A 115,343-nucleotide genomic window follows, 5' to 3' on the forward strand; every position below is an offset into this window, starting at 1 on the left:
CGATCCAATCCGTTAAGAGTTGACTCATCTTTTCCTTATTTTGAAAGAAGATATCTTTCCACATAGAAGGATTGCTCGATGCAATACGAGTAATATCACGGAAGCCACCAGCTGCTAATTTCGGAATATAGGCATGTTTCTTTTGCCAATTGCGCGCTTGATGCACTAAGGAAGATGCAATTAAATGTGGAAAATGTGAAATCACACTTGTCATCTCATCATGTTCATCAGGGTCTAACACAATAAATTTACTATTCGTTGGTGTTAATAATGCCTCTAATTGATCGACTTTCGCTTGATGACAATGACGGGTTGGGCTTAATACGTAAATCGCATTTTCAAACAAGTGAGATTTAGCCGCTTGGATCCCGTGTTTATGTGAACCAGCCATTGGATGGCCACCAATAAACGTGATTTGATCCGATTGCAATTGATGGGCGACATCCATAATCGGTTTCTTGACAGAAGTCACATCGGTCACCAATATCTCATCATGTAATTCAACTTGATCAATGGTCTTAAGTAGTTCTACTGCAACTGAAACAGGGGCTGCTAAAATGCAAACATCCGCATGTTTGACAGCGGTACGAAAATCATCAGTCACTTCATCGACGATGGCATTCATTTTTGCATATTCTAATGTCGAGGGTTTGGTATCATACCCTATGAGATATACACCTTTAGTATCTTTTAAACTTAAAGCGAGCGAGCCTCCAATTAACCCTAGGCCCGCTACTAAAACCTTCTGACTCACGCTTCATTCTCCTTATCTATTGACGATAGAAACTTCTGTATATATGCTGACAGTTCTTTCATTTGTTCTTTTGATCCAATGGTGATTCTTACACCATTCGGATGTCCTAATGCTTCTCCGGAACGTACAATGAATCCATATTGAAGTAAATATTCAAATAGTGCATCCCCAGATGTCGGTAATGTAACAAAAACAAAATTGGCTTCAGAATCATAATAATCTAAACCGACTTGATCACAAAACGCTAAAAATTCTTTTTTATTTTCGATATTGCGTTGGTATGTCTTCTCTAAAAACGCTTGGTCCTCAAGTGCTGCTAATGCAGACAATTGAGAGATCGATGTCGTGTTAAAAGGTCCTCTCGTAATGTTTAACAGTGTAGCAATCTCTTCTGAAGCAATACCGTAGCCGACACGTAAATTCGCAAGTCCATATGCTTTTGAAAATGTACGTAAAATCACTAAATTCGGATATTCTTCTAATAGTTGAATGGCTTGTGGATCGTTTTCTTTTTCAATATATTCATAATACGCTTCATCCAATACAACCATGACATCACGAGGGCAACGTTCTAGAAAATCTACAAGTGAGTTACGATCAATAAGTGTACCGGTCGGATTGTTAGGTGAACAAAGCCATACCACACGTGTCTGTTCATCGATTGTTTCTAACATTGTTTCTAAGTCATGATAGCCATTCACTAGAGGGATTTCATGAACATCCGCACCTTGGATCAATCCATTATGCTTATATTGCGGGAAGGTTGGTGCTGCCATAATTGTGTTTGTACCAGGCTCTAAATATGTGCGACAAAGAATATCTACAATTTCATCTGAACCTGCACCAAAAATGATTTGATCTTGATTTACGTTCATATATGCGGCCAGCTTCTCCCGTAATGCTTTTGCATATCCATCAGGGTAAATCTCTAAATGTTCAATCATTTTCGGAATGGCTTCTTTCACTTTGTCTGAATAACCAAATGGATTCTCATTAGATGCAAGCTTGATAATACGGGTTAAACCATATTCTTTCTTTACATCTTCTATTTGTTTGCCTGGGGTGTAAGGTGACATTGATTGAAAAACTTTTTTTGCGTGCATTATGACAGGCTCCTTTCCATTATTCCTCTTTCATTAAATCTGGTCGTAACTGAATGGCATCGTTCAAATATATATGATTTACATCCTTTTGTCCCAAACTGGTATTTACAGTCATCATCACACGAATACATTTTTCCAGTCCGCCAGGTACATCAATTTCAGGCATGCACATTACCGGAACATATTTCCATCCATCGATTAATCGTAAGGCTTTGGCTGGAAACGTAGCATTTAAATCATTTGTTATCGAAATAAATACGGATGCAATGTCTTCTGGGGCAATTTGATTTTTCTCAGCCATTGTTTCGATTAATCGTTTTGTTTCCTGGATCATGTCCTCCGCATGATTTTCTGTTACGGTGACTGCTCCTCTGATTCCTCTTATCATGTCAAACCCAACTCTCTAAGAAAATTCATTAGATAGGTTGATAACTGATCATCACTGATATTTTTCGTTACCGGCCGTCCTACTTCCTCGAGTAGAACCATTTGGACAACAGCATTGCTTGATTTTTTATCTTTTTTCATACGTTGTATCAGCGTATTAACATCCATATCGGGTAACGTTAACGGGTAATGGTTTGTTTCCAACCATTGATAAAGCTCATCATAGGGTAATGTTACTTGATTTTCTTGTTCACTTACCCGAATAGCAAATAACATACCAATGGCAACAGCTTCGCCATGCGTAATTTGTCCATAACCGAGTTCAGATTCAATCGCATGACCGAGCGTGTGGCCAAAGTTCAGAAATTTTCGAATATTTGATTCACGCTCGTCTTGTTCTACGATGTTTGCTTTCACCTGAATGCCATTTTGCAAATGCGAAACGATCAATTCGTGATGTAACGATGTTGTTAAGTCAACTGTTAAAACATCTCTAAAAAATGAATCACAGCTAATTAGTCCATGTTTTACAACTTCTGCATAGCCCGAACGCTTTTCATGATCTGGTAAAGTATCAAGCGTTTCAACATCATAAACCACAGCACGCGGAGGATAAAAATGACCGATTAGATTTTTACCTTCAGGATGATTGATGGCTACTTTTCCACCAACGCTGCTGTCATGAGCCAAAATTGTCGTTGGTACTTGTACATAGTCAATTCCTCTCATGTAAGTAGAAGCGACAAATCCTGCTAAATCTCCGACCATTCCACCGCCTAAAGCTACAATTAACGAGGATCTGTCCAAGTTATGTTGAATCGCATCGGTTAACAATTGATAATATTGATCTATATTCTTCGACCGTTCACCAGCAGGAACGACTGAGATAGCAACCTTCGTTTCTTTTGTTTCTAACGATTTTCGTAAAGCTTCTGCGTATAAAGGTTGAACGATTGTATCCGTAATGATGAAAACTTGCTGATAGTGTTTGGGTAAATAGTTCACGAACTCAGACAGTAATCCTTTGCCAACCGTTACATCATAGTTGTGCGTGCTCGTACGGATCGTTTGTCGATGCATTAAAAACACCTAATTTCCTCACGATATTGATCAATTGCTTCTTTTAATTTAGGAAATTGATCATGTGGGAATTGTTCCAATAATCCTTTAGCAATTTCAAAGGCTACTACATGTTCCATAACAACAGCAGCAGCAGGTACCGCACAAGAGTCAGATCGCTCAATGCTGGCATTAAATGCTTCTTTTGATTCGATATCAACACTCTGCAATGGTTTGTAAAGTGTAGGAATTGGCTTCATCACACCTTTAACGATAATCGGCATACCAGTTGTCATTCCACCTTCAAAACCACCTAACCGGTTGGTCTTACGATAATAGCCCTTTTCTTCGGACCAAGCGATTTCGTCATGAACTTCACTACCATTCTTACGTGCAGCATCGAAGCCAACACCAAATTCAACACCTTTAAAAGCATTGATACTGTTGACTGCACCAGCAACTCTACCATCTAATTTTCGGTCATAATGGACGTATGAACCGATACCAGCTGGCATTCCTTCTATACAAACTTCACAGACACCACCGATAGAATCGCCTTCCTTTTTCGCTTGATCAATGGCTTCCATCATTTTTTTACCTGCTTCTTCATCTAATGAACGGACAGGTGATGCTTCCGAAATTTCCATTTTCTCTTCGACAGTTAGGTCCTTTTCTTCTGCTTCAATACCCGCAATTTGTTTCACATACCCTACGATTTGAATATCTAATTGTTTTAAAATTGTTTTAGCTACCGCGCCAGCAGCAACACGTGCTGCTGTTTCTCGTGCTGAAGACCGTTCCAAAATATTGCGCATATCACGATGCCCATATTTTAATGAACCGTTTAAATCAGCATGACCAGGACGCGGGCGTGTGACAACTCGTCTAATTTTTTGATCTTCATCGATTGGATCTTCGCCCATAATGTCAATCCAGTGTTTAAAATCATCATTACGAATTACCATTGATATCGGTGAACCAAGTGTGTAACCGTGACGAACGCCACCAACAATATCGACTAAATCCTTTTCGATTTGCATTCTTTTTCCGCGTCCATAACCTTTTTGACGACGAATTAATGATTCATTGATTTCTTCTTTTGTAATCGGCATACGAGCAGGTATACCTTCAACGATTGTAGTTAATTGTTTTCCATGTGATTCTCCCGCCGTTAAATAACGCATTTATATCCCCCCAAGAATAATAATTAACATAGCTGTTCATCTTATTTTTAGAATTTTACGTTTGTTTAGCGTAAAAAAAAGTATCGAGTACGTGAAATCCGTACTTTTCTGGATTAAAAATTTGCTCTGTACTACCGACAAAGAATATGCCATCTGGATTCAATGCCTCACTAAAATCATAATAGATTTGATTTTTTGCTTCATCAGTAAAATAAATCAATACATTTCGACAAACGATAAGGTCGAAAGATTTTGGATATGAATCTGCTAGTAAATTGTGCTGCTTAAATGTGATTGACTGTTTTAGTTGATCGATCACTTTATAAGTTGACCCTTCTTTTTTGAAATAAGCATCTTTTATATCGGCCGGAACTTCTTGTAAAGCTCTTTCATTATAAACACCTTGCTTGGCTCTTGCTAGCACATTTTGATCAATATCTGTTGCATGAATTTCGATGTTATCTAAATTCCAAAATTGATTCGCGATAATAGCAAGCGTATAAGGCTCTTCACCTGTTGAACAGGCTGCACTCCATATTCTTATTTTGTTTTTTTTCTTTGCAAGAGGTGGAAGCAACTGATTTTCAAGTACTTCCCATCTACTGGGGTTACGATAAAATTCTGAAACATTAATGGTTACTTTATCAAGAAATTCTTGAAACAATTCTTGATCTTTATTCATCGCATCCATAAATTCACTGAAATTATTATAGCCTTTTTTGCTACAAAGCGAAGTTAATCTTCTTTTCATCTGTGCTTCTTTATATTGTGATAAATCTAATCCAATTTTATTATAAACACCTGTGACAAAACGTTGATAATCCTCCATATTCTGCTCTCCCAATATGTGTACTCTAGTTTGTTATTATTGCAACCATGTATTTACGTCTTTCGCATAAGAAACGAGCTCATCTTGCTGAAAGAATAACTCAATTTCTCGTTTGGCACTTTCTTCTGAATCGGAACCATGAATGATATTTTTGTGTGTCACAATACCATAATCTCCTCGAATCGTTCCTGGGGTAGCTTCAGTTGGATTGGTTTTCCCAATGATCGCACGCGACACTTGTATGACGTCTTTACCTTGCCACACCATGGCAAAAACAGGGCCAGACGTAATAAATGATACAAGGTTATCAAAAAAAGGTTTTCCTTGATGTTCTGCATAATGTGTTTTGGCTAACGGTTCAGAAATTTGCATAAATTTTGCACCGATTAGCTGATAGCCTTTCTGTTCAAAACGTGACACGATCTCACCTATCAGATTTCGTTGTACACCATCTGGTTTGACCATAACAAATGTTTGTTCCAAACTATCACCTCATTCTTTAAACTTTTCGACTACCTATATAATTAGCAATCTTCTTCAATGTATTCTTTGCTTTAACATCAGGTAGATCATCCAACGTATCATAAGCTTTTTTTAAATACAGATCACTTACATTGCGCGCTTTTGTGATGGCACTGGATTGGGCGATTTGCTCAATGACTGGTTGCAGTTGTTTTTCTTCAATCTCTTCTTTTTGTGTAAAAATACGTTCCAACTCGTTTTTTATGTATGGATCCTCTAATGCATAAATGACTGGCAAAGTAATGTTTCCTTGTAACAAATCACTTCCAGCCGGTTTACCTAATTGATCTTCTGTTCCTGTAAAATCTAAGATGTCATCAATAATTTGATAGCTCATTCCAATATTATAACCATAACGAAATAAAGCTTTTTCAACCAAATCACTAGTATGGGATACTATGGCTCCAAGCTGAGAACTTGAGGATATTAACAAGGCTGTTTTCCTTCGAATTCGGCGTAAATATGTGCGAAAATTCTGATTAAGATCATATTTATCTCTAATTTGTTCAATTTCGCCTGACGTAAGTTCGATCATTGTTTTCGACAATAATTGATGAGCTCTCGGTTCTGTGATCTCTGTAAATTTCTCCAATGCACGAGAAAAGATATAATCTCCTGTCAACATTGCCACTTGGTTATCCCATTTGGCTTTGACGGTTGTCTCGCCTCTTCTTATATTTGAGTCATCAATCACGTCATCATGAACCAATGATGCCATGTGTATTAATTCAAGCGAGACGGCAACATTTTTTACACGGTCAAATTGATAATCACCAAACATCGAACTAAGCATAGCAAATACGGGACGTAGCCTCTTCCCACCAGCTTTAATTAACTGCAATGAAGCATCATGCAGTACAGGTTGGCTTTCTTTTACTGTGTCCTCTAACGCTTGTTCAATTTGATTCAAATCTTTCTTTAAATACCCATATGTCGTCGCTAGTTTCATCTATTTCACCTTTACTTATTCGGTCTTTATCCCCATATGCATGGCCGCTACACCGCCTGTATAACTTTTTACTTTTACATGTTGAAAACCTGATTGAATAAACAGTTGCTTAAGTTCTTCTTTTCCAGGGAAATCCTTGGTCGATTCATGCAACCAAGCATATTCTTCATAGCTTTTTGCTAATAATTTTCCAAATAGGGGCATAATATAGCGAAAATAAAAATAATAGAGTTGTCGGTAGATTGGTATCGTTGGTTGCGAAGTTTCCAAACATACAACTTTACCACCTGGTTTTACGACCCGATACATCTCTTGCAACACCTGCTGATAGTCAGGTACATTACGTAAGCCGAAGCCAATTGTCACAAAGTCAAACTGATGATCTGGAAATGGTAATTCCATGGCATTTCCGTGAATAAACTCTAATTGGTTCTCATCATATGTTTCATTCCTATCTTTTGCAACGGCCAGCATATTTTCACTAAAATCAAGACCTATAACTTTACCCTTATGCCCCACTTTTTTAGCAAGAGAAAAGGACCAGTCACCCGTACCACAGCACACATCTAATGCTTGATTTCCTTCTTTTACGTTCATTTGTTTCATCACATCTTTGCGCCACTTCTTATGTCGTTGAAAAGAAATAATGCTATTCATGAAATCATAGCGATCAGAAATTTTCTCAAAAACGCGATGAACTTTTTCTTGTTTTGAATATTGATTCATTACCTATCCTTCTTCCACAAAATCTGTCTTTGGACCTTGTATGTGTCGATCGAAGTCATATACTTCAATCCATTGTAACATCCATTCTGGGCATTGTCCTTGTTCTTCTTTCACTTGGATGATTAAACGTTCCATCTGATCAGCCAATTGATATCTTAATTGTTGAATGGACTTTACATCATTTACAAGTTCAAGAACAAGACGCTGAAAAACTGAATCCTTGCCTTCATCAATTTTCAATCGTTCTTTTTCTAATGTTTGTAGTAATATCCATTTTTCAATAATTTGATCAAGAGTCGTTTCATCAAAATAATGTGTCACAGTCGTAAGTAAAGCACTATCAATCGATTGATAAGCAAGCAAAAAATCAGTCAAAGAAGCATAGTTCGTTTCAAAAACATCCATTTTGGCTTTTGTTAACTGATGAATGCCTTGAGCCAATTGTTGGATAAAAGAAATTTCGCCCTTTCGAGCTAATAAGTGGTAAAAAATACCTGAGTAGTAATCACCAGCTAATACAGTAAGTTGTTGATTCTTTACGGAATGCTTCTCCTCTGTTTTAAAATCCTTATAAACGAAATCGTGCGTATTTAAAGCCATTTGCACAAGCATCGTCGATACGATATATGTGTCTTGTTCTTGATTGCCTTTTGTAAGGCAGTATAAATAATAAAGCTTATGATCTTCAATCGGTGTTTTTTGTAGCTTTTCATCAAGATACTTTTGCTGTAAATGTTCTTTCATTAATTCTGCATAGTATTGCACGACTTGATTGTGTTTCATTGGCGTTCACCACAATTCTGATAAAATCACTTACTATAATAACACAGTATATCATATCTTGACATCTAAGATAATAAATAATTTTCACGAATATAGGAAAGCTAAAGGTAGGAATCATTTCGAGAATGGAAAAAGGAGAGGTATATGACCTCTCCTCTACTGCCCATATGTAAAATGCTATTATTTCACTGCATCTTTTAGGGCTTTACCTGGTTTAAACGCAGGAACCTTACTAGCTGGAATTTCAATTTCGTCTCCAGTTTGCGGGTTACGTCCCTTACGTGCAGCACGCTCACGTACTTCAAAGTTACCAAAGCCAATTAGTTGAACTTTGTCTCCGTCTTTAAGTGAATCCATGATAGATTCAAAAACTGCATCAACAGCTTTTGTTGCATCCTTTTTTGATAGTTCACTTTTGTCTGCAACTGCATTAATTAGATCTGTCTTGTTCATGATATTCACCTCCTCCCAATAGCTAGTTACTGTTCTCAGTAAAACAGTGATACATAGCTTTTGTCACCAAACTTGATGACAAGGCTTATCATAACTGAGATTCCCTATGAATTCAACAATTAACCCGTTTTTTTTTATAAAAAAATTGTTTAAAAACGGCGATTAAGTATGAATTTACAAAAATCGTATCACATCAAATGAATCCTTGCAAGTGTTTTCAAATGCTGTCACCATCACATTTGGATGAATTTACCACCTTTTATTTGTTATTATAGACATTTTCTTAGCGTTCCAATCAGATTTTTAGTCATTTTTTGCAATATAAAAACAAAAAAAGCGTAATGCTTTAGCATTATCGCTTTTCAAAATCTAGACTATAGTCCTATTTATAAGATGATAGCAATCAAACCGCCTGATCCTTCATTAATGATCCTTTCAAGCGTATCTTTTAATTTAAAGCGAGCATTCTCTGGCATCAACGAGAGTTTTGCTTGTATTCCTTCACGAACGATGGAACTTAATGATCGGCCAAAGATATCAGATTGCCATATAGATAAAGGATCTTCTTCAAAATCTTGCATTAAGTACCTAACTAATTCTTCACTTTGTTTTTCTGTTCCAATTATCGGCGCAAATTCAGATTCAACATCTACCTTAATCATATGAATGGATGGTGCTACAGCTTTTAATCGCACACCAAACCTTGAGCCTTGACGAATAATCTCAGGTTCGGCTAAAGACATATCAGTTAAAGTCGGCGCAGCAACACCATATCCAGTTTGTTTCACCATTTGAAGGGCATCAGACACTTGGTCGTATTCTGTTTTGGCATTGGTAAGTTCCTGCATCAATTGCAGCAAATGGTCTTTTCCGCGAATTTCTTCACCTACAATCTCTTTTAACACTTGGTCATATAACGCATCAGGGGCGTGTAAATCAATATCTGCTACACCTTCTCCCATTTCAATTCCACTAAGAGAAGCGTGTTGAATGTAATCATATTGATCAAAGTGACCAATCACTTGGTCAACGTCTCTTAATCGTTTAATATCTTTTACCGTTTCTTCGATCGCTGTTTGATAATTTTTCCTTAACCAATGATCTTCATCCAATACTAATACCCAACTTGGTAAATTTACGTTTACCTCTAATACAGGAAATTCATACAATACTTCTCTCATTACATTATTGACATCATGTTCAGTCATACTTTCTACACTCATCGCAAGTACTGGAATATCAAATTTTTCTGTTAAATCTTGACGCAATAGCTCGGTCTCTTGATGATAGGGTTGTACCGAGTTAATTACCATAATAAATGGCTTTCCAACCTCATTTAACTCTTCAACGATTCGATGTTCAGCTTCCTCATAATCTTCTCGTGGTATGTCACCAATCGTTCCGTCAGTTGTAACGACGATCCCCATAGTAGAATGTTCTTGAATGACTTTTCTAGTTCCGATTTCAGCAGCGTCATGAAATGGAATAGGTTCCTCATACCACGGTGTATGAATCATACGAGGGCCATTTTCATCTTCGAATCCTTGTGCACTATTTACAGTGTAACCGACACAATCTACAAGTCGGACATTCACATCTAATCCTTCTTCAACGTTTAATGATACGGCTTGATTAGGAACAAATTTAGGTTCTGTCGTCATAATAGTTCTTCCAGCTGCGCTTTGCGGCAATTCATCTTGAGCCCGTAATCGATCACTTTCATCTGCAATGTTCGGTAATACCATTTTCTCCATAAACTTTTTAATGAAAGTGGATTTTCCAGTTCGTACAGCACCAACAATACCTAAATAAATATCACCGTTCGTCCGCTTTGAAATATCTTTAAAAATGTCCACTCTTTCCAAGTAATCCCCTCCCGATCTATTCGACCTATATTCATTCGAACCTTTGACATTTTTATTCTATGATGTTGTCCTATTGAAATATGCCAAAAACATTATATGATTACGACTTCCATCAAAGCGTCCGCTATTTATTATCGATATATATGTTTTCTTTGACGGTTTTATACATAAAAAAGCTATCCCAAACTTTAGTCTTTTTGACGCTTGGGATAGCTCGATCTTCAATCTGTTGGTTGCCAATCAAATACAGGTTCATCGTTTTCAATTGTATATGGTACAGAGTATGCCGGTACAACTGGATGATGTTTCGTTAATAAAGAACGTATGTCATCACCTAGTTGTAAGTCATGGTCCACTTCTTCTAACAAAGAATATAAATCCATTCGATAATCAATGATCAACTCACCATCTGCATTTATATAAACCGGTAATCGATGATCCGAATAAGGACTGTTAATTTGTAAATCCTCTTGTGACACTCCTAGTTCTTCGCGATTTAACTTGTATATTCCCTCTGCCACCTCTTTACCAAATGGAGGATAGATATGTTCATCGCGATAAATTGTCAATTGTTGTTGAATCGGACGCAACTGATCTACTACACGTATATCAATCACTTTAACTGTTGGATTTGTTTCAGGATTGATTAATACATATTGATAAGCACCACCGTTTTCAAAAGCTGTAGCGGGAATTGATTGCAGGTAGTTCCCCTGCTTTAACTTTTGGAAGTCAATCACATATTTTTGGTACAACGGTGTATCGCTTTCTTTTGTATGTATGGGTACTAGACCATTCTCATCCTTTACGTATTGATCAATTGCTTGTTGAACCATTTGAAGTTGTCTATCATTTGATAGTTGATTTTTCTGTAAATTTTCTTCTGGGTACATACATCCACTTAGTAATATCATTACGGCAAAAGAAACACAAAGATGTAACTTCACTCTTGTCATACATTGATCCTCCTACTTACGCTGTTGGTCCACTTAATACAACAAATGCAATGATCAAACCACCTAGTACCAAACATACATATGCCACAAAAGCCACAATACCTGATAAAATTCCTTTTAATTTATAGCGACTCAATAAAATAAAGCCGATAGCTAATATTAAAAATAGCATCCCCGCAAATGAGATATACATTTTCAACATAGATGCTGACATGGAATGAACACTCCTTCACCTATTATCATGATTAAGTATAGCATATCAATCAAGAGAAAATTAAGGATTCGATTTACAAAATCTTTATCCAAATAAAAAAAGCCGAAGTAGAAGGGGCGATCTACCTCGGAATTGACTAAATAAATACCCAATTAAACCCTGAAAGTGAATGCTTGTGCGATTTATTGTATGCGAAGCAATGAACCGTTGCATCCTCATGCGCCTAAATATCAGTTTTTAAACAATTGACTTAGTGAATGGATATCTTTCGGCATCTTATTATTCGTAATCGCTTGAACAATTTTGTCTTCTTTTTGTTGGGATACAGGTTTTCCAGCCATTTGTGATAACTGACGTACAAGCTTGCGTACGGTTTTTTCATCTGAAAAGTCAGCATTTTGTACGGATTGAGCTACTTTCATAATTTCATTTGAGTCAATATTGGACTTTTTTTGGATTTGATCAAACATATTCTGTTTGTAGTCGCTCAAAGCAATTCCTCCTTGATAGAATCTCAATGTATCATATGCAAGAAGGAGAAAAACGGTTAATTCGAATACCTATCTGACAGTATGGACGATATATCATCCATTTCATTTGTGCGATCACGAGCCATTAATCGATCGACAATTTCTTTTGCCGATCGATTGTCAAAAATCGCCGAGTAGATCCCATCTGTGATCGGCATATCCACTTTTTGTTTTTTTGCTAGAGAATGAACGGCTTCTGTGGTTCGAATCCCTTCTACAATCATTCCTAATTGGGCAAGAATATCATCTATATCATACCCTTGTCCTAAAAGGTGTCCAGCTTTCCAATTTCGACTATGTACACTGGTACAAGTCACAATGAGATCACCAACACCAGATAACCCGTTAAACGTTAAAGGATTTGCCCCCATATCAGCGGCTAATCGAGTAATCTCAGCTAACCCTCGTGTAATCAAAGCTGCTTTTGCATTATCACCGTATCCCAGTCCATCAGATATACCAGCACCAAGTGCGATAATATTCTTTAATGCACCACCAAGCTCTACACCAATGATATCTGAACTGGTGTAAACACGAAAATATTGTGTCATAAATAAGTCTTGTGTGAACAATGTATTGTTTTTATTTTGACTGGCAGCTGTTATCGTGGTCGGATGCTTGAAACCAACTTCCTCGGCATGACTTGGTCCTGATAATGCAACAATTTCATCAGCACTATAACTTGACAATTCCGAGCCAATAACTTCAGATATTCGCAAATGTGTTTCAGGTTCAATGCCTTTGGATGCATGAATGATCACTGGATGATGCTTAAGAAATGCATTCATACGTTTCGCTAAAGATCGTATAGCTTTTGTTGGAACCACGATTACAACCGCATCAGCCCCATCAATGGCTTCTTCCAAATGATCTTCGATGACTAACTCATCTGGTAAAGTGATATTGGGTAAGTATCGTTCATTTTTTTTCGTACGTTGCATCAGATCTTTTTGTTCAGATCGATGTGTCCATAAACAAACGTCTAGATGATTGTCACAAAGAACCATGGATAAGGCTGTTCCCCAACTACCAGCGCCTAAAACAGTTACTTTACTCATTAAGCTGTACCCACCTCTCTAACTACGTTTTCGGGCATATAATTTAATCGGTGTACCTTCAAAGCCAAATGCTTCTCGAATCTTATTCTCTAAAAAGCGTTCATATGAAAAGTGCATTAAATCTGGATCATTCACAAATACAACAAAAGTTGGTGGTTGAATCGCTACTTGAGTTGCGTATAGTATCTTCAACCGTTTACCGTGCCTAGTTGGTGTCGGATTTATAGCTAGAGCGTCCATGATCACATCATTTAATACATTTGTTTCCACACGTTTGGTATGGTTTTCACTGGCTTGAATGATTCTTGGTAATAGTGTATGAATTCGTTTTTTGGTGATAGCCGATAAAAATACAATCGGTGCATAATCCAAAAATTGAAATTGTGAACGAACGTTATCCTCAAATTCCTTCATGGACTGATCATCTTTATCTACCGCGTCCCACTTATTGACGACGATAACGACTGCTTTTCCTGCTTCATGTGCATATCCAGCAATTTTTTTGTCTTGCTCAATAATCCCTGTTTCCGCATCAATTAACGTTAAAACGACATCAGAACGTTCGATCGCCTTTAATGCTCGCAAAATGCTGTATTTCTCAGTAGTTTCATAGATTTTTCCACGTTTTCTCATTCCTGCTGTATCAATTATGACATAATCGCGATCGTCTCTACGGAATGATGTATCAATCGCATCACGTGTTGTACCTGCAATGTCACTAACGATCACTCGTTCTTGATCAAGCATAGCGTTTACCAATGAAGATTTTCCTACATTCGGTCGGCCAATCACACTGAAATGCACCGTATCTTCATCAACAATGGAATCTACATGCTCTGGAAATAGATCGAACACTTGGTCTAACATGTCGCCTAATCCTAACCCATGTGACCCTGATATCGGATAGGGTTCTCCAAATCCAAGTGAATAAAATTCATAAGTATTTTCTCGCATTTCTGGATTATCGACCTTATTAACCGCTAAAACTACAGGTTTATTAGATTTAAATAATAACTTTGCCACTTCTTCATCAGCCGCTGTAATTCCTTCTCTTCCATTCACCATAAATATGATCACATCTGCTTCACGGATCGCTACTTCAGCTTGTTCACGCATTTGTACAAGTAAGGCTCATCGCCGATCTCAATCCCTCCTGTATCAATTAAACGAAACGATTGATTCAGCCACTCCGCTTCGGTGTATATTCGATCTCTTGTGATTCCTGGTTTATCTTCAACAATCGAAATCCGTTCTCCTGCAATTCGATTAAATATCGTCGATTTTCCTACATTCGGTCTTCCAACAATTGCAACAATTGATGTTCTCATGAAGGCTCATCCTTCCTGTATATGCTATAATTTCCTTATTTATTGATACGTTGCCATATACACACACTTAATTAAATTACCACACATACACTTTAAAATACAAGTGCATTTGTGACAGGTCACTCGTATCATTTATCATAGAAACAGAATTTATTACCATAATTATATTATGTTAACTAATTAATTTAACCGTCTTTTATTGTATGAAAATTTGTTTACGGTATATTCTATTCTTTGAATAAAAGAAATCCACGTGTGATGCATGATAAACAATAAAATCACCGAGCTATAAAGGACAAAAAAATCAGTATCACTTACTGTCATTTTTACATTATAACTGCTACAAATGATACGATATAGTAGATGACCTCCACTGGAAGCAATACTCCATAAAAATAACCGATCGTGTGTATTTTTAGCTAAGATCTGTAACAAAAGAAATGCTAATATTAAGCCTACGAGCAAAAATAGTTGCTGCTCCCAAATCGGGCTCGTTAAACGCCACAAAAAATAACTTGCATATAAATAAGAGATACCGATGGCATATAAGTATTTTTTTATATGTTGCTTAGAATAGATAAAACCAATGATTGAATATATCCAAATAAAAATAACGGCTATATTTATGGGAATATGATTGAAGATAATATTTATTTGAGCAGTGGTAATGACAACTAAAATGCCAAATCCATAATAATATCGATGACTGGTCTTCGGTAGTAAAAAAGTAACCACACACCATAGAATCCAAAGCGTCCATATGTAAAAGTATTCATTCAATAAAATCACCTAATTTTATTGTAGGCAAACAATCATGTTTTTAAACGCGGAAATCTTTAAAAAGAAGGCTGTTTTCTAAACTTTAAAAAAAATGATAAAAAAGAAAGAAACACCAATTGGGAAATCTGTGATCCCTCCCAAATGATGCTTCTAAAACATAATCAAGTAATCATTATTCGTTTTTATATTTATCTAACTGGTCACCGATGACATCACCTAATTGAAAACCTGATTGATCATCGTCATTTTCAAATTGTTTAATATTTTCTTTTGTCTTTTCTGCTTCAACTTCTTTTATACTTAAAGAAATACGCTTTTCCTCTTCATTCACATCTAATACTTTTGCTTTCACCGTTTGTTCAGGTTCTAGCACTTCACCAGGTGTACCGATATGTTCCGTTGAGATTTGAGAAATATGAACAAGTCCTTCAACGCCAGGCAACACCTCAACGAACGCACCAAAATTGACTAGACGTTTGACCGTACCTTCAACAATATCATTTACCGCAATCTTTTCTTCTACTTTATCCCATGGTCCAGGCTGAGTTGCTTTCAATGATAAGGAAATGCGCTCATTCTCTTGGTCAACAGCTAGGACTTTTACAGTAATCTTGTCTCCTTCAGCAACAACATCCGATGCTTTTTCAACATGTGTGTGTGATAGCTGGGAAATATGTACTAACCCATCAATTCCACCAATATCTACAAACACACCAAAATCCGTAATTCGTTGAACGGTTCCTTCAATTTCTTGACCTTCCTTGATATCATCAAGCACTTTTTGACGATTCTTTTGTTCTTCTTCCTCAACAACAGCACGATGGGATAAAATAATTCGATTTTGTTCTTTATCTAGTTCAACGATTTTCAAGGTTAATGGTTGACCTTGATAGTCTGTAAAATCTTCTACATAATACGTTTCTACGAGTGAGGCTGGAATAAATCCTCTTACACCTACATCGACAACTAAGCCACCTTTGACAACATCTTTGACGGTTGCCTCAATCGTTTGATTTGCTTCATATGTTTCTTGTAGGTCTTCCCATGCTTTTTCAGCAATAACTGCTTTTTTAGATAGGACGACTTCTTCATCTTCGAGTTTCGTTACTTGTAATTTCAGTTCATCACCTTCTTGCACAACATCACTCGCTGTCTCAATACGCAAAGGAGACAATTCACTAATCGGAATAATACCTTCCACTTTATATCCGATATCGACAAGGGCATGCTTTTCTTCCACTTTTACAACTTTACCTTGCACAATATCTCCTACATTAAGTTCAGTAATTTCTGAAATTCCTTGATTCATCTCTTCCATGACAAAGACCTCCTTCAATATCCAACACACAACAAAAAATGTGCCTTTTTTCTAACTTCTAACATTTGAACCAATTTGTCAAGTTATAAATTGGAAACTTCATAATTTTCTTTTATTTTTTTTATATCATTCATGATTTTATCTGTTACTTCTTGGGCAGAAGCCTTTTCTTTTCTTAATGTTTCTAAATCAACTGGTTTTCCGTAAACTACTCTTAATGGTTGCTTACCTTTGTAGTTACCAATAATGGCACAAGGAACAACAGTAGCTTTCGACCGTAAGGCAAAAAAACCAGCGCCAGATAATCCTTTCTTAATCTCACCTGTTTTGCTTCGGGTCCCTTCAGGAAAGAGACCAAGTGTTTCACCTTCTTTTAATATACCAAGACCTTGGCGCAATGCATTCTTATCTTTCATTCCTCGTTTAATTGGAAATGCATTTAATTTCTTTAATAAAGTGCCGAAGAATTTCTTTTGAAACAATTCTTCTTTTGCAAGGAAATGGACCACTCTTGGACAAGTAATGCCCACAATCGGTGGATCAAAATTGGAAATATGATTTGAACAAATAATAACCGGACCTTCTGTGGGGATATTTTCTGTCCCTATTTTTTTCACTCGATATAACGGCTTTAATATCATTTTGACAACAAACTTAGCAAATTTGTACAAACTCATGCTTCCGACTCCTTATACTTTTGTACGATAGACAAAATTTCATTAGCTACATCTTGAATGGTTTTTGACGTTGTATCAATTTCGATGGCATCATCAGCTTTTCGTAATGGAGAGACCTCTCGTTCACTATCAATCTGATCTCGTCTTTCGATATCTTTTTTGATCTGTTCTAAGTCTGATGAGAATCCTTTATCCATATTTTCTTGATGTCTTCTTTTAGCCCGTTCGACAACACTGGCATTTAGAAATATTTTCACTTCTGCATCAGGAATAACATGTGTTCCTATATCTCTTCCATCCATGACGACCCCACGTTTGGCTGCTAATATCTTTTGTTGTTTCACCATTTCTTGTCTGACTTCTGGAATCGAAGCGACAGCGGAAACTGATTGAGTGACTTGACTCGTTCGAATCGCTTCAGTTACATTTTGTTGATCAATATAAACGTTTTGGTCTTCAGTTAATGTAATGTTTATAGACTTTAATAGTGATAACACTTCTTGTTCATTCGTGAGTTCAATTTGGTTTTGTAAACACGCGTATGTAAGTGATCGATACATAGCTCCTGTATCAATATAGACATACTCAAGATCCTTTGCAACCCATTTGGCCACTGTACTTTTTCCAGCAGCTGCTGGTCCATCAATGGCTATTGCTAATTTATTCGTGTAACTCATTTTCTTCCCTCTTCTCTCATTCCACTGATTGGCTTAGTTTAAACCTTTTTGACGTTCTCGTAATTGATATTGATAACAATACTTAATCAACAACTGTTGTTCAGCTTGATTGATTTGGTGAAATTTAACTGATAATAAGTCACTTTGTTCACGATCACGATTTTGTTGGCGAACAACTTTACCAGTCATCTGGATATACTCTATTTGTGCTTTTAATGGTAATACAAGCATAATGTCCAATTGTGTATCATGCTGTAGGTTAATGCCATGATCAATTAAGACAGAAAGCCCTCCACCACTAATGTCATGTGTAACTGAAGTGAATGCTGAAAATGATTGGTCCACACTTCGAATACTAACATCTAACATGGCGGGAACGCGTACAAATTCTCTTCGTTGGATTTTTTTTAATTCTTGAAACGAAAAATCTAAAGCTAATGTTGGAATTGTCATTTTCGTTTTTTCGGTCACTCTTGTATTGAATGAATATACTGACGTATCCTGCCCAATAAAGTGAACGCGAAACACTTGCCCTACTTGAAAATCCTCTGTTTTATTCGTTTTTTCATTGACTGGATAATCGACATATATGTTTCCGTCTTTTGTTTCGACCACTTTACATCGATAAGTCTCTTGCCATTGGTCATTGACCATCGTATCTAAATGAAGAATCGTACCTATTTTTATCAACCTAAAACCTCTTTCTATTTTCAATGATAAAAATCAATCTGTCTATATTATTACAAAAAAAAGAAAGAGGGAAAGTCTTACCTCTTTCTTTTTTCATATTTCACTTCTTTTTGTTTGAGTCGCTCCACTCTTTCCTCCGTTCCATTTTCTGCATTTACAAATATTTTATATGTATCTTGATTTTTTACGCCCAAGAATACATACGTTAAAACTTCTACACCCGTGTCATCTTCAATGACTGCTAAATGATGATCTTGAATCTCAACATTTGGATTGACGACTTCTCTAGCCTCTTTTTCTGAAATGGTTGGTTTAGGTATATCACGTTCACCATGATTTTCTAAATAATCTTTAGCGACCATACCAATAACATTCCCGTTATCCAAAGCTACTTTCACTTGAATAGCATCTGGATAAACCCAAACATCTTCATTATTCGGGACAAAATGAAATACACCAACATGATCGTATTGATTACTTTCTACTAAAGCTAAATCGTTGAAATCCAACTTATTCAAATAGGTCTTCGCCTTCTGGGTTGCTTCATGCAAACTTACATTCGTACGATCGACTGTCCGATTGATCATAACCGTAACTGGATAGCCACCTTGTTCGGTTATATCAAGATATCCCGATTTTTTATCTGTTTGAAAAGAGCCACTATACATAGATACTTTCGCGCCTTCTCCAGTTTTCTCAATATTCAAGTTTATTTCTTGATTGATGCCTAATATCTCTCTCATTTTTTGTTTTGCGTCCGATTGATTGAATTTGTCTCCTTTTATCATTTGATAACTGTCTTCTTTACTTGAGGTTCCCATCAAACTCGAATGAATTTTTCCTTCAGAATATCCTTCTACTTTGTTTTCAACCGTCTGAAAACCATCTAATATAGTGTTATCACCAGGCTCATCTTTGTTTGCTAAGGCAAGCTGGACATCCATCCAACGTAGTTGATCTTTAAGCACCAAATTTTGTACACTTCGAATTTCTTTCTCGATCTCACCAGACATTTCATAAAGGGACTCTAACGTTTCAATTTCTTCATCATTTAACGGTTTTTGATCTAAATCCCTTACCGCTGTTCGATAACTAAAATCACCCATTTGCGACAGAAATTCTTCAGTTTTATTAAAAGGGACAAATGCTAATGGTAATTGACCAACATCTCCGTGCGCTTGTGATGTTAAACGCCAGATTTCGACTAATTGTGGTGACAATCTTTCTCTCGAGTTCATTGCTAATGCAGAACCAATTTTGTCGTGTAATAAATCTAAATGATAAGCTAGATCATGAAATGACCGTTGATAGGCATTTTCCGCTTGAATCATAACTTCATTCTTCTCTTGATGTTCTTGATATCCCCAGATGGAAACACCGATTAAACCGATTGATAATACACCAATAACCACCCACCGAAACATACGTACACCTCCATTTTAAATGGCAAAGATATGTTTACCGATTTTTTTGATTGTCTTTCGTGAAAATATCCAATCAGACGTAGCTGTATTTGGATTATAATAATAAATGGCTTCCCCGGAAGGATCCCAACCATTAATGGCATCCAATACAGCCCGTTCCGCGGAATCATCCGGTTCTAACCAAATCTGACCATCACTTACCGCTGTAAATGCCCTTGGTTCAAATATGACGCCTGAAACCGTATTTGGAAATGTAGAGCTCTCTACACGATTTAATATAACTGCAGCAACAGCAACTTTACCTTCATATGGCTCACCTCTTGCTTCACCATGTACTGCATTAGCCATAATTTGAATATCGTTTTGAGAAAATCCTTGAGGAACATTTACAGCTGAGGGCTGTAGGTCTTCATTCGTCGTTGCGTTTTGTTGCTGCTCTTGTGTTGTTTGATTGTTATCTGTTTGTTGATTAGGATTTTGATCATTGCTTCCTCTATCATCAGTTGTTTGCTTTTGCTTGTCGATGCCACCATAATACGTAAAATCATTGCCTTGGCGTATTTGATTTTTTATATACGCCTTATCGTATTCGCTTGCTTTTTCAAGCTTTTGCTTTGCTTTTTCACCTGCTAATCCATCAACTTCGAGTCCAAATTCATGTTGAAAATTGCGTAACGCCCAGTATGTACCCCAACCAAATACACCATCTATATTTCCATTATAGAATCCCAAATATTGCAAACGAGCTTGCAATTCAATCACATCATCGCCTGTTGCGCCGTGTTGAATGACTTGATTACTGAATGCCTTTACCATATGTTTATCCGTCGTCATCGACATGCAACTAGCAAATAAAAGAACGATCAATAGGATAAATACTTTAACGATTTTCATTGACCAACCCTCCATCTATCCGTTCATAACATCAATGAACTACCTTACATATAGCATTTTTCATTCAATGAAATTTATACTTTTTTCAACAAAAAAATGAGCTAATGGGTTAGCTCATTTTCTCAATCGATCCATAATCTTGTTTTGCGTATTCGTTCGCTAATTTCACTTTACGTAAGCTATACATCCATAAAATAACCATGAATGGGACGAGTAGCATAACCCAGTAATGTGTAATTGTTTCTAATATAAAATCATATGTACCGTGAAAAAAGACAGGGAGAAATAAAGAAATACTAATATGGAACGATTCATTTTGACTGTTACATTTAGCTCTACCAAAATAATATCCCATAATTACACCAAATAGCGCATGTGACGATACTGGAAAAACTGCTCGACTAAAAGCCACTTCGATCCCATTGGCTAGTAAATATAAAATGTTTTCAACTGTTGCAAATCCTAAACTAATCGAGACCCCATAAACGATACCATCATACACCGTATTAAATTTCGAATATTTATAAGTCGTAAACATAAAAATAAACCATTTAAAAAATTCTTCTAATAAGCCGAACAAAAGGTATGACCGCATGATGGGGGTTTGAGCGACTTCTTCTTCAATAAAGGCATATTGAATAAACATAATAGGAAATACAATTAATGTACCATAAATAAAAGTTCGTAAAATAGCATAGATGGGTTCTAATTCATATTCATCTTTCAAGTAAAAAAAAGCTAAGAGAGCAAACACGGGGGCTATTGCCGCAGATAATAAAGCGACCACTCGAATCCTCCCTTCCGAACATATTCATATTTAACAAATATATAAACGCGAGATACTAGTAAATTCATGATGTACGTACTCACAGAAAAAGAAGCCACGCGCATGCAACTGAGCATGCAATACCGTGGCTCATTCATCATTGCCTCTTTTTTGAAGCAATGGACTTCGCAATCGCACCCCCATGAAATCGCCCGTTTTCGATAAAGATTTCATTATTGTCATAACCTGCTGCGATAACCCCTGCGATATAAACATTTTCAACGTTTGTTTCCATCGTTTCATTCGAAAAATGTGGTCTACCAGTTTCTTCATCAATTTTAATACCGACATCTTTTAAAAAGCCTTGATTCGGTTGATAACCAGTCATTGCAAAAACAAAATCATTATGAATTGTTTTCTGTTCATTATTCACTTCGTAAACAACTTCCTTTTCCTTAATTTCAAGAATATTTGCTTCGAAGATCATATCGACTTTTCGTTTTCGCACTAATGAATCGAACTCAGGTAATATCCATGGTTTAATGCTAGCGGAATATTCACTACCACGATATAATACCGTCACATTCGCTCCCGCTCGATATAATTCAAGCGTCGCATCGACTGCTGAATTTTTCCCGCCAATGACGACGACATCTTGTTTAAAGTAAGGATGTGCTTCATGAAAATAATGATATACTTTATTTAAATTTTCTCCTTTTATACCTAAATAATTAGGCTGTCCATAATAACCAGTAGCAATTACGACAAACTTCGCTAAATACTGCTTTTTCTCTTTTGTTTTTTGGCTGACAGAATCTATATAAAAGTTGTTATTTCTTTTTTCAATATGCACAACTTCCTCAAAATTGTTAATCCGTAGATCTTGCCGTTCTGCTACTGTACGGTAATAAGATAGCGCTTGATTTCTAACCGGTTTGGGCTTTTCCGTCACAAATGCGACGTCTCCGATTTCTAACTTATCACTCGAACTAAAAAATGTCTGATGCGTCGGATATTGGTAAATGGAATGAACAATGTTTCCTTTTTCAATAATCAACGGTTCAAATCCTTCATTTTGTAATTCGATCGCTGCAGACATACCGCATGGTCCAGAACCAACAATAATTACTTCTTCTTGTTGCATCTTGTTACACCCTTTCGACGTATTCACACATCTATACCATCGTGTATTTTTTTCTATATAATTATGTAATATCCTCATTTACTTACGATTTATATATTAACATGTTTTGGATAAAAGATATACTTTACATGCTTAAAAATCTGACAAAAATCTTATTTTCATTTTCGAATAGGACAAACATCTGTTCCATACAATTGTATAGACTATCAATGTAATCAATTGGATGAGAAAGGAGTTTTTTCATTGCATACGAGCTACAAATGTTATCATCCGTATATTAGCCCCTTTGATCCCTGTAAACCTATTCAAACGAAATGCTATTCAACCCCTCCTAACTTGTATATGACGTTCCAACCAACTAATTTACGCCAATATGATACCCCTTATCAAGCGCTTTGTCACGGAACGTTATGGCCTGATTTATTTGATCCTTATCCTAACGTAAGAAAGGAGGGGACTTCGTGAATTCTTCCGCTCCAATGCCTGAATCCTATTATCGATTGCTTGAAAAAATCCAAGCTGTTGATTTTGTCCTTGTTGACTTAACGCTATATTTAGATACACATCCAAACGATTTTGAAACGATCAAGCAATTTAATCAATTGGCCTATGAGAGTAAACAATTAAAGGCGTCATTCGAAGAACAATTTGGCCCATTATTGCAATATGGGGGTAGCTTCTCACAGTATCCTTGGGATTGGAAACAAGCACCTTGGCCTTGGCAAGTTTAATAGAGGAGGTATAAGCATGTGGTATTATGAAAAGAAATTACAATACCCGGTGAAAGTTAGTCAATGTAATCCAATGTTAGCTAAATATTTAATCGAGCAATATGGTGGCGCAGATGGAGAATTGTCAGCGGCTTTACGATATTTAAATCAACGGTATACGATTCCAGATAAAGTTGTTGGACTTTTAAATGATATTGGAACCGAAGAATTTGCCCATCTTGAAATGATCGCTACTATGATTTATAAATTAACCAAAGATGCCACACCAGAACAATTAAAAGCTGCTGGCTTAGGTGCTCATTTCGTAAATCACGATCATGCGCTCTACTATCACAATGCCGCTGGTTCGCCGTGGACTGCGACGTATATCCAAGCCAAAGGTGATCCAATCGCCGATTTATATGAGGATGTGGCAGCCGAAGAGAAAGCAAGAGCCACTTATCAATGGATTATTGATATCTCGGATGATCCCTATATCAATGACTCACTAAAATTTTTACGAGAACGAGAAATTGTTCACTCCCAACGATTTAAAGAAGCAATAGAAATACTCAAAGAAGAACGTGATCGGCAAAAAATCTTTTAAACAAAAAATCAACACATGAATCATAGATGGACGCTTGCTACCGGAAATGTTAGATCGGTTTCCCCGTTTCCGCAAGCGTCTTTATCTACTGTTACTTCACTTAAGCTGTTATATATAACGAATACCTTTCATATGTATAGCAGGTTATTCTTGAAAATTAGAGTCAAAGGATTCACGTTTTGGAATCATTAATGTTTCCCCGACAACGATCGTATTATTTTCTAATTGATTCTCTTGAATGATCAAATCAATGTATCTTTGATGATGATAATACTTCTCAGCAATTGAGAGTAACGTGTCCGTTTCCTGTACGACATGCAAATTCGGTTGAGATTGGTGATTTGAAGTTTCTTCGATGGTATTTTCTCGAACAATGACTTCTGCTCCACCCTGGATATCTTGTCCAGTGGTCTCTTGTGCTGTCTCCTTACCATCCAGGGAAAGTGAACCAAACAATGATGCTCCCCAATATGGATAGGTAATCATCAAAAGTAATAATAGAATAAATAAACCGAATAAGAGCCGAATAAATAAATAAGAAAATCCTTTATTCCGTTTTTTCCTTTTCGTATGTGTTACGCTGCGAGGTGGTAGCACATCAGGAAGTTGTTCAGGATCTTGTAATGTAGATTTTTTTATTTGTGCTCGTAAAGAAGATGCTTGATCTTTTATGTTACGATCTTGCATAGTAAACCCTCCCTGACCGTATCAACAAGGCCAAACCGAAATCGATTATAAAATGTGTCACAATAACGACTAGTAAATGACTCGTTATTAGAAATATTCCACCAAGTAAAAAACTTAAACCAACTACACTTATCAATAAAAAGAGTTTATCTATATACCGAATATGAATCAATGCAAATAACAAACTGGCAACGAGTAGATTGGTGTTCGATTGTAAGACTCCGCGAAACAACCATTCTTCTACAATTGCTACACTGAGACATAACAAAAAGAAATGAACATATGACCCTGCTTCAAATACTTTTTGATTGATTCCACCGTCATCCCATAAATGTGTAGGTAAAAGATTCATCATGATAGCATCAACGACAACAACCATACCTGCAATCGGCACCCCATAAATGAAAATATCAATGGTTTTTCCTGCAAACAAGTTTTGAATCTCATTCCAACTTGTAAATAGCCAAAATGCTAATGGGATTGAAACGACAAATAATAAAATTTGTGTTACCCATACTTGTAATTTCAATTGATCACTTGTCATATTTGCTATCATTTGCTTCGTATCATATTTCATATTCTGTCTCCTGTAATAATAATTGTGCGAGTTTATTTTTCCAAGTCGATGCCGTTTCTTCTTGATTGTTGACGGTTCGATTAGTTTTCCAATGATCCCAACGGAAATCGCATTGATCACAACACATGCCATTAGGTGGTGTAATCATATCTTGAAAGTATTGAAATAATGCTTCTCTCCTACACATTTCATCTTGTAGGACCCATTGTTCCATTGTTAGTAACTTAGAGATTTTATATTGTAACCTTTGTTGATAAGCGTTTTGTAATTGACTGAGAACCCATTGTTTGGAATATGTCTCGCTTAGAAATATACTGTTATTCTTCATACCGATTTGCTCTAACTGATAATGAATAAAGCGCCATGGCGTTTCATTACCGGTTTTTTCAATAATATAAGATTCAACTTCATGTATAGGAATCGATTGTCTGTGAAATATCCAATCGACAACTTCTTGCAATAATCCTTGATTGGGCAATTCTGAATCGATTAATCGTTGTGGTATATTTCGATCATGTTCATGATATAGCAAGACACTTATACTTTCTTCCCCATCTCTTCCTGCTCTACCGACTTCCTGAATGAACGATTCAACTTCTGCCGGCATATGATAATGAATAACGAGACGAACATTTTGTTTGTCAATCCCCATACCAAATGCGCTCGTACAACATATGACATCCAATTGATCATACATAAATTGTTGTTGTATCAATATCCGATCTTGTGTATCCAATCCCCCATGATAATACGCAACACGTAAACCTTCTACTTTTTCATCTAAATACAAAGAAATACGTTCTGCTTCTTTTCGACTGGAAAAGTAAATCATGGTTGGCACTTGATAGGATGATAATAATGACGAGATATAATCGAGTTTTTTCTCTTGATGATTTACCCTTTCGATCAAAAACGCTATGTTCGGTTTATCCATGGGATGAATATGTTTGTTAACATCTCTCATTCCCATAAACGACATAATATCATGCTGCACATCAGGGGTAGCTGTGGCAGTTAACGCTAAAATAGGCGGAGCGTGTAACTGCTTATGTATCGATTGTAAACGTAAGTAATCTGGTCTAAATTCATGTCCCCATTGCGATATACAATGCGCCTCATCAATCACAAACAATTGAATCGACATACGAGATAATTTAGCAGTGAGTTGACGATTTTGTAACATTTCAGGCGATACATAGACTAATTGATATTGATGCAAATGTTGAATTTGCCTATTTCTTTCCTGAACTGCCATCATACTATTTAATGCAATCACTCGCTTGAAACCACGTGCTCTCATTTGTTTCACTTGATCTTCCATCAATGAGAGCAATGGTGAAACAACGAGCACCATTCCTTCATTCATCATCGCAGGCAACTGATAGCAAATACTCTTTCCTGAGCCTGTTGGCAGTACAGCGAGCACATCTTTTTTTTCATTGACATCTTCTATAATTTCTTTTTGTCCATTACGAAATGTACTATAACCAAAATAATGATAAAGATATTCTTCTAATTCACCCATCACTAAAAAACCCCTTCTTTTTGTTGATGAGACATCGCTAATACAAGCTTAATCTGAAAATAAGAGATATGGTCATCCAAGGATTCTTTAATTTCTTTTAATTTATTCGTTTGAAGTCTATCGATTTGGTTCGCGATCCATTGAAGTTGATGATCTGATAGAAACGGTGAATAGTCAAAATTTTTTACGACATATGCAATTTCAACCATATGATCTTGTATCGTACTGATCTTCAAATTTCTTTGACTAGCAATCATCTCTAGCCCATGGCCTTTCTGCCATAATTTATACGTCTTTTGCGCTGAACCCGTTAGTGGCAGATTCATATTTCTTTCGTGCGGTACGATTTCCTTCAAAAACGAGACAGATGAATCTTTTTCAATAGCAAAACATAAAAAATGCGACAAATTCATCAACTGACAATGCATATCATGTACCGTTTGGCCATATTCTCTCGCTAATTGAATTTTACTGGACCCGATATGACGCGGAGTCGTTAACTGATCTGTAAACAGATGTCCCAATGGCTCTGGGGCTTGTTCGAAAAGACGTGTTAACTCTTGATATAAATGATATAAAATCGTGTTTGTATCTTTTTGATAGTAATAGAAGATTTCTTTCACTTTTTGTTGAACACTTTCATCATCAACAACGGGAATAAATGTGTCATGATGTTGTTGTATATGAGTACAAGTTTGTACGAGCAACTGAATCACTTGCATCGTAAAAAGAGCGTGATTATCATACTTCATTCCATTTAAATAAATTTGGGAGTGATCAAAGCCATTCAATACGCTTCTCCCCTCGGTTGTTAAGACGACCTGTTTGTCTTGGTAGACTTCAATCCACCCCTGATCATAAAGATGTCGTAACTCTTTTTGAAAAGTTTTACGTTCTAATCGCTTATAAATGCCAAAATAATTCGTTAATTGATAAATGTAACTATCTTGAATAGTTTGTGTTGACTTCTTCGCTGTCAATAAGTGATAAATATTAGAGACCGTTCGCTCACCCCGTAATTTACAAATACTGTCCAATAAAATATATGTGAACATCCATAAGTTCCTTTCAGTTGATTACTTACACTTATTTTAACAAGATTTATGTGAAATAGATAGGTTACATCTCATTTCAACATTATTCACACGTATGATATGCTAATGATGTTGAAAGCTTGCGAGAAAAGAGGGAAAACCATGCGATATTATACATGGATTGTGCAAGATACTTGTATTGCTTGCGGTGTCTGTGGAGCCTGTGCACCGGAAGTGTTTGACTATGATGATGAAGGCATTGCTTACGGCTATCACGATAATAATCGGGGGAATACGCCGATTGCAAACGACATGATAGAAGAAGTGCAAGATGCTGAAGAATCTTGTCCGACTGGGTCTGTTCAAATATCAAAAAAGCCAAAGCCAGACGATAAATCATAACTCACTGATTTGTCGCTGGCTTTTTTCGACTCAAAAGATCAAACCTCATATCAATTCGTTAAACGGGGGATCTCACTGCAATAACTTCGGGTTTATTCGATTAGGAATTTCGACAGGTTCAGTTAAGTCATACTTGCCAATTTGTTCTAACCCTATATCAAAAACAACTTGTTCATAACCAAACGCTCCAGTAGTCATAAGAATCGCTTCAACCATGCTCAACGTTGCTTGATTATGTCCTAGATTTTTCGATTGTATCTCAATATTTATGCGTTGTCCACTTTCATGAATTTCAATGTCTGCATCACTCGGAACAGTCGATTGAATTGAGGACAACGGTTCATCATACTTCATCTCTTTTAGTGCACGTTCAACATTGGTAACATTCGATTTATAGATAGGTACTAAATAGAACGTGGATAGCTCTTGGTACTGTTTAAAATACGTATTGTCATACGCTTCTAACGTTAACTTCCCATTATCTGTCACTTGATCCTTCATCTCATGGTCGCCTTTTAATATCACTTGTTGGATCCCATAAGGCATAAATATTGCATTTAACATTTTTCGGAATATAACTACATTCGATGTAGTTGGTTCCATTTTATAGTCATCAGTAAACGATACGGTTGCAGTTTCTGCCTCCACATTGACATTAAATACGAGATGATCCATTTGCTGAATCGTTAAACCACGCTTTTCATCTATATAACGATCATATGCATGATAATATTGATTAACAGTAGACGTTTCATTGAAGTCTAACAAAGTTATCGGAATTACATATTCGCCATTCGTTGTTGCTGTTGCCATATAGATTGGCTTTGCTTGAGAATGTTCATCTTCATAAGCGAGCTGATAATGGAATGACGCTTGATCCTGCTTTTCTACTTCTTTTGACTCTTCAGTAGAAAATGATGCTGATTGATCATTATTTTGGCCCTTGTTATTACCATCTGCACGATGATCACGACTCGTTTCTTCTGAGCTAGACTCGTTTAACGCCATATCTAGCGATTGATCATTACTCGATGGGTGCATATTTAAAATAGCAATCACTATGAGCATTACCGTAACCATTGAAGATGCAATGGGAATCAGGACTTTCCATTTCTTCCAAGGTGACTTATCCTGTTGAACCTCATGATATTTGAGACGTTGGTATACGTCTTCCTTTGAGCGGTGATCATCAATGTTCGGAAGGTTTGTTAACATTTCTTCAATTGAATCATTATTTTCAATGTCACGATTTCTCACCTTAATCATCCTCCTTCCGTACACACTGTTGTAACGATGCGATAGCACGATGTTGTGTCGTTTTCACTTTACTGATCGACCAATTAAGAATATCAGCTGTTTCTTTAATCGTAAAAGATTGCAGGTAACGTAGGATGATTACTTGCTTTTGATGAAAACTACACTGATCCAAGCATTTATAGACTTGTTGCATTTGATCGTCTAATACCGCAATCTCTTCTGGCAGTGGCTGATTCGTTTGAATGGATTCGCCTTGTTTCCCCCAATCAAAATACTCAAAAAATCGATTCCTTGTTCTTTTCAATTTACGAAAGTGGTCGAATGTCACATGCTTAGCAATCGAAAACAACCACGTTTTCTCAGAACTTTTTCTTTTGAACGTATCATACGAGCGCAACGCTTTCAGATAAACATCCTGTAAAATGTCCTCCGTGTCTTGTTTGTTTTTTACCATATAATAAATATATTGATAGACGTCTTGATGATAATTCTCGTATAACTTTTCAAAAGTGGCCTTCATCGTAAGACCCCCTCACAATCCATTTGTCGTTTCAGCATCATAAATGTTACAACACAGATGCGTTTATTATACCATAAGTGATTCATTCGTTAGAGAGTCGAATACAAAACAAAAACCACAGTGTATTGCTGTGGTATGAGTGCTATAATTTTATTGATAAACATAACGAGACATTACGGGGTACAAAAATACAAGAAATAACACATTTCCGATCGCATGCAAACTATCAAACGGAAGTGACGTCAGATAATAAACAAAGTATTTCCCTGTATACATCCATGTGCCGATGTTGACAATGATTCCATATAAATAACCGCAGAAAATACCAAAGGTGATAAGCCATAACAAAGAAGGTGTAGATTCAAATCTTCTAAACTGACCAGACAATACACCAATGATTCCCCATGCAACGATTTGCCAAACGGTCCATATCCCCATCCCTAATAGCAAATTCGATACATAAGTCGCAATTAATGCAACACTCATAGCTACAAAAGAACCCAATAAAACACCTGAACATATTATGATCGCTGTCATTGGCTGGATATTGGGCATGAACTGAAAACCGATTCTCCCAATTACACATAAAGCAGCCAATAAAGCGATCCTCGTTAATCTATGTACTCCCATATCCTCATTCCGTTGCTTGCAAGTCAAAAACGATATCATCATTGTCTTTCACTTTATATTCATCGACGGATTGACTTGCCATTTCTCCATTCACAAAATAAAGCCAATACTTTTCATTTTCGACTTGCGTGCGATCATCAATCGCAGTGATAAACCCTTCATCAGTAACATCAACTTCATGATGGTCCTCTAATACGTCCAATAATACAGTACCTTGTTCTACTTGGTATGAGTTCTCAGACATTACTTCTTGTTGATTATTTTGTGAAATGGTTAGCGTTATATCAATCTGTTCTTCAGATGGATTTGTCGCCCCGCATCCTGCTAATAAGAAGGATGCGAATAGAATTATAACAATCGATCTACTTATTACTTTCATAAAAAATCTCCTCTATCTTATTATTTACGAAGCATTCACCTCAAATTTATAACCAACACCCCACACGGTTACAATCATTGTTGCAGCATTAGCAGACACTTTATTTAATTTTTCTCGCAAACGCTTGACATGTGTGTCAACAGTACGTAAATCACCGAAAAATTCATATTTCCATACTTCCTTTAACAGCTCTTCACGTTCAAAGACTTTGTCTGGAGATTTAGCCAAAAAAAGTAATAATTCATACTCTTTCGGCGTTAAACTTACTTCTTTATTTTCGGCTAAGACGCGGTGAGCATCATTATCAATCGTTAAATAAGGGAATTCTATCATGTCTTTCGGTGTCTTGGAAGACTGTATGACATTTGTTGTTCTTCTTAATAAAGCTTTCACCCGTAAAACAACCTCTCTAGGGCTAAACGGTTTCACAATGTAATCATCTGTACCTGCTTCAAAACCATGAATTCTACTAACTTCTTCACCTTTAGCTGTAAGCATCATGATCGGTGTGGCTTTTTTCACTCGGATGTCTCTACACACTTCCATGCCGTCTTTCCCTGGCATCATTAAATCAAGTAAAATGACATCATAATCGTCCTTTAGCCCCTTATGCAAGGCTTCATCACCATCTTGAGCCTCGTCAATTTCAAATCCTTCTCGCTCTAAATACATACGTAATAAACGACGAATACGTTCCTCATCATCAACAACTAATACTTTCTGTTCATCTGATTCCACAGTCCAACCTCCTTACTTGCCATACTAAACAAGAAGCACAAGTTATACTTGTACAACTTGTTACTACCCAGATTATACGTGATTTAATGTTTTACGCATAGGAATGTAATCCTGCTAACACTAAATTCACAACGATGAGATTAAACATAATAATCCCAAATCCGATGACAGCAAGCCACGCTGATTTTTCGCCATGCCAACCTCTTGATAATCGTAAGTGGAGAAAAATAGCATAAAAGAAAAATGTAATCAACGCCCAAACTTCTTTAGGGTCCCAACCCCAATAGCGATCCCATGCTTGCTGTGCCCAAATAGAAGCAAAGATTAGTCCACCTAATGTAAACACTGGAAAACCGATAGCCACCGCTCGGTAACATACTTCATCTATCAATTCTGAGTTTGCTTTTTTCAACAATGGTTGAATCACAGCAGCTATTCTTTTCCTTACTATTAATCGTACCAGCACATACAACGCAAAACCGATGATAAGAGACCAGACTAACGTATTTAATTTCCGTGGTGCCTCGGCTCCTTGTATCCATGTCGGTGTATCCAACCAAGCATCCATGCGATTCTCGGTAACGAGTTCAGCATCTTGCGGTCCAAAAATGGCAGGTAAATGATAATCAAGTGATAATTCTTCACCATTTTCTTCATATGTAAAAGTTGCATTATAATTAGCTGCTTCAAATCCACTTGTTATTACGACGAAACCTACCGTAGCAAAAATCGTGTACATAATGACTTCTAACCACTTTGTCTTTTTTGTTGGTATGGTTTGATCAATTTCACGAATTAAATAAATCAAGCCAGCTATAAAACTAATGGCTAATATCGCTTGTCCTAGTCCCACCGTAGTAACATGAATATAAAGCCAGTGACTTTGTAAGGATGGTAATAGTGGTGATATTTCTGTCTGAAACATACTCGCATAAGCAATAAGTAATAAAGCAATAGGCAATGTGAATAAGCCCAATAAATAAATGCGATAAATTGAAAAGAGAATAAGAAATGCAAAAACAAGCATCATACCAAAAAATGTCACAAATTCAAACAGATTACCTACAGGTGCATTTCCGCTTGCTATCCATCTCGTAACAAAATATCCTACGTGAGCTAATAATCCGATCACCGTCGTAAAAATCGCTAGCTTATGGACAAAACCAACATTTTCTCTCTTTTGTTTATCTTTTATTGTTGCTGCAAAAAATACAGTACCTATTAAATAAATGATAAATGCACTATATAACAATGTATTGCTCAATGTGGCTACGTCAATCATTTGTCATCCTCCTTATGCAAAAGGACAGAGATTATGATGCTTGACATCATAGTCTCTGTTTACTGATTATCTTCTTTTTCCTCTTCTTGATCTACAATCATTGAGAAATTTGTATGGTCGATTGATTTCTCAAATTCTTTTCTCAATCCAAACCAATTCTTATTGGTATGCGCTGCAACAAGTAATCGGTTATCATCAGGATGAATCCATATACGACGATGATGCCAATACATCCCTTGTACAACACCGATCATAAATATGATTGCACCTAATCCGACGATCGGCAATGTATAATCCTTCTTGACAGATAAACCTGTTACGTTCCGCACTTCAAAATCTGCTAAGCTCAATTTATATTGGTTTTCATTCGTAGGGTCGATATTACGACCAATGGATAAAAAGCTTACTTCAGGCTCTTCACTATCTGGTGGGTAAACCAAAAAGACAAACCCTGGGTTCCTTGGATAATTGGATACTGATTCCGGTTCACCATCAACGATTTCATATTCAGGGAAATATTCATCCAAAAGAATTTCAAAACCATTGTCAAAGGTATAACGTTTCTTTGGTTCGGTTAGATCTACGGTAAATGATCCGATGCTTTCCTCTGATTGATCGTCCTTTTTATGTAAATTGAACGACATACTTTGAAACTCATTTAACTGGTAACTATTTTGATAGAGAGTAAGTCCATTGATTGACATTGGTTCATTTAAAACAATCTTACCTTTTTTTACTTTTTTTAGCTCTGGATCTGCCCCCGTTACCATCGATGTATCACGATAAATCACAGCATCGGTTTGAAAATGTTTCGGTATAGGTTGATTAACATTTTCCAAAGATTCTTCATACTTGGCATCTTCTTCGCTCTCGCCATAAAATTCGACGGTAAAATTATTATTTTCTAAATAATATTCTTGGTTGGTATGAGGAATAACAGCTGTCTCTCCTTCGCGAACCCACAACATATCATCAACATGCATAAAAGGCAAAAAACGAAGTAGTGTACCAATTAAAAAGATAATTAAACCAGTATGATTAACATACGGCCCCCATCTTGAAAACCTACCCTTTTCAGCTAAAATATGCCCGTTATCTTCTCTAATTCGATAACGACGTTTTTTTAAGTTTTGAACAAAAGTTTTCTTGTCTTGATTAGATACATTCTCATATTCTCTGAATAATTTTTGTCTTGTTAAAAACTTTTGATGCCGTTTTACTTTTTGATATTTTAAAGCTTTATACAGCGGTATGCCTCTATCCAAACTAACGATAAAAATCGAAATACCGATCATACCGATGATTAGCATATACCACCAAGAACTATATAACTCATGGAACCCAAGCTGATAATAAATCTGTCCCGAGATACCGTATTGATCACGGTAGTGTTCTAATGGCTCTACTGTAGCTGGTATGTACATCTCTTGCGGGTAAATCGTCCCAATAGCTGAAGCAATTAAAGCAATGGCAATTAAAGTGACACCAACTTTGATTGAAGAGAAAAAATTCCAAACCTTATCGACAATGGAACGATTTCTCGTTTTCGAACGTATCGCAGTACCATCATAGCGCATATTTAATAATTTTGTAGACTGTTCATGATCTAGCGGTTTCCCACAAGAAGAGCAAATGGTTGTACCCTCTTTATTATGTTGACCGCAAGCATTACAAATATAATCTGACATAACTATCCCTCGTTACCATCATTTTGTGATTGTTGACTCGGTTCGATCTGTTGAAAATATCCCTCAAGTTTTTCTAATGACAATGGCCCTAGAACTCGTTCAACGATTTGTCCGTCCTCATCAATAAATAAAGAAGCTGGCAAAGGCTTAATACCATATGCATCCATCACTTCACCGTTTTTATCATGTAAAATAGGGAACGTTAGTCCATATTCGCTCACAAAGTTATTCACGACAAATTCAGTAGAATCCACACTTACCGCAAGAATCTCGATGCCTCTGTCTTGATATTCTTCATATAATGATTGCATATACGGCATTTCTTTCTTACAAGGCTTACAATAAGTTGCCCAGAAGTTTACCATGACTCCTTTGCCTCGTAGTTCTTCAAGTTGGATGCTATCTTGATTACCATTCAACAAATTCAGTTGGAAATTTGGAGCGTGGTCTCCATCTTTTACCGCTGCTTGTTCTTCCGTTAAGCTAGCAATCACCGCAAATAAAGTAGCGCCAAAGAGAACAACGAGTATCGCCGAACGAATTAGCATGCGTTTTTGTTTTTTTCGCCGTTTTTGTTGTGTTGCTTGTTCAACCTTTTGCACAATGTTCACTCCTTACAGCCATTGTACCACCATCAACAGATTCGAATTGTGACAGTTATTTAACAATTTTCATTGGCAAGTACCTTTAACTGCTTGATTTCATGTGGTGTCAATGGTCGATAATCTCCTGGTTGTAGTTGCTCTGTTGTTAAAAATCCGTATTTTTCTCTTTTTAATTTATCAACAGGTGTCTGTATTGCTTCAAACATTCGTCGTAATTGTCTATTTTTCCCTTGGTGTAGAATCACTTTCAAAATAGCTGTTTGCTTTTTTGGATCTGTAGACATAATTTTTACGTGCTTCGCTTTCAGTCGTTCACCTTCTGATTGAATACCTTGATAAAAAGATTGCAGATCGGCTTTTGACGGAATACCTTTCGTTTTCACAATATACTCTTTATCAATTTGATATTTAGGATGCATTAATTGATGAGCAAATTCTCCATCATTTGTCAGTAATAAAATACCTGACGTATCATAATCGAGTCTCCCAATTGGATAAATTCTTTGTTTAACTTCATCAAAATAGTCTATTACTGTCTTTCGTCCCTTGTCATCAGAAATACTTGATATGACGCCTCTAGGTTTATGTAACACATAATAAACGGGCTGTTCCTTTTCAATCGGAACATCATGAACTTTCACTTCATCAAATGAAGTTACTTTGGTACCTAATTCGCGCACAACTTTTCCATTTACTTTTACGTTCCCTGCTTCGATTAACTTTTCTGCTTTACGTCGTGAGGTAATGCCACTATTGGCGATCACTTTTTGCAATCGTTCACTCATCTTTTAGTCACTCTTTCCTTTTAATTGGTCAAATAACAAGCGTTAACGTATATACGCTAACGCCATCACAAAAAAATCCAAGTTACAATGATAACTGATACTATTATACCAATAAAATCAGCGATTAGTCCAACTTTAAGTGCCTCGCCCATTTTCTTTATACCAACCGCGCCGAAATAAACGGTTAATATATATAACGTCGTATCCGTACTCCCTTGCATAGTAGAAGCTAGTCTACCCAAAAATGAATCCGGTCCATATGTTTGTATCATTTCAGTTGTCACACTTAATGCCGCTGTTCCTGAAATCGGTCGAATGATCGCCAGTGGCGCAATCTCTGCTGGAAACCCTACGGCAGTCAAAACTGGACTGATCAATTGAATCAATGCATCTAACGCACCAGAACTACGTAGAATAGCGATTGCTACCATCATCCCTAATAAAAAAGGAAGCAAAGAAATCGCCAAATGCAAGCCTTCTTTCCCTCCTTCAACAAATACTTCATATGCAGGTACTTTTTTTATAGTGGCTATCAGTAGAATAAATAAAATCATACAGGGAACCAACCAAATGCTGACCACTGTCATCCATTGGATCAAGTGGATCGCCTCTCCCTTCTTTTACGTAACATTCGATCAATAACAATCGCAGCTACGGTTGTGATGGTTGTTGCCAATATGGTTGTACTCACTGTTTCTGTAGGAGCAAGTGAGCCATATTCCATTCGAATCCCGATAACCGTCGTCGGTACAATGGTAATACTTGAGGTGTTAATGACGAGAAATGTAATCATCGAGTTACTTGCTCGATCTGATTGATTGAGTTTTTTCATCTCTTCCATTGCTTTGATCCCCATTGGTGTAGCTGCATTCCCAAGGCCAAATAAATTAGCACTGAAATTCGCGAGTATATAACCTAGAGCAGGGTGATTCTCTGGTATTTCAGGAAATAATCGCTGGACAATCGGTCGAAACATTCGTGCTAATCCACGTAGAATACCTGCTCTTTCTGCAACACGCATCATTCCAACCCAAAAAATGAGTATACTAGCTAGTCCAATCACAAGTGTCACTGCTTCGTCAGCACTTTCAAATAATGCTTGATTGACATCTTCCATCGTGCCGTTTATCATCGCATAAACGATACCGATAATCGCCATAACTGCCCATATCCGATTAATCATTGATATCACCAACAAACCGATTCAACTGTTGGACAAATTGCGACCAATATGATCTATGTTGCTGTTTTGGCTCACTTGTTGAGGAGACTCCATAGATCGCTACTTCATCTATGATTTGATCATCAAGCAAAAACAGTTTTTTCCCCACCCGATCAAACGATTGATTGCCCCTATCTGTGGAAAAAAAAGTTTTTATCGATACATTATTTTTTTCATCGTCTGTTAACGGATAATAGACCTCTTCTTTGATTGCACCCTGTTTGATTTGGTTACCGAGATTGAACGTATACACCCCATCTTCTTGAATTAGTGTCGATTCATAGTGGTCAAATCCCCATTCAAATAAAGATATATGATCTTGCCAGTCATCAGGTGCATTTAGTGTCACAGCAATCAATCGTTGTCCATCTTTCTCGGCTGTACTAACTAACGTACGACCAGCAGCCTTCGTAAATCCTGTTTTCCCACCAGTACTATTTTCATATAGAGAAGTTAACAATTTATTTTTATTTCTCCAAGCAAAGTCTCGATGGCTTGCTTGATATGATTTGGTAGCAAAAATGGTCCGAAAAGCTTCATTATTCATTGCATATTTTGTTAATAGAGCCATGTCATAAGCGGTTGAAAAATGCCTATCTGCATCTAAGCCATGCGGATTGTCAAAATGGGTATGATTCATACCGATCCATTCAGCTTTTTGATTCATTAAATGAACAAATCCTTCTTGACTACCAGCTACTTGTTCACTGATAGCTACAGCTGCATCATTTCCAGATCGTAACATGAGGCCATATAGTAAATCTTCTAAGGTCATTTGATCATTTTTTTCTAAATAGATGGAGGACCCTTCTACTCCAATCGCTTGATCACTAATATCAACTTGCTCTTCCATATCTCCATGCTCTATCGCAACAATCGCTGTCATAATTTTTGTAATACTAGCAATCAGAGCCTCTGTATCTGAATCTTTTTCAAACAAGACACGTCCTGATGTTTGATCCATTAAAATCGCACGCTCTGCCGAAACATCTATTTCTGCTTGAATCTGCACAGGTAAAATAAGAAAGAACAAAATTAGGATGGATATTATTCGTATACGCAAAGCTTCACCTCATCTCATCACACATCTTTGTACAATTGTATGCAGATAAGACAAGCATATGCGTTAGTTATATAAGAAAAACCGAGCTTATCACGCCCGGTCGAGTGAAGTCACGTATTCTTACAAATTGTCTTACTCGTTTCACTTTTTTCTATTTCAAAAATGATAGGTAAGCTTTCTTTATTGATTCATATCTTGAAATCGTTCAAAAAACAAATCTGCTTCTTGCTCTACATCCATTTCATGAAAATCTTCAGGTAATGGCGGAAGATCTTCAAGTGATTTCAATCCGAAATACGTGAGAAAGTCAATCGTTGTACCAAATAAGATGGGACGTCCTACCCCTTCTCGCCTTCCGACTTCTTCAATTAAAGCACGTGTTATGAGCGTCTGTATCGGTCGATCACTTTTCACTCCGCGAATTTGTTCAATTTCTGTACGGGTGATGGGTTGTAAATAAGCAATAATCGCTAACGATTCCAATGCTGCCTGAGATAACTTAGATGTTGTCTTGGTTTCGACTAATTTTTGAAAGTATTCACCATGTTCAGGTTTCGTTGTCAAAAATAGATTCCCTTTTGACTCCACTAACATCATACCTCGATTTGTGTTTTCATAATCGAACTTTAATTCGTCAATTACATGCTCAGCCATGGCTTGATCTAAATCTAACACGTTTCGGATTTCTTTTTTATCGATGCCTTCATCACCAGCTGCGAAAATCAAACCTTCTATGATTGCTTTTGCATCATGCATATTCTTGATCTACCTCCATCTGATAAACCATTAAATCATCAAAATGGTACGCTTGAATGCATTGTATTTTTCGTTGTTTCATCAATTCAAGTATAGCTACAAATGTCGCCACCATGTAAGATCGAGTTGGTTGTGGAAACAACTGATAAAAACTGACCCCTTCTGGTTTTGCTAACACTTCATCCATGATGTCATCCATTCGTTGCTCAATCGGAATTTCCGTTCGTTGTACGGAAGTTTCTAAAGGGCGATTCCATTTTTTTCTTTCCATGATTCTGTTGATGGCATCTAACATATCATAAATATTTGCCTCGTTTTCAGGCACTTTTGCTTGATTCGTATCTTCAAATGGAATCGGCGAACGTGTGTGCACTTGATTTTGTTCCAATTCTCTTTCTTTTAATTGGTGAGCCGCTTCCTTATATTTACGATATTCAATTAATCGACGCATCAGTTCTTCTCGCGGATCTTCTTCATACTCTTCTTCCCATTCAACTTCCTGATGGGGTAACAATAACTTACTTTTCATCTCTAATAGCGTCGCAGCCATCACTAAATATTCACTTGCGATATTTAATTCAAGTTGCTGCATAGTATGTATGTATGCCATATATTGAGATGTGATTTCTGCCACAGGAATATCATAAATATCAATTTCATATTTATTAATTAAATGTAACAGTAGATCTAATGGACCCTCAAACGTATCGAGTTTGACTTTATATGGTTCATTCATTCATATAACCTCCACCATTTAGGTGCTCTTTATCTATTTTACTTTAGCATTGAAATGAATACAATCGCCCATACGAAATCTTTATTGTTGCATATAGTAATCACGAATAATCATATTTCATGATTAAATCATTCATAGGAGGTACGTTCAAATGGGTTATGAATACAGTGGCGGCGGTTTTGCTTTAATTGTGGTACTGTTTATCTTGTTAATTATCGTCGGTGCAGCTTGGTTATAAGCACAATCTGCTAAGGGTAAGATGCTCAATCTTATTCCTTAGCAATACGAGAATACCCCATTTAAGCATTCAATTCTCTGTCAAAAATGATTCACGTATAAAAACCTTTGCTATGTTGCAATAGCAAAGGTTTATTCTTCACTTTCCTTGTGACATTTTTCCAAAAATCGTTGCGTGTTTTGATTAGGTGTGACGTCATAGTCTGGTTCATAATGATCCTTTACTGCATTCACCATTTCTTTTCCTATTCCCATATTACGGTGCGATGGGTTTACTGAAATATGCTGGACGGTGACTGACTTATTATCTTCATTTTTTTCGACACCAATCGCTCCCAACACATCTTCTTCTACTTTCCAAAGGAATAATTGCCAATGTTCATTCGATTTGTATTCCTCAATCGTGTGTTGCAACCTTTTGACTTCTTTCTCATCCGGCATAAATGATAATAAGCCCATCGCTATTTTTTCAAAACGTTTTTTAAAACGTATTAACATATTGAACCCCTCATTACTCATAACATCATTCGATTGATTTTATGTTATGTAATCTATGGTAAAGCGTGACATGAATTGGTTTATCATTTAAAATACGATGACAAACCAATAATAGGCACCCCACGCAATCGATAATAACAGTAAAACAACAAATAATATAACATTTCTTCGTTTCATTATCGACCGTTCCTTCAGCAATTATTCATTTGTTCCTAATTTAACCATAGTATAGTCGAACAAGACTGTCAACGCTTATTTCCAATTCTTAGCTTTTTATGTCTAATTAGCTTTCATCCACTCGAATACTTTCCATAATATCGCCCTGCTGAATACGCAGAACGATATCCATACCTTCAATGACTTGTCCAAAAACTGTATGAACACCATCCAAATGTGGTTGCGGTTCATGTACAAGGAAGAATTGACTTCCACCAGTATCTTTACCTGCATGAGCCATCGATAACGAACCTGCCACATGCCGATGTGGATTGCCTTCTGTTTCGCATTTTATCGTATACCCTGGACCGCCGGAACCCGTTCCAGTCGGGTCACCACCTTGGGCAACAAATCCTGGTATCACACGATGAAACGTGACACCATCGTAAAAACTATCATTCGCCAATTTTTCAAAATTAGCCACGGTATTTGGGGCTGCTTCTGGATATAATTCGATTATAATTTTTTCTTTATTTTCAAATGTTATCGTCGCTTGCTTCATTTTGTCTTTTCTCCCTTATTCATAAAATAAATCATTTTGCACAACATCTTCATACGTTTCTCTTTTCACTACTAAGGCATCATGACCATCTTCTACGAACACTATGGCAGCTTTCGGAAAACGATTATAATGACTAGCCATAGAATAACTATAAGCACCTGTGCTAAATACAGCTAATATGTCATCGTTTTTAACTTTTGGTAAATCAATATCCCAAATCAACATATCTCCTGATTCGCAGGCTTTTCCTGCAACAGCTACTTTTTCATCGGGTGATTGATTTGCTTTATTTGCTACAACGGCTTCATATTTAGCCTCGTACAAAGCAGGTCGTATGTTATCGGTCATGCCACCATCTACTGAAATATATTTACGTACCTCTGGAATCTCTTTAATCGACCCTATTTTATACAATGTGACTGCTGATTCTCCAACAAGAGACCTTCCTGGTTCAATCCAAATCTCTGGGAATGTGAGCTGATAATGATCCACTTGCTGTGTTATTTCTTTAATTAGAGCATCGACATATTCGTGTAACGGCAATGGCTTGTCTTCAGCCGTATAACGAATACCGAATCCACCACCTACATTTAATACGTCCGTTTCGAACTGAAAGCTGTTCTTCCATTCATTTATCATTTGATACAATCGTTGAACCGCCATTTCAAAACCATCTGTTTCAAATATTTGTGAACCAATATGGCAATGCACGCCTTTGACCGTTATACGATCGATTTTTAATAATGTAGTTAACGCCTCAGTTGCTTGATGATTATTGACATTAAAGCCAAATTTAGAATCTTCATGTCCAGTTAAAATATAGTTGTGCGTATGTGCCTCAATACCAGGTGTCACACGTATTAATACATCCATCGTCGATTGTTTTTCTTGTAATACTTGCTGAAGTAATTCAATTTCATAAAAATTATCAATGACAATACAACCAATTTGCTGCTCAACAGCCATCTCAATTTCTTCTTTGCTTTTATTATTTCCATGCAGATGAATCCGCTCCATAGGGAAACCTGCTTGGATGGCTGTATATAATTCACCTTGTGAAACAACGTCTAGGCTTAAACCTTCTTGTTTAGCGACCTGTACCATCGCAATAGAAGAAAAAGCTTTACTGGCATAAGCAATTTGAGCTTTCACGTTATGCGCGCGAAAAGCCTCTACAAAAGCTCGTGCATTTTGACGTATGTGATTAACATCGTAGACGAAAAGTGGCGTTCCATATTTTTGGGAAAGCTTGACCGTATCCAGTCCTCCTATCGTTAAATGTCCTTGTTGATTCACTTGATATGAACGTTCCATAACATTTACCTCCATAAAAACACCACATCCATTCATTCTTTATACCATCATATAAAAACCCCTTATCACCATCTCAATCATAAAAAGCTAGATGGGACAAGGGAGAAAACCGTCGCTCCTCTACGAAGAATCGTCAATCTTCGTAAAAGTATAACGTTAATTTATCACACCACATTCGTAAGTTCAAGTTTGTTTGATCATTTACATTTTATCAAATTCATCAACTATGATGCATCGATTATGCTTGGCGATGAGGGTTTTTAGGATGAACAATACTTGGTCTTTTTTTGGATAAAGGCACGGCCAGGCGAAATAAAATTTGTGTAAGTGCTTTTCCATTATAAGGAATAAACGGCCATAAGTAAGGGGTCCGTAGCGATCGAGTACTGATTAATAAAAGGAGAAAGACTGTAACTCCAATAACTAATCCTGGTACATGAAACAAGAAAGTACTTACCATCAATAACATGCGAACTATTTTATTAGCAACGCTCAGTTCATAACTTGGCGTAGCAAATGTACCAATTGCACTGATAGCCACATATAAAATCACTTCGGCACTAAATAGTCCCACATCAATAGCAATTTGCCCGATTAACACCGCTGCAATTAATCCCATCGCGGTAGATAAAGGAGTCGGTGTATGAATGGCTGCCATTCGAAGAAACTCAATCCCAATATCCGCCAGTAAGATTTGAACAATAATCGGAACATTCCCTGTTTCATTTGGACCGATAAATTGTAAATTATCTGGTAGCAATCGAGGGTCCATCACCATGAGAAACCACAATGGCAATAAAAATAAGGAAGCAAATATTCCGAAAAAACGAATCCAACGCACAAATGTACCGACTGCTGGTGATTCACGATATTCTTCAGCGTGTTGTACGTGGTGAAAATAGGTGGTTGGCATAATCATCATACTCGGCGATGTATCAACCATGACAACGACATGTCCTTCTAACAAGTGAATCGAAGCAACATCAGGGCGTTCGGTATATCGGACGAGTGGATAAGGATTGATGCCTTGATGTACAAGGTATTCTTCAACCGTTTTGTCTGCCATCGATATACCGTCCACTTCCATTTGTTTTAGTTCATTCTTTATTAGTTTGATTAAATCTTTATCGGCAACATCTTTTAAATAAGAGATACAAATGTCGGTTTTAGACCGTTCACCAACTTGAATAATTTCATGCCGTAATCGTTCATCTCGAATTCTTCTTCGCGTTAATGCTGTATTCTCAATAATATTCTCAGTATAACCATCACGCGATCCTCGTATCACTTTCTCCGTATCAGGCTCTTTAGGTGATCTTCCAGGATATTGACGTACGTCGACGATAAACGCTTTTTCGTTACCATCGACGAAAATGACAAGTAACCCGCTCAACATTTGGTCAACCGCTTCGTCCAACGTTTTTGTTGTTTCAACTTGTTGATGGACAATGCGATTATTTAATACGTCATACACACTCGTCTCATGATCTTCTTCATCATTAATCGATACCAATTTCTTAATAATCTCGATAATATATGACGTATCAACAAGTCCAGTAACATAATATAATTGGATGGTTTTCTCAAAGATTACAAACTCTCGAAAGCCTAAATCAAACGATACATCTACGCCGAGCGACTCTTTTAAGTATTGTTGATTTTTTTGAATAGATGAATAAATCGGCTTACTTTCATCATGCTGTGTCATTTAAATCCCTCATTATCTATAAAATATTACTTAGGCATTTCATCAACAAATATAATCCAATGGAACAACGAACCACATATTTTGCCAATGACAATAGCCATTAACAACCACAGTATGGCTTCATCAATCCCTAAACGTTTCATGAGCAAGGGAAAGACATTAAGAATTTCGGTTAATGCGGCAGCAAGCATCCCAATAAAAATGCCGTGAATGAATCCCCAAATCATAAGGAAAATGATTGGTAAAGACAAAGTGGTATCTGTAAACGTGATATAAACACCGACCATCGCACCGATGATTACTGCTATCTGATACAACTTTAATGCATGGCTACTTTTACTTAATTGTACAAGTCTTGGAATAATTCCTAATACAGTTAAAAAAGCAACAAAACCTGATCCGACGACAAAACCTGAACCAAATCCAATAACAATTTCACTGCCATTTTCCAGTACACTAATCATCATTGCGATGGTTTAACACATTTTCATGTGTGACAAGATATTGATCTAGATCTTCTTGGTAATTAAACATTTCAATTTCGAGTGGACTTGGTTCTTCATTAAACCTCTTTTTAAACACGTGATTAAAAAACAGAATCATCCCAATTCCTAATCCCAATGAATAAGGTACTTGTATCCATAATGGTTTTTCCGACTCTTCTCCGGTTAGATACGTATGCAGACTCTGATGAACTTGTTTCATATCGACATCAAAGTGAAAGTGCATAATCGCCATTGCTGATCCAATACATAACAATAACCAAATACAAGCAATTAAGATGGGCGAGGCTTTTCTTGAGCCCTTTTTTATATCTACTATCACTTGATTTGGTCCAACTAATTCAAAAGTTAGATTAGGGTAAGCTGATAACAATACATCGATCAAATGAAAACCGTCAATGACCGACACATTTTTGTCTTGCTTCGTTAGCTCATAAATTTTAAGTTGCCTGATATCTTCTAATTCGCGAAAATTTCCTGTGACATGTGCAATATCATGTATCGTTAGTACTTGATATTGATCGACTGTTATTTTCTTTTTCAAGCGTAGATACACTTTCTGTTCGATCTTACACACCTCCTAACCGTTTCTTTCTTAGTATGCAATCATTACAACTATTCCATACTTAGAAAAACTTGGTATGGAAAAAGCTACGGGACATAACCTATCCAAAAATCAACCCGAATGCTAACTGATCAGTGTCAGAGAGCATTCGGGTATTCATAACAAAACATAATTTTGTTAAAGTTAATTCATCATTTCTTGTTTTATTTTATCTAAAATTTTCTTTTCGATACGTGATACTTGAACTTGTGATACGCCTAACCTTTCTGCTACTTCGGTTTGTGTCTGATCTTTATAGTAACGCAAATACACAATTAGTCGTTCACGTTGATTCAGATCTTTGACGACTTGCTCCACCGTAAATTTTTCAAACCATTGATCATGATCATCTGCGATTTGGTCTAACAAAGTAATCGGGTCACCATCATTTTCATAGACCGTTTCATGAATGGATTGCGGTTTTCGACTTGCTTCTTGTGCATGAATCACTTCTTCCGTTGTTAAATCTAAGTGATCGGCAATTTCTTGAATTGTCGGTGCTCGGTTGAATTCCTTTGTTAAATCATCAATCGTCCGTCGAATTTTATTGCCCGTTTCTTTCAACGACCGGCTCACTTTCACTGTACCATCATCTCGGATGAATCGCTGTATTTCACCAATAATCATTGGTACTGCATACGTCGAAAATTTAACGTCATAATTTAAATCAAATTTATCAATTGATTTAAGTAATCCTATACTGCCTATTTGAAACAAATCATCTTGATCATATCCCCTGTTTAAAAAACGTTGTACCACAGACCATACTAAGCGAATATTTTTCTCAACAAGGATGGAACGCGCTTCTTCGTCACCTTCTTGACTTGCACGAATATACGCTTTCACTTCCTTGTTACTTAACGTCGAAGAATTTGAAAGTTTTGTTTTCATCCGCATCACCTAATTACTCAGGCTTTTACTTGTCTGAAAATCCTTCGTCAACGTCACCTTTGTCCCTTCTCCAGGGAGCGAATATATTTCCACTTTATCCATAAAATTCTCCATAATAGTAAAACCCATACCTGAACGTTCCAATTCAGGTTTAGAGGTAAACAAAGGTTCTTTTGCCAGTTCCACATTGTCAATTCCTATCCCGTAATCTTCAATTGTAATCGATAAGGAATGATCACTTAACGTACAGGAGATATAAACCATTTGTTCAGGGTCTTCTTCATACCCATGGATGATGGCGTTTGTCACAGCTTCTGATACGACCGTTTTCATCTCCGTAAGTTCATCCATTGTTGGATCAATTTGTGCAACAAAGGCAGCGACGGATACACGAGCAAATGCTTCATTTTCACTCACACTTTTAAATTGAAGTTGCATCGCATTGTTCATGAAGCCACCCCCAAGCTTTTTAATGCATATGATTCATCTTGCTCCAGACGGACAATTTTAAACAATCCACTTAAATCAAATAAGCGCTTTACGGACGATGAAATGGAACAAACAACCATTTCTCCTCCTAATTGTTGCACTTCTTTATATCTTCCCAAAATCACGCCTAACCCAGAACTATCCATAAAGTGAAGATCTTCTAAATTCAACACAACATGTTTTATTTGGTGATATTGCATATGATGTTGCCATTCGTTCTTTAATTGTACTGCCGTGTGGTGATCAAGCTCTCCTTCTATACGTAATATTAAGACGTTTTCAACAACCGTAAAGTTCGTGTTGAATCCCAAATTAATCCCTCCCCATTTTGCTTTAACATATATTTCTATGCCGCCATCAACAATTCCTTCTAACCGACAAAACTAGAAATAAATCGTCTTTATCCGAGATTTCAATATTTGCATTTTAGTTAAAAAATGATTGTAACGTACGACCAAACAATTGAAATACATTTGCTTTGTTCATATTCTCAGAAACAACGAGATCCGTTTGACTCAGTACTTGATTCTTATCGACGACTTCTAACTTGCCCACAACTGTTCCTTCTGTTAATGGCAACGAAACATCTTGCTTCATTTTTATTTGTGTTTTGATATTTTCAATGTCAACTCCTTTTTCATGAACAATCGATACCGAATCATCAGTAACAACATCAACATTAGACTTATTCGCTTTTAGCCAATCAAAAGTAGTCACCGATTGCCCCTTATCAAAAAGAGGTTTCGTCGTGTATTTGTTGTAGGCATAATCCAATAATTGTGAAACGTCGCTATTCCGCTCTTTGGTCGTATCAGCTCCCATCACCACAGCAATCGTACGCATGTCATCAATTTCAGCAGTTGCCGTTAAACAATATTTCGCTTCATTCGTGAAACCTGTTTTTAATCCGTCTACTCCTTCATAAAATTTAACTAGTTTATTGGTATTCACTAACCAAAATTCATTTTCTTCTCCCTCACGCAAATAATCTTCATAGATACCTGTATAATCGGTAATAGACTCATATTGCAGCAATGCTCGAGACATTTTGGCCATATCTCTTGCCGTGCTTACATGATTATCAGCTGGTAGACCAGTAGGATTTTTAAAATGTGTATCTTCTAATCCTAATTCTTCGGCTTTCTCATTCATCATTTCGACAAAACGTTTTTCACTACCCGCAATTCGTTCCGCTAAAGCTACACTAGCATCATTACCTGAGGCAACTGCGACCCCTTTCAATAAATCTTTTATCGTCATTTCTTCTCCGGCCTCTAAAAAGATTTGCGAGCCACCGAGAGACGCGGCATTCTCACTAATTCGCACCTTTTCGTTGAGTGTGATCGTCTCTTCTTCTAATGCCTCCATGATCAATAACATTGTCATTACTTTTGTCATACTTGCAGGTGGCAATGGTTCGTCAGCATTTTTTTCAAATAACACCTTCCCTGTATCTCGTTCCATTAAAATAGCAGACTTTGAATGACTGGCTAAACCAGAATCACTTTGGTCGCTTTCATTCTGTTCTGATACTTCTTGATGATTCGGATGATGATGCGCGGAGACGGTTGAAACACTTGACAAGAATAACAAACTACTAAGTAGCACAATCATCCAATTTTTTCGTCGATGTATATTTTCCATTTTCTTCACCTCCGATTCATTAACATCTTCATTTTTTCCAAAAAAAGATCGATCTATAACATGAAATAACCTTTTTTCGCATAAAAAAAGGTTACCTATTATAAGATGGTAACCAGTTCGGTATTGGTATGTTATGCACGCGGATGGTGCGTTCGATAAATATCTTTTAACCGTGCATTTGATACGTGAGTATAAATTTGTGTCGTTGATATATCAGCGTGTCCTAACATTTCTTGTACGGCGCGTAAGTCAGCTCCATTTTCCAACAAATGAGTAGCGAAGGAATGACGTAAGGTGTGTGGTGAAATCTCTTTTTGAATACCAGCATCTTTAGCAATTTGCTTCAATAGTTTCCAAAAACCTTGTCGTGACAGACGGTTGCCATGATGATTAACAAACAATTCCTCTGTTCTTTTTTTCTTAACAAATTTGGGACGGCTATGTTGTAAATAGTCTTCTAGAGCTTGTTTGGCTACATCACCTAATGGGACAATACGTTCCCGAGAACCCTTACCTAAACAACGGACAAAGCCCATTGTTAGATGTAAGTCATTCATTTTCAAAGATACAAGTTCAGTTACTCTCAAGCCGGTTGCATAAAGAATTTCCAGCATCGCCTTATTTCTTAACGTATATATGTCCCGTTGTTGAAGTTGGAGCAGTTTGTCAACATCATCCATCGATAAAGTTTCTGGTAATTTTCGATTTGCTTTTGGTGTTTCAATATGTAAACTTGGATCGTCCTTTATATCAAATTCTCGAATTAAAAATTGATGAAATAATCGGATAGTAGATAAAGAACGAGCCATTGTAGCTTGCGAACGGCCTTGATCGTTCAATCCATAAATATAGTGCAATACATCACTTCTTGTGACTTGTTGCCACATATAAATCTCTCGCTCATTATGTAAATAGAGTAGATAGTTTTTCATATCTCTCCGATAAGCGGCTAGTGTATTAGCAGATAACCCACGTTCAATTTGTATGTAATGAAGAAACTCTTCCACTGGATATTGCATTTCTTTCATGGTTATTCACCCAATCGAAAAAATATACTTAGTCGTTCCATAACGGTCTCATCTTCTTGGTCCATTACTTTAATCGCTTTTCCTTGAGGTTCTTCATAACGACCTAATTGTCCATACTCTTCGTGCACCGCTTTAATGCAATAGTAAAAAATGACCGTACAAATAATAAATAACAAAATTACTTTCATCATTTCATAGCACATTCTTAACATTTTATTCATATCTGAAAAACTCCTATTAGCTATTATGATTCTATTAGAATTTATGCCATAATAGGAGGAAAATATACCATAATTGTTAATTATTTTTTTGTTGGCAAGCTCGGCAAATCCCGTGAAAAGTTAGTCGGTGGTCTTGTACTAAGAATCCCCATTGATCTTGCACGACTGTTTCTACATCTTCTAAAAGATCATCCATAATTTCTTCAACAGATCCGCATTCTGTACATACAAGATGATGGTGAAAATGTTTCGCTCCTTCTTTACGTAAATCATAGCGTGACACACCGTCTCCAAAATTGATTTTATCGACAACTTTTAAGTCCGATAATAATTCTAGTGTACGATATACGGTAGCTAAGCCAATTTCAGGAGCTTTCTCTTTGACAAGTAAATAGACATCTTCCGCACTTAAATGATCTTCTTCGCGTTCTAATAACACGCGAACAGTGGCTTCTCGCTGCGGGGTTAATTTATAACTTTGTGCATGCAATTCTTCTTTAATTCGATCTAACCGATGTTCCATCCATGTAACCTCCCTCACACACGAGTGTTATCGCAACACGAACCATCAGTGAAGGGGATGGAGGAAACCTTCACTGATGAAAGTCTTACTTCATTATAATAAGTCGGCTGAGGGGTGTCAATTAAAATAATTCTAAAATAAAAAATAATAATAAGTTTTATATTAAAATAATTATTAATTGAAAACTCGATTTGCGATAACACGCATGGACTCATACGATATAATCGCTTCGAACAACGATGCTAGACAAACTCCAACAACAAGAATGCTAAAAATGGCAATATAGTGATAAAAGGTCTTTAAGATCGGACGCTTATAACGCTTTGACATCATACTTTGTATTAAAGTAAGTGAAAAAATCATTGCAAAGCTACTTGCCAATATATAGACAGGGATGACAATCAAATTTTGCGGGGCAATAGCGGAAAATGAAAGCAATAACCCCTGCCATCCCAATTGATTCACAAAGAAGCCTACAGTAAAGCCAATTACCATTCCTTTGATAAACACTAAAATCCAGATAATCGGTAAGCCGATAACAGATAATCCAAGGAAAAACAACAATGCTAAATATTGGATGTGATAGGTGATCGATTGTTTGAATAATGCTTTATGTGAAATTAAGTCATCTACTAAATAACTTTGAAAAAAACGTTCCAAATAAAATAATAAATCTTGTTTTTGTATAAATGACATACTATTAACAATGAGCGCTCCAAATATAATCCCTGTTAAAAACAATATAATGGTAAATATATAGATCGTATGATATTGAGTTAAGTGTACTGTCAGCTGGTTCTTTCCTTTCGGCATTTCTTTCACATCCTTCATTGAGTTCTCGTTTTACTCTATGAAAGATAAAAAGAAAATAGAACCATCAGTAGGCGATCTACTCATGATATAGAAATCAACGATGACTAGGTGATTTTACCATAAGAACCGCCACCACCTGATTTAACGACTAAATCTCCTTTTCGTAAACGGATAATAGAATCAGCTAACGTTTCGCCAACCACACGTTTTAACTCCTCTTCTTCTACATAATGAATGACATTCATCTCTGTATCGAAATGAAATAATAATTTTTCATACGTTTTTTTACCAATTCCCGGAATGTATTCTAATGGAACTTGATGAATATAAGGCGGACGTTCCGGAATTTTTGTTGAGGGGGTCGCAATTTCCATTATTCGGTCACGCACCCCCTTAATCCATTGTTTTGATCCACAATGAGAACATTGCGTTCCATTTAACGGGTTCGAACAATGCTTACATACTGTCGAGTAATATTTCCCGAGCTTTGGATTCATACCATAATTGGCTATAATCGATGCATTCTTTGTTGACTTCAATGCCATTTCGAGTCCATAGAAATTTGGATACGAGAGACGCATTTTTTGGTATTCGCGACCGATCTTCGCTAATGAATGTGCGTCTGAATTCGTTACATATGTGTATGAATGTAGTTCTGAAATGGTGTCTGCCATAGTTGTATCAGAGCTCAAACCTAGCTCTACGGCATCAATCAATTGCTTGTCGAATACTTCCGTTAACGAGTATCTTACCCCTTTACCATACAAACTTTTAAAAGGAGTAAATACATGAGCCGGAATAAATAAACCGTGAAGCTGTTTCACTTTATATTGTAATTGTTTTGCGGATCCATAAAAACGCTGTGAACTTAATTCAGGATTGGTTACTTTTCCTTTTAACCAATGTGAAAATTGTTTCATCGTTTCAAGACCTGGGAAATAGCATAAAACATGAATCGGCCCTTTACAATTTTCATCATAAATCTCGATTTCACTACCTAAAATAAGTGTTGTAGAGCCAAATTGAATCCCCCCCTCTTTTAATTCAGAAGCTTGACCATTACGAATGCATGTCTCAATTTCTTTTAATACCGTCGGACAATGGCAATCGATCACTCCTACCATATCAATTCCTTTTCGCTCTCTTGCTTCAACCATAATATGCTCTAAAGTAAGTGTATGAGCTCCCGTTATTTTCACGGGCCGCCCTAATTGATTTCTTCCTATGTGAATATGTAAATCAACGAAGTATTCTCTCATCAGTTTATTCATCCTTTAAAAACGTAATGTACATAAGTGAAGGATGGCATATGCTGTTTTTGCATCATGAATGACTTGTTCACGCACCAATTCTTCTGCTTCCTCTAACGTCACTTCTACAATTTCAACAAATTCATCCTCATCCATATCCAGCTTATCTTCTACTCGTTCTAGATGATTGGTTTTATACAAATAAATAATTTCATCGGCAAATCCGGGAGAAGTGTAAAATGATGTCACATATTCTAAATGATCACTCGTATAGCCTGTCTCTTCTTCTAACTCTCTGATTGCGGTTGCTTCAGGCGCTTCACCGGATTCTAGCTTCCCAGCTGGAATCTCCATTAATGTTTTATTCAATGGCTTACGGTATTGCTTCACCATGACGATTTTGTTGTCTTTCGTTATAGGTATAATTCCTACAGCACCGGGATGTTTCACAATTTCCCGTTTAGATGTTTCCCCATTCGGTAATGTCACATCATCGACCTGAACATTAATTACTTTTCCATTAAAAATAGAAGTTGTATGTATCGTTGTCTCATGTAAATTCGTCATTTGTTTCCCTACTTTCTTATTTTTTATGATTGATCAAATCTACATTCATTGTATTTCTTTCCATGAATTTGTACAATAAATATAACTGGATTCGTTAGAATAGAAAGGATGATTCATATGGATAAAGTTCAATTAGGTCAGTCTCATTTATACGTTTCGCCACTTGCACTAGGGTGTATGTCACTCGGTACTAACGAACAACAAGCAGAGCGTATCATTAAAGAAGCAACCGATTTAGGGATCAATTATTTAGATACTGCTGACCTTTACGATAAAGGAATAAATGAAGAAATTGTCGGTAAAGCCATTCAACCGATTCGGGATGATATTGTGTTGGCCACGAAAGTCGGTAATCATTTGCGACCTGACGGGAGCTGGTTTTGGGATGCTTCAAAAGCTTACATAAAAGAGCAAGTAAAAGAGAGCTTACGTCGTTTGCATACTGATTATATTGATCTCTATCAATTACACGGTGGCACCATTGATGATCCAATCGATGATACAATCGAAGCGTTTGAAGAATTAGTTCAGGAAGGTTACATTCGTTATTACGGCATATCATCGATTCGACCAAATGTGATTCGTGAATATGTAAATCGTTCAAATATTATCAGTATCATGAGCCAATACAGTTTATTTGATAGACGTCCAGAAGAAGAAGTCTTATCACTACTCGATAAACAAAATATAAGTGTCGTTACAAGAGGATCCCTAGCTAAAGGATTATTAAGTGATCATTATCAAGATGTTTTGAATCGAAAAGGCCAAGACGGTTACCTCACTTACAATCACAATGATTTGAAACAAACGATCGAACGATTGACGGATATTTTAGATGAAGGACAAACATTAGCAGGACTTGCGTTTCAATATGTATTACATGCAAACGCTGTGACTTCGATTGTTAATGGCGCCAGCTCGATTCAACAATTAAAAGAAAATGTAGCAGCATTCGAACAATCATTTGATCAAGACCAAATCGAGCGAGCACGTGAAATTACGCAACCGAATTATTACCAAAACCATCGATAACCCTTTTCACAAGTTAAAACAACTGGTATATATGCATCGACTTGGCATATACACCAGTTGTTTTTTTACGTATTCTCATTTATCCATTCATTTGTGGTACAGGGATCAATGGATTGAGCACACCTTCTGGGCTCGTTAATCGAAACGTCTGTCCGTTATAATCTAACTTAACGTTCTTCTCAAAAAATGTTGCTTCTTGCTTATGCACAAGCACTTTAAATTGCTCACAATCTACATCTTTGTCCATATCGTCCTTTTCTCGTTTAAAACCAATCATTGGCATACCATTGACACCACAACCGCATCCATCTGTATCATAGTACAATGATAGATAGGCGTCTCTCCCATTTTGGATATCGTAAATCTTTTGAAGTGCAGCGTCTGTGATTGTTAATTGCATAAGTGTTCTCCCTCCTATTTTTGTTGAAAGGCTCGATGCAATACTTTTTCCATTAATCTAGGAAACATTTGATAACATTTCGCACCTACGTTCATCCAGGATGGCATATTAATTTCCCGTTTAGGTGTTAGTAAGGAATCGACAACCCGATTAGCTACTTTATATCGATCAAGCATAAATTTCGAGATGTTTTTTTGGTACGAACCCTCAGGATCTGCAAGCTCAAAAAAGTCCGTCGCTACCGGTCCTAGATTCACACTTGTCACATAAATGGATTCTTGTTTTAATTCCATTCGTAACGCATGAGAATAACTGATGACATTGGCTTTAGTTCCGCTGTAAACCGCTGATTTTGGTGTCGCTATTTTGCCTGCTTGTGAACCAATATTCACAATATGAGAGACAGGTGCCTTTTTTAATAGTGGAAGACATACATGTGTTGTATAAAGCAAAGCTTGTATATTTAATTGTATCATTTGTTCAATTTCAGCCCACTTCATTTGCTCAAAGAACGAAAACCGACCAAGTCCGGCATTATTTACTAATCCGTCCAGCACAGGATGTTTTTCTGAAATGGTTTGTAATACTTCGTCCCATTCACTTTGGTTGGTTACATCTGCTACATAATATTCCGCTGAACCACCTTGGTGTTCAATGGCGTGTACCAAGGCTTTTAGTTTATCTTCAGATCTTGCTACCATGATAGGATGACCACCACGATTGGCTACCAATTCAGCGATTGCTGCTCCAATACCACCCGATGCCCCAGTAATGAGCACTTTTTTTCCTTTTAATTTTTTCATCATCATCACCATAATAATTATAACATAGTTGCCATTTATATCGTTCATGTAAAAGTAACGTAAATCTTTTGTCAGTATGCATGAAAACAGATTGACATGTATGATGGAATCAACGACAATCAATGTGAACCAACTTCGAAAATGGGGTGATGTGATTGAAAACCATTGTTTATGCACACCGCGGTGCTAGTAAACAAGCGCCAGAAAACACAATGCCTGCTTTTGACTTGGCTTATCAAATAGGAGCAGATGGAATTGAAACCGATGTGCAGTTAACGAAAGATCAAGTACCTGTACTCATCCATGATGAAACTGTTAATCGAACAACTGATGGCGTCGGCTTTATTGAGGATTACACATATAACGAATTGCAAACACTTGACGCTGGTTCTTGGTTCTCACTATATTATCGAGATACGAAAATACCTACTTTAGAAGATCTATTAGCTTGGAATCAAGACAAACATTTGTTACTAAATATTGAATTAAAAACGAACGTGATTCATTATGAAGACATCGAACAAATTGTTTGGGAAAAAGTGAAACGATACGATATGATAAATCAAACCGTTTTTTCTAGTTTCCTAGATGAAAGCCTTGTGAAGTTACGAGATATAAACCAGGACATTTCCTATGCATTTTTAACCGGGAGAAAACGAAAAGACTTATGTCGCTATGGAAAACATTTAGGTGCCAAAGGACTACATATTAAATACCGATTGTTAAATCAACAACTAGTTGAAGAAGCCAAAAAACATCAATTATATGTTGCGGTATATACAGTGAATCATCCGATGGCTATTAGAAAAGTCATAAATCATCGTTGTCACGCTTTATTTTCTGACACACCAGATATCGCTATACACGTTAGAAATCAGATACAAAGAGAAGAATAAGGAGGTTACCAAGTGAGAGTTATTTTTACTGGCACAGGATCAGGCATCCCTAATAAACAACGTAATGTTTCTGGGATATTACTAGAAATATTACAAGAATCAGATGCTGTTTGGATGTTTGACTGTGGCGAAGGGACACAACATCAAATCTTACATACCCCAACAAAACCAAGAAAAATAAATAAAATTTTCATTACACACCTCCACGGTGATCATATTTTTGGATTACCTGGTTTTTTAAGTAGTCGTTCATTTCAAGGTGGCGAAAGCCCGCTTACTATATATGGGCCTAAAGGCATCGATGACTACGTAGAACAAGCACTCGCTGTGAGTCAGACAAGATTAACCTACGACATTCATTACGAAATCATTGATGAAGGTCATATTTTTGAGGATACCAACTTTCGTGTGTTTGCCAAACAACTCAACCACGGTATTCCTAGTTTTGGCTTTCGAATCGAAGAAAAGGATCTCCCTGGTCGCTTGTTAGTCGATCGTCTAAAAGATGTAGGAGTTCAGCCAGGACCGGTATATAAACAAATCAAAGAAAACGATCAAGTGACACTGGGTGATGGCACAATCCTTGATACAAAAGAATTCATCGGTCCACCAAAAAAAGGAAGAGTCATTACGATTTTTGGCGATACGATGTACCAAAGTTCTCATATTCATTTTGCTCAAGATTCTGACTTACTCATTCATGAAGGAACATTTTCACATGAGCAAACAGAACTTGCAACACAATACCACCATTCAACAACAGAACAAGCAGCCAAGTTAGCAAAAGAAGCCAACGCCAAGCAATTAATTATCACTCATTTATCTGGACGATTTCAAGCAGAAGATTACCCGAAGCTCTTGCAAGAGGCAAGAACTATTTTTCCAGCCTCTCATATAGCTTATGATTTCTTTACACAATCGGTTGACCATTACTAATGCTTCTCTTCTTCATCTAGGAATGAAGCCTTTTGCACACTTTGTGGCCCAAATTTCGATCGGATGGAGTCAATCGTCTCATATAATGGCTCTTTTTGCGCATATGAATGATAATTAAACAAATCAAGTTGTTCAGAAAGTTCTTGCTTTTTTAATACATCTTGCATGGTAACACCCAGTAATCTTACTGGATCTCCATTCCAATGATTTTCAAAGAGCTGAAGGCTCATCCGATAAATATCAGAAGTTGCATCCAAATAATCACTGGCGGTTTGGCGTCTTGTGATCGTTTGCCGCTTATAATTACGTATCGTCACTTGAATCGTTTTACCGACAGCTTGTTTTTTGGCTAGTCGTATTGCCACTTTTTCGGACAATTGGTGAATCATTCGACGTAACAACTGATCATCTACTGTATCTTCTGACAAGGTCTGTGAACTGCCAATACTTTTAAAAACTTGTGCACTATTAGGATCCACTGCTCGTGGATCTTCTCCCTTTGCTCGACGTTGAAGTCGCTCGCCATTAATTCCAAGTATTCCTTTTAATAAAAAAGGATCAGCTTTTACTAAATCACCAATTTTGTTGATTTCATAATGTTTTAATTTCTCCGCTGTCTTATTCCCAACACCATACATTTCCTCAATCGGCATCGGCCATAATTTTTGATTCACATCACGTTTTCTTAACACCGTGATTCCATTTGGTTTTTTCAAGTCTGAGGCCATTTTGGCTAGAAACTTATTAGGGGCGATACCAATACTACAAGGTAAGCCTAATTGTTCCTGAATATCGCTTTGCATTTGATGAGCAATATCAAGTGGCGCACCGCTTGAATAGTTATCGGTAATATCTACATACGCTTCATCGATCGATACAGGTTCCACATAAGGTGTATAATCTCTTAACAAGTCGAACATCTGTTGCGACACTTCTCTATATCTATCAAAGTTTGGACGCATCACAACGAGATGAGGCATCGCTGTTTCGCTTCCCATATTGCATCGTCGTTTTTACACCATAAGCTCTTGCTTCATAACTACTTGTCACGATAATACCTTTACGTTCTTCTGGATTCCCCGCTATAGCTAATGGTTGACCTTTTAATGAAGGTTGATAAACCATTTCAACCGAAGCATAAAAGCTATTCATATCCACATGAAATATGACTCTGCCTTTCTTGGGATACCACTGTTTCATTCTCATCGCCTCTTTTTATGACACGTTTGCTTGTTTAATAATTTCAACTATCAAATTTGGTATTTTGTTCAACTCATCTAGTGAAATCCGTTCATCGGTCGTATGGATATGTTCATAGCCGATACCTAAATTAACGGTAGGAACACCTTTATTAGAAAAATGATTGGCATCACTTCCCCCACCACTTTGAACTAAATGTACAGACCTGCCCAATTGCTGAACAGCTTTCATCGCGGTGTGTACAACAGGATCATTCTCGTCAAATCGATAGGATGGATACATAGACACTGTCCTAATATTTGTTTCACCTCCCATTTGATTCGCCACATGATCTAAAACAGTGGTCATATGCTCAACCTGTCTGTCTAGCTTGTCTCGCGATAATGATCTCGCTTCTGCTGATAACATGACTTGATCACAGACAATATTCGTCGGCCCTTTTCCTTCAAAACTTCCAATATTGGCTGTTGTCTCTTCATCAATCCTTCCTAGGTTCATTTTGGCAATGGCCTTTGCGTTATGCTTATGGCAGAAACTCCTTTTTCAGGTTGGACTCCAGCATGAGCTGATTTTCCAGTAATCGTTGCGAAAATCTTTCTTTGAGCCGGGGCCGTTGTGACGATATGTCCGACATCACCATCACTATCCAACGCATAACCATAAGAAACTGGTAATCGTTCGATAGAAAAATACTTAGACCCGATTAAACCAGATTCTTCACCGGTTGTAATCACAAAATAAATATCACCGTGTGTAAGTGACATTGATGATAATTGTTTAATGGCTTCAATCATAGCAGCTACACCCGCTTTATCATCTGCCCCCAGAATCGTTGTACCATCAGAATAAATGTAGTCTGTTTTCACTTCTGGTTGAATCTCTATCCCTGGTGTCACAGTATCCATATGTGCTGTAAAGAATATGGCTGGCTTATCTGGTTGATTAGCTGGGTAACGAACAATTAAATTACCAGCTTCGTGATCCGTGGTTTCACCTATTTCATCTTCAGTAACTTCCAATCCTAACTCAAAAAAAAGATTGATAAGATGATCTGCAATTTTTCGTTCATGTTTTGTTTCTGAATTAATTTTTACTAGATCGATAAACGTTTCGATTAATGATTGTTTTGTCATGTGCTACTCCTTATTTTCAAAACTCTTTGTATTTGCTTGTCGATTTCGTTTATACCATGTAAAATAGAGAATAGTAGTTGATAAGGGAGTGAAGATTGTGGCATCCAAGCGACAGAAAAAAGTAAAAATTATCGTTTATATTATGATCACACTGATGATATTATCAACCTTCACGTACGGGTTAGCCGCATTTACGAATTAAATTTTATTTAATGTTAGAAGAGAGACATTCGCTTCAGCCGAATGTCTCTCTTCTTTCTTTCATTTACACCTCTTGGCAGTGCTGATCAAACAGCTGTTGTAATTTGTTTACTACTTCTACAGGGCTGTGACCTTCAATTTCATCTCTCGGTATCATCTCAACAACTTTTCCATCCTTTAATAGACCAAAAGATGGCGAAGATGGTGGATATCCTTCAAAGTATTCACGCGCTCTTTCTGTTGCATCACGGTCTTGGCCTGCAAATACCGTTAATAAGTGCTCAGGTCTTTTATCATAATGAATGGCACTAGCCGCTGCCGGGCGGGCAACACCACCAGCACAACCGCATGTAGAATTCACCATTACTAAACTCGTTCCTTTTTGTGACAATGCTTCATCAACTTCCTCAGGCGTTGTCACTTCTTCATATCCAGCATCCGTTATTTCCTTTCTTGCCGCACCTACAATATCATCCATAAATAAATTAAATTCCATTTTCGCACAACTCCCTTATCATGAAAATCCTTACTTTTATCGTAACAATACGTTATTTACATTTCAATCAAAACAGCTTATTGAGCATCGACTTGGTAACGCACATACGGTAATTCAATTTTAAAAATCGTTCCATTACAATCCGACTTATATAATGAAATCGTTCCTTGATGATTTTCAATAATTCTTTGGACAACATTTAATCCTAAACCAGTACCATTCGATTTTGATGTGGAAAACGGCTCAAATAGGTCACTCTTCATTTCTTGTGGAACTCCTGGCCCATCATCTTCCAAATAAAGGGTGTATTGATCGCCTGAAATGACAGAGTATATTCGGATTTGACCATTTGACTGAATAGCTTCCATGCTATTACGAATTAAATTAAGTAATACTTGTTTTAATTGTCTAGCATCCGCTAAGATTGTTTCATCATTCAATTGGATATCAAAGTCAATATCTTTCGCGTGTAGTGAATTGGATAGCAATGGAATAAGATCATTTATCACGTCACGAACTTGTACGAATTCTGCTTCGGGTTCTTTTTGTTTTGACATTAATAACATTTGTTCAACAATCGAATATAGTCGGTCCATTTCTTTCATCATTAAATTAAAATTAAACCGTTGCAATTCTTGTGGTGACAACGCCTCTTTCATCAGAGACATAAATCCATAAATGACCGTTAGTGGATTACGAATCTCGTGCGCTGATGTTGCTGCCATTTCTCCCACTAATGCAAGTTTTTCTGATTGAACAATCCTTTTTTCCAACTTCGATGTTTCAGTAATATCAATGAAATAGAATATACGCCCTGATGGTAACTGATGTTCGTCTTTCAAAGTCACTTGTGAAACAAGAAAAACATAACTCTCACCATGAATGATCATATTTACTTTTTGATTGTGATAGTTTTCCTCAGAAAAGAATAACTTTATTAGCGGTTGTTCTTCCAAATTTTTAGAAATTGCTTCAGATGATAAATCAATGGAAGTTATCCCAAGTAAATTGGTCACAAATGAATTAACTGAATATTCATGGCTCTGACAATCGTAGGTAATAATCCCAATCGGTAATGAATTTAATATCTGCTCATGCTTTTGTTTATCCTTCATGATCGTATAAAACGACTGTTCCAAACTCTTTGACATTTGATTAATTGATTGGGTTAATTGTTCAATTTCAACTTGATTTGATCCTTCAACGGTTTCTCCATAATTACCACTTGCAATATCATCTACTTTATCAGCCATCGATTCAATCGGTTTGGTTATATTTTTACTTATTCGGTATGAAAAATAGATCGCAGTGGCAATCGCAATCACCGTAATAATAACAAGCAACCATATCGACTTCTCGATAATTTGCGGAAATGTATTCACATTGTCATAAAAATTATCATATTCCGCTTTTTGACCTCGTTCGATTTGATCCTTTAACTGATTCATTTTGGGTAGATATTCGGTATGAATGACATTTTTCGCTGCATCTTCATCTCCATATTCTAATAATCCACCGACTTTATTAATTATAAGAAAATCTAACAACTGCACTTCATTATCTAATTCTTCTAATGATTGAGGTAATTCATCCCCTTGTAACGAAGTTTCTTCACGACTTGAATGATTTTCTTTGTATTGATGAATAAAAGATGTATCCAATCCATTTTCTAACGCATTTCTTACCATCTCTTCTTTTATACTAAGTTCTCTATCCCAATTTTGATACCATGTCAATTTTGGCAGATTGGATTCACTCATCCGTTCGGTCACATCACTTACATCATCAATGGACTGAATGAGAAACAGTGAGAATCCACTAAAAATAAAGATAATGATAAGGAGGATTGTTAATAATTTATTTCGTAATGATAATTTTTTATAAAAATGCCTCATTCCATACACATCCTCATGCGAACAAATTCATTCAATTAACTATCATTTTGCGTTAACATTTCCTCTTTCTTTTCTTGAATTGTATCTCTTTCCGATTGACTAAACATATCTCCTAAAGGTGCCAAGCCATAAACGCCATCTTCTGAATCTAAATATATTTTATCACTTGGAATCCCATCTTCACTAAAATAATCTTCCAAAATAGATACATAGACTTGCTCGACATTATTGACTACGCTCGTTAACATCTTATTTTCTGCCATATATGATTGATCTTCTAAATATCCAATCAAATAAACATCGTGTTCTTTGGCATAATTCATAACAGCTTTATTATAGCCATTGCCCTTAGAATAGATGATGTCTGCCCCTTGCTCTATTAATTTCTTAGCCAGTCGTACAGCTCGATCACTATTATTCCGCGTATGCACAACTTCGTATAATAGTTTAATATCTGGATTCATTTCTTTAAGTCCTGTTGGAAAGCCCCAATTTTTATGTAGCTTATTTTCGACATCAATGAGTCCAACTTTGTTGGTTTCGGTTTTTAATGCTGCAGCTACTCCAGCAACATATTCGATTTCTTGTTGATCAAACGTATAAACAGCTAAATTAGAATTGTAATAATCGCCATGCACTGTGATAAATTGTGTCTCAGGAAATTCATTGGACAAGCGTTGAAAAGGCTCTGAGAATTCCCGTCCATGACCGATAATGATATCTGTACCATTCTGAATTGACGTTGTAATTTGGTTGTGTAAATCATTCTCTAAATCTACTTCACTATATAGATTGGTTGTAACATCAAATTGTTCTTTCATTAATAAGGTGCCTTTATATGCTAGGCTACCCCAACTTTGATCTGTTGTTACATCTGTTGTAAAAACAGCTACATGCGTATCCCTATCCTCTGTTGAATTCATACTCGTTAATATAACTGAAGATTTCCATATTAATGCAACAATAACGATAATAGAACATATCACGGTAATTGTTAAAATGGTTTTAAGTTGTTGATTGTTACGCATAATTATTCTCCTTATGGATACTATCATTTATATTATACATGAAAAATCAACATTTGCACACATATAATTACATGATTCCTTATATTTCGACAATCAAATTCGTCACGATACCGTGCTTCATATGAAACGACTTTCGCCCGTTATTTTACTTAAACCATTTTCAATTCATATTCTAGTAATAAATCCAGTAACTTCAACATAAGATGGATTATATGGTGAGTTAATTAGGAATGAAGGCAAAACGGAGGTGGGTGAACAATTGAATATAGATATCCTATCGCAATTCATAGGACAAGTTGAATGGATGATGCTGTTGCAATTAATTGCCATTGATATCGTCTTATCTGGGGATAATGCGTTGATTATAGCAATGGCTACTAAAAATTTAGACAAGCAATATCAAAATCGAGCCATTTTATTCGGTGTAGCTGGTGCGATTGTATTACGCATTGTATTTGCCAGTGGTATCGTTTTTTTACTAAAAATCCCACTCATTTATTTGGTGGGCGGCATGTTATTAATCTGGATTGGTTATAAAATTACTGTAAAAAAAGAAGAAACACACCATGTCTCCTCCCACTCTTCTTTATATCGGGCGATTTGGACAATTATTGCAGCTGATGCCATCATGAGCTTAGATAATGTCGTCGCGATTGCTGGAGCAGCTAGAGGAAATATCCCTCTCTTAGCAATTGGTGTATTAATCAGTATTCCGATTATGATATATGGAGCAAAATTTATCGTGGTCTTATTCGAACGATACCCAATGCTTATTTATGTCGGCTCTGCCATATTGGTTTATACAGGAGCTGATATGATCATTCATGATTCGGTGATGTTTCACTTGCTACAACTACGTGAAGGGATCATACCTATCTTGTTATCTTGTATTGTAACGATCGGTGTTCTCCTATCAAGTTACGTGACGAATCAACGACTGAACCAAAAGACATCATCAGCATCATAAATATTACTTTACTTGACTCGTTTTCCGATGTACTACTGGAATATTCCATTGCCATTTCACAGCTAGCATACGAATAACAAATGTAGTGAATAAACATAAATACAAACTTAGCACTGTAGGAATGGTTTGATACGTAACGAGTAAAACAATGGAGCCAGTTATGGATGCGACACCATAAATTTCTTTTCGAAATACAAGGGGGATTTCTTTCACAAAAACATCACGTAAAACACCACCGCCAATCCCTGTCACTAATCCCATCGAAATCACTAGAAATGGTTGTGTATAATCTTGCATTAAAGCCGCATTTGCACCAACAGCAGTAAATGACGCTAAGCCAATCGCATCAAAGAGAACCATATGGTTGTTGAACCGTTTGATTTTTTCATAAAATAAAATTGTCATGATGCAAGACAATAAACTAACCAAAAAATATTGTGGATCTGCTAGATTGGTAGGGGGAATATAACCAAGCATAATATCGCGGATGACTCCGCCAGCCAATGCTGTTGTTAGCCCTAGTAAAATGACACCAAAGACATCAAGCTGTTTTTTAATACCAATAAGTCCCCCAGAAATTGCAAAAGCAATCGTACCTATATAGACAAAAAATGTCATAAAACTCATTTCTTGTTCCCCTTTTTTCTTCTAAATAATTGAATGTGTTTGGGTGACAAAAAGGAAACCTTATACCGGTTTCCTTTTTCCCTTCATACAACATATAGTATACGTTTTACATACTTCCCTTGTAAATGCTGATTTAATAAATCGGCGTTGTTTCGCTAGATATGTTCTCCAATATAGATTTAACATGTGACATGAAATCACCACAAATCACGCCGTCTAAGACACGGTGATCAAGTGATAAGCATAAATTCACCATATCTCTAGCAGCAAACATATCATCTATAATAACGGGGCGTTTGACGATTGATTCGACCTGTAATATGGCAGATTGTGGATAGTTAATCACGCCCATCGACTCAACCGATCCAAACGAACCCGTATTATTGACAGTAAATGTGCCACCTTCCATATCTTCTGTTGTCAATGTATTGGTTCTTGCTTTTTGCGATAATTGATGGATTTCCTTTGCAATTCCTTTAATGCTTTTCTCGTCAACATTTTTGATAACAGGAACGTACAATTCGTGACCATGAGCCACAGCTACTGATAAATTAATATCATTGCGCTGAATAATTTTGTCACCAGCCCAACAACTGTTTAACTCTGGGAACTTTTTCAACGCTTTTGCGACAGCATTGAGGAAAAATGCAAAGTATGACAGATTGTATCCTTCATTTTCCTTAAAACGATCTTTTTCCGCATTACGATAGGCCACTAAGTTGGTAACATCTACTTCGATCATCATCCACGCGTGCGGTATCTCTGTAGTTGAACGAACCATATTTTGTGCAATAGTTCGTCGAAGCCCTGTGACTGGGATTTCCCGGTCACCTGGATTGGCTTCAATAGACCGCCGCTTAAATGTTGGTGGCGTATATTCTTCAATTGCTTCCTCTTTTGATATATCCGTTGCGTCCGTTTCATTAGGTGCTTTGTCCGTGTTTGTTTTTGGTTGTTGAACAACGTGCTCCATATCCTTACGCGTAATTCGTCCGTGTTTTCCTGTACCTTGAACCGTCGACAAATCAATGTTATTTTCCTGTGCAATTCGCATAACAGCAGGTGAGTAACGATGTTTCATTGATTGATCTTGTTCATTTGTTTCTTCTGTTGTTTGATTCTGAGGATCATGAACGATTGGTGACGCCCCAGATGCTTCTTCATTCGTGTCAATATAACAAATAAGTGTCCCTACTTCAACTGTGTCATTCTCTTTTGAAATAATTTCTTTTATATATCCTGAAAAAGTTGATGGGACTTCAGCATTCACTTTATCCGTCATCACTTCAGCAATCGGATCGTACTTCTCAATATAGTCTCCTTCTTTTACTAACCACTGGCTAATCGTACCTTCAGTTACACTTTCACCTAATTGTGGCATATAAATGGCTTCAGTTGCCAAATTATTTCCCTCCTTCTTACTTAAAACGACGCTAGGTCTCTGAGTTCACGTTCAATTTTTTCTGGATTCATCATAAATTCTTTCTCCAAGTTTGGCGCAAATGGCATCGCTGGAACTTCTGGTGCTGCTAACCGTCGAACAGGTGCATCTAAATCGAATAAGCAATGTTCATTAATGATAGCAGATACTTCACTAATGATACTTCCTTCTTTATTATCTTCTGTCACTAATAATACTTTACCGGTTTTTGATGCAGCAGCAATAATCGCTTCCTGATCTAACGGATACACTGTTCGTAAGTCAAGAATTTCTGTCGTTACCCCTTCAGATTCAAGTTTCTCAGCAGCCTGTTGAGCAAAATGCACACAGAGTCCATACGTAATGATAGTGACATCAGAACCTTCTTTCTTCACAGCTGCTTGTCCAATCGGCAAGATATCATCTGCCTCAGAAACGTCTTCTTTCAGTAAACGATAGCCGCGTTTATGTTCAAAAAATAGAACAGGATCCTCATCACGGATAGCAGCTTTTAACAAACCTTTAGCATCAGAAGGACTAGACGGCATCACGATTTTTAACCCAGGCTGATTGGCAAAGACAGCTTCAACAGATTGTGAATGGTAAAGTCCACCATGAACACCACCACCATAAGGAGCGCGAATGACAATTGGACAATGCCAATCATTATTTGAGCGATAACGTATTTTTGCAGCTTCTGAAATAATCTGATTCACAGCAGGCATGATAAAATCGGCAAATTGCATCTCCGCTACAGGACGCATTCCATACATCGCCGCACCAATACCAACGCCAGCAATAGCAGATTCAGCCAAAGGTGTATCAATGACACGTTCTTCACCAAATTCTTCTATCAAACCTTCCGTCGCTTTGAACACCCCACCTTTTACACCAACATCTTCACCCAATACAAACACTTTTTCATTCTGTTGCATTTCTTCTTTCATTGCTTGGGTAATCGCTTGTATGTACGTTAGAACCGCCATTATTTCGCCTCCTCTTGAGAATACACATAATGGGCTAATGTCGTTACATCTGCATACGATGCATTCTCTGCATATTCTGTCGCCTCATTAATTTCTTGTTTGATCTCAGCTTCCATTTCTGTTTCTTTTTCATCTGTTAGGATCTGTTGTTCTTTTAAGTACTCTTTAAATTGAATGATCCCGTCTTTTTCCTTTGCCTCATCCAATTCTTCTTCCGTACGATACATTAGATGATTATCATCACTTGAATGACCAGTCAAACGGTTCGATACGGTTTCAATTAAAGTCGGCCCTTCATGATGTAGTGCACGTTTTCTCGCTTCATCTACTGCCTTGTAAACTGCAAACGGATCATCCCCATCAACTGTAATTCCTTCCATTCCATAACCTAACGCCCGATCAGAAATTTTCGCACATGCGATTTGTTTATTTAGTGGCACAGAGATCGCATATTTATTATTCTCAACCATGAAAATAACTGGCAATTTCTGAACAGCAGCATAATTCAAGCCTTCATGAAAGTCCCCTTGATTTGTAGAACCTTCTCCCATCGTTACAAAACTAACCGCTTGTTTCTTTTCCATTTTACTAGCTAGTGCAAAACCAGCTGCATGCGGTACTTGTGTTGTTACTGGTGATGAGCCTGTGACAATTCGGTTCTTTTTTTGTCCAAAGTGATTCGGCATTTGACGACCACCTGAGTTTGGATCATCTGCTTTTCCATAAGCTTGGAGCATTAACTCTTTTGTCGTCATACCAAAATGTAAAACGACACCTAAATCACGATAATACGGCAGTGCGTAATCTTGATCTTTATCAAGCGCAAATGCTGCTGCCACTTGCGAAACCTCTTGACCTTGACAAGATACGACAAACGGTATTTGTCCCGACCGATTTAATATCCACATTCTTTCATCAATCCGCCGCGCGCGTAACATTTCTCGATACATTTCTAACAACAATTCATGATTTTCTACTAACTTATTTTGTTCGTTATCCATGAATATTCCTCCCTTCGGCCGCTAATGCAGCCTCTCCCAATAATTCTGATAGTGACGGGTGTGGATAGATGACTTCTGATAGTTCTAATGCTGAGCCATCAAAGTAGCGAGCCATACTTGCTTGTCCAATTAACTCAGTCACACCCTTTCCAATCAAATGAATGCCTAAAACATCATTGGTTTCTTTATCGACGATCATTTTGGCAAAACCTTTTGCATCCCCGTTTACATGCGCCTTACCAATCGCTTGTAAAGACGTTTTCGTTACATCGACCGAATAGCCCTGTGCCTTTGCTTCAGATTCTGTTACTCCAATACTTGCAACTTCTGGTTCACTATAAATACAAGTAGGGATATCCATATCCGAGAGATATGTTGGCTGTTGACCACTCATATGTTCCATGGCCACTCTTGCTTCATAGGTCGCAGCATGCGCTAGTTGTTTACCACCAATGACATCACCAATCGCATAGATATGTCCTTCTTTCGTTTGCATGTTTTGATCAACTTGAATAAAACCTTGGTCATCGAGTTGAACATCGGTATTTTCTAATCCAATTTTCATTGTATTTGCTTTTCTCCCTACCGAAAGCAATATGACATCAGAACTTAGCGACACGATATTTTCATTACCAGTGTTAACTTCGATCATGCACTGATCTTGAATTTGTAATGTTTCAGGAAGAACAGTTGAATCTGTATAGATATTAACACCCTTGTTTTTTAGCCGTTTTTTCATTTCAACAGCAATATCCGAATCAACACCTGGTAATAACTGGTCATTTTGTTCAATGAGCGTCACATTGACACCAACATCTTGATAAAATGATGCCCATTCAACGCCAATAGCTCCTCCACCGACAATCAAGATCGATTGCGGCAATTCATCTAACTCTAGGGCATGATCTGAAGTTAAGATCTTTTTCCCGTCAGGTTCCATACCAGGAATTGTTTTAGCAGATGAACCAGTTGCTATCACGAGTTGCTTCGGTATTAATATGTCATTTTCTTGCTCCCCATCATATGTAACGGAAACTGAACCTGCCATTGGTGAGAAAATGGAAGAGCCTAAGATACTGCCGTAACCATGATATACATCGATTTTTCCTTGATTCACTAGATGCTTAACCCCTTGATAGAGCGTTCGAACAACTTGGTCTTTTCTGTTTAATACTTGATTAAGATCAAGCGTAGGTTCACCTACCATTACCCCGAATTCATTGGCGTGACGAATTTCTTGGAATACTTCTGCACTCTTTAAAAATGATTTTGTTGGTATGCATCCTTTATGTAAGCATGTCCCCCCAAGCTTTTCCGCTTCAACGATTGCTGTTTTGAAACCTTGTTGTGATGCACGAATGGCGGTTACATACCCTCCGGTTCCACCACCTAACACGACCAAATCATAATCTATTGCCATAACGACACCCTTTCTATCATTTGCAAACTTACATATTCATTGCTTACTTATACGATAAGAATAAAATCTGCTGCTTGCACTATTCATCATATTTTTTCGGTTTTTCTTGGTTGCGCAAGACTCGTAACGTGCCTTGAGCCAATGCCATAAGTACATTCTCACCAGGATATTCATAAACATCAGCAATCCAACTCACTCGATGACTAATTAATTCAGTTAACAGTGGAATGTAACTTAAATTTCCCGTCAGAACAATGGCTTGGACATTGCCGTATAATACGGGGCTTAGTTTCCCTATTTCTTTTGCCACTTGATAAGCCAGCAATTCAATCACTGGAGCTGTGTCATCTCGATTGATTTCTAATTGTTCAATCACATCTTTTACTCGATTCGTACCTAAATAGGCTTGGATACCGGATTGATATATTACTTTCTCAAGTACTTTTTGTTTGTCATTGCCATATTCATCCATAAGATCCACTAATCCATGATTGGGCAAAGACCCTGCCCTTTCTAATGAGAAAGGCCCTTCTCCATCAAAACCATTATTCACATCTACAACTCTTCCATAACGATGGGCACCAACCGTAACGCCTCCTCCTAAGTGGGCAACAATGAAATTCATTTCATGATAATCACCACCAAGATCATTCGCTACTTGTCGAGCCATTGATTTTTGATTAAGAGCGTGAAAAATACTTTTTCTCTCAATTGACGGTAAGCCTGTTTTTCTAGCCAGATCCGCTAATTCATCTACAACCACAGGATCAACAATATACGCTGACACATTCAATTGTTGGGCAATCTCATGCGCGATCAGCGCACCAAGATTGGAAACATGTTCACCATAGTTTGCTGACCTTAAATCTTGTATCATCTTTGAATTAACAACATAAGTACCGCCACTGATAGGCTTTAACAGCCCACCCCGTCCGCATACGGCATCAATTTTTGAAAGATCTAAACCTATTTCTTCAACGGATTGTATCACGTCTTGTTTACGTTCGGTTAATTGATCTTGAATGAAATGATACTCCTTCCTCATTTGAAAAGGCACTTCAGTCTCAAACAAATTTTGTTCATTCTCAAAGATAGCTACTTTCGTTGAATAAACTAAAGGATTCACTACTAAGATACGATACATGCGTCTGAATCACCTAACTTCCCGATCAATCTGGTGCCGATCCATTTTGTAATATAAATTACGTATGGAAATACCAAGCGCTTTGGCAGTTTTGGTTTTATTATATTGATATTGATCTAATGCCTGTAAAATGTATTGCTTTTCATACTGGTCAACGGACGCTTGTAATGTGCATTGATCAGTATGAACTACCTTATTTTGATTAAATGCAAGTGAGGGAATATGTTCAGGTTGAATCACTTCCTCATTCTCAGCTAATCTCACAAATGTTTGACGCATCATCGATTCTAATTCTGCTACATTTCCCGGCCATCGATAGGTAAGAAATAACTTTTTCGTTTCATCTGATAAACATGTGACATTCTTATTTAACTCATCGTTCAATCGTTCAATGATGGAAGTTGTCAATGATTCTATGTCTTCTTTCCGTTCCCGTAATGGTGGCAAAGCAATTTGATATAGTTGCAACCGTTCAAGTAACGGTTTATAAAAGTTACTGCTCCACTGGTCCGCCAGCGATAAAGTGGTACCAAAAATCATATTCGGTCGCTGAGATGGCGTCGATTGGTCTAACCAATACAATATATTTTCTTGTGTTTTTATGGTTAATTCAGATAATTCATCAATATATATCGTTCCATTTGTATATTGCGTGAGCCATCCAGTATGATCTTGATCACCAAATAAATTTCTGATTTGATCGTTTCTTGATAATGATCTCGTGGCAATTTTAACAAATTTATTTCCACCCTGTTCGCTTTCAGAATGGATCACGCGTGCAAACATCGCTTTTCCAACACCCGTTTCTCCTCGAATGAGAATTGGAGATGTTGTTTTGGAAAATAGTTTCGCCTGCTCCTTCGCTATTAATATTTCTGAGCTTGTTCCGATGATATCCTCGTATTTATAGTTTTTTTCTAAATGTCGAATCACTTGTTTCATCTGATGTAACTGACTTTTAAATTGTTGATGTTCGTCAGTGATCAACATTTGGACAAAACCTAAAAGTTTCCCCTTTGAAAAAAAAGGCTCAATTTGCATCTTATAGATATTTTGTCCGTTAACGAATTGATCTTGATATCCCCGTCGTTGATGTAGAGCTTTCGTTAATTGAGCATGAATCTTTTTCATGTTGATTTGCTGATGACGAATTTGCTCCCATTCATGATTGGTATATCTTTCACTTCCATTAGAAGCTAGAATACGAACGGCAGCTTCTGACTGTTGTGTTATTGCATGGAGAGCTTGCTGACAAAACATATAATCCGTATGCTTTTCTACTTTTTGATTGAAATGGTTTGCCTCTTCGATGATTAAACCAATTCTATGTAACGTCCGATGTTCATCAAATAAAGGAAAATATGTGAGTAGTAATCGTTGTCCGTTCTCATTGGTTTGTTCCGTATGCAATTCTTTTCTACCTTGAACAACTTCTTCCAATGGTTGAAGTGATAAAAATGTACCAAATGGTTTGCCAATGAGTTCTTGCTCTTCGGTTGTATTCAATAACAACTGTGCTTGCCGGTTTGCTGAATATATTAAGTAATTTTTATCAATTAACATAAATCCCGATGGCGCTTTCGCGAAAAATTGATCGGTAATCTCTCCACTCATCATCTCATAATTGGTAGACACCACATCACACCCTGCATTAAATTTCATACCTAAAGGATATCTGATCTTGCAAGATTTAGCAAGAGAAGCGAGTCAAATTTGTAGTCATTTATTCTTTCAAATAAATATGCTATACTACTTGGAAAAGTTAATGAATCGTTTTGTTGGAGGTTATACTTTTGAAGATTGTTGCACTAGCTATTTTAATAACGCCTGTCCTTTTAGCTATATACGGTGTAAAATTAATTCGTGACGCTTTTTTTGGTGAACTTACACCCATTTTTATAAATACAATGATTCAATTTGTGGCGGGCACGGTTATTTTTTTCGCAGGACTCGCATTTATTGGCGGATATATATATAATCGAGACCGTAAGAGGAAGCTAGCAAAAGGACAAAAACATAATCGGTATACATTATAACCAAGAAATTATTTGCACACACTTCATCAAGTGTAGTTATACCCAAAAGATAAATAAAGGGCTGTCCCCCATTTGTTGATAAGAGGACAGCCCTTTCTTTTCGTTTTTAATTTTCTTCAAAAAATGCTTGATAAAGAGATCGTACAGCTGCGTCAACTTTGTCCGATTTAATACCAAACATCATCGATACTTCAGAAGATCCTTGATTCATCATTTCTATATTTACATCAGCTCTTGTAAATGCATGGGTTGCTTTGTCAGCAAGTCCTACTGTACTATCCATACCTTCACCGACTACCATGATAAGTGCTAAATCACGCTCAACGTATATTGTGTCTGGATCCAATTCTTCTTTAATACGTGCAATCACTCGTTCTTCTTTTTCTTTTGTTAATCGAGATTCACGAATAATCACTGACAAATCATCAATTCCTGATGGCGTATGTTCAAAGGAAATGTCTTCATCTTCTAAAATTGTCAGTAATTTACGTCCAAAACCTAATTCACGGTTCATCAAATATTTACTAACATAGATGCTGATAAACCCAGTATCACTTGCAATACCTACAACAGGATTAGGTTGTGGTTCTTTTTGCGATACAATAATGGTACCCATACCTTCTGGATTATTCGTATTTTTAATACAGACAGGAATATCTGCTTTGAACGCTGGAATAAGTGCCTCGTCATGAAATACACCGAAGCCAGCATATGATAATTCTCGCATTTCTTTATAAGTCAGTGATGTAATTTCTTTTGGTTGATCGACAATCGTTGGGTTTACACAGAATACCGAATCTACATCAGTAAAGTTCTCATAGAGGTCAGCTTGTAGGCCTGCTGCTACAATTGAACCTGTAATATCAGAACCACCTCTAGAAAAAGTAATCAACTTGCCATCTTTAGAATATCCAAAGAAACCTGGAATGACGACAATGCCTTTATGTTCACGAATTTTCAATAAGTGATCATAACTTTCATCGAGTACTTGCGCACCACCTGGTGAATCACTAACAAAAATACCGGCATCTTTTGGGTTTAAGTAAGACGCATGTACTTCGATCGATTGTAAGTAAGCACTTAACACTTTTGCAGAAGAATTCTCACCAACCGCTTTAATAGCGTCTAATTTTAAAGCATCACTATCTGAAGATTGAAGAGTACATTCAATATCTTCTCGTACTTCAGCAACAATTTGATTTGAAATATTCAATTCAGTTGCAATTTCCTGAAAACGATCCAAAACAAACTGCAATGGTTCAGCATAAGATTTGTTCTCAACATAGGCTTCGCCAATTTCGATCAACTTGTCTGTAATCTTTGTATCATCAGAGAAACGCTTGCCTGGAGCAGAAACCACTATAGCTTTTCGCTCCGAATCGTTTCGAATGATATTTGCGACTTTCTTTAACTGTTCAGCATTTGCTACCGAACTTCCTCCGAACTTCGCTACTTTCATGTTATAACCTCTCCATTGTTTATTTTTCTATCATTAAAATATTATCATATTTTTATGGATTTTGTTAAACGAAACTAAACATTTATACGGAAGATATCGGAGCATAGTAGCGTTTGTGCAATACATTATATAAGCATGTCAAAATTTTAAGAAAAATGCGTAAATTCTAAAAGATATAGCACTTGTTATTTCGCAATAAACATTTGTGTCCAATAATTTCCTTCTTTGACATAACCAACGCCTATATGTGTATATTGCTCATTTAGGATATTTCGACGATGTCCACTCGAATTCATCCAAGCATTCACAACTTGTTGAGGTGTTGATTGTCCCTTTGCGATATTTTCTGCTGCTGCTCGGTAGGAGATATTAAAATTTCGCATCATTTGAAATGGAGATCCATAAGTAGGACTCTGATGGGAAAAATACTGATTCGATTGCATATCAGCAGACTTGTAACGGGCTACACGGGAAAGTTCCCAGTCAGGTTTTAGTTTTGGCAAACCGTTGCGTGCTCTTTCCTGATTGGTGAGTTGTATCACTTGGTGTTCGGTTCGTTTAATTTTATCTAATGTAGGAATGGTGATTGTTTGATTTGGATAAATCAAATCTGGATTTTCAATTTGATCATTGGCTTCAATAATTTCTGATAAGCCAATTTTATATTTCTGGGAGATTTTCCATAATGTATCCCCTGGTTGCACTGTGTATTGGCTTTGAGCCGCAACCGTTACTGGAATGATAAGAAACATCACAACAATAGATAGTATCAATTTCTTCATGATAAGCACCTCCTGAATATATAGATGTTCTTATCATTCCGTCACATATGTTAATTATACACAGAATTTCGTAATTTTTTTACTTTTAAAATTTCATATTTCTTCATTTAACTCGCACGATGCTCAAGACGTAAGCGATCAGCGACCATAGCAATGAACTCACTGTTCGTTGGTTTTGCTTTCGAAACACTAACCGTGTAACCAAATAACGATGAGATGGAATCCATATTTCCTCTACTCCACGCTACTTCGATCGCATGACGAATAGCTCTTTCAACACGAGAGGCTGTCGTATTATATTTATTTGCGATATCTGGATAAAGCACTTTTGTAATCGAACCTAATAGCTCAATATCATTATACACCATGGTAATTGCCTCTCTTAAGTACATATACCCTTTAATATGAGCGGGGACTCCAATTTCGTGGATAATATTCGTAATACTGGCTTCTAAATCAAACTTCTTGTTTTGGGATGGGGTTTGCTTCATATTTGGACTTTGAACCGCTGACTGAATCCCTTGAACTTGGCGTATTTGCTCTGCCAAATGCGCCAAATCAAATGGTTTCAGTATAAAATAAGATGCCCCTAAATTCACAGCTTTTTTCGTTACATCTTCTTGACCAAAAGCTGTTAACATAATGACATGAACCTGTTTTGTATGGTCTTGTTCCTTTAATTTAGCAAGAACCGCTAAACCATCAATATGAGGCATTATAATATCTAACACAATAACATCTGGTGTTACCTCATCGGTCATTTCTAAACATTCTTTTCCATTATAGGCGGTACCTACAATTTCAAAGTCATTTTGATCCTCTAAGTACTCCTCCATTAACTGTACCAACTCTTTGTTATCATCGACGAGCAAAACTTTTGTCTTTTCCACTACCAGTTCCTCCTTCAAAACGTTTCCAGTACTTATTCATCTCATAGTACAAATTCGACATAAAGGCGATAATTCCTTTTTTTATGGATAAAAACTTCAATTTTTTTCTGTATGCTTTTTTATACTACTTTATTCTCTTAATTTCGATGATTTCACCTATTTTTTGTCGAAAAATATTTATTTTTACTATAACAAATTTTAGCAAGACATACAATTTTTCAAGAACTACGAAAAAAAAGAAGTAGCACAAGGACTACTTCTTAACTTGCTTCTTTCTTTTGTTCATAAATATCGATACCTGCTTCGTTTAACATCCATTCAATGTGAACGCCGTAACCTGATGTCGGATCATTTACGAAGACATGTGTAACAGCGCCGATAATCTTACCATCTTGAATTATTGGACTTCCACTCATCCCTTGAACAATACCACCTGTTGCATCTAATAGTCGTTTATCCGTTATCTTTAAAATAATCCCTTTCGTCGCTGGTGCGTTTTGATCAATACTATTTACAATCTCAACATCAAAAGCTTCCACTTCTTCTCCATTTATAACAGTTAAAATTTTCGCTTTGCCTTCTTTCACCTGATTAGGTAGAGCAATTGGCATTGGCTTATTCCATCGACTATCTTTTACATCATCTTCTAAATTGCCAAAAATTCCGAATGGTGTATTTTTTGTGATATTCCCTAATTTTACATCATTAAGCAAAAATTGGGCTTTTTTCTCACCTGGCACACCATGCTCACCTTTTTGAATTTCCTTTATATTCGAACGGACAATCGACCCATTATCAATATCGACTGGCTTTCGTGTATCCATATCAGAAATCACATGACCTAATGCCCCATATTTTTTAGATTCTGGATGGACAAACGTGAGCGTTCCTATACCAGCTGCTGAATCACGTATATATAATCCGATTCGATATGATTCATCATCTGTATCATATTGTGGTGTTAATTTGGTTTCAACTGTTTTATCTCCACGTTTAATTTTCAATTGTAAATCTTGATTATTTTCTCCAGCTTGTTTCACAATTGGTGTGATTTGATCCATTTTGGTCACATTTTGATCATTAATCTTAATAATATTATCGCCGACTTTGATTTCAGCATTTTCTCCAGGTGAAACTTCACCATCTGATGTTTGAACTAAATGGTGACCCACGACCAATACACCATTTGTGTTGAGATTGATCCCTATTGATTGACCTCCAGGAATAAGGGAAAATTCATCGTAAACAGATACGTTTACTTTCTTTACTGGAAATTTCCCTACTTTATATACGTATTCACTATTGCCACTTTGGCTCGATTGAAATACTTCCATATCCGCGGCATGTCTCACTGTTTGTGAACCGTTTTTTTCTAATGATACAGATTTTCCCATTACGGGCAAACTGATATCATCTGAATTGGTAAATGATTGTAACTGGTTGGGGATGGAAAGATATAATTGAAATGGCGTGAACCATGGAAGTGCAATAATGGAAACAAGGAGTATTAATCCTATGCCTTTTCTTAACATTTCTTTTGTCATTACATCACCCTCCTTGTAACTACAGAATTTAATCTGTATCATTAATTTGACCTTAGCGGAGTGTTTTTAAACCCGTTAAACATAACAAAATCGGGTGATGTTTTCCACTTGTTCCTATACTCTTTTTGTATAGTAAATTGCATCTGCCATGGATTTATTTTTTTAGTTGATTACTTAACTGAATTAACTCTTTTGCATGTTCTTTTGAGGTATCAGTTAGTGAGGTACCTGTCATCATCCGTCCAATTTCCGCAATACGTTCTTCGGTGTTTAATTCCCTTACATACGTTTTTGTCCGTTCATCTTCCACTTGTTTCTCAATTTGTAAATGACTATCCGCCATCGATGCAACTTGTGGCAAATGCGTAATACAAATCACTTGTGACCCTATAGAGATATTGAGTATTTTTTCGGCCATCGCTTGAGCTACACGACCACTTACACCTGTATCCACTTCATCAAAAATTACACTCGAGACGCCTTGATGTTGACTAAAGATATTTTTTAGCGCAAGCATAATCCGACTCATTTCACCACCTGATGCAGTTCGATGTAACGGTTTGGCTGGTTCACCTGGATTTGTTGAAATGAAAAATTTCACTTGATCAACACCATTTTCGTTAGGAGTGACAGGTGTTCCGTCCATTTCTAACTCACCTTGATCATTTGTTTTTAGCGCCACGTCTACTTTAAATGTAGATTGATCCAAGTATAAATCCGACAATTCTGTAAGGACTGCTTGTTCAAGTTGAGTGGCCACTTGTTTTCGAACGTCTCTAAGATGTTTTGCTTCTAATAATAAATCTTCTGACAATTCAGTTAATGACTCAGATAAATTTTCTAAGTGTTGATCATAATTTCGAATTTCCTCTAGTTCTTCTTCGACTTTCGCACTGTATTCCATAATATCTTCAACAGAATTGCCATACTTTTTCTTCAACTGATTAATTTCATTTAATCGTTCTTCAATGATTTGCAAACGATTTGGATCGAATTCAATTTGGTCCAAGAAATTTCGAATATCATACGATAATTCCTCAATCATAAAATAATGATCCGTAAATGTTTCGTGCATTTTACTGATATGATCACTATGTTCACCAGCTGATTCAAGATGATTTCCTGCCACTTGTAACCAATCAAGACCTTGATGTTCACCATGCAATGCTTGATAAGCATCACTAACATTTTGATAAATTTGTTCATAATGAACCAATTGATTGCGTTCTTCCATCAAGGATTGGTCTTCATTCGGTTCAAGATCTGCTGATTGAATCTCGTTCAATTGGAATTCGAGTAGGTCCAGCCGTTGCGCAATCTCTTGTTCACTCCTACTCTTCTCATCATACTTCTTTTTTAGTTCTTTCCACTTTTGATATAACTGATCATATTCATTTCGAAAATTTGGTTCATGCGTCTGATGAAAATAATCAAGTAATTCAATATGTTTATCTGTATTTAATAACGATTGTGTTTCGTGTTGACTGTGAATGTCCAATAATGATTGGCCAATCTCTTTTAATATGCCAAGTGTAGTTAACTTTCCATTAATACGGCAAATACTTTTCCCTGTATGAGAAATCGTGCGGTGCAAAACGATCATCTGATCATCAGAGATCTCTATGCCTAAAGAACTTGCTCGCTCAATAATGGGATGTTGTTCGTCGTCAATAATAAATAATCCTTCTAATTCAGCTTTTTTCTCTCCGTGACGAACATATTCAACAGAACCGCGTCCACCAATTAATAAACCTAAGGCGTCAATAATAATCGATTTCCCTGCTCCCGTTTCTCCTGTCAACACAGTTAATCCTTTCTGCAAGGAGACTGATAATTGATCAATAATCGCAAAATTTTTGATGGAAAGTTCCGTTAACATGATCTACACTCCCAGTGATTACAACATTTCTAGAAATTTGTCTTTAATTTCGTGCGCTTCCTCTTCTGTGCGACATATGATAAGAATAGTATCATCGCCACAAATCGTACCAAGAATCTCATCCCATGATAAATTATCAATTAAAGCACCAACTGCATTGGCATTGCCGGGCAATGTTTTTAAAACGATAAAATGAGTAGCAATATCGATACTTACAAAGGCATCCATAATCAATCGTCGTAATTTTTCTAAAGGATTGAATTTTTGATCAGCTGGTAAGCTATATTTATAAAGGCCATTGGTTGTTGGGACTTTTACCAAATGCAGTTCTTTAATATCACGAGAAATTGTCGCTTGTGTAATCTCATAACCCATATTTCTTAATTCATCGACTAACTCATCCTGGGTCTCTATTTCGTTATCAGTAATAATTTCCCTAATTTTAATATGTCGCTGTGTCTTATTCATTTGGTTTCCTCCAACTATGTTACATTGATTCATTTTTGGACTGATCCAATGTTTCGTGCGCTTCTTTCACTATTCGATTCACTTCTTCTAAAAATGAAACATCTTCGGAATCTTTTTCCTTTTTCATCCAAGCAAGAAACTCAATATTCCCATCTCCCCCAGTTATAGGAGAGAAAGTAAGTCCGTAAAATGTAAATCCTTCGTTGTGCGCAAAGGTTAAAATTTCCGTTAAAACTTGCTCATGCACATTCGGATCGCGGACAATTCCTTTTTTACCTACTTGTTCTCTACCCGCTTCAAACTGCGGTTTTACAAGCATAATAATATCACCATTCTCATGCAATAAATGAAATAAAGGTGGTAACATCAACTTTAATGAGATAAATGATACATCGATACAAGCAAAATCTGGCTGTCCATAGGATAATTGATCAGATGTCATATAGCGAAAATTCGTGCGTTCCATCACGATCACTCGATCATCATTACGCAGTTTCCAAGCCAGTTGGTTATACCCAACATCAACGGCATAGCTTAACTGTAGCCCATTTTGTAATCCACAGTCAGTAAAACCACCTGTAGAAGCCCCTATATCAATCATCTTTCTCCCTTCAAGCGATAGATCGAACGTTTTGAGGGCTTTTTCTAACTTTAAACCACCTCGACCGACATAAGGAATGAGTTGACCCTTTATGTCAATATCGCTATCTACCGGGATTTTCGTTCCTGGTTTATCCACTCGTTCGCCATCTACAAAAACGAGTCCAGCCATAATCGTTCGTTTTGCTTTTTCACGGCTTTGAACAAAACCTTGTTCTACAATATGTTGATCAATTCGAATTTTTTTTGCGCCCATATCTTATTAGGCCCTTTGTTCTGAATTGTCGTCAATATTTAATAGTTGTTTCATCTGTAATATGGCTTCATCTTTTGTAATTTGAAGTTCTTCTAATAATTGATCAACATTGCCATGTTCAACATACGTATCAGGTATTCCCATTCTTTTCAACCTAGGAGCATATTGATGTGTTTCAGCAAACTCTAAAATCGCACTACCGAATCCACCTTGTAATACAGCTTCTTCAATGGTTAGAACCGGTACATTTTGTTGGAAGATGGTGTGTAACATCTCATCATCTAATGGTTTCATAAAGCGGGCATTGACGATTTTCACTGAAATCCCTTGCTTTTTAAGTTCCACATGTGCCTGCATTGCTAATTCAATTGTAGTGCCGAATGTTAAAATTACTGCATCATGGCCATCTTCTAATACTTCCCATTGACCAATTGGGATTTTAGCTAATTCCTCATCCATCTGAACACCAAGACCATTTCCTCTTGGAAAACGCACTGCAATCGGACCATCATCATACTGTAATGCCGTGTGTACCATATGTTGACATTCATTTTCGTCTTTCGGCATCATTAAGACCATATTCGGTAAATGGCGTAAATAAGCTATATCGAATACCCCTTGATGGGTTTCTCCATCGGCACCTACTAAGCCTGCTCGGTCGATACCAAATGCCACATTTAAATTTTGTCTACAGACATCATGAACTAACTGATCATACGCTCGTTGCATAAAGGTAGAATAAATAGCTAAAAATGGTTTCATACCCTGAGTAGCAAGACCAGCTGCCATGGTGGTTGCATGTTGTTCAGCGATTCCGACATCAAATAAACGATCTGGAAAACGTTTCTGGAATTTGTCTAGTTTTGACCCAAGTACCATGGCCGGGGTTATTACTGCTAACCGATAATCATTTGATGCTATTGTCTCTAGCGTATCACTCACGACTTGACTCCAGGCTGGCGGAGCATCAACAGGTTTAATTTTTTCCCCAGACTCTATTTTGTACGGGCCAACGCCATGCCATTTATCTTTTTGATCCGTCTCGGCAGGTGTATAACCTTTTCCTTTTTGTGTAATGACATGTACAAGGACCGGTCCTTCTGTTTTTTTGGCATAATGTAGGTTTTCTTCTAGATTATGAAAATCATGACCATCAACAGGACCAAAATACGTAAAACCAAATTCTTCAAATAACATGCCAGGTACCATAAAATATTTCATGCTATCTTTCATTCGTTCGGCTGTTTGTGCAATTTTCCCACCAACAGCTGGTATTCGTTTCATAAACACTTCTAATTCATCTTTCACGCGGTTATATTTGCCTGCACTTCTCATACGACCGAGTGCTTTATGCAATGCGCCTACGTTACCAGCAATAGACATTTCATTATCATTCAAAATCACCGTCATATTTTTCTTTTCATGACCAATGTGATTTAAAGCTTCAAGTGCCATACCTCCAGTTAATGCACCATCGCCAATAATAGGAACAACGGAATAGTTTTGTTCGGTAAGGTCACGTGCCACTGCCATCCCCATCGCTGCAGATAGAGATGTTGAACTATGCCCTGCTTCCCACACGTCATGTTCACTTTCGCGCACCTTCGGAAATCCACAAAGTCCCTTATATTGTCTTAAAGTATCAAAGTCTTTCGTTCGCCCTGTAAGAATTTTGTGAATATAAGACTGATGACCAACATCAAAGAGTAATTTATCTTTTGGACTGTCAAAATGTTTATGTAAAGCCAACGTTAATTCGACAACACCTAAATTTGCTCCTAAATGTCCTCCAGTAACTGATAGCTTTTCAATTAGGAATTGCCGTATATGTTGCGACAACACTTCCAATTCCTCGACCGATAAGTTCTTTAAAAATTTAGGATTTTTAATTCTGGTAAGATCCATGCATGGAATCCTCCCTACGTTAATTTCTGAAATTATTTCGTTGATAATACTTTTATTTTAAATTTGTCTTCAATAAATGCAATGATTTTGCCGACTAAAAAAATAATATTTGTGGAAGCATTAATCGCGAGAAATTTACCAAATGCTTTACCACCGACAGTTAGTGCGGCTACAATACTCGTTAGTGTGACATTAATGACCGTATAGAACAAACTACCATCACTATAACCGAAATTATTTGAAATTTGAAGTACCACGATTGCAGATGCCGCTCCACTTATTATACCAGAAATGTCACCGATAACGTCATTACAAAAACTAGCAAACCGATCGGCATTACGAACAATTTGAATTGCTTGCTTGGAACCGCTTACCTTCTCCGCGGCCATTGCGTGAAAAGGTACTTCATCAGCAGCTGTAGCAGCAATCCCTAACATATCGAAAAACACACCTGTTAACACAATAATCAGCACAATGATCAATCCAACGAGCGTCATTACGCCACTTAAGACCGAAGAAGAAACAACGGAAAAAATAGCCGCTAACACAAAAGTGATAACGGCAATACTTATACTAAATTTTATCGACTTTTTCAATTCTTTTTTATTCATTCATATAACCTCTTATTATTATCATTATATGTAACGATGGAATGGTCATTTAAAAGGTAAAAACTGCGGCTTAGGTCCAGTAGGTTTTCCCAGATAGGTACCGAGCGTTGCCACTCAGGCGGTTCCCCTTTAAACCTATCTTAGCGATGTTTCCATCAGCTAGACTGGATTACCACTTAGTCCACACTATAATCCCTTTTAAATGTCCAATGGAACAGTCTAGGAGTTTTCCTCAACAACCCTTACCGTTTCCTAGCCTCTTTTGCAGTACGAATTTCATACAGCAGTCGTGCATGCTGTTAGTGGCCATCTAACAGTCACACATCAATTACCTGTAATCCCCTCCGTACCACTCAAGGCAGGCTACGCTACGAATAAGAATCCCTTTCCTATTCCGTAGGTTCATACCCCATTCCATTTCTATTCCTTGCTAAGCAATAAAAACAGATATGGGCCTCCGCGGAAGCAGGGTCATCGCCCACATGCCTTTGTGGATCGCCCTGCAACCTTAACTCCCAGCATCGACCCAAGCTGGGCGCCTCAAGCCGACACAAGGAACTTCATCGATGTGCCTATGGCGGATTTTTAGGCCCGCCTTCAGAAACGGGGGGCTGACTAGAATACTGCACCATTCCATTTCTTATTTCTAAAATATCATATTTTACGGAAAATCTCAAACCCTATGTATTTCGATCACTAATATAATCAATAAATGTTTCAAGCTTGGTTGATTGTAAACCTATTTGTGATAGACATGTTTTTGCTTTTTCCACATATTGTTGCTTCTGTTGAATGGCACCTTGTAACCCTAATATTTTTGGATATGTATTCTTATCATTTTCGGCATCTTTACCGATTTGCTTTCCTAATGTTTTTGCATCGCCAACAACGTCTAAAATATCGTCTTGAATTTGAAAAATTAACCCCGCATAACCAGCAAATTGATCAATAACTTCCAGTGTCTTATCGTCAGTGCCCGCCAAAAAACTTCCTGCTTGAATAGCATAAGACAACAGTCGTCCTGTTTTCATATGATGAATTTCTTCCAGCTCACGCAAAGTAATATCTCTTTTTTCTGATTCCATATCTAAGGTTTGACCGCCAACCATTCCGCTCATACCACTAAATGCAGATAATTTTTCAATCAGGAACACTTTTTCCTTATCACTATATATTGAACTATTTGCAATGATTTGAAAGCTGTTTGTAAGCAAGCCATCACCGGCTAATATAGCTGTTGCTTCATCAAACATTTTATGGTTTGTATATTGACCACGCCGATATGTATCATCGTCCATGGCAGGCAGATCATCGTGTATTAAAGAATACGTGTGAATCATTTCTAAGGCAATCGCCGCAGGATACACTTTTTCAGTATCTCCATGGAAGCTCTCACAACTCCACTTCATTAAAATCGGACGAATACGCTTCCCACCAGCACGTATTGAGTATAGAATCGAATTTTTCAAACGCGTCGGGGCTGGAATCGCTTCTACAGAATGAAGCAAGCGCTGATTAATATGCTCTTGTTCTTTAGCTAATTCCGTTTCTAATTGTTTACTCACTCATTCTTCCTCCTGCAAATCAAATGTTTTTAACTCACCATTATCATCCACGATTTCTTGAATTTGCTTTTCTGCTGTGACGAGCTTTTCATGACAGATTTTTGACAATTTCGAACCTTCTTCATAATATTTCATTGCGTCTTCTAAGGGAACATCGCCCTCTTCCATCTTTTGAACAATATTTTCTAGTTTTTCCAAAGCTTGTTCAAATGATAACTCATCTTTATTTTCCGTCATCTTCTTCCCCCTCTTTCGTTTTCACTTCACAAGTAAGGATACCATTAGACATTCGTACACGAACGGTATCTTTTGGCTGAACGTTTGTTGTATTGGTCAAAATATCGCCATCTTCTGAATATGTGATCGAATATCCTCGTTGCATAATACGAATTGGATCAAGTAAGGATAGTTGAGTGAGTTTATGTTGAAATTGTTTATTTTTCATTTGCATAACCACATGTATTGATTGTTCAAGACGTTGACGATTTGATAGAAGCAGTTGCTGTTTTTGATGCATTTGTCGCCTCGGATTCTGTTGTTCAAAGCGTTTTAAAAGAAAATGATATGCTAACTTTTTGTCTCGATAATTTCTTTGTATGCCCTGATTGAGCTGATCAATATAGCGGTCTAGCACTTGTTCTTTTTCTTCAACGAATCGCCGTGGAAAACGGAAAACTTGTGACTGTTTAAGGCGCTTGATGGCTTCTTTTTTTCTTTGTACCAATTGATGTTGATGATAGTGAAGACGTTGATCAAATTGTTTTATCCGCTCCATTAAATCTGACTGAGACGGAACCGCTATTTCCGCTGCTGCTGTAGGTGTAGGAGCTCGCGCATCAGCAACTAAATCACTAATCGTCAGATCTGTTTCATGACCAACAGCTGATATTACTGGCTTATTTGATGCTGCAATCGCTCGTGCAACGATTTCTTCATTAAAACTCCATAATTCTTCCATGGAACCTCCGCCACGACCGACTATGAGTAAATCGACATCCTTCAACTCGTTGGCATATTGCAATCCGTCTACAATTGTTTGAGCGGCATTGTTCCCTTGTACAGCCACTGGAATAATCAGAACCTTCGCAAGAGGAAAACGCCTAGATAACGTCGTAAGAATATCTCGAATCGCAGCACCTGTTGGTGAAGTTAAAACGCCGATTCGTGACGGGAATTCAGGCAACGATTGTTTCCGTTCAGATAAAAACAACCCTTCTTTCGTTAATTTCTCTTTTAACTGCTCATAAGCAAGATGTAAATCACCAAGTCCATCAGGAATCATTTCTTTAACATATAGTTGATATTGACCTTGTGCTTCAAAGACACTGACGTGACCATGAAGTAATACATTCATACCATCTTCTGGCATAAAGCGTAACTGGCGATTATGGCTGGCAAACATCACGGCACGGATATTTGCTTGATCGTCTTTAATTGTCATATACATATGCCCACGACTATGATGTTTAAAATTCGAGATTTCTCCCTTTAGCCATACATGGGTTAAATGATGATCAACATCAAATTTTTTCTTAATATATTTGGTTAAGGCTGAAACAGTCAAATATTTTGATTTCATACGTTCACCTACATATCCGATTTTCTACTTTCATGGTCTAAATAGAAGACCATTCGCAACTTATATCAGAACGAATGGTCTCCACTTTATTCAGCACCCTAATAAAGAAGATGATGATCATAAAATTGATTAATCATCTAATGGTACATGATGAAAACGTTTAGCCGATTTAATCGTATTATGAAGTAACATCGTAATCGTCATGGGGCCAACCCCTTTTGGTACAGGTGTAATGTAAGAAGCTTTTTCTTTAGCTGAATCAAAATCGACATCACCTGTTAACGTTCCCTCTTCTGTACGATTTACGCCAACATCGATCACAATAGCGCCTTCTTTAATATGATCACCATTAATAAAATCGGCTTTACCTACAGCAACAATAACAATATCTGCCTCCGCTATATATTGCTCCATATTCGCAGTTCGAGAATGGCAATATGTTACAGTGGCATTTTCATTTAACAATAACTGTCCGACTGGTTTTCCAACAATATTACTTCTGCCAATGATGACTGCATGCTTTCCTTCGATGGATATATCCTTAGACTTTAGCATTGTGATAATGCCATACGGTGTACAAGGATAGAACGTGTCCTTTCCCGTCATCATCCGACCAATATTAATCGGATGAAAGCCATCTACGTCCTTTTCGGGCGATATAGCTTCAATGACTTTTTGTTCGTCAATATGCTCGGGTAATGGCAATTGCACTAAAATACCGTGTACTTGATTCGTTTGATTTAATTCATCAATTTTTGTTAATAATTCTGCTTCTGTTGTTGACTCTGGTAATTCAATTAAATCAGCATCAACACCAACATATGCAGATGCTTTTTGTTTACCAGCCACATATGATTTTGATGCGGGATCATCTCCAATAAGTATCACTGTTAGACCTGGAACAATTCCTTGATCACGTAATTTGCTAACCTCATCTTTCATTTGATCTCTTAATGATTGCGCCAATTCTTTTCCATAAATAATTTCTGCTGCCACTATTCTCTCCCCTTTTATGTATTATGTCGTCATTTTAGCTAACACACCATTAATGAATTTCCCGGATTGATCTTCACCGTATGTGTGAGCCAACTCAATGGCTTCATTAATGACTACACTGCTTGGTGTTTCTTGATCATATAATAATTCATATGTCGCAATTCTTAACAATGTTCGTTCGACTTTTGCTAACCGCGTTAACGTCCAGTGATCTAAATGATAACGAATGGATTGATCAATTTCTTCTTGGTGCTGCTTCACACCATCAACAATATTTTGTAGAAATGCACTAGGTGTTGTTCCTTCCAAGATTTCGTTCATTGATACTTTTACATCTACTTCAGGTGAATCTAAAGCAAACAAAATTTGTAACGCTTTTTCCCGAGCTTCTCTTCTTTTCATTTCGTTCATACTCCTTATCCATGTCCATAACTAATCTCTATCATATCATGTTAAAGGGCGAATTGCCATCGTGCACATCAAGTAAATTCATCACCCTAACCATCGAAAATTTCACGTGTAATAATAACAGCGATTTAATAGTAAGAAAAGGCCCCACAAAACATATTATGCGGGACCTTTTCATTAATTTTCGTGTTGTTGTGAATCGTGTTTCGTTTCCATATGAACGCCGACGACATGAACATTAATTTCTTTTATTTCTATTGCTGTCATATTCTCAATGGCTTGACGGACATTGGCTTGAATCTTTCCGGCAATCTCAGGTATGGAGTACCCATAATCGATAACAACATACACATCGATCATAACACCTTTATCAAGTAGTTCCACCTTGATTCCTTTACCATGCGCTTTTTTTCCAAAACGCTCGGCAACACCAGAAGCAAAGTTGCCACGCATACCTGATACACCACTAATTTCAGTAGTTGCAATGCCAGCAATCACTTCTAATACATCTGGAGCAATTTCCACTTTACCTAACTCTGGATGTTCATCAACTGTTAATAAATGATTCTCCGCCATTTGAGAACCCCCTCACCAATTGTGAAATATTATTCATCATCCATTATACTATACTTCTCCAAAAATCTTGTATTAAAATCTCCATTCGCAAAAACAGAATGATTCATCATCCGTTTGTGGAATGGGATTGTTGTTTGTACACCTTCAATCACATATTCATCCAAGGCACGATTCATTCGGTCGATCGCTTCATCTCGTGATGTTCCATATGAAATTAACTTAGCAATCATGGAATCATAATATGGGGGAATCATATACTCAGGATAAACCGCTGAATCAACCCGAACACCATAACCACCAGGTGGTAAATACGTTTGAATTCTTCCAGGTGATGGCATAAAATCTTTAGTCGGATCCTCTGCATTTATACGACATTCCATAGCCCACCCTTTCCATTGAATATCTTCTTGACGGTAGGTTAACGGCTGATTATTTGCAATGTGAATCTGTTCCTTAATCAGATCCACTCCTGTCACCATTTCCGTTACTGGGTGTTCTACTTGAATCCTTGTATTCATTTCCATAAAATAAAATGTATTTTCCTTTTGATCATAAATAAATTCGATGGTACCTGCTCCTGAATAATCAACTGCTTCGGCAGCTCGAACAGCTGCCTGTCCCATTTTATGTCTCATATTCTCATCGATTGCTGGTGAAGGCGTTTCTTCAATTAATTTTTGCAGGCGACGCTGAATAGAACAATCACGTTCGCCTAAATGGATCACATTACCAAAATTATCTGCTAACACTTGAATCTCGACATGTCGAAAATCCTCAATGAACTTTTCAATGTATACACCAGGATTACCAAATGCTTTCTCAGCTTCATTTTGTGTCACGCGAATGCCTTTGCGAAGGTCCTCTTCATCACGTGCTACGCGGATTCCTTTTCCACCACCACCAGCAGTCGCTTTAATAATGACTGGAAATCCGATTTCATTCGCTACTCGTAATCCTTCTTCTTCATCAGCTATAACGCCTTCAGATCCAGGGACAACTGGTACTCCAGCTTCTTTCATCGTTTCACGAGCAACGTCTTTCGTTCCCATTTTTTGAATGGCATAGGCACTTGGACCGACAAAGGTAACATTGCATGCCTGACAAATTTCTGCAAAATCGGCATTTTCTGATAAGAATCCATATCCAGGATGAATCGCGTCGGTATCTGTTAAGGTGGCGACACTCATAATATTCGTGAAATCTAAATAACTATCTTTACTCAGTTTCGGACCGATGCAATAAGCTTCATCAGCTAACTGTACATGTAGTGCATCCTGATCTGCTTCAGAATACACAGCGACAGTTTCGATCCCCATTTCTTTACAAGTACGGATTATTCGTACTGCGATTTCTCCACGGTTGGCAATTAAGAGCTTCTTAATCACAGTTTCATCTCCTTACGCGGTCTTTATTCGAAATAAAGGTTGTCCGTATTCTACTAGTTCTCCATTTTCTACTAAGACCTCTGTTACTTTTCCTTTCACTTCGGCTTCAATTTCGTTAAATAATTTCATTGCTTCAACAATACAAACAACGGAATCCTCTGATACATCATCACCTGCTTGAATGAATGCAGGCTTATCAGGAGATGGAGAACTATAAAATGTACCGACCATCGGTGATACAATTTCATGATCATAGTCCGCTGGTGTACTAGTATCAGCTGTGTTATTAGTTTCCTTTTCTTCAACAGGTTCCGGCGTTTTTACTTGTGGTGGGTTTGTTTCATGCGTTGTCTGCACCGGAACTTGTTGCACAGGCTGGGCAGCCGTTGCTACAGCATTATTTTTTTTCAATGATAATTTGGTTCCATTTGCTTCATATGAAAGTTCGTCTACAGATGATTGATCTAATCTGTCAATTAACTGTTCGATTTCTTGTAAAGATAACATATTCCTTTTTGCACCCCTTTTAATTCCTTACATTTACTAACAGGTACTAATAACTCCTTTTAACATTTTACGCAAACATAAATAAAACTGCAAGCATTGAATCATAATAATTTATAGCACGCAGAACAAATCAAGCGTGACAAGACCTTAAGAAAAAAACTGTCCTCTTGACTGAAGGACAGTGTGATTTGCTATCTATTAACTTGATTGATAAACGACTTCAATATTGATTTCACCAAATTCATCTTTGGCGTGTTGAATGATCGTATTGGCTTCTTTGGATGATAATTCGTCTGTTTGAACCGTTATCACTACGTCTTGATCAGAAATATTCCGTACAAGCACTTCCTCATACCCATTTAACGATTGAATCGTATCTTCTAATATGGTTTCTTTGGATTCAACTGTTTCAATTTCCTTCATTGCTTCATAAGCTTCTTTCTTCTCTTCGGACGTTGCATCACTTGAAGAGACAATCGATTGCAAACGTTCTTTTTCCATGCTACGTTGATTCGTCATATTCATTCGGACTGCAGAAAAGTATTCTTCTGTACTAATTGATGAAGTCTCTGTTCCCTCTTCTCCTGTACTGTCTGCATTACTTGCTTCCTTATTTTCTCCTTGCGTTTCAACATTTTCAACGCTTTCTTCTATCGTTGGTGATGTCATTTGTTCACTATCCGTATCTTCTGTACCTGAATAGGCTAAGTCACCTTCGTTAGGCGCATTTAAGTAATACACACTTAATACAATCATCAAACTGAGCATTGTTAACAACCATACCGTTTGCTTCTTTAGCATAAAAATTCCTCCTTATTCATCACTATTTTTTGGCATTATCGATACACGGTGAGCCCCCACATCCAACACTTTAGTCACAGCATCTAATACCCATTCCTTAATCTCTAAATTGTCCACTCCCTTCGCAACCACTAAAACTCCTCTTACTTGTGGCTTTTTCTTTTGTATAAGTAACGGAACTTCGTTGTCTCCTTGCCTAATAACGACAACGGTTTGTTCCCTTGTTTCATCATCTATTTTTCGATTGCCACCATTCTGGTCCGTTTCATTTGTTATTTGAGAACCAATTACTAGGTTTTTTTCATACACTTTTTCTCCAGTTGCATCCAAATTCACCATGACATCCGCTTCAGATACACCGGACATTTTTTCTAATAAGACCGTTAAATCCTTCTCATATACTTTTTCAATATCACTTAAGTTTGACGTTGATTCAGAACTCTGATCTTGTTGCCAAACGTCGTCTTTCGTTTCTTCACTTTCTTCAGAAATAATGGGCGTATCAGGTGTTGTACTCGGCTCCTCTTCTGAATCGAATAAATTGCCTACAATTAATAAAAACAAACCAATTAATGCAACTAGTGCAATATAATGCAACTTATGATTTTTGGTATCCGGTGGTTTCACAGCATTTTTAATTCTTTTCATCCAGTCAGTCACCCTCTTGTTCCCTCCATCTGATCACAATTTTGTCTTTGTCGACATCCCATTGTTTCGCGAGGAATGCAGTAATTTCTTCTTCATTTTTTGAAACTGTGGTTTTTTCTGATTTTTCTTTTTTTTCTCCGATTTCAATGACCACTTCCTCGACTGCATTTTCATCGGAAGATTGGGCGGTCTTTAGGCTGACATCAATTTGATCAATCGCTTGGATATCTTCTATTGTTTCTTCATCAGATGTCACTTGAATCTCATCAATTGTCACTTGGTACGCTTCTTGTAAGTCGTCACGAACAACATCTTTCATTTGGACAACCATCTCTTCTAATACATATGCACGATTTACTTCATCTATTTCATTTTTCTTCTGATTTAATTGATTTTCTAAATTTTCTTCTGATGAGGTTATTTCTGATGAAGTTGTGACTCTACTTATTAGCTGTTGTACATCCACTTGAAATAACTGCAAGATCGGCTGCAAAATTACTAATATGAGTAATAATCCGACAATAAGTTTGACATACTGCTTCATGGCTGAACTAGGAAGCAGCATATCTACTAGCATCGCTAACAGAATAAAAATCGTAATTTGTAACAACCAACTCGAGAAAAAAGCAATATTCGATCCCTCCTCAACGAACCATCATCGTTAAATTGCTCGAAATGATTAAGATAACAATGGTGAAAAAAAACATGAATGTCACCATTAATAACGCAGCGAATAAATACAAAATATGTTTTCCGACAATTTCCATGCATTCAATGACTGGCCCATCACCAATCGGCTGTAATACGGCAGTAGCTATCTTGTAGATCAACGCTAATACAAATATTTTCAAAGCCGGAAATAAGACGATCGCAATCAATATCACTACACCGACTAAACCAATACCGTTTTTAATAATCATCGTTGCACTTAATACGGTATCTGTAGCATCTGTGAAAATACGTCCAATGACTGGAATAAAGTTTCCTGTTACAAACTTAGCTGTACGCATAGCAATGCCATCCTGAATCGCACTAGCTGCTCCTTGTACAGAAATGACGCCAAGAAAAACGGTAAGCATAACTCCTAATATACCAATGGCGATATTTTTAATTAAATTGGCTAATTTTGTTGCCTTGTATTCTTGACTAATCGTACTCACAATTTGTAAAATGGCTGAAATTAAAAACATGGGAATAACGACGTTTGAAATGATGAGAACACTTGTATGAATTAAAAAAATGATAATCGGGTGAAAGAAAGAAATTGTTAATAAGTTCCCTAAAGAAGCAAGCAAACCTAACATAAGTGGCAATAAAGCAATCAAAAAATTTTTTGCTAAATCTACAGTATCTGTGACATACGTAGCTGCTAAGTGAAATGATTTTAGCGATATGATAATTAACATCATATAGACGACAGCATAAGCTATTTTACTAACCATTTGTTTTTCAAAGGCGTTTTGAATGGTTTGCAATAGTAAACAAAATAATGTAAGCAATATCAGTGTAGCTAACAACTTGCCATTTTCGATTAATTCATAAAATAAATAACGAAGAACGCCTTGAAACCATGATTCTAACGAGAGACCATCTTCATTACGGATCATTGACCATATATCAGCCTTATCCATTTCCGGGAAAACATGCTGATATTCATCACCCAATTGATCCCAATAAGACTGTAATTCACTATCTTCAATCAACGATTCATAAGCATTGAATTGTTGTTTATCTGTATTTGCTTGTTCAGTCGAAGCCAGCACATGTGGTGATACAAATAAACAACAGCCCATGATGCATAGAAACTGAATCCATTTTTTCATCCGCCTTTCCTCATTTCTCTTACATCGGAAATATACCAATGATGGTTTCAACTAATGATCTAAAAATAGGTACAGCTAAAATTAAAATAAAAACTTTTCCTACTAATTCAATTTTTAATGCAACCGATTCTAACCCAGCATCTCTGACAATATTTGCGCCGATCTCAGCAACATAGGAAATACCAATAATTTGTAAAATTGTCTTAATATAGACGCTGTGAATATTTGCCATATCACCTAAATATGTGATTAAATGAAGCACTTCTCTGACGTATTGAATGACATATAAAAATAACGAAATCACCGTTAAAATGACAATGAAATAGGCAATAGCTGGTTGCTTGTCCTTTATGATTAAGTAAAGGACACTGGCGACCATTCCCATACTAACGACTTCAAAGATTTCCATAATGAATTATCCTCTAAAAAAGAATACGGTTTGAATTTCTTGGAATAAGTCTTGGATACTATTTAGTACGAATAGAAGTACAATAATAAACCCGACGAGACTAACAAATTGCGCGTATTCTTCTTTACCCATTTGTTTCAAAATGGTGTGAATCATCGCAACAATGATTCCAATACCAGCAATTTGGAATAAAATACTTGTATCTCCTAGCATTGTTTTACTCCTCTCTATAGCAAGAGTAAGGCAATAAATAATCCTGCAAGAAATCCTAAACTTCTTGTCATTCTCCCGTAGCGATGATTCATTTCTTCTGCATCTGCCAATTTTCGATCAAGGTGGGTTTGAGCGAGTTGAATATACTTTTGCTGTTGCACAATATCGTGTTGTCCCAATGTCCGCCCGAATTGTAAAATGATTTCTTTTTCAGAATTCATTAATGCTGTTGTTTGCCAACAATTGTTAACTTCCTCTTTCCAAATGGCATATAGACTATCCGGATTTTTATCAAGTCGGTCGGTTACATGTTGAAAAAACTGTGAGAGTGGATCAGGTATTTGAGTAGCAATCTGCTGGCATGCTTCTTGAATGGTTGCATGACTATATACAATTTCTGCTTCAAAGATTTGTAATGCATTTTTTAACATACGAATCAGTTTCGGGCGCTGGGCAAGTTTTGTGGCAACTTCATGTCCGATCCATGCCATCGCACCGATCACACATACAAAGCCAATCCATTTCATCGGTGAATCACCTTCTGATATGAAACAACTCGACCATTCTGATCTAAAATGTGTTTAACTTCTCCTGTTCGATTTTGCATAGATAAAATTACATATCGTTCAAAGGCTTTCGATTCAAGTAACGGCTGTAATGCCGGTTTGTTTTGGATGTCGTCTAATGATTCTCCATGTATGGTGCAAATCACTTGAACGCCAGTGTGTATGACTTCTTGTAAAGCTTGGACATCTTTTTGACTACCAATTTCATCAACAATCATTACTTCTGGAGACATTGAACGAACGAGCATCATCATTCCTTGTGATTTCGGGCAAGCATCCATCACATCTACTCGAAGCCCAAATGACAGTTGCGGTACGCCTTCAACTGCTGCACATATCTCAGATCGTTCATCAACAATCGCTGTTTTATAAGCTGGATACTGCTTGACTCCTGTCGATATATATTTCGCTAAATCACGAAGAAACGTGGTTTTCCCAGATTGAGGTGGACCAATAATTAGTGTATTTACATATTTATAATGTTGATATAAATACGGCAGGTAAGGTTTTGAAAAACCAACTTCTTCCGTTGCCAAACGTATGTTGAAGGAAGAAATATGTTTAATCGCTTTGATCATGCCTTCTTCAACGATCACCGATCCAGAAATACCCACACGATGTCCACCAGCAATCGTAATATAGCCTTGTTTTAATTCTTCCTCTAACCGATAAAGTGAAAATTCGCTGATTTTATTTAACAGGTATAACGCGTCCTGCTTGGTCACTTTCTGGTTGTATAACCAAATCGCATGTCGTCCATCGTTTAATTCGATGGGACGGTTAATTCGAATCCGAATCTCTTGTAGCTGAATCTTTTCACTTTGAATTTTTTCTCTCATTTGATTGGCCATGTTTGGAGGAAACAGCGAAAGAATTTGGTCCATTATTAGTGCCCCATTTCAGCTCGTTTTTCTATATTCATTCTATGCATGAAGAAAAAAGATATTACATCCAAAGAACACAAGACGATAGAAAGAAACAAACGAATGATAAACAAAAAAACAGTGAAGCGATAATCGCTCCACTGCCCTTGGTTTATGCTCGAGAAATATATTTACCTTCGTTCGTACTAATGATTAATCTTTCCCCTTCGTTCACAAAGAGTGGTACTTGTACAGTTAGGCCTGTTTCAAGTGTAGCAGGTTTTGTTCCACCACTTGCCGTATCACCTTTAATACCAGGTTCTGTTTCGACAACTTCTAATTCGACATTATTAGGGAGATCAAGTCCAATCGTTTCTCCTTCATAAAATAAGATATTTACTTCAGAATTTTCTCTGATATATTGCAATTCGTGCTCAATTTGTTCAGTTGGTAATTCAACCTGCTCAAATGTATCCATATCCATAAATGCATGTGAATCACCGGAAGCATATAAATATTGCATTTTCCGATTTTCAATATGTGCGCGATTAACTTTCTCACCAGCACGAAATGTTTTTTCTTGAATATTTCCATTTCTCAAGTTACGTAGCTTTGTTCGGACAAACGCCGCCCCTTTACCAGGCTTTACGTGTTGGAAATCCATAACTTGCCAAATACTATTTTCTACCTCAATTGTTAATCCTGTCTTTAAATCATTTACTGAAATCATCCGTATTCCTCCTCATTTCTGTCAATTAACCTGGAAGTTGCACAAGTTCTTTATTAGCATGTGATAGACGTTCGTTTCCATTTTCCGTAATCACAATATCATCCTCGATACGACAACCTCCAACATTTGGAACATAAATCCCTGGTTCAACTGTAACCACCATACCTGCTTCTAATGGTTTTGTGGAACGATAAGATAACGCTGGTTGTTCATGAACTTCTAAACCAAGTCCATGCCCAGTCGCATGACCAAAATATTCTCCATAACCTGCCGCCTTAATATGATCTCGCGTTAATGCATCTGCCTCTTTGCAAGTCAAACCGGCTTGAATCCCTTCTACTCCCTTCTTTTGAGCAGAAAGAACCGTCTCATAAATCGTATGTAATTCTTCATCGATCGCACCAACTGCAACCGTACGTGTAATGTCCGAACAATACCCTTGATAAATTGCTCCAAAGTCAAGCGTGACTAACTCTCCTGCTTGAATTTTTTTTGTTGAAGCAACACCATGCGGAAGTGCTCCCCGATAGCCAGAAGCGACAATTATATCAAAGCTTGAAGATTGGGCCCCTTGTCTTCTCATGTAAAATTCAAGTTCATTCGCCACATCAATTTCTTTTACACCAGGCTTGATGACATCTAAGATATAATCATAGGCTTTATCTGCTATGTTACATGCTTCCTTTAATATACTAAGCTCATTTTCTGATTTAATCAAGCGTATTTTATCAATTAGATCGCTCGTTGGTACAAAATCAGTCTTCAATTTTTTTCGATATTGTTCATATGCTGCATACGTCAGATGTTGTTGTTCAAAACCAATTGATGTCAAATTCAGTTGATCAACAATTTCAGCCACTGTGTCGACAATAGGACCTTTATGCTCTTTAATGGTAAAGTTGTTACTCACTTCTTGATTAGCTTGCTCAATATAGCGAAAATCCGTAATAAAAATAGCATCTTCACGTGAAATAACAACGATACCGCTTGTTCCTGTAAATCCCGTCATATACCTACGATTAATTGGATTTGTAATAAGTACTCCGTCTATATTTTGAGTTTTTAATTGCGATTGTAATTGACTGACTTTATCCATAAAACCTCTCCCTTAGGTATTCAGATTCTTTCCATTTATGTTTGAACAAAGGATATAATAGCTAATTGATACCCTTTCGTTCCAAATCCTACAATTTGTCCAGAGCAGACTGGTGCAAGCATGGATTGATGACGAAACGATTCTCTTTGATGAATATTGGATATATGTACTTCTAGTACTGGAACTGCAATCGAAGCAATCGCATCCCGTAAAGCAATACTTGTATGTGTATATGCTCCAGGGTTAAAGATAATCCCATTATACCCTTGGTCTGCTTGGTGTATCCAATCAATTAATTCCCCTTCATGATTCGACTGTTTGGCTTCAAGTTCCCAATCATAAGACGCAGCCAACTGTTTGGCTTTTTCTTCTACATCTTTTAACGTTTCATCACCATAAATATCTGGCTCTCGTTTACCTAACCGATTCAAGTTCGGTCCATTCAACAATAATAGCTTTCCCATAAAACATCCTATCCCTTTTCTAACTGTTTGTTCTATCATAACATAACTGATTATTGATTTTCATATAAACGCTGTTGATAAGAAAAAGATATCGAATAACCGATAAAAACCCCATAAAGTATAAACAAACAAATCGTTGTGACAATCGTATCACTATCCATTTGATATAATGGCGAAATATTCTCAAATATAGGTTCTAACAGCCAAAAAATTAGCGCCCATAAACTGAGCCCAAAAACGATACCTATCCAAATCCCTTTAATCTTTCTGAATAGTAAATAAAATACAAAAGCAATCCCAATCGAAAGCATACTAATCACAAAGATTGAAATCCATTGTCCTAACCATTGGTCCGACCAGCTGGTTTGTAACCATGAACGTAATATAATGGTCTTTGGTGTCACTTCCGTAAATTGAAAGTATCCTGCGATAGCAGCGATTACACTCCAAATGAACCCACCAAAGAAACCAACACTAATGACCCGTGGATAAATCGGCGGCTGTTTTTCCTCTTCTTTTCTTCTCACATAGCGCATTCTTCATCACCTCATCATGATAGGATAACCAAAATAAAAAAATTTCATCCAAAACGACAATTTTCACTAGTTATTTTAGAAGATTTTTCTTAAAATAAAAAAGAAGACCTTTTGACTCATGAAATGAAATATGAAACTTTCTGTATAATTACCAGTACAAAACGGGTATAACTATAATAAGAACACCATTCTCTGCAACGATGATTAAAGGAGGACCATGAATGTTTCAACGAAAAAGTGCTTGGTTATTGTATATCTTGATCGGTTTAGCTATCGTTGGTTTTACCGTTTCTATGTTCAATAATCCTGGAATACTGATCAAGAATCTGCTGATTTCATTATTGATAGGCGCTGTAATTTTTGGTCTGATCTATTATTTTTTTATATACAGACGGATGACATCAAACAATGAATTAAAAAAATATCGTCAGGCTGTCAAACAATCGAAACAAAAATACGGTAAAAGACCAAAAGCGAACCCTGTTAGTAAGCCTTCAAATATACGAAAGAAACCATCCATTAAAAACAAACCTTCACGAAAACATGCGCCACACCTTCGTGTCATCGATGGCAATAAACAAAAAAAGAAAGATCGTGCTTCATTATAAGAGAAAATCCGTGAGAAAGAGAAAACTAGGCTGCACTTACGCAACCTAGTTTTTACAATGACTCAACGATTCATCGCAATCAAATCTGTTGTTTCGTTCCGTTATATAACCATTGACGCAAAAAAGATGTTGTCCGTTGGTATCCATAATCAATTAACCGTTCTTTCTCTTCTCTCGTCAAGTCAAAACGAGTCGAATCGATCTCATCAACTGGGAAGAATAAAATTTTATTCGCAACATTTTTCGAAATATAACGAGTATCTGATGCCTTTCGCATCGTATCAATCATAGCTTTTAACAAATCCACTGCGTTATTAACTTTTTTATGGGCAAAATATTGTTTCGGATCCGTTAATTGCATGCCGAGTACAGGGCGAGCGTTCTTTACTTGATCGTCTTGGTCAAATAACCATAACGGGAAATTGCTCGATATCATACCATCAACTAGTAGACTTCTTTGTTTTGACAGTGGATTGATGATTTTGGCTGGGCGAAAAAAATAAGGAATGGAGATGCTACTTCGAACCGCTTGTGCTATAGAGAAATGACGAGGATTTATATGATAATAACGATCTAAATCATCTGGGAAAACGACAATTCTGCTTAATGTAATGTCAGCAGCAACGATTCGTAAACGATGATCCATAATATCATGAAAGGTATGGATCCCTTGTCGCTTAAGTTGTTTCATCAGCCAAGTTTCAAAGGCTTTTCCACGATATAATCCCATCGTTTTATACAGGGTGAGCCATTTTATAAAAGGAAAATACTTTCCCCATCTTGATTGATCTAAAAAAGTCGACAAATCCAGTTGTAAAAACATTTCTTTCAGTTGACTTGAACGATACCCAGCCACAACTAAAGTGGCAAATAACGCACCTGCAGACGTACCCGCCACACGATAAAATGAAATGCCCCTATCTTCCAATGCTTCTAAAGCACCAATAAAGACAAATGCTTTGACTCCACCACCGGAAAAAACACCATCGATTTGCATACCGAGTCACCCTAACTGGAACTGGCATATACTTCAATTATACGCCATCCATTCTTCGTTAGAACAAAATTGAACGGTTTTTACCATTTAAAATTTTAGCTTTTCTCTAATTTGTTTCGTGTTTGCTCTAACGCTTTCTGTCGATCTGAATCCTCTTCAAAATATTGGACTAAGTCACCGATCCGATCAATGGAGTTCCAGCTTAAATGGTGCTCGATTCCTTCAACATCTCGATAAATATTTTCATCGTCAACACCGATAATATGTAAAAATTGTTCAAGTAACTCGTGGCGATACACAAGGCGCTTACCAATTTTCTTTCCTTTCGCTGTTAAAATTAACCCTTGGTACTTTTCATAATTCAAATAATCATCACGATCTAACTTTTGCACCATTTTAGTAACGGATGATGGCTTCACTTGCAATGCTTCAGCAATAGCAGAGACTCTAGCATAACCTTTCGTTTCTATGAGTAAATAAATTTGTTCAATGTAATCTTCCATCGTTGGCGTCGGCATCTTGCGTTCCCCCGTTCATCGTATTGCTTGTAAATTAAAGGATACAATAGAATCAACCATCAGACAAGCATGACTATATGATTCATGAAAAATCTTTCTCTTTATTTCATCATCAAAAATGGTATAATCCATACTAGAGGATTTTAGAAAGAAAAAAGTGAGGGAGCAAAATGTCAGATTTATTTATTTTAATCGGAATACTTGTCGTCGTTATTATTTTCCTTGTTTATCGATATATGAGGCAAAAACAAGTGATTACAACTTTAACACAAAAACAATTTCGTGAAGGTTATCGAAAAGCTCAATTGATTGACGTACGTGAACCGAAAGAGTTTGATGGTGGACATATTCTCGGTGCACGTAACATTCCAATGACGCAACTTAAACAGCGTCTAAACGAAATACGTAAAGACCAGCCTGTTTATTTTTACTGTCAAAGCGGAGCTCGTTCTGCTCGTGCAGCACTCGTGCTTCATAAACAAGGATATGATAAAGACAAGTTGTATCAATTACAAGGCGGTTTCAAAAAATGGACAGGAAAGATTAAAAAACCAAAGAAATTAGACTAAAACCAGGAATATCCTGGTTTTTTTACATTTACACGATGCATATTCCCTAAATGATTGTCCAAACTATCTATTGGAAGACTTGACGTATATAGGATGGATGACTATGAATATTGAAATCGAACATGATGCATTGGCATTAGATTCATTTTTAGAAATGATGAATGATCCAAAACAAACAACAGACTGGGAGCTATTTCAGAAATCCTATCAAATCGCAGAAACGATGAAGGTACCAGATTTTGACCAGCTCGTTGCACCAAAGTTCTTACCAGATCTATCTTTACTCCCCCATCAACTCGAGTGCGCTGAAAGAGTCATTCAAGATATGAATGGACGAGCATTATTAGCAGATGAAGTTGGACTTGGAAAAACCATTGAAGCTGGGCTGATTTTAAAAGAATACATGCTACGTGGACTAGTAAAGAAAGTCTTGATTCTTGTACCTGCTTCTCTTGTGAATCAATGGGCGATAGAATTGAATCAAAAATTTCGTATACCAGCCGTTACCGCACGAAAGCGAATCCATTGGAAAGAAACAAATATATTAATTACAACGTTGGATACAGCCAAGCAAAGCAAACATCGAAAAGAAGTGTTAGAACAAGACTATGATTTTGTCATCATTGATGAAGCCCATAAATTAAAAAATCATAAGACGAAAAACTTTTCATTAGTCCAATCCATTAAAAAGAAATACTGTTTATTATTAACAGCAACTCCAATTCAAAATCGTTTGTCCGATATATTCAATCTGATCAGTTTACTGAAACCAGGATATTTAGGTACATATGACGAATTTATGAAAACTTATCGTCATCAACAAAAACAATTCGATCACGATCCCTACCTAAAGAAGTTAATACATAAGGTGATGATACGTAATCGGCGAAGTGACACAAAAGTGCAGTGGACTAAGCGTCACGTTGAAACGATTTGGGTTGATTATTCTCGCGACGAACAAGATCTATACAACCAATTAAATCATACATTTCAAGCACTGCAGAAGGTCTCTTCCGTCACTTATAAACGCGAGCTTTGTTCTTCAAGAGAAGCCTGCTATTTATCTTTAAAAAAACTTTTAGCTCAACAGCAACAAGAAAATATGTTTAGCAATGAATTGTCGAACATCATACATGAAATTGAACAACTTCCTCACCACGCAAAAGCATTAAAGCTAATTGAGTTGATTCAACAAACGGATGAAAAATTTATCGTGTTTACTGAATACCGGGCGACACAGATTTATTTACAATGGTTATTACGGCAAGAGAATATACTGGCCGTTATTTATCGAGGGGGGTTTAAAAAAGGGAAGAAAGATTGGATGCGACAACTCTTCCAAAATCAAGCACAAGTAATGATCGCAACAGAAGCTGCCGGTGAGGGCATAAACCTTCAATTTTGTCACCATTTAGTGAATTATGACCTTCCATGGAATCCGATGCGGCTTGAACAACGAATTGGACGAATTCATCGGTTCGGACAATCCCAAGATGTTATGATTTATAATTTTGCTATTCGTAACACAATCGAAGAACATGTGATGAAATTATTATATAAAAAGATCGACATGTTTGAACAACTCGTCGGCCATCTGGATGAAATTTTGCAAAAGTTAGAAGTCGATGATTTTGAACAAGAAGTGAAACAGATTTTTCAAGAATCACAATCCGATGGAGAAACACGGATTAAATTAGAAAATCTCACGTCTGCGATCCACTCATTTCACCAAGAAAAACAAACAGGGGGATAATCCATGGAAATCACAAACTTGTTCCATTTTTTAAAAGATTTTTTTGAGCATCAAGAATGCCATGTGAGCATTTCAGATCAACATGCGCTTTCTGTTCAATTAACTCGCGAATTAGATGAAGCATTGATGAACCGCCCCTTTTATTGGCATTACATGGATAAGATTGGACGTAAAGGAGATCCGATGACGCTTGAATTTTATGTAGCAACCAGCCTCTAGATGATGAGAAAAGAGAATGGATTCATTTTGGTAGTCCTCGCTTACACCAAATTTTTCGCTATATACAAGAAAAAGCTTCATGCACCGTATTATACCAAGTAACTGACGGCCATAGAAAAACAGCACTTTATCCATGGTTAGTAGTGAACTTAAAGTGGAATTATGTTGGAAAACAAAAGAAAGAAACAATTCACTCTATTGGTCTTCATTTAATTAACGGCATTATGACAACAAAAATGATGGATAAGCTTGCAAACCTTTCTCTCGATCAAACGATTAATGACTACAGTTATACGCTTTCACCAATAATTAAACCTTCCAGTGGTTATCGTCGTTTATTTGATTATGCTGAAAATAACTTATTGGATCGTGATGAACAATGGGTAAAAGAATCAGTTCAACAGTTTGAAGAAGAAAAAACATTGCTGGACTATTTTTATCAAAACAATGAGGATGAAAAAGACCTTTATCAACAAGAACGGTCTCATTTAGAAGAACGGCTCTTGCCTAAGATAAAAATGGAAGTGATTAATGCTGGATTATTTTATCTCACGGAACAAGGAACAAAGAAAATGATCTCATCATAAACCGCTATGATAAGCAAAACTTGGCTTTCAACATTATTGAATGTTGAAAGCCAAGTTCGTATCTCTTTAACCTTTTACAGTTCCAGCATCAGCTGGATCAACACCATGGCGATAAAATTCGAGATGTTCTGGGTCTAATGGTTTCTTGCCACGAATTAAGTCTGCTGCTTTTTCTGCTAACATTAAAACAGGTGCGTGAATATTTCCATTTGTGACATAAGGCATAGCTGATGCATCAACGACACGCAAATTTTCAAGCCCATGAACTTTCATAGACTTAGGATCGACAACAGCCATCGGATCTGATTCAGGTCCCATTTTTGCCGTACAAGATGGATGAAGAGCCGTTTCAGCATCTTTTGCTACCCAATCCAATATTTCATCATCTGTTTGAACTTCAGGACCAGGAGAAATTTCACCTGAATTATATGGAGCCATAGAAGGCTGTGACATAATCTTCCGTGTAATTCGTACGGCTTCCACCCACTCACGACGATCTTGTTCAGTTGAAAGATAGTTGTACACCATACTCGGATGTTCTTTTGGATCAGTGGAACGAATTTTGATGGATCCACGCGCATCAGAGTACATAGGCCAACGTGCACTTGAAAGCCGTGTTTCGCTTCCGCTTTTTGTCCATCGTAACGAACCGCTAATGGAAGGAAATGGAACATTAAATTCGGATAATCAACATTCTCATTAGAACGAACAAAACCTCCACCTTCAAAATGGTTTGTTGCTGCCGGTCCTTTGCGGCCAAATATCCACTGTAATCCAATCCAAGGCATTTTCAATTTATTTAAGTTTGGTTGTTCTGATACGGGTTGCGGACAAGCGTACTGAATATATGCTTCCAAATGATCTTGTAAGTTTTCACCAACTCCTGGAAGATTCACAACAGGTTCAATACCTAGTGAACGTAAATGTTCCGCTTCGCCTACACCTGAGAGTTGTAACAATTGTGGCGTGTTAATCGCACCACCAGAAAGAATGACTTCACCTGCTGTTACATGATGTGTTCTTCCGTTTCTTGTATATGTTAATCCTGTTGCTTTTTTACCGTCAAAGTTAATACTAGAAACGAAAGCACGTGTTTTTACAGTTAAATTTTTACGATTCATTACTGGTCGTAAATAAGCGCGAGATGCCGACATACGTCTGCCATTATGCACATGTTTATCAAATGGACCAAAACCTTCTTGACGGTACCCATTGACATCTGGTGTTCGTGAATACCCAGCTTCAACAGCTGAATCAAAGAAAGCTTTAAATAAAGGGTTTTTAGCTGGCCCACGTTCTAATGTGAAAGGGCCGTCATGTCCGCGATACTCATCACTGGATTCTGCACCTAGCGTATTTTCTAATCGCTTAAAATATGGAAGACAATGTGCAAAATTCCAATTTTCCATACCATCGTCTCCTCCCCAACGTTCATAATCCATTGGGTTTCCACGTTGATATATCATTCCATTGATTGAACTTGAACCACCAAGCACCTTACCACGAGCATGCTTTACGCGACGACCATCCATATATGGTTCTGGATCCGTTTCGTATCTCCAATCATATAAACTTTTTCCTGCCGGGAATGGTAAAGCAGCTGGCATTTGAATTAACAAATCCCATGGATAATCACTCCGACCTGCTTCTAACACTAAAACACTCTTTGTACCATCTTCTGTTAAACGGTTGGCAAGGATAGATCCTGCACTACCGGCTCCAACAATGACATAATCAAATGTTTCACTCATGTTATAAACCTCCTTAAATATGAAAGCAAGGATTTGGATCCTTTGCTCATCACTACAATGTTCTATTAACACTTCATTAAAAGTGTTAAAATATTTTTTAACGAATTTAACAATTTTAATGTAACACAATGTAGCTATCGTGTAAACCTTCGTTATAGATTTCGGTGTGTTGTTCTTATTCATCTGGAGGATATGAACACTTGACATAACCGCTTTCGAGTGTTCTGTTATATACATAAAAAAATTCACTCACGACATGTGAGTGAATGTTTACTTTCGTTTTTTTAATAACAATCGGAAGGCAAATGGTAACACACCGAACCATTTACTCGAATATATGATAGGTTCTTCTTTTTTCTCTTGTTTTATTTTTTTTCGCTCTGGTTTTGGTGTATCCATATATCGAACAATTTGCTGGGTCATATATTTAACATAATCATTACCCGACATGAAATCCCACCTCTTTTTGTTACTTATTATGACCTATCATTACGTGAAATATGCATCGTTTATGTTTTTCTTCAATCTTTTTCAATCTTATGCACAAATGCAATGATTTCATCACAAATCTGTTCAACTGACTTATCATCCGTTATGACTGTTTTATCGGCAACTTCCTCATATAAAGGTGTTCTTCTATGTAAGAGAGCATGTTTATCTCTGTTTTGATTATTCCATATAGGTCGTGAGGTATCATGTATTAAACGCCGATTAATTTCGTCCCAGGACGTTTCTAAAAATATGACAATTCCGTGTTCCTTTAACCAGCTACGATTTTCTTCTCGTTCGACAATGCCGCCACCCGTTGCAACAATGGCATCTTCTTGAACCGTCTGTTTTAACGTATTGGTTTCATATTGGCGAAATGTCTCTTCCCCATCTTCTGCAAATATCTTAGGAATGGATTGTCCATAATTTGCTTCGATTAACGCATCTGTATCATATGTCTCCATTCTCAACCACTGCTGCAAACCTTTTGCTATACTTGTTTTTCCACTCCCCATAAAACCAACGAGATATATACTATGCATGCTGCTTCCCCCTTTTAAAAAATTTTTTGAAAATATTGCAGGATTTTTTGATTAAAGGTCGAATATTAGTATTGTAACATGTTTCTAAAACAATAAGGAGGTGAACGCATCCATTGGTTACGACTTCGAAACAAGCCTATCAACTCATCTATGCTGCCATTCAATCCAATGCCTCAGATATCCATTGTTGCCCAAATCCACCCAACGTTGAGATTTTCCATCGAATACAAGGCAGGCGCTATTTTATTGAATCCATTCCACTTTCTCGCTTCCAAACCATTTTATCCTATTTTAAATTTGTTGCCAATATGGATATTGGAGAAGAACAACTTGCCCAAAACGGTTCGTTAACGATTGATTTTGCAGAAAAGCGGTATGCTCTCAGAATATCCACATTACCTGTCTATCCAAATGAAAGCTTAGCGATTCGCATCTTACCACAATCTGAACTTCAGACCCTTCAAGATTTACTACTGTTTCCACAACAATACAACCAAATGATGAATTGGTTACAACAACGATCAGGTTTGATTCTTCTCACCGGTCCTACAGGTAGTGGAAAAACAACAATGTTATATGCAATGCTTCATGTGCTGAATCAAAATCATTCCCTTCAGACCATCTCATTAGAGGATCCGATTGAAAAGCAGTTACCACACATGATACAAGTTCAAGTAAATCAGCAATCAGGATTAACGTACCATGAAGGATTAAAAGCGGTATTACGTCATGACCCTGACGTTATTATGGTAGGAGAAATAAGAGATCAAGCGACGGCCCATTTTGTATTTCGCGCTGCATTAACAGGCCACCTGGTTTTATCAACACTTCATGCGAAAAACACGAAAGGTACCATTCAGCGATTATTAGAAATGGGCTTATCTCATCTTGACCTTGAACAAAACCTAATTTCGATTGCCTCTTTGCAGCTACTCCCAATTCAACTACAAAAGCAACGTCAACAACGTGCTGCTATCATTGAAACGCTCGAAGGAGACCCATTATACCAACTCATTCAAAAACCATATCGTGATGTAGATACACTCACTCATGATACGTTTAACCGATTAAGGAGGAAAGCGTTCGCTTATGGTTTCACTACGCAAGCCGTTCTTTCACATACCACATTTTAAGAAAAGCCTATCATTGTCCGATCAACATCATTTTCTCTCTCGTCTACACCAATTACTTGAACATGGTTATCCATTGCATGATGCACTACAAATGGTAGCGTGGGAAGAAAAATTAGCATCAACAGCTGAACAAATTACCAACACATTATTGACAGGCCAATCATTTGTCCAAGCTTTGAAATTGGCGAAGTTTCACCCACAAATTATTTCATTTCTTACGATTTCACTCAAACATGGAAAAATAACTGCTGGTCTATATCAGTGTTGTATGATGCTCAAGCAACAAATCTACTTTTTGACCAAATTAAAACAAATGTCGCGATACCCGATGATGCTATTTCTTATGTTTTTCATCATTGTTTACTTTATGAAAACATCCATTTTCCCCTCTTTCCAACAATTTTTCACTGGTGATCAAACGTCTCATATCTTTTATTGGTCCCGATGGATGATTGAGTCGATTTTTTATTGTTTGTTAGTTGCGATTATACTCACAATCATTGGCGTTACATTTCCAGGGCTGCTAAAACAAAGAGTAAAATTGACAACGAAGACTCGATGGATTTTACGAATTCCTTTTTATCGAGTATATAAGAAATTGCAACTATCCTTTTTGTTTTGTGTGCATACATCATCACTATTAGATACTGGTATCACGTTGAAAGATGCTCTCACCCTTTTACAAAAAAAAGACAACAATGCGTATATTCGTGATGTATGTTTTCATATTACACAAGGGCTTCGTGAAGGCCTACCCATACAACGGTTAATTAACGATGCCGTACTACTCGAGGATGAACTATCAAGCATATTTCAGAAAAACAAAAACACGAATCAGCTCGCTCAAGATTTAAATGTTTATGCCACATTTGCCTTTGATACGATGGAAAAACTCCTCCATCATTGGGTACGTCTACTTCAACCGATTTTGTTTTGTTTCATTGCGTTATTTATTATCGTGATTTATTTATCATTTATGTTACCGATGTTTGATCTGATGAAAACCATTTAAGGAGAAAACATTAATTTATTGAGGGAGGAATTACATTGTTGAGAAATCAAAAAGGTTTCACTTTAATCGAAATGCTAATCGTACTTGCTGTTATCAGTCTGTTGTTCATCCTATTAATCCCCAATTTGGCAGATCGGAATGCGGAAATTCAAGCGAAAAGCTGTGATGCGTTAGTTGAATTAGCAGAAAGTCAAAGACTTGCTTATGAAATTGAAACAGAAACATCACTTGAGACTGCACAACAATTAGAAGATGAAGGTTATTTAGAAGAAATCACATGTAATAACGGGCAAAGTCAGCTTGTTTATCAACAAGACGCAGACCCTGCCTTCTCCATCGAGGATTCAAACGGATGAATGAAAAGCAATCAGGATTTACCATTATTGAAATTCTAATTGTGTTAAGCGTGTCACTTGTACTGCTTACTTTATCAACCACTATGAGCATAAAGATCTATCATCATTTTCAGTATCAGTATTTTTTGACGCAATGGAACCAAGATTTATTATGGATGCAACAAAACAATCTAATTAGCACTACACCGTATTATCTAACACTCGATCGCGATCATAATCGTTACCATGTTAGAAAAGTAGGATACGGCCAAACAGTTCTCACTCGATCCTATCCCCGAAATTGGTCAATCGCATCGAACACCCTACAATTTCCAATCGAATTTTCACACAGAGGATATCTCAAAAAACCTGGGACACTCACAATTCAAACAGGAACAAATAAGTACTTTTTGACTTGTCCTCTAGGTAAAGGACGGTGTTATTCTGAGAAAGCAAACTGAAACTGGATATATCATGATGGAAGTGCTTATCGCCAGTCTTCTTTTCTTTACCATTTGTATTTTTATTTTTCAATTGCTCGTTCAAGTCCAACTCGATGAAAAATCATTATATCAAAAACGTATCATCGCAAGTTACGTACATGATATCGTCAGGGAAACGACGATTAATGACGCCACTGACATCGATCGCTCTGTCAATCACCTTATTGAACAACCTGTCCATATCCACACCGAAACAACGAAAGGAGTGAAAGAGGTCTGTGCCACTTGGGTCAGTGAACGAAACCAACAACAAAAGTATTGTCTCTACGGGTAACCAGAATAAACAATTAGGATTTTCCATGGTCTCTACATTGGTCAGTTTAACCATAACAATTCTCTTATTCCACTTTGCTACACAGATTATCCAACTTTCCTCAACGGCAGATAATAGAACTGATTTAGAGGTACGCCAATTTTTTCATTTCGTATTAGATGAATTAAAAACATCAGAAAATGTTCATGTACAATCCAATCAATTACAATTTACCAATACTGATCAAGAATTGGTCACCATTGGTAGAACAAAAGATAAAGTGCTGCGTCAGGTCAATCATCAAGGAAATGACTATTTACTTTTCTCGCTTCAATCATTTTCTGTTCAATCTCATCATGGCGTTATTACAATGAAGATAATAACAAAGGACGGAGGATCGTATGAAAAGGACATTTACTACAAGACAGAATCATGAAAATGGATATGTATTTCCTTTTGTATTAATCCTCCTTCATCTTCTTTTTTTAATGGCTTTTTTTCAAATGTCACAATATCAGTATACCCAAAGAGCTACTGAAAATGACTTAATCCAATATCAGTTTCACAGCTTGTATCAAATGGGGAAACAATCACTACAAGAAGAAAAGGAAGATGTGAATTTCCCCATAACGTATCATTTTCCTAATGGTGATGTGAAAGTTTATTCTCAACAACTTAAATTTGACAGGGCAAATTATGTGATCGAATTGAACACAAAGGATGGCCATCGTAGAACATTAACATTACATGTACCTAGAAATTCACATTAATCGTTTATAAATGGGCAAACTGGTGGTATAATAGAAATGTAATTTACTTTTCTGTTTGTCTGGTTTATAATGATTTTGTTACATAGTTTAGCTCTGTATAGAAGGAGGGGGAAACAATGGATCGAGTATTTCGTATGTTAGCCTTCTGGACTGGAATTTTCACGGTCATGTTTTATGTTGGTGAAATGGAAGCAATGGTATATTTATTTTTAGCTCAAACAATTTTCTTTCTTGGCGTAGGTTATTTAAATTTGTCTGAAAGAATGTATATGTATTTATTTGCAGCGTATTGTACCGTGTTTTTTATTGGTTTCACCTTCTATACCAACTTTGTACTGGTACCTGGTTTTGGACATTAAAAAAAGCACGCTTTGATCGAAAAAATCGGTCAGGCGTGCTTTTTTGTTCTGCAATGTAAAGGAGGCAAGACAAAGTGCAGCAAATACACTTTTCACGATTTAATTATTTATCATTAATCATATCACAGAAATGGGTTTTCTTGTCGTTCTTGTCCGATTGTTGTCGCAGGGCCATGCCCAGGGTAAATTCGATAATTATCAGGCAATGTTAACAGCTTTTGATTCACATGTTTTATGAGTTGCTCTGTATCACCTCCTGGTAAATCAGTGCGACCAATGGCCATTTGGAATAATGTATCTCCAGCGATAACACATTTTTCATTAGTAAAAATAAAAACAACACTTCCTGGTGAATGACCAGGTATATGTCTAATATCAAATTGGAAATTTCCGACCGAAAACGTACCTGTTTCAAAGTAGTCATCAGCCTTTTGGCAAATGATCTCTCCTACCCCAAACACGTTTGATAAATTCATATCGGGGTCTTTGAGCCAATCAGCTTCTTGAGGATGAACGTAAACTGGTGCTTGATAATAGTGTCGCACTTGTTCTAATGCCCCTATATGATCAAAATGTGTATGAGTTAAAAATATGGCAAGCACTTTTTTCTCTAATTGATCGATTACTTCAATAATTTTTTCACTCTCTCCGGACGGATCAACAATGATCGCCTCCGTCTGATTATGTAGGATATAACAATTCGTTCCCAATGGTCCTAATGAATACATTTCAATATCCATTGTTCACATTCACTCCTTTGCTTCATTGAAGATTGTCTAACCGATTTCATAGACAAATGAAGGATTTTGTTTTAAAATACATGGGGAAGTACTTACATGTAATATACATATTATACCTTGATTCGTGAACAATGAAAAATAAAGCACTCAGATGTGTAAGGAGGATATTGAGATGACACTAGGTTTTATCATGCTCGCAGTGACAATTGTTTGTATCATTGGGATTATTCGTGAATTCAAATCACAAAACATGTTTGGCGTTTTCTTTTCTGGACTTTCTACATTAGTATTTGGTTTTTTCGCCATTGCAACATTGTATTGGGAAATCATTCGTCCGCTATTCGAAAGTTAAATGGTAACATAAAAAATGAGGCATTTATCAATACCGATAAAATGCCTCATTTTTTATATTTCATTGTATTCTTATGAACATAGTAATCGAATAAAGACATCTTACCAGCAGGAGGGTAAGATGTCTTCGTTGACTTACGATTCATCTTTAAAATCATGGAATCGGAACAGATCACCAAATATTATCTCATCCGAATAGGACAATTCTTTCTCTACTTGTTCCACGTACGGCTGACAAGCAGAATCTTCACCTTTTCCAGACAAATTATTTGTGGAATCAATTAATTCACCAGTTTGTCTGTTGAAACATTGATCTTTTGTGTACACATATTCATCAGTAATGAAACTACCATCACGTAATGCGATATATGGTTTTCGTTCATCTAAAAACATATTAGTACCGAATGAAAGATCATTACTGTCGTCAATCCCTAATAAATCTAATAATGTCGGCTTCACATCGATTTGTCCAGTAATCTTAGAAATCACTTGATTATCATCGTGTCCTGGTATATGAATATAGAACGGTACACGTTGTAATTGAACATGTTGATAATCTGTATATTCCTTATCTAAATACTGGCTCATAGCTTTCTTATGAAAGTCACTAATTCCATAATGATCGCCCATTAACACAATAATCGAATCTTTGTACAATCCAGATTCTTTCAGTTTATTAAAGAATTCTTTAATAGCTTCATCTGTATAGCGGACTGTCTGGAAATATTGATTTAATGTTCGTGAATTCGAATCATATTTTTCAATAGTTGCATCTTCCTGATCTAAATCAAATGGATAATGATTCGTTAACGTAATGAACTTAGAATAAAAAGGTTGCTGTTGTGACTCGAGATACGGCATCGACTGCTCAAAAAATGCTTTATCTTTTAAACCCCATCCTACAGTATTTTCATCAGTCACATTGTATGATTTTACATCATGAAAGGTATCATAACCAAGATTTTCATACATTACATCGCGATTCCAAAAACTTTCATTGTTAGCATGGAATACAGTTGACATATAATCATTGTTATTTAACATCTCTGGCAACGAATGATAATCGTTTTGTGCGTGCGTAAAGTACACCGCACCACGCGGCGATGGATATAGTGAATTTTCCACTAAAAATTCGGAGTCTGATGTCTTCCCTTGCGCTGTTTGATGATAGAAGTTTTCAAAATAATAACTATCATCTATTAAATCATTAAGGAATGGTGTTACCTCTTCTCCATTCACCGTATTGTTGATTACAAAACTTTGAACAGATTCCAAAGAAACGAAGATCAGATTCTTATCTTCAGCAATTCCATATAGATCAGTTTTACCTTGGATCGTTGTTTCATTCTCCATATAATCAACAATATCATTAAGTTCATTGCCATCAGCAAACACACGTTGCGCTTTTGATTTTGAGTGAAGAACAGCATCGTAGACATGATAACTAAATAAACCAATATTCTTCACTAAGTACTCACGATCAAAGGTCCGTTGTAACAATTGCGGACGTTCGATTTCAGCGAGAATATAATTTCCTAGTATAAACAATATTGACAAACCTAATGCTAAAACTTTATAACGTTTTTTCAGATTAACCGTTAATTCCTCACCATATTTACGAGCAATATACCATACAATGCCAACATCTAAGAATAATAGAATATCCCATACTTTTAATAAACCTAGAATACTAGAACCTAAATCAGCGGCATTACTTCCTTGGAATAATAGTGGAATAGTAATAAAATCGGTAAAGTTTCGATAAAAGATAATATTAAAGTAAATAATCACTGAACCAATTAACATGATCCATTTCATATAAGTTAATTGTCGTCTAGGTTTCAGCCATACGCTTAATGCAATAATAAAAAAGGCTGTGACGAATGGATTAATCAATAATATGAATTCCTGCATTGAATTCTCTAACGAAATATCAAAAATAAATCGATAGACAATATATGTTTTTATGCCAAATAATAATACAGCGAGTAAATACAATGGCAATTTCCATGTTCGTTGTTTCATTTCTTGTATTCCTCCTCAAAATTGTCCCTTACTTATGATAGCAAATCTATCTCTATCTTTTATGAAAAATCTCTCTATCTATTATAGACGATCAATTGCCATAAAAAGTTTCAACAAACTTAAAAAAATTTAACAAAATCCTTACATTATTTACGTTTCATTTGTTGTAAGACCATATAAGCTGCGCCATATACGCCAGCATCATTCTCTAACTGAGCTAACACAAATTCACATGCATGTGTGGTTCGAGGCAAGCAATAAGATTCAAACTTCTTTTTTAAAGGTTGTAGCAACTGATCCCCTGCTTTTGATACGCCACCACCAATGACAATCTTGGCAGGATTCGTAGTCATTGCAACACCTGCTAAGGCGAATCCTAATACATCAATGACGTGATCAAGCAATTCATTCATGGCTTGATCGCCTGTCTTTGCCACTTCGAATATATCCTTTGTCGTTATCGATGCCTCATCATTGACTTGGTTTACGATATCCGTCTTCACACCAGAATCAATCATTTCCTTGGCTTGGCGTACGATACCTGTGGCTGAAGCGACTGTTTCCAGGCATCCTTTTCGTCCACAATTACAAGAGGCACCATCTTTCTCGACGGTAATGTGGCCAATTTCACCACCCGTGCCATTCGCCCCATTAATGATAGTGTGATTAGAGATGATGCCACCACCAACTCCTGTTCCTAATGTCACTGCAATCATATTATGAACTTGATTCCCTGCACCTTTCCAGTTTTCCCCTAGGGCAGCCACATTTGCGTCATTTTCAACAAACACTGAAACACCAGATAAATCTTGGAGAATTTGTTTTAAATCATAGTTTTCCCAACCAATATTGACAGCAATCGTTACAATTCCAGTTTCAGGGTCAATAAAGCCTGGCGCACCTACACCAATACCGATTATATCCCTTTTGTCAATATTCTGTTGTACTAATTGATCTTGAATACTACTCCATATGTCATGTGGAACTTGTGCTCCCTTATGGTCAAGTCGTGTGGGGATTTCCCAATTTGTTATCATTTCTCCATCTTCGCGGATAATGGCATGCTTGACCGTTGTTCCCCCAATATCAACGCCAATAGTTACCTTATCTCTCATTATTATCCGCTCCCTTTAGTTAGTTTTTTTTCGCTCTTGGCTAATGATCATCATTGCCTGTAAATATTCATCATTTGAAATTACATTTGCCTCGGATAGTTCCCTAATTTCCACTTCCATTAAGTTTATATCTGCTTTTCGGTCACCCGTATAGATGACCGTTCCAAAGCGTAGTAATAGTTTCTGTAATTCTTGATAACTGTTCATCGGCAATCACCTCGAACATTATACCAAAAGTTAACAAGAAAAGAAA

General features: G+C 36.9%; 135 protein-coding genes and 3 pseudogenes (1 of these 138 only partly in view). 25 read left to right on the forward strand and 113 right to left on the reverse strand.

What is annotated here, in order from left to right:
* From J416_RS04645 to J416_RS04770, 26 genes and pseudogenes are all read right to left on the reverse strand, one after another.
* Positions 1–754 carry the 5' portion of a prephenate dehydrogenase gene (locus J416_RS04645; protein ID WP_003466141.1) on the reverse strand. 347 nt of this gene lie to the left of the window's left edge, so 754 of the gene's 1,101 nt are visible here — the first part of the coding sequence; the start codon lies at positions 752–754; the stop codon falls past the left edge of the window.
* A complete protein-coding gene (gene hisC, locus J416_RS04650; protein ID WP_003466145.1) occupies positions 751–1,857 on the reverse strand; it encodes a histidinol-phosphate transaminase in 1,107 nt (368 codons plus the stop codon). Before hisC ends, J416_RS04645 begins: the two co-directional genes overlap by 4 nt.
* 19 nt (positions 1,858–1,876) lie before the next feature.
* Positions 1,877–2,245 (reverse strand): chorismate mutase, encoded by a 369-nt coding sequence (aroH, locus tag J416_RS04655; RefSeq protein ID WP_003466148.1) that lies wholly within the window; start codon positions 2,243–2,245, stop codon positions 1,877–1,879.
* Positions 2,242–3,324, reverse strand: coding sequence for a 3-dehydroquinate synthase (gene aroB / locus J416_RS04660; RefSeq protein WP_003466149.1), 1,083 nt, complete (start codon positions 3,322–3,324; stop codon positions 2,242–2,244). The genes aroH and aroB overlap by 4 nt, the downstream gene beginning before the upstream one ends.
* Positions 3,324–4,487 carry a chorismate synthase gene (gene aroC / locus J416_RS04665; RefSeq protein ID WP_003466152.1) on the reverse strand — a complete coding sequence of 388 codons (1,164 nt, stop codon included), beginning with the start codon at positions 4,485–4,487 and terminating at the stop codon, positions 3,324–3,326. Before aroC ends, aroB begins: the two co-directional genes overlap by 1 nt.
* A 55-nt stretch (positions 4,488–4,542) precedes the next feature.
* Positions 4,543–5,316: a CheR family methyltransferase gene (locus J416_RS04670; RefSeq protein ID WP_003466155.1), complete on the reverse strand. Its 774-nt coding sequence runs from the start codon at positions 5,314–5,316 to the stop codon at positions 4,543–4,545.
* 36 nt (positions 5,317–5,352) lie between these two features.
* Positions 5,353–5,799 carry a nucleoside-diphosphate kinase gene (gene ndk / locus J416_RS04675; RefSeq protein WP_003466158.1) on the reverse strand — a complete coding sequence of 149 codons (447 nt, stop codon included), beginning with the start codon at positions 5,797–5,799 and terminating at the stop codon, positions 5,353–5,355.
* A 16-nt stretch (positions 5,800–5,815) separates the two neighbouring features.
* Positions 5,816–6,787, reverse strand: a complete 972-nt coding sequence (hepT, locus tag J416_RS04680; RefSeq protein ID WP_003466161.1) for a heptaprenyl diphosphate synthase component II — start codon at positions 6,785–6,787, stop codon at positions 5,816–5,818.
* Between the two features lie 15 nt (positions 6,788–6,802).
* Entirely contained in the window at positions 6,803–7,513 is a 711-nt protein-coding gene (menG, locus tag J416_RS04685; RefSeq protein ID WP_003466164.1) for a demethylmenaquinone methyltransferase, read from the reverse strand.
* 3 nt (positions 7,514–7,516) lie between these two features.
* Positions 7,517–8,296, reverse strand: coding sequence for a heptaprenyl diphosphate synthase component 1 (locus J416_RS04690; RefSeq protein ID WP_003466166.1), 780 nt, complete (start codon positions 8,294–8,296; stop codon positions 7,517–7,519).
* Positions 8,297–8,476: 180 nt separating this feature from the next.
* On the reverse strand, positions 8,477–8,749 hold the full coding sequence (locus J416_RS04695) for an HU family DNA-binding protein (RefSeq protein ID WP_003466169.1): 273 nt from the start codon (positions 8,747–8,749) through the stop codon (positions 8,477–8,479).
* Positions 8,750–9,135: 386 nt separating this feature from the next.
* Entirely contained in the window at positions 9,136–10,614 is a 1,479-nt protein-coding gene (gene spoIVA, locus J416_RS04700) for a stage IV sporulation protein A (protein ID WP_003466172.1), read from the reverse strand.
* A 221-nt stretch (positions 10,615–10,835) separates the two neighbouring features.
* Positions 10,836–11,570, reverse strand: a complete 735-nt coding sequence (locus tag J416_RS04705; RefSeq protein WP_003466175.1) for a DUF3939 domain-containing protein — start codon at positions 11,568–11,570, stop codon at positions 10,836–10,838.
* 16 nt (positions 11,571–11,586) lie between these two features.
* Positions 11,587–11,784, reverse strand: a complete 198-nt coding sequence (locus J416_RS04710; protein ID WP_003466179.1) for a DUF2768 domain-containing protein — start codon at positions 11,782–11,784, stop codon at positions 11,587–11,589.
* Positions 11,785–12,014: 230 nt separating this feature from the next.
* Positions 12,015–12,275, reverse strand: coding sequence for a stage VI sporulation protein F (locus J416_RS04715; RefSeq protein WP_003466181.1), 261 nt, complete (start codon positions 12,273–12,275; stop codon positions 12,015–12,017).
* 56 nt (positions 12,276–12,331) lie between these two features.
* Positions 12,332–13,372, reverse strand: a complete 1,041-nt coding sequence (locus J416_RS04720) for an NAD(P)H-dependent glycerol-3-phosphate dehydrogenase (protein WP_003466184.1) — start codon at positions 13,370–13,372, stop codon at positions 12,332–12,334.
* Positions 13,373–13,390: 18 nt separating this feature from the next.
* Positions 13,391–14,700, reverse strand: a pseudogene (gene der / locus J416_RS04725) (ribosome biogenesis GTPase Der).
* A gap of 180 nt (positions 14,701–14,880) precedes the next feature.
* Positions 14,881–15,480, reverse strand: a complete 600-nt coding sequence (locus J416_RS04730; RefSeq protein ID WP_003466191.1) for a YphA family membrane protein — start codon at positions 15,478–15,480, stop codon at positions 14,881–14,883.
* Between the two features lie 172 nt (positions 15,481–15,652).
* Entirely contained in the window at positions 15,653–16,798 is a 1,146-nt protein-coding gene (gene rpsA / locus J416_RS04735) for a 30S ribosomal protein S1 (RefSeq protein WP_003466192.1), read from the reverse strand.
* Between the two features lie 83 nt (positions 16,799–16,881).
* Positions 16,882–17,475, reverse strand: coding sequence for a lysophospholipid acyltransferase family protein (locus J416_RS04740; RefSeq protein ID WP_003466195.1), 594 nt, complete (start codon positions 17,473–17,475; stop codon positions 16,882–16,884).
* Entirely contained in the window at positions 17,472–18,152 is a 681-nt protein-coding gene (cmk, locus tag J416_RS04745; protein ID WP_003466197.1) for a (d)CMP kinase, read from the reverse strand. Before cmk ends, J416_RS04740 begins: the two co-directional genes overlap by 4 nt.
* Positions 18,153–18,185: 33 nt before the next feature.
* Positions 18,186–18,842: a flagellar brake protein gene (locus J416_RS04750; protein WP_003466199.1), complete on the reverse strand. Its 657-nt coding sequence runs from the start codon at positions 18,840–18,842 to the stop codon at positions 18,186–18,188.
* Positions 18,843–18,919: 77 nt separating this feature from the next.
* The gene (gene ypeB / locus J416_RS04755; RefSeq protein WP_003466202.1) at positions 18,920–20,266 is read right to left on the reverse strand and encodes a germination protein YpeB; all 1,347 of its coding nucleotides are present in this window, start codon (positions 20,264–20,266) and stop codon (positions 18,920–18,922) included.
* Between the two features lie 15 nt (positions 20,267–20,281).
* Positions 20,282–21,160 (reverse strand): spore cortex-lytic enzyme, encoded by an 879-nt coding sequence (gene sleB, locus J416_RS04760; RefSeq protein WP_003466206.1) that lies wholly within the window; start codon positions 21,158–21,160, stop codon positions 20,282–20,284.
* 109 nt (positions 21,161–21,269) lie between these two features.
* Entirely contained in the window at positions 21,270–21,947 is a 678-nt protein-coding gene (gene prsW / locus J416_RS04765) for a glutamic-type intramembrane protease PrsW (RefSeq protein WP_003466208.1), read from the reverse strand.
* Between the two features lie 136 nt (positions 21,948–22,083).
* A complete protein-coding gene (locus J416_RS04770; protein WP_003466211.1) occupies positions 22,084–23,070 on the reverse strand; it encodes a YpdA family putative bacillithiol disulfide reductase in 987 nt (328 codons plus the stop codon).
* A gap of 243 nt (positions 23,071–23,313) precedes the next feature.
* Between J416_RS04770 and J416_RS15350 the strand changes: the two genes are divergently transcribed.
* From J416_RS15350 to J416_RS04780, 3 genes are read left to right on the forward strand one after another with little or no spacing between them, the layout of a single operon-like run.
* Positions 23,314–23,535 (forward strand): spore coat associated protein CotJA, encoded by a 222-nt coding sequence (locus J416_RS15350; RefSeq protein ID WP_003466213.1) that lies wholly within the window; start codon positions 23,314–23,316, stop codon positions 23,533–23,535.
* Positions 23,536–23,549: 14 nt separating this feature from the next.
* Positions 23,550–23,801, forward strand: a complete 252-nt coding sequence (locus J416_RS04775) for a spore coat protein CotJB (protein ID WP_040513001.1) — start codon at positions 23,550–23,552, stop codon at positions 23,799–23,801.
* 16 nt (positions 23,802–23,817) lie between these two features.
* On the forward strand, positions 23,818–24,387 hold the full coding sequence (locus J416_RS04780) for a manganese catalase family protein (RefSeq protein ID WP_003466218.1): 570 nt from the start codon (positions 23,818–23,820) through the stop codon (positions 24,385–24,387).
* A 144-nt stretch (positions 24,388–24,531) separates the two neighbouring features.
* Here the strand turns inward: J416_RS04780 and J416_RS04785 are convergent, their stop codons facing one another.
* The 4 genes from J416_RS04785 to J416_RS04800 are packed head-to-tail and all read right to left on the reverse strand — an operon-like array spanning position 24,532 to position 28,231.
* Entirely contained in the window at positions 24,532–25,074 is a 543-nt protein-coding gene (locus J416_RS04785; RefSeq protein ID WP_003466220.1) for a LysM peptidoglycan-binding domain-containing protein, read from the reverse strand.
* Positions 25,061–25,651 (reverse strand): CPBP family intramembrane glutamic endopeptidase, encoded by a 591-nt coding sequence (locus J416_RS04790; RefSeq protein WP_003466222.1) that lies wholly within the window; start codon positions 25,649–25,651, stop codon positions 25,061–25,063. The genes J416_RS04785 and J416_RS04790 overlap by 14 nt, the downstream gene beginning before the upstream one ends.
* Positions 25,641–27,176 carry a RecQ family ATP-dependent DNA helicase gene (locus J416_RS04795; RefSeq protein ID WP_003466224.1) on the reverse strand — a complete coding sequence of 512 codons (1,536 nt, stop codon included), beginning with the start codon at positions 27,174–27,176 and terminating at the stop codon, positions 25,641–25,643. The genes J416_RS04790 and J416_RS04795 overlap by 11 nt, the downstream gene beginning before the upstream one ends.
* Before the next feature lie 2 nt (positions 27,177–27,178).
* Positions 27,179–28,231, reverse strand: a complete 1,053-nt coding sequence (locus J416_RS04800) for a YpbB family protein (protein WP_003466225.1) — start codon at positions 28,229–28,231, stop codon at positions 27,179–27,181.
* 141 nt (positions 28,232–28,372) lie between these two features.
* On the opposite strand from J416_RS04800, the gene J416_RS04805 reads away from it, so the two are divergent.
* The gene (locus tag J416_RS04805; RefSeq protein WP_003466226.1) at positions 28,373–28,612 is read left to right on the forward strand and encodes a ferredoxin; all 240 of its coding nucleotides are present in this window, start codon (positions 28,373–28,375) and stop codon (positions 28,610–28,612) included.
* A gap of 72 nt (positions 28,613–28,684) precedes the next feature.
* Here J416_RS04805 and J416_RS04810 read toward each other — a convergent pair whose 3' ends face one another.
* The 14 genes from J416_RS04810 to J416_RS04875 form a co-directional block, all read right to left on the reverse strand.
* Positions 28,685–29,869 (reverse strand): hypothetical protein, encoded by a 1,185-nt coding sequence (locus tag J416_RS04810; protein ID WP_003466227.1) that lies wholly within the window; start codon positions 29,867–29,869, stop codon positions 28,685–28,687.
* Position 29,870: 1 nt separating this feature from the next.
* A complete protein-coding gene (locus J416_RS04815) occupies positions 29,871–30,389 on the reverse strand; it encodes a sigma-70 family RNA polymerase sigma factor (RefSeq protein WP_003466228.1) in 519 nt (172 codons plus the stop codon).
* A 150-nt stretch (positions 30,390–30,539) separates the two neighbouring features.
* Complete coding sequence (locus J416_RS04820) at positions 30,540–31,019, reverse strand: ECF transporter S component (protein WP_040512936.1); 480 nt, start codon at positions 31,017–31,019, stop codon at positions 30,540–30,542.
* Positions 31,020–31,023: 4 nt separating this feature from the next.
* Entirely contained in the window at positions 31,024–31,398 is a 375-nt protein-coding gene (locus J416_RS04825; protein ID WP_003466230.1) for a DUF4430 domain-containing protein, read from the reverse strand.
* A 24-nt stretch (positions 31,399–31,422) separates the two neighbouring features.
* The gene (locus J416_RS04830; protein ID WP_003466232.1) at positions 31,423–32,136 is read right to left on the reverse strand and encodes a response regulator transcription factor; all 714 of its coding nucleotides are present in this window, start codon (positions 32,134–32,136) and stop codon (positions 31,423–31,425) included.
* Between the two features lie 91 nt (positions 32,137–32,227).
* The gene (ccsB, locus tag J416_RS04835) at positions 32,228–33,418 is read right to left on the reverse strand and encodes a c-type cytochrome biogenesis protein CcsB (RefSeq protein ID WP_003466234.1); all 1,191 of its coding nucleotides are present in this window, start codon (positions 33,416–33,418) and stop codon (positions 32,228–32,230) included.
* A 59-nt stretch (positions 33,419–33,477) separates the two neighbouring features.
* Positions 33,478–35,106: a cytochrome c biogenesis protein ResB gene (gene resB, locus J416_RS04840; RefSeq protein ID WP_003466237.1), complete on the reverse strand. Its 1,629-nt coding sequence runs from the start codon at positions 35,104–35,106 to the stop codon at positions 33,478–33,480.
* Between the two features lie 2 nt (positions 35,107–35,108).
* Positions 35,109–35,708: a thiol-disulfide oxidoreductase ResA gene (resA, locus tag J416_RS04845; RefSeq protein ID WP_003466239.1), complete on the reverse strand. Its 600-nt coding sequence runs from the start codon at positions 35,706–35,708 to the stop codon at positions 35,109–35,111.
* A 59-nt stretch (positions 35,709–35,767) separates the two neighbouring features.
* The gene (locus J416_RS04850; RefSeq protein ID WP_003466241.1) at positions 35,768–36,496 is read right to left on the reverse strand and encodes a pseudouridine synthase; all 729 of its coding nucleotides are present in this window, start codon (positions 36,494–36,496) and stop codon (positions 35,768–35,770) included.
* Between the two features lie 65 nt (positions 36,497–36,561).
* Complete coding sequence (locus tag J416_RS04855; protein ID WP_040513004.1) at positions 36,562–37,083, reverse strand: spore maturation protein; 522 nt, start codon at positions 37,081–37,083, stop codon at positions 36,562–36,564.
* Positions 37,084–37,091: 8 nt separating this feature from the next.
* Positions 37,092–37,679 carry a nucleoside recognition domain-containing protein gene (locus J416_RS04860; protein ID WP_003466245.1) on the reverse strand — a complete coding sequence of 196 codons (588 nt, stop codon included), beginning with the start codon at positions 37,677–37,679 and terminating at the stop codon, positions 37,092–37,094.
* Positions 37,672–38,781 carry a D-alanyl-D-alanine carboxypeptidase family protein gene (locus J416_RS04865; RefSeq protein WP_003466247.1) on the reverse strand — a complete coding sequence of 370 codons (1,110 nt, stop codon included), beginning with the start codon at positions 38,779–38,781 and terminating at the stop codon, positions 37,672–37,674. Before J416_RS04865 ends, J416_RS04860 begins: the two co-directional genes overlap by 8 nt.
* 180 nt (positions 38,782–38,961) lie before the next feature.
* Entirely contained in the window at positions 38,962–39,537 is a 576-nt protein-coding gene (gene scpB / locus J416_RS04870; protein WP_003466250.1) for an SMC-Scp complex subunit ScpB, read from the reverse strand.
* Positions 39,530–40,273: a segregation/condensation protein A gene (locus J416_RS04875; protein WP_003466253.1), complete on the reverse strand. Its 744-nt coding sequence runs from the start codon at positions 40,271–40,273 to the stop codon at positions 39,530–39,532. The genes scpB and J416_RS04875 overlap by 8 nt, the downstream gene beginning before the upstream one ends.
* A gap of 151 nt (positions 40,274–40,424) precedes the next feature.
* Between J416_RS04875 and J416_RS04880 the strand changes: the two genes are divergently transcribed.
* Positions 40,425–40,511 carry a YjcZ family sporulation protein gene (locus tag J416_RS04880; protein ID WP_040512939.1) on the forward strand — a complete coding sequence of 29 codons (87 nt, stop codon included), beginning with the start codon at positions 40,425–40,427 and terminating at the stop codon, positions 40,509–40,511.
* A 131-nt stretch (positions 40,512–40,642) separates the two neighbouring features.
* Here J416_RS04880 and J416_RS04885 read toward each other — a convergent pair whose 3' ends face one another.
* The 16 genes from J416_RS04885 to J416_RS04960 all read right to left on the reverse strand — a co-directional run bounded on the left by J416_RS04885 (position 40,643) and on the right by J416_RS04960 (position 53,281).
* The gene (locus tag J416_RS04885) at positions 40,643–41,008 is read right to left on the reverse strand and encodes a GNAT family N-acetyltransferase (protein WP_003466256.1); all 366 of its coding nucleotides are present in this window, start codon (positions 41,006–41,008) and stop codon (positions 40,643–40,645) included.
* A 283-nt stretch (positions 41,009–41,291) separates the two neighbouring features.
* Positions 41,292–41,726, reverse strand: a complete 435-nt coding sequence (locus tag J416_RS04890) for a peptidylprolyl isomerase (RefSeq protein ID WP_003466257.1) — start codon at positions 41,724–41,726, stop codon at positions 41,292–41,294.
* Positions 41,727–41,741: 15 nt separating this feature from the next.
* Positions 41,742–43,040 carry a diaminopimelate decarboxylase gene (gene lysA / locus J416_RS04895; RefSeq protein ID WP_003466259.1) on the reverse strand — a complete coding sequence of 433 codons (1,299 nt, stop codon included), beginning with the start codon at positions 43,038–43,040 and terminating at the stop codon, positions 41,742–41,744.
* A 238-nt stretch (positions 43,041–43,278) separates the two neighbouring features.
* Complete coding sequence (locus J416_RS04900; protein ID WP_003466260.1) at positions 43,279–44,748, reverse strand: spore germination protein; 1,470 nt, start codon at positions 44,746–44,748, stop codon at positions 43,279–43,281.
* Positions 44,749–44,774: 26 nt separating this feature from the next.
* Entirely contained in the window at positions 44,775–45,215 is a 441-nt protein-coding gene (locus tag J416_RS04905) for a stage V sporulation protein AB (RefSeq protein ID WP_003466261.1), read from the reverse strand.
* Complete coding sequence (locus J416_RS04910) at positions 45,205–45,828, reverse strand: stage V sporulation protein AA (RefSeq protein ID WP_338029446.1); 624 nt, start codon at positions 45,826–45,828, stop codon at positions 45,205–45,207. Before J416_RS04910 ends, J416_RS04905 begins: the two co-directional genes overlap by 11 nt.
* 171 nt (positions 45,829–45,999) lie before the next feature.
* A complete protein-coding gene (gene sigF / locus J416_RS04915) occupies positions 46,000–46,746 on the reverse strand; it encodes an RNA polymerase sporulation sigma factor SigF (protein ID WP_003466264.1) in 747 nt (248 codons plus the stop codon).
* A 9-nt stretch (positions 46,747–46,755) separates the two neighbouring features.
* Complete coding sequence (spoIIAB, locus tag J416_RS04920; RefSeq protein ID WP_003466266.1) at positions 46,756–47,196, reverse strand: anti-sigma F factor; 441 nt, start codon at positions 47,194–47,196, stop codon at positions 46,756–46,758.
* Entirely contained in the window at positions 47,193–47,552 is a 360-nt protein-coding gene (spoIIAA, locus tag J416_RS04925; RefSeq protein ID WP_040512942.1) for an anti-sigma F factor antagonist, read from the reverse strand. Before spoIIAA ends, spoIIAB begins: the two co-directional genes overlap by 4 nt.
* A 109-nt stretch (positions 47,553–47,661) precedes the next feature.
* Positions 47,662–48,879 carry a D-alanyl-D-alanine carboxypeptidase family protein gene (locus J416_RS04930; RefSeq protein WP_003466272.1) on the reverse strand — a complete coding sequence of 406 codons (1,218 nt, stop codon included), beginning with the start codon at positions 48,877–48,879 and terminating at the stop codon, positions 47,662–47,664.
* A gap of 131 nt (positions 48,880–49,010) precedes the next feature.
* The gene (gene xerD / locus J416_RS04935) at positions 49,011–49,898 is read right to left on the reverse strand and encodes a site-specific tyrosine recombinase XerD (protein ID WP_003466274.1); all 888 of its coding nucleotides are present in this window, start codon (positions 49,896–49,898) and stop codon (positions 49,011–49,013) included.
* Between the two features lie 11 nt (positions 49,899–49,909).
* Positions 49,910–50,128, reverse strand: coding sequence for a DUF4227 family protein (locus J416_RS04940; protein WP_003466277.1), 219 nt, complete (start codon positions 50,126–50,128; stop codon positions 49,910–49,912).
* 76 nt (positions 50,129–50,204) lie between these two features.
* On the reverse strand, positions 50,205–50,651 hold the full coding sequence (fur, locus tag J416_RS04945) for a ferric iron uptake transcriptional regulator (RefSeq protein ID WP_003466280.1): 447 nt from the start codon (positions 50,649–50,651) through the stop codon (positions 50,205–50,207).
* 174 nt (positions 50,652–50,825) lie between these two features.
* Positions 50,826–51,464 (reverse strand): stage II sporulation protein M, encoded by a 639-nt coding sequence (spoIIM, locus tag J416_RS04950; RefSeq protein WP_003466282.1) that lies wholly within the window; start codon positions 51,462–51,464, stop codon positions 50,826–50,828.
* 104 nt (positions 51,465–51,568) lie between these two features.
* Positions 51,569–52,723 (reverse strand): endonuclease Q family protein, encoded by a 1,155-nt coding sequence (locus tag J416_RS04955; RefSeq protein WP_003466286.1) that lies wholly within the window; start codon positions 52,721–52,723, stop codon positions 51,569–51,571.
* A gap of 15 nt (positions 52,724–52,738) precedes the next feature.
* A complete protein-coding gene (locus J416_RS04960) occupies positions 52,739–53,281 on the reverse strand; it encodes an NUDIX hydrolase (RefSeq protein WP_003466290.1) in 543 nt (180 codons plus the stop codon).
* A gap of 117 nt (positions 53,282–53,398) precedes the next feature.
* Here J416_RS04960 and J416_RS04965 point away from each other — a divergent pair, with 117 nt between their 5' ends.
* The gene (locus tag J416_RS04965) at positions 53,399–54,313 is read left to right on the forward strand and encodes an aldo/keto reductase (protein WP_003466292.1); all 915 of its coding nucleotides are present in this window, start codon (positions 53,399–53,401) and stop codon (positions 54,311–54,313) included.
* 79 nt (positions 54,314–54,392) lie between these two features.
* Here the strand turns inward: J416_RS04965 and J416_RS04970 are convergent, their stop codons facing one another.
* Both J416_RS04970 and J416_RS04975 read right to left on the reverse strand, forming a co-directional pair.
* The gene (locus J416_RS04970; protein ID WP_003466294.1) at positions 54,393–54,713 is read right to left on the reverse strand and encodes an iron-sulfur cluster biosynthesis family protein; all 321 of its coding nucleotides are present in this window, start codon (positions 54,711–54,713) and stop codon (positions 54,393–54,395) included.
* 14 nt (positions 54,714–54,727) lie between these two features.
* Positions 54,728–55,516, reverse strand: a complete 789-nt coding sequence (locus J416_RS04975; protein ID WP_040512945.1) for an SDR family NAD(P)-dependent oxidoreductase — start codon at positions 55,514–55,516, stop codon at positions 54,728–54,730.
* A gap of 155 nt (positions 55,517–55,671) precedes the next feature.
* Between J416_RS04975 and J416_RS04980 the strand changes: the two genes are divergently transcribed.
* Positions 55,672–56,412 carry a glycerophosphodiester phosphodiesterase gene (locus J416_RS04980; RefSeq protein WP_003466298.1) on the forward strand — a complete coding sequence of 247 codons (741 nt, stop codon included), beginning with the start codon at positions 55,672–55,674 and terminating at the stop codon, positions 56,410–56,412.
* Positions 56,413–56,424: 12 nt separating this feature from the next.
* Positions 56,425–57,348, forward strand: coding sequence for a ribonuclease Z (gene rnz / locus J416_RS04985; RefSeq protein ID WP_003466300.1), 924 nt, complete (start codon positions 56,425–56,427; stop codon positions 57,346–57,348).
* Here the strand turns inward: rnz and J416_RS04990 are convergent.
* The 3 genes and pseudogenes from J416_RS04990 to J416_RS16565 form a co-directional block, all read right to left on the reverse strand.
* A pseudogene (locus J416_RS04990) lies at positions 57,345–58,548 on the reverse strand (DNA polymerase IV). The gene rnz and the pseudogene J416_RS04990 sit on opposite strands and share 4 nt — an antisense overlap.
* Before the next feature lie 15 nt (positions 58,549–58,563).
* Positions 58,564–59,046, reverse strand: coding sequence for a M20/M25/M40 family metallo-hydrolase (locus tag J416_RS16560; protein ID WP_003466302.1), 483 nt, complete (start codon positions 59,044–59,046; stop codon positions 58,564–58,566).
* A complete protein-coding gene (locus tag J416_RS16565) occupies positions 59,043–59,681 on the reverse strand; it encodes a M20/M25/M40 family metallo-hydrolase (protein ID WP_003466304.1) in 639 nt (212 codons plus the stop codon). The genes J416_RS16560 and J416_RS16565 overlap by 4 nt, the downstream gene beginning before the upstream one ends.
* Before the next feature lie 97 nt (positions 59,682–59,778).
* Here J416_RS16565 and prli42 point away from each other — a divergent pair, with 97 nt between their 5' ends.
* On the forward strand, positions 59,779–59,883 hold the full coding sequence (gene prli42 / locus J416_RS15690) for a stressosome-associated protein Prli42 (protein WP_156809515.1): 105 nt from the start codon (positions 59,779–59,781) through the stop codon (positions 59,881–59,883).
* A 63-nt stretch (positions 59,884–59,946) separates the two neighbouring features.
* On the opposite strand, the gene J416_RS05000 is transcribed toward prli42, so the two are convergent.
* The 3 genes from J416_RS05000 to J416_RS05010 all read right to left on the reverse strand — a co-directional run bounded on the left by J416_RS05000 (position 59,947) and on the right by J416_RS05010 (position 63,301).
* Positions 59,947–60,378, reverse strand: coding sequence for a BrxA/BrxB family bacilliredoxin (locus J416_RS05000; RefSeq protein ID WP_003466307.1), 432 nt, complete (start codon positions 60,376–60,378; stop codon positions 59,947–59,949).
* A gap of 77 nt (positions 60,379–60,455) precedes the next feature.
* Complete coding sequence (locus J416_RS05005) at positions 60,456–62,273, reverse strand: sensor histidine kinase (protein WP_003466310.1); 1,818 nt, start codon at positions 62,271–62,273, stop codon at positions 60,456–60,458.
* Positions 62,274–62,308: 35 nt separating this feature from the next.
* The gene (locus tag J416_RS05010; protein WP_003466313.1) at positions 62,309–63,301 is read right to left on the reverse strand and encodes a BMP family ABC transporter substrate-binding protein; all 993 of its coding nucleotides are present in this window, start codon (positions 63,299–63,301) and stop codon (positions 62,309–62,311) included.
* 259 nt (positions 63,302–63,560) lie between these two features.
* Here J416_RS05010 and J416_RS05015 point away from each other — a divergent pair, with 259 nt between their 5' ends.
* Positions 63,561–64,268 (forward strand): TerC family protein, encoded by a 708-nt coding sequence (locus J416_RS05015; protein WP_003466317.1) that lies wholly within the window; start codon positions 63,561–63,563, stop codon positions 64,266–64,268.
* A 3-nt stretch (positions 64,269–64,271) separates the two neighbouring features.
* On the opposite strand, the gene J416_RS05020 is transcribed toward J416_RS05015, so the two are convergent.
* From J416_RS05020 to J416_RS05050, 7 genes are all read right to left on the reverse strand, one after another.
* Entirely contained in the window at positions 64,272–64,895 is a 624-nt protein-coding gene (locus J416_RS05020; RefSeq protein ID WP_003466319.1) for a trimeric intracellular cation channel family protein, read from the reverse strand.
* A gap of 133 nt (positions 64,896–65,028) precedes the next feature.
* Complete coding sequence (locus J416_RS05025) at positions 65,029–66,297, reverse strand: dihydrolipoamide acetyltransferase family protein (RefSeq protein WP_003466320.1); 1,269 nt, start codon at positions 66,295–66,297, stop codon at positions 65,029–65,031.
* 20 nt (positions 66,298–66,317) lie between these two features.
* Positions 66,318–67,301, reverse strand: a complete 984-nt coding sequence (locus J416_RS05030; RefSeq protein ID WP_003466322.1) for an alpha-ketoacid dehydrogenase subunit beta — start codon at positions 67,299–67,301, stop codon at positions 66,318–66,320.
* Complete coding sequence (locus tag J416_RS05035; protein ID WP_003466324.1) at positions 67,301–68,302, reverse strand: thiamine pyrophosphate-dependent dehydrogenase E1 component subunit alpha; 1,002 nt, start codon at positions 68,300–68,302, stop codon at positions 67,301–67,303. The genes J416_RS05030 and J416_RS05035 overlap by 1 nt, the downstream gene beginning before the upstream one ends.
* Positions 68,295–69,722: a dihydrolipoyl dehydrogenase gene (lpdA, locus tag J416_RS05040; RefSeq protein WP_003466326.1), complete on the reverse strand. Its 1,428-nt coding sequence runs from the start codon at positions 69,720–69,722 to the stop codon at positions 68,295–68,297. The genes J416_RS05035 and lpdA overlap by 8 nt, the downstream gene beginning before the upstream one ends.
* A gap of 79 nt (positions 69,723–69,801) precedes the next feature.
* Positions 69,802–70,866, reverse strand: a complete 1,065-nt coding sequence (gene buk, locus J416_RS05045) for a butyrate kinase (protein ID WP_003466328.1) — start codon at positions 70,864–70,866, stop codon at positions 69,802–69,804.
* A gap of 9 nt (positions 70,867–70,875) precedes the next feature.
* On the reverse strand, positions 70,876–72,501 hold the full coding sequence (locus tag J416_RS05050; RefSeq protein ID WP_003466330.1) for a sigma-54-dependent Fis family transcriptional regulator: 1,626 nt from the start codon (positions 72,499–72,501) through the stop codon (positions 70,876–70,878).
* A gap of 158 nt (positions 72,502–72,659) precedes the next feature.
* Here J416_RS05050 and J416_RS05055 point away from each other — a divergent pair, with 158 nt between their 5' ends.
* Positions 72,660–72,902, forward strand: coding sequence for a DUF2627 domain-containing protein (locus J416_RS05055; RefSeq protein ID WP_003466332.1), 243 nt, complete (start codon positions 72,660–72,662; stop codon positions 72,900–72,902).
* Between the two features lie 106 nt (positions 72,903–73,008).
* Here the strand turns inward: J416_RS05055 and J416_RS05060 are convergent, their stop codons facing one another.
* The 29 genes from J416_RS05060 to J416_RS05200 all read right to left on the reverse strand — a co-directional run bounded on the left by J416_RS05060 (position 73,009) and on the right by J416_RS05200 (position 98,461).
* Entirely contained in the window at positions 73,009–74,361 is a 1,353-nt protein-coding gene (locus J416_RS05060; protein ID WP_003466335.1) for an aspartate kinase, read from the reverse strand.
* A 185-nt stretch (positions 74,362–74,546) separates the two neighbouring features.
* Positions 74,547–75,143 (reverse strand): SafA/ExsA family spore coat assembly protein, encoded by a 597-nt coding sequence (gene safA / locus J416_RS05065; RefSeq protein WP_003466338.1) that lies wholly within the window; start codon positions 75,141–75,143, stop codon positions 74,547–74,549.
* A 107-nt stretch (positions 75,144–75,250) separates the two neighbouring features.
* Positions 75,251–76,033 (reverse strand): sporulation transcription factor Spo0A, encoded by a 783-nt coding sequence (gene spo0A / locus J416_RS05070; protein ID WP_003466341.1) that lies wholly within the window; start codon positions 76,031–76,033, stop codon positions 75,251–75,253.
* A 260-nt stretch (positions 76,034–76,293) separates the two neighbouring features.
* The gene (spoIVB, locus tag J416_RS05075) at positions 76,294–77,577 is read right to left on the reverse strand and encodes a SpoIVB peptidase (protein ID WP_003466343.1); all 1,284 of its coding nucleotides are present in this window, start codon (positions 77,575–77,577) and stop codon (positions 76,294–76,296) included.
* Between the two features lie 154 nt (positions 77,578–77,731).
* Positions 77,732–79,456, reverse strand: a complete 1,725-nt coding sequence (gene recN / locus J416_RS05080; protein WP_003466346.1) for a DNA repair protein RecN — start codon at positions 79,454–79,456, stop codon at positions 77,732–77,734.
* An 18-nt stretch (positions 79,457–79,474) separates the two neighbouring features.
* A complete protein-coding gene (gene ahrC, locus J416_RS05085; protein WP_003466349.1) occupies positions 79,475–79,924 on the reverse strand; it encodes a transcriptional regulator AhrC/ArgR in 450 nt (149 codons plus the stop codon).
* Positions 79,925–79,943: 19 nt separating this feature from the next.
* Positions 79,944–80,780 (reverse strand): TlyA family RNA methyltransferase, encoded by an 837-nt coding sequence (locus J416_RS05090; RefSeq protein WP_003466353.1) that lies wholly within the window; start codon positions 80,778–80,780, stop codon positions 79,944–79,946.
* Positions 80,781–80,786: 6 nt separating this feature from the next.
* A complete protein-coding gene (gene dxs / locus J416_RS05095) occupies positions 80,787–82,685 on the reverse strand; it encodes a 1-deoxy-D-xylulose-5-phosphate synthase (RefSeq protein ID WP_003466355.1) in 1,899 nt (632 codons plus the stop codon).
* Positions 82,686–82,717: 32 nt separating this feature from the next.
* Positions 82,718–83,296, reverse strand: coding sequence for a hypothetical protein (locus J416_RS05100; RefSeq protein ID WP_003466358.1), 579 nt, complete (start codon positions 83,294–83,296; stop codon positions 82,718–82,720).
* Between the two features lie 680 nt (positions 83,297–83,976).
* A complete protein-coding gene (locus tag J416_RS05105) occupies positions 83,977–84,861 on the reverse strand; it encodes a polyprenyl synthetase family protein (RefSeq protein ID WP_003466361.1) in 885 nt (294 codons plus the stop codon).
* Positions 84,862–85,098 (reverse strand): exodeoxyribonuclease VII small subunit, encoded by a 237-nt coding sequence (gene xseB / locus J416_RS05110; RefSeq protein ID WP_003466363.1) that lies wholly within the window; start codon positions 85,096–85,098, stop codon positions 84,862–84,864. It abuts the gene before it with no gap.
* Entirely contained in the window at positions 85,085–86,440 is a 1,356-nt protein-coding gene (gene xseA, locus J416_RS05115) for an exodeoxyribonuclease VII large subunit (protein WP_003466366.1), read from the reverse strand. The genes xseB and xseA overlap by 14 nt, the downstream gene beginning before the upstream one ends.
* A gap of 129 nt (positions 86,441–86,569) precedes the next feature.
* A complete protein-coding gene (gene folD, locus J416_RS05120; RefSeq protein ID WP_003466369.1) occupies positions 86,570–87,436 on the reverse strand; it encodes a bifunctional methylenetetrahydrofolate dehydrogenase/methenyltetrahydrofolate cyclohydrolase FolD in 867 nt (288 codons plus the stop codon).
* 21 nt (positions 87,437–87,457) lie between these two features.
* Positions 87,458–87,838, reverse strand: coding sequence for a transcription antitermination factor NusB (gene nusB / locus J416_RS05125; protein WP_003466371.1), 381 nt, complete (start codon positions 87,836–87,838; stop codon positions 87,458–87,460).
* A gap of 183 nt (positions 87,839–88,021) precedes the next feature.
* A complete protein-coding gene (locus J416_RS05130; protein WP_003466373.1) occupies positions 88,022–88,420 on the reverse strand; it encodes an Asp23/Gls24 family envelope stress response protein in 399 nt (132 codons plus the stop codon).
* Positions 88,421–88,449: 29 nt separating this feature from the next.
* A complete protein-coding gene (accC, locus tag J416_RS05135) occupies positions 88,450–89,805 on the reverse strand; it encodes an acetyl-CoA carboxylase biotin carboxylase subunit (RefSeq protein ID WP_003466375.1) in 1,356 nt (451 codons plus the stop codon).
* A gap of 12 nt (positions 89,806–89,817) precedes the next feature.
* On the reverse strand, positions 89,818–90,312 hold the full coding sequence (gene accB / locus J416_RS05140; RefSeq protein ID WP_003466377.1) for an acetyl-CoA carboxylase biotin carboxyl carrier protein: 495 nt from the start codon (positions 90,310–90,312) through the stop codon (positions 89,818–89,820).
* 198 nt (positions 90,313–90,510) lie between these two features.
* Positions 90,511–91,113 carry a SpoIIIAH-like family protein gene (locus J416_RS05145; protein ID WP_003466379.1) on the reverse strand — a complete coding sequence of 201 codons (603 nt, stop codon included), beginning with the start codon at positions 91,111–91,113 and terminating at the stop codon, positions 90,511–90,513.
* A 12-nt stretch (positions 91,114–91,125) separates the two neighbouring features.
* The gene (gene spoIIIAG, locus J416_RS05150; RefSeq protein ID WP_040513017.1) at positions 91,126–91,761 is read right to left on the reverse strand and encodes a stage III sporulation protein AG; all 636 of its coding nucleotides are present in this window, start codon (positions 91,759–91,761) and stop codon (positions 91,126–91,128) included.
* 4 nt (positions 91,762–91,765) lie between these two features.
* Positions 91,766–92,392, reverse strand: a complete 627-nt coding sequence (gene spoIIIAF, locus J416_RS05155) for a stage III sporulation protein AF (protein ID WP_083875535.1) — start codon at positions 92,390–92,392, stop codon at positions 91,766–91,768.
* Between the two features lie 13 nt (positions 92,393–92,405).
* Complete coding sequence (gene spoIIIAE / locus J416_RS05160; RefSeq protein WP_003466385.1) at positions 92,406–93,584, reverse strand: stage III sporulation protein AE; 1,179 nt, start codon at positions 93,582–93,584, stop codon at positions 92,406–92,408.
* Positions 93,585–93,603: 19 nt separating this feature from the next.
* Positions 93,604–93,993 (reverse strand): stage III sporulation protein AD, encoded by a 390-nt coding sequence (gene spoIIIAD, locus J416_RS05165; RefSeq protein ID WP_003466388.1) that lies wholly within the window; start codon positions 93,991–93,993, stop codon positions 93,604–93,606.
* A gap of 6 nt (positions 93,994–93,999) precedes the next feature.
* Complete coding sequence (spoIIIAC, locus tag J416_RS05170; protein WP_003466391.1) at positions 94,000–94,206, reverse strand: stage III sporulation protein AC; 207 nt, start codon at positions 94,204–94,206, stop codon at positions 94,000–94,002.
* A 14-nt stretch (positions 94,207–94,220) separates the two neighbouring features.
* Positions 94,221–94,733 carry a stage III sporulation protein SpoIIIAB gene (spoIIIAB, locus tag J416_RS05175; protein WP_003466394.1) on the reverse strand — a complete coding sequence of 171 codons (513 nt, stop codon included), beginning with the start codon at positions 94,731–94,733 and terminating at the stop codon, positions 94,221–94,223.
* Positions 94,730–95,656: a stage III sporulation protein AA gene (spoIIIAA, locus tag J416_RS05180; protein WP_003466397.1), complete on the reverse strand. Its 927-nt coding sequence runs from the start codon at positions 95,654–95,656 to the stop codon at positions 94,730–94,732. The genes spoIIIAB and spoIIIAA overlap by 4 nt, the downstream gene beginning before the upstream one ends.
* A gap of 151 nt (positions 95,657–95,807) precedes the next feature.
* A complete protein-coding gene (gene efp / locus J416_RS05185) occupies positions 95,808–96,365 on the reverse strand; it encodes an elongation factor P (RefSeq protein WP_003466400.1) in 558 nt (185 codons plus the stop codon).
* 25 nt (positions 96,366–96,390) lie between these two features.
* Positions 96,391–97,461 carry a M24 family metallopeptidase gene (locus J416_RS05190; RefSeq protein WP_003466403.1) on the reverse strand — a complete coding sequence of 357 codons (1,071 nt, stop codon included), beginning with the start codon at positions 97,459–97,461 and terminating at the stop codon, positions 96,391–96,393.
* A 35-nt stretch (positions 97,462–97,496) separates the two neighbouring features.
* On the reverse strand, positions 97,497–97,925 hold the full coding sequence (aroQ, locus tag J416_RS05195) for a type II 3-dehydroquinate dehydratase (protein WP_003466406.1): 429 nt from the start codon (positions 97,923–97,925) through the stop codon (positions 97,497–97,499).
* A gap of 50 nt (positions 97,926–97,975) precedes the next feature.
* Positions 97,976–98,461 carry a YqhR family membrane protein gene (locus J416_RS05200; protein WP_003466409.1) on the reverse strand — a complete coding sequence of 162 codons (486 nt, stop codon included), beginning with the start codon at positions 98,459–98,461 and terminating at the stop codon, positions 97,976–97,978.
* A 221-nt stretch (positions 98,462–98,682) separates the two neighbouring features.
* Here J416_RS05200 and J416_RS05205 point away from each other — a divergent pair, with 221 nt between their 5' ends.
* A complete protein-coding gene (locus J416_RS05205; protein WP_003466413.1) occupies positions 98,683–99,069 on the forward strand; it encodes an SA1362 family protein in 387 nt (128 codons plus the stop codon).
* A 79-nt stretch (positions 99,070–99,148) separates the two neighbouring features.
* Here the strand turns inward: J416_RS05205 and J416_RS05210 are convergent, their stop codons facing one another.
* Positions 99,149–100,066, reverse strand: coding sequence for a patatin-like phospholipase family protein (locus tag J416_RS05210; protein WP_003466417.1), 918 nt, complete (start codon positions 100,064–100,066; stop codon positions 99,149–99,151).
* Between the two features lie 95 nt (positions 100,067–100,161).
* On the reverse strand, positions 100,162–100,584 hold the full coding sequence (gene mntR / locus J416_RS05215; RefSeq protein ID WP_003466422.1) for a transcriptional regulator MntR: 423 nt from the start codon (positions 100,582–100,584) through the stop codon (positions 100,162–100,164).
* 170 nt (positions 100,585–100,754) lie between these two features.
* On the opposite strand from mntR, the gene J416_RS05220 reads away from it, so the two are divergent.
* From J416_RS05220 to J416_RS15050, 4 genes are all read left to right on the forward strand, one after another.
* Positions 100,755–101,153, forward strand: coding sequence for a rhodanese-like domain-containing protein (locus tag J416_RS05220; RefSeq protein WP_003466424.1), 399 nt, complete (start codon positions 100,755–100,757; stop codon positions 101,151–101,153).
* A gap of 103 nt (positions 101,154–101,256) precedes the next feature.
* Complete coding sequence (locus J416_RS05225; RefSeq protein ID WP_003466427.1) at positions 101,257–102,906, forward strand: DEAD/DEAH box helicase; 1,650 nt, start codon at positions 101,257–101,259, stop codon at positions 102,904–102,906.
* A gap of 3 nt (positions 102,907–102,909) precedes the next feature.
* Complete coding sequence (locus tag J416_RS16415; RefSeq protein ID WP_003466429.1) at positions 102,910–103,125, forward strand: YqhG family protein; 216 nt, start codon at positions 102,910–102,912, stop codon at positions 103,123–103,125.
* Positions 103,126–103,175: 50 nt separating this feature from the next.
* Complete coding sequence (locus tag J416_RS15050; protein WP_420805426.1) at positions 103,176–103,712, forward strand: YqhG family protein; 537 nt, start codon at positions 103,176–103,178, stop codon at positions 103,710–103,712.
* Positions 103,713–103,778: 66 nt separating this feature from the next.
* Here the strand turns inward: J416_RS15050 and betA are convergent.
* The 3 genes and pseudogenes from betA to J416_RS05245 all read right to left on the reverse strand — a co-directional run bounded on the left by betA (position 103,779) and on the right by J416_RS05245 (position 106,494).
* Positions 103,779–105,463, reverse strand: a pseudogene (betA, locus tag J416_RS05235) (choline dehydrogenase).
* Between the two features lie 270 nt (positions 105,464–105,733).
* Positions 105,734–105,913, reverse strand: coding sequence for a YqzE family protein (locus J416_RS05240; RefSeq protein ID WP_003466433.1), 180 nt, complete (start codon positions 105,911–105,913; stop codon positions 105,734–105,736).
* Between the two features lie 71 nt (positions 105,914–105,984).
* Positions 105,985–106,494, reverse strand: a complete 510-nt coding sequence (locus J416_RS05245) for a shikimate kinase (protein ID WP_003466436.1) — start codon at positions 106,492–106,494, stop codon at positions 105,985–105,987.
* Between the two features lie 113 nt (positions 106,495–106,607).
* Here J416_RS05245 and comGA point away from each other — a divergent pair, with 113 nt between their 5' ends.
* The 8 genes from comGA (at position 106,608) to J416_RS05285 (ending at position 110,859) form a co-directional block, all read left to right on the forward strand.
* Positions 106,608–107,627: a competence type IV pilus ATPase ComGA gene (comGA, locus tag J416_RS05250; protein ID WP_003466440.1), complete on the forward strand. Its 1,020-nt coding sequence runs from the start codon at positions 106,608–106,610 to the stop codon at positions 107,625–107,627.
* On the forward strand, positions 107,584–108,639 hold the full coding sequence (locus J416_RS05255; protein WP_003466442.1) for a type II secretion system F family protein: 1,056 nt from the start codon (positions 107,584–107,586) through the stop codon (positions 108,637–108,639). Before comGA ends, J416_RS05255 begins: the two co-directional genes overlap by 44 nt.
* A gap of 38 nt (positions 108,640–108,677) precedes the next feature.
* Positions 108,678–108,995 (forward strand): competence type IV pilus major pilin ComGC, encoded by a 318-nt coding sequence (comGC, locus tag J416_RS05260; protein ID WP_040513024.1) that lies wholly within the window; start codon positions 108,678–108,680, stop codon positions 108,993–108,995.
* A complete protein-coding gene (gene comGD / locus J416_RS16670; protein ID WP_003466448.1) occupies positions 108,992–109,435 on the forward strand; it encodes a competence type IV pilus minor pilin ComGD in 444 nt (147 codons plus the stop codon). Before comGC ends, comGD begins: the two co-directional genes overlap by 4 nt.
* Before the next feature lie 16 nt (positions 109,436–109,451).
* The gene (locus tag J416_RS05270) at positions 109,452–109,751 is read left to right on the forward strand and encodes a hypothetical protein (protein ID WP_003466451.1); all 300 of its coding nucleotides are present in this window, start codon (positions 109,452–109,454) and stop codon (positions 109,749–109,751) included.
* Positions 109,696–110,166, forward strand: a complete 471-nt coding sequence (locus tag J416_RS05275; RefSeq protein WP_156809516.1) for a competence type IV pilus minor pilin ComGF — start codon at positions 109,696–109,698, stop codon at positions 110,164–110,166. Before J416_RS05270 ends, J416_RS05275 begins: the two co-directional genes overlap by 56 nt.
* Before the next feature lie 67 nt (positions 110,167–110,233).
* On the forward strand, positions 110,234–110,500 hold the full coding sequence (locus J416_RS05280) for a hypothetical protein (protein WP_156809517.1): 267 nt from the start codon (positions 110,234–110,236) through the stop codon (positions 110,498–110,500).
* A 116-nt stretch (positions 110,501–110,616) separates the two neighbouring features.
* A complete protein-coding gene (locus J416_RS05285; RefSeq protein ID WP_003466459.1) occupies positions 110,617–110,859 on the forward strand; it encodes a DUF2626 family protein in 243 nt (80 codons plus the stop codon).
* 122 nt (positions 110,860–110,981) lie between these two features.
* On the opposite strand, the gene J416_RS05290 is transcribed toward J416_RS05285, so the two are convergent.
* On the reverse strand, positions 110,982–111,599 hold the full coding sequence (locus J416_RS05290) for an MBL fold metallo-hydrolase (RefSeq protein ID WP_003466462.1): 618 nt from the start codon (positions 111,597–111,599) through the stop codon (positions 110,982–110,984).
* Between the two features lie 172 nt (positions 111,600–111,771).
* Between J416_RS05290 and J416_RS05295 the strand changes: the two genes are divergently transcribed.
* Positions 111,772–111,951 (forward strand): DUF2759 family protein, encoded by a 180-nt coding sequence (locus J416_RS05295; protein ID WP_003466464.1) that lies wholly within the window; start codon positions 111,772–111,774, stop codon positions 111,949–111,951.
* Between the two features lie 134 nt (positions 111,952–112,085).
* Here the strand turns inward: J416_RS05295 and J416_RS05300 are convergent, their stop codons facing one another.
* The 3 genes from J416_RS05300 to J416_RS05310 all read right to left on the reverse strand — a co-directional run bounded on the left by J416_RS05300 (position 112,086) and on the right by J416_RS05310 (position 115,297).
* On the reverse strand, positions 112,086–113,975 hold the full coding sequence (locus J416_RS05300; RefSeq protein ID WP_003466466.1) for an LTA synthase family protein: 1,890 nt from the start codon (positions 113,973–113,975) through the stop codon (positions 112,086–112,088).
* A 146-nt stretch (positions 113,976–114,121) separates the two neighbouring features.
* Positions 114,122–115,090: an ROK family glucokinase gene (locus J416_RS05305; RefSeq protein ID WP_003466468.1), complete on the reverse strand. Its 969-nt coding sequence runs from the start codon at positions 115,088–115,090 to the stop codon at positions 114,122–114,124.
* A 15-nt stretch (positions 115,091–115,105) separates the two neighbouring features.
* Entirely contained in the window at positions 115,106–115,297 is a 192-nt protein-coding gene (locus J416_RS05310) for a YqgQ family protein (protein ID WP_003466470.1), read from the reverse strand.
* Positions 115,298–115,343: the final 46 nt, after the last annotated feature.

Source organism: Gracilibacillus halophilus YIM-C55.5, from assembly GCF_000359605.1.
Classification (GTDB): domain Bacteria; phylum Bacillota; class Bacilli; order Bacillales; family Amphibacillaceae; genus Gracilibacillus; species Gracilibacillus halophilus.

Coding starts and splice junctions, on each gene's coding strand:
- aroC (WP_003466152.1), bottom strand. CDS start 4,487: ATGCGTTATTTAACGGCGGGAGAATCACATGGAAAACAATTAACTACA.
- J416_RS04960 (WP_003466290.1), bottom strand. CDS start 53,281: ATGACGAATTTACATGAGACAACGATACATACAACTTCTATTTTTAAT.
- J416_RS05270 (WP_003466451.1), top strand. CDS start 109,452: ATGGAAGTGCTTATCGCCAGTCTTCTTTTCTTTACCATTTGTATTTTT.
- ccsB (WP_003466234.1), bottom strand. CDS start 33,418: ATGATTGACGTAGCCACATTGAGCAATACATTGTTATATAGTGCATTT.
- aroB (WP_003466149.1), bottom strand. CDS start 3,324: ATGCATCGACAAACGATCCGTACGAGCACGCACAACTATGATGTAACG.
- rpsA (WP_003466192.1), bottom strand. CDS start 16,798: ATGGAAGAGATGAATCAAGGAATTTCAGAAATTACTGAACTTAATGTA.
- comGD (WP_003466448.1), top strand. CDS start 108,992: ATGAATGAAAAGCAATCAGGATTTACCATTATTGAAATTCTAATTGTG.
- J416_RS04720 (WP_003466184.1), bottom strand. CDS start 13,372: ATGAGTAAAGTAACTGTTTTAGGCGCTGGTAGTTGGGGAACAGCCTTA.
- J416_RS04670 (WP_003466155.1), bottom strand. CDS start 5,316: ATGGAGGATTATCAACGTTTTGTCACAGGTGTTTATAATAAAATTGGA.
- spoIVB (WP_003466343.1), bottom strand. CDS start 77,577: ATGACAAAAGAAATGTTAAGAAAAGGCATAGGATTAATACTCCTTGTT.
- efp (WP_003466400.1), bottom strand. CDS start 96,365: ATGATTTCAGTAAATGATTTAAAGACAGGATTAACAATTGAGGTAGAA.
- J416_RS04930 (WP_003466272.1), bottom strand. CDS start 48,879: ATGGAAAATATACATCGACGAAAAAATTGGATGATTGTGCTACTTAGT.
- accB (WP_003466377.1), bottom strand. CDS start 90,312: ATGTTATCTTTACAAGAAATCGAACAGTTAATTGACAGATTAGATCAA.
- J416_RS04780 (WP_003466218.1), top strand. CDS start 23,818: ATGTGGTATTATGAAAAGAAATTACAATACCCGGTGAAAGTTAGTCAA.
- resB (WP_003466237.1), bottom strand. CDS start 35,106: ATGTCAGATTATATTTGTAATGCTTGCGGTCAACATAATAAAGAGGGT.
- J416_RS05295 (WP_003466464.1), top strand. CDS start 111,772: ATGACACTAGGTTTTATCATGCTCGCAGTGACAATTGTTTGTATCATT.
- J416_RS04850 (WP_003466241.1), bottom strand. CDS start 36,496: ATGAGTGAACGATTGCAAAAAGTGATCGCCAATAGTGGCATTACCTCA.
- J416_RS05130 (WP_003466373.1), bottom strand. CDS start 88,420: ATGGCGGAGAATCATTTATTAACAGTTGATGAACATCCAGAGTTAGGT.
- mntR (WP_003466422.1), bottom strand. CDS start 100,584: ATGCCGACGCCAACGATGGAAGATTACATTGAACAAATTTATTTACTC.
- J416_RS16565 (WP_003466304.1), bottom strand. CDS start 59,681: ATGACAAAACAATCATTAATCGAAACGTTTATCGATCTAGTAAAAATT.
- hisC (WP_003466145.1), bottom strand. CDS start 1,857: ATGCACGCAAAAAAAGTTTTTCAATCAATGTCACCTTACACCCCAGGC.
- J416_RS04795 (WP_003466224.1), bottom strand. CDS start 27,176: ATGGGTGAATTAGAAGAATATCTTTATCATTATTTTGGTTATAGTACA.
- sigF (WP_003466264.1), bottom strand. CDS start 46,746: ATGAAAACAAAACTTTCAAATTCTTCGACGTTAAGTAACAAGGAAGTG.
- J416_RS05205 (WP_003466413.1), top strand. CDS start 98,683: ATGTTTCAACGAAAAAGTGCTTGGTTATTGTATATCTTGATCGGTTTA.
- J416_RS04940 (WP_003466277.1), bottom strand. CDS start 50,128: ATGAATAAAATGTTAAGAATGTGCTATGAAATGATGAAAGTAATTTTG.
- aroQ (WP_003466406.1), bottom strand. CDS start 97,925: ATGGGAAAGCTATTATTGTTGAATGGACCGAACTTGAATCGGTTAGGT.
- J416_RS05100 (WP_003466358.1), bottom strand. CDS start 83,296: ATGAATAAAAAAGAATTGAAAAAGTCGATAAAATTTAGTATAAGTATT.
- nusB (WP_003466371.1), bottom strand. CDS start 87,838: ATGAAAAGAAGAGAAGCTCGGGAAAAAGCGTTACAAATTTTGTTTGCT.
- spoIIM (WP_003466282.1), bottom strand. CDS start 51,464: ATGCCGAAAGGAAAGAACCAGCTGACAGTACACTTAACTCAATATCAT.
- J416_RS05020 (WP_003466319.1), bottom strand. CDS start 64,895: ATGAGTTTTATGACATTTTTTGTCTATATAGGTACGATTGCTTTTGCA.
- J416_RS05145 (WP_003466379.1), bottom strand. CDS start 91,113: ATGCTAAAGAAGCAAACGGTATGGTTGTTAACAATGCTCAGTTTGATG.
- J416_RS04785 (WP_003466220.1), bottom strand. CDS start 25,074: ATGCAAGATCGTAACATAAAAGATCAAGCATCTTCTTTACGAGCACAA.
- xerD (WP_003466274.1), bottom strand. CDS start 49,898: ATGCAATATCCAGTGGAAGAGTTTCTTCATTACATACAAATTGAACGT.
- J416_RS05010 (WP_003466313.1), bottom strand. CDS start 63,301: ATGCGTAACAATCAACAACTTAAAACCATTTTAACAATTACCGTGATA.
- J416_RS16560 (WP_003466302.1), bottom strand. CDS start 59,046: ATGAACCTAGGAAGGATTGATGAAGAGACAACAGCCAATATTGGAAGT.
- spoIIIAC (WP_003466391.1), bottom strand. CDS start 94,206: ATGCTAGGAGATACAAGTATTTTATTCCAAATTGCTGGTATTGGAATC.
- safA (WP_003466338.1), bottom strand. CDS start 75,143: ATGAAGAAATTGATACTATCTATTGTTGTGATGTTTCTTATCATTCCA.
- J416_RS04690 (WP_003466166.1), bottom strand. CDS start 8,296: ATGAAACACAATCAAGTCGTGCAATACTATGCAGAATTAATGAAAGAA.
- J416_RS04885 (WP_003466256.1), bottom strand. CDS start 41,008: ATGTTAATACGTTTTAAAAAACGTTTTGAAAAAATAGCGATGGGCTTA.
- ahrC (WP_003466349.1), bottom strand. CDS start 79,924: ATGAATAAGACACAGCGACATATTAAAATTAGGGAAATTATTACTGAT.
- J416_RS05090 (WP_003466353.1), bottom strand. CDS start 80,780: ATGGGCGCAAAAAAAATTCGAATTGATCAACATATTGTAGAACAAGGT.
- xseA (WP_003466366.1), bottom strand. CDS start 86,440: ATGAAATCAAAATATTTGACTGTTTCAGCCTTAACCAAATATATTAAG.
- spoIIIAE (WP_003466385.1), bottom strand. CDS start 93,584: ATGAAAAAATGGATTCAGTTTCTATGCATCATGGGCTGTTGTTTATTT.
- menG (WP_003466164.1), bottom strand. CDS start 7,513: ATGAATCAATATTCAAAACAAGAAAAAGTTCATCGCGTTTTTGAGAAA.
- J416_RS04900 (WP_003466260.1), bottom strand. CDS start 44,748: ATGACACAGCATGATGAAAGTAAGCCGATTTATTCATCTATTCAAAAA.
- J416_RS05255 (WP_003466442.1), top strand. CDS start 107,584: ATGGTTTCACTACGCAAGCCGTTCTTTCACATACCACATTTTAAGAAA.
- J416_RS16415 (WP_003466429.1), top strand. CDS start 102,910: ATGGAAATCACAAACTTGTTCCATTTTTTAAAAGATTTTTTTGAGCAT.
- J416_RS04815 (WP_003466228.1), bottom strand. CDS start 30,389: ATGAAGGCCACTTTTGAAAAGTTATACGAGAATTATCATCAAGACGTC.
- scpB (WP_003466250.1), bottom strand. CDS start 39,537: ATGCATGATGCAAAAGCAATCATAGAAGGTTTGATTTTCGCAGCTGGT.
- spoIIAB (WP_003466266.1), bottom strand. CDS start 47,196: ATGAACAATGCGATGCAACTTCAATTTAAAAGTGTGAGTGAAAATGAA.
- hepT (WP_003466161.1), bottom strand. CDS start 6,787: ATGAAACTAGCGACGACATATGGGTATTTAAAGAAAGATTTGAATCAA.
- J416_RS04970 (WP_003466294.1), bottom strand. CDS start 54,713: ATGCAATTAACAATCACAGACGCTGCACTTCAAAAGATTTACGATATC.
- J416_RS04770 (WP_003466211.1), bottom strand. CDS start 23,070: ATGCAACAAGAAGAAGTAATTATTGTTGGTTCTGGACCATGCGGTATG.
- J416_RS05190 (WP_003466403.1), bottom strand. CDS start 97,461: ATGGATAAAGTCAGTCAATTACAATCGCAATTAAAAACTCAAAATATA.
- dxs (WP_003466355.1), bottom strand. CDS start 82,685: ATGGATCTTACCAGAATTAAAAATCCTAAATTTTTAAAGAACTTATCG.
- J416_RS05305 (WP_003466468.1), bottom strand. CDS start 115,090: ATGAGAGATAAGGTAACTATTGGCGTTGATATTGGGGGAACAACGGTC.
- J416_RS05060 (WP_003466335.1), bottom strand. CDS start 74,361: ATGAAAGTAGCGAAGTTCGGAGGAAGTTCGGTAGCAAATGCTGAACAG.
- J416_RS04695 (WP_003466169.1), bottom strand. CDS start 8,749: ATGAACAAGACAGATCTAATTAATGCAGTTGCAGACAAAAGTGAACTA.
- J416_RS04955 (WP_003466286.1), bottom strand. CDS start 52,723: ATGAGAGAATACTTCGTTGATTTACATATTCACATAGGAAGAAATCAA.
- xseB (WP_003466363.1), bottom strand. CDS start 85,098: ATGACGGAAAATAAAGATGAGTTATCATTTGAACAAGCTTTGGAAAAA.
- J416_RS04965 (WP_003466292.1), top strand. CDS start 53,399: ATGGATAAAGTTCAATTAGGTCAGTCTCATTTATACGTTTCGCCACTT.
- ypeB (WP_003466202.1), bottom strand. CDS start 20,266: ATGTTTCGGTGGGTGGTTATTGGTGTATTATCAATCGGTTTAATCGGT.
- J416_RS04790 (WP_003466222.1), bottom strand. CDS start 25,651: ATGAAATATGATACGAAGCAAATGATAGCAAATATGACAAGTGATCAA.
- lpdA (WP_003466326.1), bottom strand. CDS start 69,722: ATGGCAATAGATTATGATTTGGTCGTGTTAGGTGGTGGAACCGGAGGG.
- J416_RS05035 (WP_003466324.1), bottom strand. CDS start 68,302: ATGGATAACGAACAAAATAAGTTAGTAGAAAATCATGAATTGTTGTTA.
- aroH (WP_003466148.1), bottom strand. CDS start 2,245: ATGATAAGAGGAATCAGAGGAGCAGTCACCGTAACAGAAAATCATGCG.
- J416_RS04860 (WP_003466245.1), bottom strand. CDS start 37,679: ATGATTAATCGGATATGGGCAGTTATGGCGATTATCGGTATCGTTTAT.
- cmk (WP_003466197.1), bottom strand. CDS start 18,152: ATGAGTTACACGAATAAATTAGCAATAGCCATTGATGGACCAGCAGCT.
- recN (WP_003466346.1), bottom strand. CDS start 79,456: ATGTTAACGGAACTTTCCATCAAAAATTTTGCGATTATTGATCAATTA.
- J416_RS05200 (WP_003466409.1), bottom strand. CDS start 98,461: ATGCGCTATGTGAGAAGAAAAGAAGAGGAAAAACAGCCGCCGATTTAT.
- J416_RS04890 (WP_003466257.1), bottom strand. CDS start 41,726: ATGAAGCAAGCGACGATAACATTTGAAAATAAAGAAAAAATTATAATC.
- J416_RS05300 (WP_003466466.1), bottom strand. CDS start 113,975: ATGAAACAACGAACATGGAAATTGCCATTGTATTTACTCGCTGTATTA.
- J416_RS04740 (WP_003466195.1), bottom strand. CDS start 17,475: ATGAGTTTGTACAAATTTGCTAAGTTTGTTGTCAAAATGATATTAAAG.
- J416_RS05280 (WP_156809517.1), top strand. CDS start 110,234: ATGTCACAATATCAGTATACCCAAAGAGCTACTGAAAATGACTTAATC.
- J416_RS04705 (WP_003466175.1), bottom strand. CDS start 11,570: ATGACAAGAGTGAAGTTACATCTTTGTGTTTCTTTTGCCGTAATGATA.
- J416_RS04855 (WP_040513004.1), bottom strand. CDS start 37,083: ATGACAGTGGTCAGCATTTGGTTGGTTCCCTGTATGATTTTATTTATT.
- J416_RS05210 (WP_003466417.1), bottom strand. CDS start 100,066: ATGCAAATCGATGGTGTTTTTTCCGGTGGTGGAGTCAAAGCATTTGTC.
- J416_RS05240 (WP_003466433.1), bottom strand. CDS start 105,913: ATGTCGGGTAATGATTATGTTAAATATATGACCCAGCAAATTGTTCGA.
- lysA (WP_003466259.1), bottom strand. CDS start 43,040: ATGGAACGTTCATATCAAGTGAATCAACAAGGACATTTAACGATAGGA.
- spoIIIAB (WP_003466394.1), bottom strand. CDS start 94,733: ATGAAATGGATTGGCTTTGTATGTGTGATCGGTGCGATGGCATGGATC.
- J416_RS05310 (WP_003466470.1), bottom strand. CDS start 115,297: ATGAACAGTTATCAAGAATTACAGAAACTATTACTACGCTTTGGAACG.
- J416_RS05225 (WP_003466427.1), top strand. CDS start 101,257: ATGAATATTGAAATCGAACATGATGCATTGGCATTAGATTCATTTTTA.
- J416_RS04805 (WP_003466226.1), top strand. CDS start 28,373: ATGCGATATTATACATGGATTGTGCAAGATACTTGTATTGCTTGCGGT.
- sleB (WP_003466206.1), bottom strand. CDS start 21,160: ATGAAAATCGTTAAAGTATTTATCCTATTGATCGTTCTTTTATTTGCT.
- J416_RS04905 (WP_003466261.1), bottom strand. CDS start 45,215: ATGATGATTAGTGTACTGGAAAATGGCAGTGAAATTGTTATTGGATTT.
- J416_RS04710 (WP_003466179.1), bottom strand. CDS start 11,784: ATGTCAGCATCTATGTTGAAAATGTATATCTCATTTGCGGGGATGCTA.
- spoIIIAA (WP_003466397.1), bottom strand. CDS start 95,656: ATGGACCAAATTCTTTCGCTGTTTCCTCCAAACATGGCCAATCAAATG.
- fur (WP_003466280.1), bottom strand. CDS start 50,651: ATGGAACATCGGTTAGATCGAATTAAAGAAGAATTGCATGCACAAAGT.
- J416_RS05005 (WP_003466310.1), bottom strand. CDS start 62,273: ATGAGGCATTTTTATAAAAAATTATCATTACGAAATAAATTATTAACA.
- J416_RS05290 (WP_003466462.1), bottom strand. CDS start 111,599: ATGGATATTGAAATGTATTCATTAGGACCATTGGGAACGAATTGTTAT.
- buk (WP_003466328.1), bottom strand. CDS start 70,866: ATGTATCGTATCTTAGTAGTGAATCCTTTAGTTTATTCAACGAAAGTA.
- J416_RS04975 (WP_040512945.1), bottom strand. CDS start 55,516: ATGAAAAAATTAAAAGGAAAAAAAGTGCTCATTACTGGGGCATCGGGT.
- J416_RS05285 (WP_003466459.1), top strand. CDS start 110,617: ATGGATCGAGTATTTCGTATGTTAGCCTTCTGGACTGGAATTTTCACG.
- J416_RS05245 (WP_003466436.1), bottom strand. CDS start 106,494: ATGCATAGTATATATCTCGTTGGTTTTATGGGGAGTGGAAAAACAAGT.
- J416_RS04825 (WP_003466230.1), bottom strand. CDS start 31,398: ATGAAAGTAATAAGTAGATCGATTGTTATAATTCTATTCGCATCCTTC.
- spoIIIAG (WP_040513017.1), bottom strand. CDS start 91,761: ATGAAAAGAATTAAAAATGCTGTGAAACCACCGGATACCAAAAATCAT.
- J416_RS05000 (WP_003466307.1), bottom strand. CDS start 60,378: ATGGAATTTAATTTATTTATGGATGATATTGTAGGTGCGGCAAGAAAG.
- J416_RS05220 (WP_003466424.1), top strand. CDS start 100,755: ATGTCAGATTTATTTATTTTAATCGGAATACTTGTCGTCGTTATTATT.
- J416_RS04880 (WP_040512939.1), top strand. CDS start 40,425: ATGGGTTATGAATACAGTGGCGGCGGTTTTGCTTTAATTGTGGTACTG.
- J416_RS04820 (WP_040512936.1), bottom strand. CDS start 31,019: ATGGGAGTACATAGATTAACGAGGATCGCTTTATTGGCTGCTTTATGT.
- J416_RS04875 (WP_003466253.1), bottom strand. CDS start 40,273: ATGAATGAACCATATAAAGTCAAACTCGATACGTTTGAGGGTCCATTA.
- spoIIIAD (WP_003466388.1), bottom strand. CDS start 93,993: ATGGAAATCTTTGAAGTCGTTAGTATGGGAATGGTCGCCAGTGTCCTT.
- J416_RS04775 (WP_040513001.1), top strand. CDS start 23,550: ATGCCTGAATCCTATTATCGATTGCTTGAAAAAATCCAAGCTGTTGAT.
- J416_RS04800 (WP_003466225.1), bottom strand. CDS start 28,231: ATGTTCACATATATTTTATTGGACAGTATTTGTAAATTACGGGGTGAG.
- J416_RS05030 (WP_003466322.1), bottom strand. CDS start 67,301: ATGGCGGTTCTAACGTACATACAAGCGATTACCCAAGCAATGAAAGAA.